The sequence below is a fragment of the Rhodococcus sp. 05-2255-3B1 genome (assembly GCF_002258545.1).
Taxonomy (GTDB): domain Bacteria; phylum Actinomycetota; class Actinomycetes; order Mycobacteriales; family Mycobacteriaceae; genus Rhodococcoides.
Map to the genome: position 1 here is coordinate 114,366 of NZ_NOZC01000021.1, position 89,818 is coordinate 204,183.

General features: G+C 66.1%; 82 protein-coding genes (1 of these 82 running past the window's edge). 56 read left to right on the top strand and 26 right to left on the bottom strand.

The window, feature by feature from the left end; all coding sequences use genetic code 11:
- On the bottom strand, positions 1 to 217 hold the beginning of the coding sequence (locus CH249_RS13085; protein ID WP_032394403.1) for a long-chain fatty acid--CoA ligase. 1,589 nt of this gene lie to the left of the window's left edge; 217 of the gene's 1,806 nt are visible here — the first part of the coding sequence; its start codon is at positions 215 to 217; the stop codon falls past the left edge of the window.
- Positions 218 to 521: 304 nt separating this feature from the next.
- On the opposite strand from CH249_RS13085, the gene CH249_RS13090 reads away from it, so the two are divergent.
- From CH249_RS13090 to CH249_RS13115, 6 genes are all read left to right on the top strand, one after another.
- Positions 522 to 914 (top strand): polyketide cyclase / dehydrase and lipid transport, encoded by a 393-nt coding sequence (locus CH249_RS13090; protein ID WP_094682323.1) that lies wholly within the window; start codon positions 522 to 524, stop codon positions 912 to 914.
- A 151-nt stretch (positions 915 to 1,065) separates the two neighbouring features.
- Positions 1,066 to 1,500: an SRPBCC family protein gene (locus CH249_RS13095; protein ID WP_032394401.1), complete on the top strand. Its 435-nt coding sequence runs from the start codon at positions 1,066 to 1,068 to the stop codon at positions 1,498 to 1,500.
- A gap of 29 nt (positions 1,501 to 1,529) precedes the next feature.
- Entirely contained in the window at positions 1,530 to 2,756 is a 1,227-nt protein-coding gene (locus CH249_RS13100; RefSeq protein ID WP_094698936.1) for an ArsA family ATPase, read from the top strand.
- A gap of 40 nt (positions 2,757 to 2,796) precedes the next feature.
- Positions 2,797 to 3,270 carry a hypothetical protein gene (locus CH249_RS13105; RefSeq protein WP_094631673.1) on the top strand — a complete coding sequence of 158 codons (474 nt, stop codon included), beginning with the start codon at positions 2,797 to 2,799 and terminating at the stop codon, positions 3,268 to 3,270.
- Between the two features lie 55 nt (positions 3,271 to 3,325).
- Positions 3,326 to 4,300 carry an ROK family protein gene (locus CH249_RS13110; protein WP_094682291.1) on the top strand — a complete coding sequence of 325 codons (975 nt, stop codon included), beginning with the start codon at positions 3,326 to 3,328 and terminating at the stop codon, positions 4,298 to 4,300.
- Positions 4,301 to 4,479: 179 nt separating this feature from the next.
- Positions 4,480 to 5,208 (top strand): 1-acyl-sn-glycerol-3-phosphate acyltransferase, encoded by a 729-nt coding sequence (locus CH249_RS13115; protein ID WP_032394397.1) that lies wholly within the window; start codon positions 4,480 to 4,482, stop codon positions 5,206 to 5,208.
- Between the two features lie 21 nt (positions 5,209 to 5,229).
- On the opposite strand, the gene CH249_RS13120 is transcribed toward CH249_RS13115, so the two are convergent.
- On the bottom strand, positions 5,230 to 6,522 hold the full coding sequence (locus CH249_RS13120; RefSeq protein WP_094682292.1) for a glycosyltransferase 87 family protein: 1,293 nt from the start codon (positions 6,520 to 6,522) through the stop codon (positions 5,230 to 5,232).
- Positions 6,523 to 6,601: 79 nt separating this feature from the next.
- Between CH249_RS13120 and CH249_RS13125 the strand changes: the two genes are divergently transcribed.
- Together CH249_RS13125 and CH249_RS13130 are read left to right on the top strand one after the other, a co-directional pair.
- Complete coding sequence (locus CH249_RS13125; protein ID WP_032394707.1) at positions 6,602 to 7,093, top strand: polyadenylate-specific 3'-exoribonuclease AS; 492 nt, start codon at positions 6,602 to 6,604, stop codon at positions 7,091 to 7,093.
- A 45-nt stretch (positions 7,094 to 7,138) separates the two neighbouring features.
- Complete coding sequence (locus CH249_RS13130) at positions 7,139 to 8,524, top strand: class II 3-deoxy-7-phosphoheptulonate synthase (protein WP_032394396.1); 1,386 nt, start codon at positions 7,139 to 7,141, stop codon at positions 8,522 to 8,524.
- Here the strand turns inward: CH249_RS13130 and pknB are convergent, their stop codons facing one another.
- Positions 8,525 to 10,507, bottom strand: a complete 1,983-nt coding sequence (pknB, locus tag CH249_RS13135; protein ID WP_094682293.1) for a Stk1 family PASTA domain-containing Ser/Thr kinase — start codon at positions 10,505 to 10,507, stop codon at positions 8,525 to 8,527.
- Between the two features lie 217 nt (positions 10,508 to 10,724).
- Here pknB and CH249_RS13140 point away from each other — a divergent pair, with 217 nt between their 5' ends.
- A complete protein-coding gene (locus CH249_RS13140) occupies positions 10,725 to 11,096 on the top strand; it encodes an Rv2175c family DNA-binding protein (RefSeq protein WP_094647690.1) in 372 nt (123 codons plus the stop codon).
- Here the strand turns inward: CH249_RS13140 and CH249_RS13145 are convergent.
- From CH249_RS13145 to CH249_RS13160, 4 genes are all read right to left on the bottom strand, one after another.
- The gene (locus CH249_RS13145; RefSeq protein WP_094647810.1) at positions 11,093 to 12,058 is read right to left on the bottom strand and encodes a phytoene/squalene synthase family protein; all 966 of its coding nucleotides are present in this window, start codon (positions 12,056 to 12,058) and stop codon (positions 11,093 to 11,095) included. The genes CH249_RS13140 and CH249_RS13145 overlap by 4 nt on opposite strands.
- 10 nt (positions 12,059 to 12,068) lie before the next feature.
- Entirely contained in the window at positions 12,069 to 13,709 is a 1,641-nt protein-coding gene (locus tag CH249_RS13150) for an alpha-(1->6)-mannopyranosyltransferase A (protein ID WP_094682294.1), read from the bottom strand.
- A gap of 157 nt (positions 13,710 to 13,866) precedes the next feature.
- Positions 13,867 to 15,450, bottom strand: a complete 1,584-nt coding sequence (gene crtI / locus CH249_RS13155) for a phytoene desaturase family protein (RefSeq protein WP_179273240.1) — start codon at positions 15,448 to 15,450, stop codon at positions 13,867 to 13,869.
- 11 nt (positions 15,451 to 15,461) lie between these two features.
- Complete coding sequence (locus CH249_RS13160; protein WP_094682295.1) at positions 15,462 to 16,520, bottom strand: polyprenyl synthetase family protein; 1,059 nt, start codon at positions 16,518 to 16,520, stop codon at positions 15,462 to 15,464.
- A 247-nt stretch (positions 16,521 to 16,767) separates the two neighbouring features.
- Here CH249_RS13160 and metF point away from each other — a divergent pair, with 247 nt between their 5' ends.
- Complete coding sequence (gene metF, locus CH249_RS13165) at positions 16,768 to 17,694, top strand: methylenetetrahydrofolate reductase [NAD(P)H] (protein ID WP_032394703.1); 927 nt, start codon at positions 16,768 to 16,770, stop codon at positions 17,692 to 17,694.
- A gap of 5 nt (positions 17,695 to 17,699) precedes the next feature.
- On the opposite strand, the gene CH249_RS13170 is transcribed toward metF, so the two are convergent.
- Genes CH249_RS13170 through CH249_RS13190 form a run of 5 tightly spaced genes read right to left on the bottom strand, consistent with a single transcriptional unit; the run spans position 17,700 to position 22,679 of the window.
- Entirely contained in the window at positions 17,700 to 18,869 is a 1,170-nt protein-coding gene (locus CH249_RS13170) for a glycosyltransferase family 2 protein (protein ID WP_254924368.1), read from the bottom strand.
- Entirely contained in the window at positions 18,866 to 19,621 is a 756-nt protein-coding gene (locus CH249_RS13175) for a DUF3153 domain-containing protein (protein WP_179272919.1), read from the bottom strand. The genes CH249_RS13170 and CH249_RS13175 overlap by 4 nt, the downstream gene beginning before the upstream one ends.
- 10 nt (positions 19,622 to 19,631) lie before the next feature.
- Positions 19,632 to 20,453: a carotenoid biosynthesis protein gene (locus CH249_RS13180; protein WP_032394392.1), complete on the bottom strand. Its 822-nt coding sequence runs from the start codon at positions 20,451 to 20,453 to the stop codon at positions 19,632 to 19,634.
- Positions 20,450 to 22,057, bottom strand: coding sequence for an NAD(P)/FAD-dependent oxidoreductase (locus tag CH249_RS13185; RefSeq protein WP_094682296.1), 1,608 nt, complete (start codon positions 22,055 to 22,057; stop codon positions 20,450 to 20,452). Before CH249_RS13185 ends, CH249_RS13180 begins: the two co-directional genes overlap by 4 nt.
- A 4-nt stretch (positions 22,058 to 22,061) precedes the next feature.
- On the bottom strand, positions 22,062 to 22,679 hold the full coding sequence (locus CH249_RS13190; protein ID WP_094682297.1) for an N-acetyltransferase: 618 nt from the start codon (positions 22,677 to 22,679) through the stop codon (positions 22,062 to 22,064).
- Between the two features lie 196 nt (positions 22,680 to 22,875).
- Between CH249_RS13190 and CH249_RS13195 the strand changes: the two genes are divergently transcribed.
- From CH249_RS13195 to CH249_RS13310, 25 genes are all read left to right on the top strand, one after another.
- On the top strand, positions 22,876 to 23,331 hold the full coding sequence (locus tag CH249_RS13195; RefSeq protein WP_045194895.1) for an SAV_6107 family HEPN domain-containing protein: 456 nt from the start codon (positions 22,876 to 22,878) through the stop codon (positions 23,329 to 23,331).
- 227 nt (positions 23,332 to 23,558) lie between these two features.
- Complete coding sequence (locus CH249_RS13200) at positions 23,559 to 23,996, top strand: DUF3040 domain-containing protein (protein ID WP_094647816.1); 438 nt, start codon at positions 23,559 to 23,561, stop codon at positions 23,994 to 23,996.
- A gap of 508 nt (positions 23,997 to 24,504) precedes the next feature.
- Positions 24,505 to 24,936 carry a division/cell wall cluster transcriptional repressor MraZ gene (gene mraZ / locus CH249_RS13205; protein WP_027497352.1) on the top strand — a complete coding sequence of 144 codons (432 nt, stop codon included), beginning with the start codon at positions 24,505 to 24,507 and terminating at the stop codon, positions 24,934 to 24,936.
- A 219-nt stretch (positions 24,937 to 25,155) separates the two neighbouring features.
- Positions 25,156 to 26,187, top strand: coding sequence for a 16S rRNA (cytosine(1402)-N(4))-methyltransferase RsmH (gene rsmH, locus CH249_RS13210; RefSeq protein ID WP_032394389.1), 1,032 nt, complete (start codon positions 25,156 to 25,158; stop codon positions 26,185 to 26,187).
- A complete protein-coding gene (locus tag CH249_RS13215) occupies positions 26,184 to 27,011 on the top strand; it encodes a hypothetical protein (RefSeq protein ID WP_256980525.1) in 828 nt (275 codons plus the stop codon). Before rsmH ends, CH249_RS13215 begins: the two co-directional genes overlap by 4 nt.
- Positions 27,008 to 28,864, top strand: coding sequence for a penicillin-binding protein 2 (locus CH249_RS13220; protein ID WP_045194901.1), 1,857 nt, complete (start codon positions 27,008 to 27,010; stop codon positions 28,862 to 28,864). Before CH249_RS13215 ends, CH249_RS13220 begins: the two co-directional genes overlap by 4 nt.
- Before the next feature lie 158 nt (positions 28,865 to 29,022).
- On the top strand, positions 29,023 to 30,624 hold the full coding sequence (locus CH249_RS13225; RefSeq protein WP_094647702.1) for a UDP-N-acetylmuramoyl-L-alanyl-D-glutamate--2,6-diaminopimelate ligase: 1,602 nt from the start codon (positions 29,023 to 29,025) through the stop codon (positions 30,622 to 30,624).
- Entirely contained in the window at positions 30,621 to 32,129 is a 1,509-nt protein-coding gene (gene murF / locus CH249_RS13230) for a UDP-N-acetylmuramoyl-tripeptide--D-alanyl-D-alanine ligase (protein ID WP_094682298.1), read from the top strand. Before CH249_RS13225 ends, murF begins: the two co-directional genes overlap by 4 nt.
- Positions 32,126 to 33,211 (top strand): phospho-N-acetylmuramoyl-pentapeptide-transferase, encoded by a 1,086-nt coding sequence (mraY, locus tag CH249_RS13235; protein WP_032394385.1) that lies wholly within the window; start codon positions 32,126 to 32,128, stop codon positions 33,209 to 33,211. Before murF ends, mraY begins: the two co-directional genes overlap by 4 nt.
- 3 nt (positions 33,212 to 33,214) lie before the next feature.
- Positions 33,215 to 34,687: a UDP-N-acetylmuramoyl-L-alanine--D-glutamate ligase gene (gene murD / locus CH249_RS13240; protein ID WP_094682299.1), complete on the top strand. Its 1,473-nt coding sequence runs from the start codon at positions 33,215 to 33,217 to the stop codon at positions 34,685 to 34,687.
- On the top strand, positions 34,684 to 36,270 hold the full coding sequence (ftsW, locus tag CH249_RS13245; RefSeq protein ID WP_094682300.1) for a putative lipid II flippase FtsW: 1,587 nt from the start codon (positions 34,684 to 34,686) through the stop codon (positions 36,268 to 36,270). Before murD ends, ftsW begins: the two co-directional genes overlap by 4 nt.
- Positions 36,267 to 37,409 carry an undecaprenyldiphospho-muramoylpentapeptide beta-N-acetylglucosaminyltransferase gene (gene murG, locus CH249_RS13250; protein ID WP_217901423.1) on the top strand — a complete coding sequence of 381 codons (1,143 nt, stop codon included), beginning with the start codon at positions 36,267 to 36,269 and terminating at the stop codon, positions 37,407 to 37,409. The genes ftsW and murG overlap by 4 nt, the downstream gene beginning before the upstream one ends.
- 63 nt (positions 37,410 to 37,472) lie before the next feature.
- Positions 37,473 to 38,978 carry a UDP-N-acetylmuramate--L-alanine ligase gene (gene murC / locus CH249_RS13255; protein WP_045194912.1) on the top strand — a complete coding sequence of 502 codons (1,506 nt, stop codon included), beginning with the start codon at positions 37,473 to 37,475 and terminating at the stop codon, positions 38,976 to 38,978.
- A complete protein-coding gene (locus CH249_RS13260) occupies positions 38,975 to 39,769 on the top strand; it encodes a cell division protein FtsQ/DivIB (RefSeq protein ID WP_094682301.1) in 795 nt (264 codons plus the stop codon). Before murC ends, CH249_RS13260 begins: the two co-directional genes overlap by 4 nt.
- Before the next feature lie 171 nt (positions 39,770 to 39,940).
- The gene (gene ftsZ, locus CH249_RS13265) at positions 39,941 to 41,215 is read left to right on the top strand and encodes a cell division protein FtsZ (protein ID WP_045194914.1); all 1,275 of its coding nucleotides are present in this window, start codon (positions 39,941 to 39,943) and stop codon (positions 41,213 to 41,215) included.
- Entirely contained in the window at positions 41,212 to 41,979 is a 768-nt protein-coding gene (pgeF, locus tag CH249_RS13270; protein ID WP_032394381.1) for a peptidoglycan editing factor PgeF, read from the top strand. Before ftsZ ends, pgeF begins: the two co-directional genes overlap by 4 nt.
- 19 nt (positions 41,980 to 41,998) lie before the next feature.
- Positions 41,999 to 42,754 (top strand): YggS family pyridoxal phosphate-dependent enzyme, encoded by a 756-nt coding sequence (locus CH249_RS13275; RefSeq protein ID WP_094647822.1) that lies wholly within the window; start codon positions 41,999 to 42,001, stop codon positions 42,752 to 42,754.
- A gap of 83 nt (positions 42,755 to 42,837) precedes the next feature.
- On the top strand, positions 42,838 to 43,485 hold the full coding sequence (locus tag CH249_RS13280) for a cell division protein SepF (protein WP_032394380.1): 648 nt from the start codon (positions 42,838 to 42,840) through the stop codon (positions 43,483 to 43,485).
- 82 nt (positions 43,486 to 43,567) lie between these two features.
- The gene (locus CH249_RS13285) at positions 43,568 to 43,855 is read left to right on the top strand and encodes a YggT family protein (protein WP_032394379.1); all 288 of its coding nucleotides are present in this window, start codon (positions 43,568 to 43,570) and stop codon (positions 43,853 to 43,855) included.
- 160 nt (positions 43,856 to 44,015) lie between these two features.
- Complete coding sequence (locus tag CH249_RS13290) at positions 44,016 to 44,867, top strand: DivIVA domain-containing protein (protein ID WP_032394378.1); 852 nt, start codon at positions 44,016 to 44,018, stop codon at positions 44,865 to 44,867.
- Positions 44,868 to 44,948: 81 nt separating this feature from the next.
- Positions 44,949 to 45,125: a hypothetical protein gene (locus tag CH249_RS27875; protein WP_045194919.1), complete on the top strand. Its 177-nt coding sequence runs from the start codon at positions 44,949 to 44,951 to the stop codon at positions 45,123 to 45,125.
- Positions 45,126 to 45,432: 307 nt separating this feature from the next.
- Positions 45,433 to 48,570 (top strand): isoleucine--tRNA ligase, encoded by a 3,138-nt coding sequence (gene ileS / locus CH249_RS13295; RefSeq protein WP_094682302.1) that lies wholly within the window; start codon positions 45,433 to 45,435, stop codon positions 48,568 to 48,570.
- Positions 48,567 to 49,217 (top strand): peptide deformylase, encoded by a 651-nt coding sequence (locus tag CH249_RS13300; protein ID WP_094631688.1) that lies wholly within the window; start codon positions 48,567 to 48,569, stop codon positions 49,215 to 49,217. The genes ileS and CH249_RS13300 overlap by 4 nt, the downstream gene beginning before the upstream one ends.
- Before the next feature lie 47 nt (positions 49,218 to 49,264).
- Entirely contained in the window at positions 49,265 to 50,581 is a 1,317-nt protein-coding gene (locus CH249_RS13305; RefSeq protein WP_094682325.1) for a DNA polymerase IV, read from the top strand.
- A gap of 197 nt (positions 50,582 to 50,778) precedes the next feature.
- On the top strand, positions 50,779 to 51,264 hold the full coding sequence (locus tag CH249_RS13310) for a hypothetical protein (RefSeq protein ID WP_176459229.1): 486 nt from the start codon (positions 50,779 to 50,781) through the stop codon (positions 51,262 to 51,264).
- Positions 51,265 to 51,360: 96 nt separating this feature from the next.
- On the opposite strand, the gene CH249_RS13315 is transcribed toward CH249_RS13310, so the two are convergent.
- Both CH249_RS13315 and CH249_RS13320 read right to left on the bottom strand, forming a co-directional pair.
- Positions 51,361 to 52,104 (bottom strand): hypothetical protein, encoded by a 744-nt coding sequence (locus CH249_RS13315; protein WP_094682303.1) that lies wholly within the window; start codon positions 52,102 to 52,104, stop codon positions 51,361 to 51,363.
- Positions 52,101 to 53,063: a hypothetical protein gene (locus CH249_RS13320; protein ID WP_230596641.1), complete on the bottom strand. Its 963-nt coding sequence runs from the start codon at positions 53,061 to 53,063 to the stop codon at positions 52,101 to 52,103. The genes CH249_RS13315 and CH249_RS13320 overlap by 4 nt, the downstream gene beginning before the upstream one ends.
- Before the next feature lie 89 nt (positions 53,064 to 53,152).
- Between CH249_RS13320 and lspA the strand changes: the two genes are divergently transcribed.
- From lspA to dnaE, 4 genes are all read left to right on the top strand, one after another.
- A complete protein-coding gene (lspA, locus tag CH249_RS13325; protein WP_094631690.1) occupies positions 53,153 to 53,785 on the top strand; it encodes a signal peptidase II in 633 nt (210 codons plus the stop codon).
- The gene (locus CH249_RS13330) at positions 53,782 to 54,708 is read left to right on the top strand and encodes an RluA family pseudouridine synthase (protein ID WP_032394372.1); all 927 of its coding nucleotides are present in this window, start codon (positions 53,782 to 53,784) and stop codon (positions 54,706 to 54,708) included. The genes lspA and CH249_RS13330 overlap by 4 nt, the downstream gene beginning before the upstream one ends.
- Positions 54,708 to 55,373, top strand: coding sequence for a hypothetical protein (locus CH249_RS13335; RefSeq protein ID WP_094647721.1), 666 nt, complete (start codon positions 54,708 to 54,710; stop codon positions 55,371 to 55,373). The genes CH249_RS13330 and CH249_RS13335 overlap by 1 nt, the downstream gene beginning before the upstream one ends.
- Before the next feature lie 146 nt (positions 55,374 to 55,519).
- Entirely contained in the window at positions 55,520 to 59,056 is a 3,537-nt protein-coding gene (gene dnaE, locus CH249_RS13340) for a DNA polymerase III subunit alpha (protein WP_032394370.1), read from the top strand.
- Here the strand turns inward: dnaE and CH249_RS13345 are convergent.
- On the bottom strand, positions 59,027 to 59,296 hold the full coding sequence (locus CH249_RS13345; protein WP_045194929.1) for a hypothetical protein: 270 nt from the start codon (positions 59,294 to 59,296) through the stop codon (positions 59,027 to 59,029). The two genes, dnaE and CH249_RS13345, sit on opposite strands and share 30 nt — an antisense overlap.
- A 157-nt stretch (positions 59,297 to 59,453) precedes the next feature.
- Here CH249_RS13345 and CH249_RS13350 point away from each other — a divergent pair, with 157 nt between their 5' ends.
- Positions 59,454 to 59,888 (top strand): nitroreductase family deazaflavin-dependent oxidoreductase, encoded by a 435-nt coding sequence (locus CH249_RS13350; RefSeq protein ID WP_094682304.1) that lies wholly within the window; start codon positions 59,454 to 59,456, stop codon positions 59,886 to 59,888.
- Between the two features lie 70 nt (positions 59,889 to 59,958).
- On the top strand, positions 59,959 to 61,314 hold the full coding sequence (gene ilvA / locus CH249_RS13355) for a threonine ammonia-lyase IlvA (RefSeq protein ID WP_032394689.1): 1,356 nt from the start codon (positions 59,959 to 59,961) through the stop codon (positions 61,312 to 61,314).
- Between the two features lie 29 nt (positions 61,315 to 61,343).
- On the opposite strand, the gene CH249_RS13360 is transcribed toward ilvA, so the two are convergent.
- A complete protein-coding gene (locus CH249_RS13360; protein ID WP_032394688.1) occupies positions 61,344 to 61,868 on the bottom strand; it encodes a TetR/AcrR family transcriptional regulator in 525 nt (174 codons plus the stop codon).
- 132 nt (positions 61,869 to 62,000) lie between these two features.
- On the opposite strand from CH249_RS13360, the gene CH249_RS13365 reads away from it, so the two are divergent.
- Entirely contained in the window at positions 62,001 to 63,548 is a 1,548-nt protein-coding gene (locus tag CH249_RS13365) for an MFS transporter (RefSeq protein ID WP_094682305.1), read from the top strand.
- Here CH249_RS13365 and treZ read toward each other — a convergent pair.
- The 4 genes from treZ to CH249_RS13385 are packed head-to-tail and all read right to left on the bottom strand — an operon-like array spanning position 63,521 to position 72,167.
- Positions 63,521 to 65,296 carry a malto-oligosyltrehalose trehalohydrolase gene (gene treZ, locus CH249_RS13370; RefSeq protein ID WP_094682306.1) on the bottom strand — a complete coding sequence of 592 codons (1,776 nt, stop codon included), beginning with the start codon at positions 65,294 to 65,296 and terminating at the stop codon, positions 63,521 to 63,523. The genes CH249_RS13365 and treZ overlap by 28 nt on opposite strands.
- On the bottom strand, positions 65,293 to 67,668 hold the full coding sequence (gene treY / locus CH249_RS13375; protein WP_094682307.1) for a malto-oligosyltrehalose synthase: 2,376 nt from the start codon (positions 67,666 to 67,668) through the stop codon (positions 65,293 to 65,295). Before treY ends, treZ begins: the two co-directional genes overlap by 4 nt.
- Before the next feature lie 3 nt (positions 67,669 to 67,671).
- Positions 67,672 to 69,975, bottom strand: coding sequence for a glycogen debranching protein GlgX (gene glgX / locus CH249_RS13380; protein ID WP_094682308.1), 2,304 nt, complete (start codon positions 69,973 to 69,975; stop codon positions 67,672 to 67,674).
- Positions 69,976 to 70,031: 56 nt separating this feature from the next.
- The gene (locus tag CH249_RS13385) at positions 70,032 to 72,167 is read right to left on the bottom strand and encodes an acyltransferase family protein (RefSeq protein WP_094682309.1); all 2,136 of its coding nucleotides are present in this window, start codon (positions 72,165 to 72,167) and stop codon (positions 70,032 to 70,034) included.
- Positions 72,168 to 72,460: 293 nt separating this feature from the next.
- Here CH249_RS13385 and CH249_RS13390 point away from each other — a divergent pair, with 293 nt between their 5' ends.
- Positions 72,461 to 73,675 (top strand): MFS transporter, encoded by a 1,215-nt coding sequence (locus CH249_RS13390; protein ID WP_094682310.1) that lies wholly within the window; start codon positions 72,461 to 72,463, stop codon positions 73,673 to 73,675.
- A gap of 529 nt (positions 73,676 to 74,204) precedes the next feature.
- Here the strand turns inward: CH249_RS13390 and CH249_RS13395 are convergent.
- Entirely contained in the window at positions 74,205 to 75,002 is a 798-nt protein-coding gene (locus tag CH249_RS13395) for a MerR family transcriptional regulator (RefSeq protein WP_094647735.1), read from the bottom strand.
- Positions 75,003 to 75,149: 147 nt separating this feature from the next.
- Here CH249_RS13395 and CH249_RS13400 point away from each other — a divergent pair, with 147 nt between their 5' ends.
- Positions 75,150 to 76,013, top strand: a complete 864-nt coding sequence (locus CH249_RS13400; protein ID WP_094631699.1) for a sensor domain-containing diguanylate cyclase — start codon at positions 75,150 to 75,152, stop codon at positions 76,011 to 76,013.
- Positions 76,014 to 76,022: 9 nt separating this feature from the next.
- Here the strand turns inward: CH249_RS13400 and CH249_RS13405 are convergent, their stop codons facing one another.
- Positions 76,023 to 76,619 carry a CHAP domain-containing protein gene (locus CH249_RS13405; RefSeq protein ID WP_094682311.1) on the bottom strand — a complete coding sequence of 199 codons (597 nt, stop codon included), beginning with the start codon at positions 76,617 to 76,619 and terminating at the stop codon, positions 76,023 to 76,025.
- Between the two features lie 47 nt (positions 76,620 to 76,666).
- On the opposite strand from CH249_RS13405, the gene CH249_RS13410 reads away from it, so the two are divergent.
- Positions 76,667 to 77,443, top strand: a complete 777-nt coding sequence (locus tag CH249_RS13410) for an NAD-dependent deacylase (RefSeq protein WP_082073681.1) — start codon at positions 76,667 to 76,669, stop codon at positions 77,441 to 77,443.
- A 157-nt stretch (positions 77,444 to 77,600) separates the two neighbouring features.
- Here the strand turns inward: CH249_RS13410 and CH249_RS13415 are convergent, their stop codons facing one another.
- Positions 77,601 to 77,981: a YafY family protein gene (locus CH249_RS13415; protein ID WP_235387093.1), complete on the bottom strand. Its 381-nt coding sequence runs from the start codon at positions 77,979 to 77,981 to the stop codon at positions 77,601 to 77,603.
- A 62-nt stretch (positions 77,982 to 78,043) separates the two neighbouring features.
- Between CH249_RS13415 and CH249_RS13420 the strand changes: the two genes are divergently transcribed.
- The 3 genes from CH249_RS13420 to CH249_RS13430 all read left to right on the top strand — a co-directional run bounded on the left by CH249_RS13420 (position 78,044) and on the right by CH249_RS13430 (position 81,204).
- The gene (locus CH249_RS13420) at positions 78,044 to 78,433 is read left to right on the top strand and encodes a hypothetical protein (RefSeq protein ID WP_032394357.1); all 390 of its coding nucleotides are present in this window, start codon (positions 78,044 to 78,046) and stop codon (positions 78,431 to 78,433) included.
- 67 nt (positions 78,434 to 78,500) lie between these two features.
- Positions 78,501 to 80,804, top strand: a complete 2,304-nt coding sequence (gene secA2, locus CH249_RS13425) for an accessory Sec system translocase SecA2 (RefSeq protein ID WP_094682312.1) — start codon at positions 78,501 to 78,503, stop codon at positions 80,802 to 80,804.
- Complete coding sequence (locus CH249_RS13430) at positions 80,797 to 81,204, top strand: META domain-containing protein (protein ID WP_052049321.1); 408 nt, start codon at positions 80,797 to 80,799, stop codon at positions 81,202 to 81,204. The genes secA2 and CH249_RS13430 overlap by 8 nt, the downstream gene beginning before the upstream one ends.
- A 4-nt stretch (positions 81,205 to 81,208) precedes the next feature.
- On the opposite strand, the gene CH249_RS13435 is transcribed toward CH249_RS13430, so the two are convergent.
- Positions 81,209 to 81,796 (bottom strand): TetR/AcrR family transcriptional regulator C-terminal domain-containing protein, encoded by a 588-nt coding sequence (locus CH249_RS13435; protein WP_032394355.1) that lies wholly within the window; start codon positions 81,794 to 81,796, stop codon positions 81,209 to 81,211.
- Between the two features lie 125 nt (positions 81,797 to 81,921).
- Here CH249_RS13435 and bioB point away from each other — a divergent pair, with 125 nt between their 5' ends.
- The 3 genes from bioB to CH249_RS13450 are packed head-to-tail and all read left to right on the top strand — an operon-like array spanning position 81,922 to position 83,758.
- Entirely contained in the window at positions 81,922 to 82,914 is a 993-nt protein-coding gene (gene bioB / locus CH249_RS13440; RefSeq protein WP_045194949.1) for a biotin synthase BioB, read from the top strand.
- A gap of 22 nt (positions 82,915 to 82,936) precedes the next feature.
- Entirely contained in the window at positions 82,937 to 83,161 is a 225-nt protein-coding gene (locus CH249_RS13445; protein WP_094682313.1) for a hypothetical protein, read from the top strand.
- Positions 83,162 to 83,167: 6 nt separating this feature from the next.
- On the top strand, positions 83,168 to 83,758 hold the full coding sequence (locus tag CH249_RS13450; protein WP_045199658.1) for a DUF2567 domain-containing protein: 591 nt from the start codon (positions 83,168 to 83,170) through the stop codon (positions 83,756 to 83,758).
- 10 nt (positions 83,759 to 83,768) lie between these two features.
- On the opposite strand, the gene CH249_RS13455 is transcribed toward CH249_RS13450, so the two are convergent.
- Positions 83,769 to 84,467 (bottom strand): NUDIX domain-containing protein, encoded by a 699-nt coding sequence (locus CH249_RS13455; RefSeq protein WP_032394685.1) that lies wholly within the window; start codon positions 84,465 to 84,467, stop codon positions 83,769 to 83,771.
- Positions 84,468 to 84,546: 79 nt separating this feature from the next.
- Here CH249_RS13455 and nadA point away from each other — a divergent pair, with 79 nt between their 5' ends.
- The 5 genes from nadA to CH249_RS27880 all read left to right on the top strand — a co-directional run bounded on the left by nadA (position 84,547) and on the right by CH249_RS27880 (position 88,701).
- Positions 84,547 to 85,605: a quinolinate synthase NadA gene (gene nadA / locus CH249_RS13460; protein ID WP_052049319.1), complete on the top strand. Its 1,059-nt coding sequence runs from the start codon at positions 84,547 to 84,549 to the stop codon at positions 85,603 to 85,605.
- Positions 85,602 to 87,170, top strand: coding sequence for an L-aspartate oxidase (locus tag CH249_RS13465; RefSeq protein WP_094682314.1), 1,569 nt, complete (start codon positions 85,602 to 85,604; stop codon positions 87,168 to 87,170). Before nadA ends, CH249_RS13465 begins: the two co-directional genes overlap by 4 nt.
- A gap of 1 nt (position 87,171) precedes the next feature.
- A complete protein-coding gene (gene nadC, locus CH249_RS13470; protein ID WP_094682315.1) occupies positions 87,172 to 88,047 on the top strand; it encodes a carboxylating nicotinate-nucleotide diphosphorylase in 876 nt (291 codons plus the stop codon).
- A gap of 33 nt (positions 88,048 to 88,080) precedes the next feature.
- Entirely contained in the window at positions 88,081 to 88,455 is a 375-nt protein-coding gene (locus tag CH249_RS13475; protein WP_032394350.1) for an RNA-binding S4 domain-containing protein, read from the top strand.
- 99 nt (positions 88,456 to 88,554) lie between these two features.
- On the top strand, positions 88,555 to 88,701 hold the full coding sequence (locus CH249_RS27880; RefSeq protein WP_179273242.1) for a hypothetical protein: 147 nt from the start codon (positions 88,555 to 88,557) through the stop codon (positions 88,699 to 88,701).
- Between the two features lie 49 nt (positions 88,702 to 88,750).
- On the opposite strand, the gene CH249_RS13480 is transcribed toward CH249_RS27880, so the two are convergent.
- A partial coding sequence (locus tag CH249_RS13480; protein WP_256988304.1) for an HNH endonuclease signature motif containing protein occupies positions 88,751 to 89,818 on the bottom strand: 1,068 nt, incomplete at its 5' end.

The following is an 89,818-nucleotide window of genomic DNA, read 5'->3' on the forward strand; positions in this document are numbered from 1 at the left end:
CGCGATCGCCCTGCTCGATGCCGGCGGCGATGAGGCCCTGTGCCACTCCGACCACCAGTTGTTCGAACTCGGCGGCGGTGACGTCGAGCCACTGCCCATCGACCTGGCGGCGGAAGACTGTCGCGTCCGGTGAGTTACGGGCGCGGACGAAGACGGTGTCGACAGCCGAGTCGGTGTCCGCGATGTCGTATTTTGCGGCGACGGTGAACTCGCGCACGGGATTACCTCCGGATAGAACGGGGAGAACGAAAGTCGATAGCTCGGCTTCACAGATACTCTAGACCCGGGCTCGCGGCATCGAAATGCGCCCGGAGTGGAGCCCGCAGGAACGACCCGGAAAGAGGCGAGTGGAGCCCGCAGGAACGACCCGGAAAGAGGCGAGTGGAGCCCGCAGGAACATCCCGAGAACAGGGGAGTGGAGCCCGCAGGAACGACCCGGAAAGAGGGGAGTGGAGCCTGCAGGAACGACCAGGGAAGAGGGGACGCGCACGGCCGGGGAACCGATGTGTGAAGCTCTGTCGATGAGCAGTATTCAAGTTGCGGATCAGACGTTCGTGGCCGCCTCGGGCGAGCGGGTTGCGCATGCGTTCGCGTCGCCCGCTCGGTGGCGTCGATGGTGGCCGGATCTGAACCTGACCGTCACCGAGGACCGGGGCGAGAAGGGGATCCGCTGGGCGGTGCACGGTGGTGTGGTCGGAACGATGGAACTGTGGCTCGAGCCTGCGCTCGACGGTGTGATCGTGCATTACTTCCTGCATGCCGAACCTGCCGCAGGCACCGACGTCGCGGCGCACCAGCATGCCCGTCGGGTGGCCGGTCGCGCGATGACGTTCGAGCTCAAACGAGAGCTCGAGGCCGGTCGGTCTGCAGGTGAGGCACCCCACCACGTAGCGTCGACTTCGGCTCGTGAATGAACCGCGCGGTACGGTCGGCCGGTTCGCGTTGTGCGGCGGCGGATCGATCGTGTGAGATAGGCCTGCGCGAGTTCGACGGCACCGAAGCGAACCGAGCTGATCGAAGTACCCGAGCTGATCGAAGTACCCGAGAGGAAGCGGACCAGTAGTCATGGCGGAGAAAACCCAGAGGTCGATCGTCGTCGAAGCCCCACCGAGTCGGGTCATGGACGTCATCGCCGATTTCGACGCGTACCCCACGTGGGTGTCGGCCGCGAAATCCGTCGAGGTCCTCGAGGTCGACGAGGACGGCCGTGGCAAGCGCGTCAAGTTCGTGCTCGATGCGGGAATGGTCAAGGACACCTACGAACTCGAGTACGACTGGGCGGCAGACGGCAGTTCGGTCTCGTGGAATCTCGTGTCCGGTGAGATGCAGAAGTCTCAGAACGGCTCGTACACGTTGAAGGAGACCGGCGGCGGCACCGACGTGACGTACGAGCTCACCGTCGATCTGAACATTCCGATGATCGGTCTGTTCAAGCGCAAAGCAGAAAAGGTCATCACCGACACCGCGCTCAAGGAATTGAAGAAGCGGGTCGAAGGCTGACCGACGCTCGCACCGAAGCCCGCACCACGGTGTTGCTGTTCCTCGGCAAAGGTGGCGCGGGTAAGACGACGTTGGCGGCTGCGTCGGGTCTGCGACTGGCTCAGGCCGGTGAACGGGTGCTGATCGCCTCCGTCGACCAGGCGCACTCGCTCGCCGACGCATTCGCGGGGGACGCAGAGGCCGAGGATTCGTCCGGTGTTCGTTCGATCGCTCCTGGTCTCGACATCGTCGAGATCGATACGTTGGCGTTGCTCGAAGCGCGGTACCGGGGGCTGGGCTCGCTGATGGCCGTGGCGTCCGCGGGACACGAGCACGGGGTGAGTTTCGGGGCGATCGAACCGGAGGAGCTACTCGGTCTTCCGGGAGTCGAAGAGCTGCTCGGCATGCACGAGATCGTCCGTCTCGCCGACGAGAATCGCTGGGACACAGTGATAGTCGATCTTCCCGCATCCGCGGATGCCCTGCGGACGCTGCAGCTGCCCGATACCGTCGCCGCGTACGTCGAGCGGACCTGGCCCCTGCATGCTCGGATGGTCTCGGGCACCGGCTCCGATGTACGTCTGACCCTCGTGGTGGCGATGATCGAGCGAATCCTCGCTCAGGTCGGCTCCGTCCGGTCCCTGATCACCGACTCCGCTCGTACCGGGGCGACCGTCGTCGTCACCGCCGAACAGCTGTCGGTCGTCGACGCGGAAAGAACACTGTCGGCGGCTGCTCTGCTCGGCATCAGAATCGATCGTGTTCTGGTCAACAGAATCCTGCCGAAGCTCACCGCGTCGTCGATCGGTCTCGTGGGCGCTCACCCGGCGGTGTTCTGGTTCGAGAGGTGGCGGGCGGCGCAGCTCGACGCGGTCGCCGAGCTGCGTCGACGCGTCGGTACGGTACCGATCGTGGAGGTGGAGCACGCTCCCGGTGAACCGGTAGGGTTGGGGCCCTTGCAAGATGTGGCCGATCGCCTCGAACCGGACTCCCTCGAACGGCGCGCGCCGGGCTGGGGTGAGCAGCCTTCGGTGGTGCTCGAGTCGGGTACCGGACTCGAATCCGTGTACGCGATGAGAATGCTGCTGCCGGTGGCGGATTCGACGACCTTGGGCTTGGGGCGAGTGGAGGACGACTTGATAGTCAGTGCCGACGGGAGGCGACGGCGCATCACATTGGCGTCGGTGCTGCGTCGGTGCATCGCCGACTCCGCCGAACTCGAAGGACCGTTCCTCGTTGTGCGTTTTCGCCCGAACCCCGACGTGTGGCCACTGTGACTTCGACGACCTCTACGACCCCGACGGCCGGGGTGATTCGATGACCTCGGACCATTCCGAGCTGGGGGCGGACCTGCTGGCCCTGGCGGACACCGTGCTGACGCGACTCGAGCCGATCCTGCGCCGGGTCGCCGAGACGCAGCAGGATCGTGACCAACAGGGATGCAGTTGGTGCCCGGTCTGCGCGCTCGCGGCCCTGGTGCGCGGTGAGCGCCACGATCTGGTCGAGCTCGTGGCCTCCGAGAGCGCCGTGGTGATCGCGCTGTTGCGTCGGTTGCTCGCAGATCACACGACCTCCGGGGCTCCACATTCTGCGACGCAGGCACCCACCGAGTCGCCGTCACCCGAGGCCGCGGCCGAATCCGGACCCGGCAGTGCCGGCATCCCCTCGGACCCGGCAGAGGTCGCGGACGTGTCGATCGACACGAAACTGCAGGATGCCCGCCCCGCGTCGTTCGTTCCGATTACCGTTCGAGTGAAGAATTCGCAGTCGGACGAGCGGGAGCGTCCGTGAGCGGAGCGACTCGGGTGCAGGCCGCGTGGGGGACGGCCGAGGAAGGCATGAACGAATGAAGCGGCACCACCAGCGATTGACGGTCGGCATCGACGTGGGCGGGACGAGCCTGCGCGCGTCCGTCGTCGACGAGGACGGTCAGGTACTCGACTCGACTGCCGCTCCTACCCCGCACACTGCTCGCGCCCTCGAACGCGGTCTCGACCGCGCCGTGCAGGAACTGGCCGGGCGACACGACATCGCGGCCGTAGGGCTCGCCGTCGCCGGGTTCATCGACTCCGATCGCACGACGGTTCTCTTCGCCCCGCATCTGCCGTGGGTGAACACCCCCGTGGCGACGGAGATGAGCATGCGCATCGATCTGCCGGTCCTGCTCGAGCACGACGCCAATTCTGCGGCTTGGGCCGAGTATCGCTTCGGTGCCGCGTCCGGTGGTCGCAACGTGGTGATGGTGGCCATCGGTACCGGCATCGGTGCTGCGCTGCTGATCGACGGCAGGATCTATCGGGGCAGCCACGGGGTGGCACCGGAACTCGGTCACATCCAGGTCGTGCCGGACGGCCGGGCATGCCCCTGCGGCAAGCGCGGCTGCTGGGAGCGGTACTGCAGCGGCACCGCTCTGGTGGACACGGCAGTCGAGTTACTGGCGGCGGACCCGGCGTCGTCGACAACCCTGGCACGCGAGGTGTTCCTCGACCCGGGGTCTCTGACCGGCCGCCGCATCGCCGGCGCTGCGCACGAGGGCGACTCCATCGCCCGCCGCACGATGGAAGACTTCGCGCAATGGCTCGGCGTCGGGCTCTCGATGGTCAGCGACGTGTACGACCCCGATCTGATCGTGTTGGCCGGTGGAGTGGCGACGTCGTCGAGTCAGTTCCTGGCCCGCGCGACCGACAAGTACGCCGAGCTGGTGACCGGTGCGGGGCATCGGCCTCTCGCGCGGATTCGCAGTACGCAACTCGGTGAGGCAGCGGGCATGATCGGGGCCGCGGAGTTGGCCCGTGCGCAGTTCGTCACCGGGGTTCGGTGACTGTTCTTCGCCCGCTTCCTGTGACCTCTGTCCCGGGTTCGGAGATGATGTGGCTGGTGTCATAAACCGTGGGTACAGTTCACTACGCGGCACGGTTCGAGGAGGCACGGCCGCAGTCGATTCGCTCCAGGGCGAGGCGGCACCAAACGATTTCCCGACCATCTTCAGGGAGCATGTCAATGTGGTACTGGCTGGTTAAGTACATTTTCGTCGGCCCCCTTCTCATCGCCCTGGGTCGGCCCACGATCGAGGGTGCGGAGAACATCCCGACGGAGGGTCCGGTCATTCTGGCCAGCAACCACAAGGCCGTTCTCGATTCCTTCTATCTCCCACTCAAGACGCCCAGGCGCATCACCTTCCTCGCCAAGAGCGAGTACTTCACCGGACCGGGTCTCAAGGGTGCGTTCCAGAAGTGGTTCTTCACCGCGGTCGGTCAGGTGCCGATCGATCGCACCGGAGCCGACGCGGCACAGGACGCTCTCAACGCAGGTGTGCGCGTGATCGAAGCAGGCAAGGTTCTGGGTATCTACCCCGAGGGCACGCGTTCGCCCGACGCGCGGCTGTACAAGGGCAAGACCGGGATGGCGCGTCTGGCACTGCAGACCGGGGTCCAGGTGATCCCGGTTGCGATGATCGGTACCGAGAAGATGAACCCGATCGGTTCGCGAGTGTGGCGTCCGGCGAAGGTCACCATCCGAATCGGAAAGCCCATCGACTTCTCTCGCTTCGAAGGCATGGCCGGCAACCGTTTCGTCGAGCGTGCCGTCACCGACGAGGTGATGTACGACCTGATGTTGCTCTCCGGTCAGGAGTACGTGGACGTGTACGCCGCGTCTCTGAAGAAGGCTGCACCCGCGGCGGAGTCGGCTCCGACCGCGCAGCGTATTCCGGATTCCAAGGCAAGCTGAAGCTGCCGGCTCGCTCCGCGATCAGGGTGCGGGACGGGTGTCGGCCTTCGTATCGGTTCGGTCGGTCCTTCCGATCGCAGCAAGCGCGACGATCGACGCGAGAGCCCACCACACGTAGCCCGAGGCCGCGAACTGATCCACGAGCGGCCAGCCGAGGCCGCTCCATCGGCCCTCGCCGAGCTTCCAGTGCGGCGGGTAGAGAATCAACGCCAGCCCGACGGCCACCAGGGTCGCCAGCAGCGCACTGCGGCGGCGATAACCGAGAACGGCGAGCACAACGGTGAACGGGATGGCCCACACCCAGTGGTGTGACCACGAGACCGGCGACACCAGCAGACCGAACATGGCGTTGATCGTCAGCGCCAGCGCAGTCTCGCCTGCGGCAAAAGCTTTCCGCATCGCCACCGCCGCGATGGCGAGCACCACCACCGACAACGCGAGCCAGAGGATCGATCGGGGCACTTCGTCCAACCCGAGCCGTGCGAGCACTCCTGTGATCGACTGGTTGGGTGGGTAGGCCGGGCCGCCGATTCGGTCGGAATCGACGATCGTCTCGGTCCAGTACCTCACCGAGTCGGACCACGTGAGCGCGAAACCGATCGCGGTGAAGACCGCAAAACTCAGCACCGACACCACCGCTGCTCGAAAGTCCTTGCGCAACAGGAAGAACAGTACGAACACCGCGGGCGTGAGTTTGACGGCGGCCACGAGACCGATCAGCACACCTCGGGGCCACGGCGTCTTCTTCGGTAGGCAGTCCAGTGCAACGAACGCCATCAGCACGATGTTGATCTGCCCGTAGTTCAGCGTCGAGGTGACCGGCTCCAGTACGAGCACGGCCACCGCGAACGCGGCACCGGCAGACCACCACATCAGTGCGCGAGGGCGTACCCCGAGCGAGGTGAGAGTGACCACGATCGTCACCAGTAGCAAGAGCATGGACAGCACGGTGACCGCGATCGAGGCGGCGTACAGCGACACCGACGACAGTAAGCTGAAGATCGCCGCGGCGATCGGGGGATAGGTGAACGGCAGCGTGGTACCGGTCGCGATCGGAGGCAGTTGACCGTAGAGATCCCCGCCCTCGGCGAACACCTGACCGCCGAGTCGATACACGTCCAGATCCAGTCGGTAGTGCTCACCGATCGGACGCAGACCCGGGAAGCCGTTGAGATGGAACAGCACGCCCACGACGGCACCGATCAGCACGAGGACCCTGCTCGACGCCACCGCCCAACTCGGCCACCGGCGTCGCGTCGGCGCGGCAGGCTCCGGTGCTTCGGCGACCGGACGGTTGGTGTCGGGCGAGGTCACAACGTTCCCTTTCAGGGCTGTTCGGATCGTGGCTACCGGTACGTGGGGGGCGTGTCCAGGACGCGCTAGGGTGAGCCGCGTGCGCTACTTCTACGACACAGAGTTCATCGAGGATGGTCGCACAATCGAGTTGGTCTCGATCGGTGTGGTGTCGGAGGACGGTCGCGAGTTCTATGCGGTGTCCTCCGAGTTCGACCCCGAGCGCGCCGGCCGCTGGGTTCGACGCAACGTGCTTCCCAAGTTGCCACCGTACTCGTCGCCGCTGTGGATGAGCCGGTCGCGAATCCGGGACGAACTGCTCGAATTTCTAGTTCCGCACTACGGTGCCGAGGTCGAACTGTGGGCGTGGGTTGCGGCGTACGACCATGTGGCGCTCTGCCAGCTGTGGGGCTCGATGACCGAGTTGCCGCGTTCGCTGCCGCGGTTCACTCGTGAGCTGCGCCAGCACTGGGAGGATCGCGGCAGTCCCGAGCTGCCGTCGGTGCCGGACGACGCTCATGACGCCCTCGCCGACGCGCGGCACAATCTGGCGAAGTTCCAGGCGATCGAGGAGCACTCCTACCGCGGGTGAACACCCGTTGTCCTGCGGCTTCGGCGGTGCGAATATCCTGTAGCGGTGAACTGGACTGTCGACGTACCCATCGATCGCTTGCCCGACCTGCCGCCGTTGTCGCCGACGCTGCGCTCTCGATTGGACGATGCGTTGGCCAAGCCGGCTGCGCAGCAGCCGCAGTGGGATCCCGAGCATGCTGCCGACATGCGCAAGGTGCTCGAGAGCGTTCCTCCGATCACCGTCGCCGGTGAGGTGGAGGCGTTGTCGGACAAGCTCGCTGCCGTCGCTCGCGGTGAGGCGTTCCTGCTCCAGGGAGGCGACTGCGCCGAGACGTTCGTCGACAACACCGAGCCGCACATCAAGGGCAACATCCGCACGCTGCTGCAGATGGCGGTGGTGCTCACCTACGGCGCGAGCATGCCGGTGGTCAAGGTCGCCCGTATCGCGGGGCAGTACGCCAAGCCGCGTTCGTCGAACATCGACGCTCTCGGTCTGCAGTCGTACCGCGGCGACATGATCAACTCGCTCGTCGCCGACGAGAGCGTCCGCGGCCACGATCCGTCGCGACTGGTGCGCGCGTACGCCAATGCGAGCGCGGCGATGAATCTGGTCCGCGCGCTCACCGGTGCTGGCATGGCCGACCTGCACAAGGTGCACGACTGGAACCGCGAGTTCGTCGCGCAGTCGCCCGCCGGTGCGCGCTACGAGGCGCTCGCGGGGGAGATCGACCGCGGACTGCGGTTCATGGATGCCTGCGGCGTCTCGGACCCCAATCTGCACACCGCGCAGATCTTCGCCAGCCACGAAGCGCTCGTTCTCGATTACGAGCGTGCGATGCTGCGCCTGGACAACACCGACGATCACCCCAAGCTGTACGACCTGTCCGCGCACTTCCTGTGGATCGGCGACCGCACCCGCCAGCTCGACGGGGCGCATATCGCGCTGGCCGAGCTGATCTCCAACCCGATCGGTCTCAAGATCGGGCCCACGACCACGCCCGAGATGGCCGTCGAGTACGTCGAGCGTCTCGACCCCACCAACAAGCCGGGCCGTCTGACGCTGATCTCACGCATGGGCAACGGCAAGGTGCGCGACATCCTGCCCGCGATCATCGAGAAGGTTCAGGCCACCGGCCACCAGGTCATCTGGCAGTGCGACCCGATGCACGGCAACACCCACGAGGCGTCGACCGGCTACAAGACGCGGCACTTCGACCGCATCGTCGACGAGGTGCAGGGGTTCTTCGAGGTCCACAACGGCCTCGGAACGCATCCGGGCGGAATTCACGTCGAACTGACCGGCGACAACGTCACCGAGTGCCTCGGCGGTGCCCAGGACATCTCGGATCTCGACCTCGCCGGTCGGTACGAGACGGCCTGCGACCCGCGGCTGAACACGCAGCAGAGCATCGAACTGGCATTCCTCGTCGCCGAGATGCTTCGCGACTGATCAGGGCAGCGAGACGACCTTGACCTCGGAGCCCGGTTCCACGCGAGAACCGGCTCCGGGGCTCTGGCTGATGACCAGAGATCCGTCGGTGTCCACCACCTGACGGACGTCGATGGGCAGGCCCAATGTTTCGAGGGTGGTCCGGGCCGAGCCCACCGACCGGCCGAGCAGCGACGGCACGGTGACGGCATTGGACACCTCGAGCACCGCGGTCGACCCGGATCTCACCGTCTCGCCGGCTTCCGGCGTCGTCCCGATCGCCTTTCCGCCGTCGGTGTCCTCGTCGAAGGTCTCTCGAACCTCGCCGACGGTGATGCCGACCGATTCCAGCGTCGTTAGGGCCTGGTCCACGCTCTGCCCACGTACGTCGGGTACCTCGACCGGCGGCGCGCCTTTGCTGCGTAGGACCGTGACCGAGCTGCCGGTGGTCAGGACCGTGCCCGGCGGTGGGTCCAGTGCCGCGACTCCGCCGATCGGTGCGGACGTACTGAAGGCCTCGCCGCCGTCGACGGGTGTGAAAGTCCGGTCTCGCAATTGCTGTTCCATGTCTTCGACGGATGCGTCCGCGTCGATGGATGGAACCGTGGGGCTACCCAAGGACACCAGGAGAAACACTGTGTCGCCCTTGGCAATTCGCGATCCGCCGGTGGGGTCGGTGCCGATGAGAAGATCGGTGTCCACCGAGTCGGAGTAGGTTCCGCGCACCGCGGCTTCGAGGCCGGCCGCCTCCACGGCGCTGGTGGCACCGGTGGTGTCGAGCCCGTCCACCATCGGGACAGCTGTGTATCGACCGGAGCCCATCCACCAACCGCCGAATCCGACCAAGACGGCGAGCAGGGCGACGACGAGGAGCCAGATGACGATCGCGCGGCGCGATCGTTGGCGATCGGCGTCGAAGTCGGGGAACTCGTAGTGCCGTCGGCCGGTCGGGGGTGGCCCTGGCGGCGGCCCGTCGAACGGTTCCTGGCTGTCATCGACGCCTCGGGACGTGGGCGAGGTGACCACCCGGGTGTGCTGCACCCCGTGTTGCTGGGGCGGGGGCGGAGAATTGTCCACGACCTGGGTGTGAGCGGACGGCGGACGGTTGCCTGCCACCGTCGTCGGTGCTCCGGCCGCGGCCGAGCTCAGGTGCTCGGCCGAGCGTTTGGGTGCGGGCACGCGATACTCGGGCAGTGCGAGCGCCGACGCGGCAGCGCGCAGGGCACGGGCCATGTCGTCGGCATTGCGGTACCGGTGCTCCGGGTCGCGGACGGTGGCCCGTTGGACCACCTCGTCGAACTGCGGGGGAACGCCGGCGATGAGGGTGGAGGGGCGCGGTACGTCGTTGTCGATGCGCTGGTAGGCGATGGACAGTGAGGTGTCGCCGGTGAACGGTGTGCGTCCGGTCAGAAGCTCGAACAACACGACACCGACGCCGTACACGTCGCTGCTCGCGGACGCGGAGCCGGTGGTGACCTGCTCGGGAGACAGGTACGCGGCGGTGCCCAGAATCACACTGCTCGACGTCACGGTGGAGGCAGCGATGGCCCGGACGAGACCGAAGTCGGCGATCTTCACGTCGCCGTCGTCGCTGATCAGGATGTTCTCGGGTTTGATGTCGCGGTGCACGAGGCCGGCTCGGTGGGCGACGGCGAGTGCGTCGAGGACCGGGCGAACGACGGCCGCTGCAGCGTGCGGGGGCATCGGACCGCGCTCGCGCAGCAGTTCACGCAGAGTTCCGCCCTCGACGAGTTCCATGACGAGGAAGGCGTGTTCGCCGTCGCGCCCATGGTCGTAGACGGCAACGAGGCCCGGGTGGCTGAGCCTGGCCACGGCCCGTGCCTCGAACTCGAAGCGCTGCACGAACTGGGGGTCCTCGGCGAACTTCGGGTCCATGATCTTCACCGCCACTGGGCGGTCGAGCCTGGTGTCGAGTCCGCGGTAGACCGTCGACATACCGCCGCGCGCGATCGGTGCGTCTATTCGGTATCGACGATCGAGCATCGAACCCGGTATCACCGAACCTCCCCTCGTCGTCCACTCGTCTTCCGGCTCGGTCGCCGGACACTGAAGACGATCGTATCGGTGCCGGGGATGCCGACCGACGATCGTGGTTTGTGTCTCGGACCGGCTGGGTCGGCTGCACAGGAGTGGAGCCTGCGGAACGACCCGGCTGTGACGCTTTTGAAGTCTCGATGCCGGACCCGTTAACGTTACCTGCGTGAGTGCCATTCCCTATGCCGACGACGTGCTCGATCCGTCGGAGTCCGTGCTGCAGTTCGCCGATGTCGCGAAGATCCTCGACGTCCCCAAGACCCGCGTCGAACAGCTCGTCCGAGATCGCCAGTTGCTCGCCCTGAAGCGTTCACGCGTGCCCGTCGTGCCGGAACAGTTCCTCGATTCGAGCAAGGGCACCATCGTCAAGGGGCTGCCCGGTCTCCTGGCCGTGCTGCACGACGGCGGCTACGAGGACGAGGAAATCCTGCGGTGGCTGTTCACCGAGGACGACAGCCTGCCGGGTGCACCCGTCGCTGCTCTGCACGGCGACCTGATGCGCGAAGTGATCAGGCGCGCACAGGCCATGGCCTTCTAGCGAACCGTCGCGCGCTTGAAGCCGGTGACGGCGAACTGCGGCAGCGCTATGCGCGCTCTGGTCCACTGCGGCACCGTCGCGCGTTGGGAGAGCACACGGTAGCCCTGTGACTCGACCTCGTCGAGTATGCGGCCGTACAGAATCGACGCCGTGCGCATCGACGGCCGCACTCGCGGATCCAGCATCTCGATGCCTGCATCGGACGTGCGGTAGATCGAGCGGGTGACGGCGATCAGGTGTGCGAGGGCGCGGGTGACCCTGGCGTCGACACTGCCCGTGGTGCGGCACCACCGGAGTAGTTTTTCGTCGACGCCGAACGCCGCGAGCTCGTCGGTGGGCAGGTAGATGCGGTCGCGATCGAGGTCCTCACCCATGTCGCGGATGAAGTTGGTCAGCTGGAACGCCTCGCCCAGGGCTGCGGCCGGGGGCTCGGCCACGGACCGCTCGACGACGGTTCCCAGGATCGGCAACATCTGCAGTCCGATCACGGCGGCGGAGCCGTACATGTACTCGCGCAACTGCTCCATCGTGCGGTAGCGCGAGACGAACATCGGACTCCCCGGAATGTCCATACGCATCGAGTGCATGAACGCGAAGAAGTAGTCGTGCGGAATGTCGTAGCGCGCCACGGTGTCGCACAACGCGCTCAACACCTGATCGGACACGCTGTCGGACAGGGGTTTTCCCGCCAATGCGTCGCGCACCCTGGATTCGATCACGTCGAGTTCGACGATGCGACGGGCGTTGAGCTCGTCCGATCCCACGGCGATGTCGGTGCCTTCGAGGTCGACGATGTCGTCGACCATCCGGGCGAACCCGTACAGCGCGTGTACGCCTGCGCGCTTGTCGGTGGGGAGCAGGCGAGTGGCGAGGAAATACGTCTTGCCGTGTTGGGCGTTGAGTTCGCGGCAGATGCGGTACGCCGCGTGCAGTTCAGGATCGATACCGTCGAGTTCTTTCATCATGCGGCCCTCATGACGTGGATTCGTCTCCGGTCGGTTCCGTTGCTGGGGTCTTGGGCGCGTTCGGCACGGCACGGTGTTCCCTGGATCGGTCCGATCGTAAACGCAGCGGATCGACGCGTGTCAGCGCCAGAGCTGCGACGACCGCGGCGAAGATCGCCAGTGCGACGTGTCCGAAGGTGTACAGGCCGATCGATCCGTCGGGTTGGAAGACGAGCATGAGCCACGTCGACAGACCCGTCAGGATCATCAGGGTCGTGCGCGAGAGGGCGAAGCCTGCGGCGATCGCCAGTGGCCACGAGTAGTACCAGGGCAGGGCTGCGGGGGAGAGCACGACGGTGGCGACCAGGGCGATCAGGATGCCCTTGACCGCATCGCGTTCGGATCTGCGGCCCAACCACCAGGCCACCGCCAGAACGACCACCAGCGCTATCGCGCACAGCAGACGAGTCACATCGAGAACGGGTCCGAGGCGGAGATCGAGGAACCACGACGTGCCGACGGTTACCAGGTGCGCCAGGATCGTGGGCAGCGAGAGCCAGTTGATGATCTTGGCCGATCCGGAAAGAGCGGTCAGCCAACCGATTCCGACTCCGGCGATCACCGACGCCACGGCGAACACGGCAATGAAGACGGAGGCTCCGATGCCGGCGGTCTTGACGAACGCCAGGACGGGCGACATCGGCTTTCGTCCCTCCGCCTGTGCCTTCTCCCGCAGATGGAGCATCCAGATCCACACCAGGAAAGGCAGCGCGAGGCCTGCTGTGGCCTTGATCGCCACCGCGATGGCGACCAGCGCGATGCCGCCCACGTGTCGATGCTCGAGCGTCAGCACGATTCCCGCGGTCATCAGGCCCACCATGAGCAACTCGTTGTGCACCCCGCCGATCAGGTGGATCAGGACCAGAGGGTTGAGGACGGCGAGCCACACCGCGGTGGTCGCTCGGCCGCCGAGGTGCTTCGCCAGCCGCGGAACCGCCCACATCATCAATGCCAGACCCGGCAACATCGTCAGGCGCAGCAACATGGTTCCAGCGATCACGTTGTCGCCGGTCAGGCTGGTGATTCCGCGGCCGAGCAGCAGGAACAACGGGCCGTACGGCGCAGTGGTGGTGGTCCAGACATTGCTGACGTTGTCGAGCAGAACTCCCGGATTGGCAACGGGGCCAACGGCATACGGATCGAATCCGTCGCGGAGCAGAGCGCCCTGCGCCAGGTACGAGTACGCGTCGCGGCTGAACATCGGCACCGACAGCAGTAGCGGTGCGGTCCATGCCGGGACGATCCAGCGCAGTTCACCCACCGTGGTGCGGCCGTGCAGAGTCGCACGCCCGAGCCGAACCCAGGCGGTGATCATCAGCAGTACGCCGACCCAGACGATGATGGTCGACAGGACGAATCCGTGGCCGAATCGCAGCCACGACAGGTGCATCTCCTCGAGCAACGGATCGCGCCTGCGCACACTGCCGGCCCCGAACCCGCCGAACACGATGCACACGGCGCCGACCACACCGAGTATCGCGGCCTTGCCCTCGGGACTGCGAAGGAAGTTGCCCGTTGCGGTCAGTCTGGACGGTCGTGGCGAATCCGAGGGCAGGGGGCCGCCCGACGATCGATCCTCGGAGGTGGAGTGCGACGAGATCGAAGACATTGCCGCCTGCTCCTCCTCTGCAACGAGTTGTGGGTCGAGATCCGTACGCCGGCCGATGGTTCACGCCGACCACCGAACGATCATGGTCGCAGCAATGAGCGCGACCGGCAAACGATCGCGCTCAGCTTAGTTGGTCGACGCAGTCAATCGAACGAACCTACCGTCCCGTGCGCCCCGTCACCCGCTCTGCGGCGAGCTTTCCCGACACCAGAACCGTGGGAACGCCCACTCCGGGCGTCGTGCCCGAGCCGGCGAGAACCACGTTGTCGAGCCCGGCGACCATGTTCTTGCGTCGGAACGGCCCGGTCTGCCGAAACACGTGCGCCGACGAGAACGGCGAACCGGAGATCATGCCTTTCTGCGCCCAGGTCTCGGGAGTGTCGATGTGGTCGAGTGTGAATCCGTCGAGTAGACCCTTGTACCCCCGACCTTCCATGGTCGTCAGGATCTCGCGAAGGTACGGCTGCGCCAATTCGTTCCAGGGAAGGGGCGCGCTGTCGAGATTGGGGCACGGTGCGAGGATCGACACCGGCTCGCATCGAACACCGTCACGCACCATCTCGAGTTGGGTATCGCTGACCGACGGTCGGGTGATCAGCAGCGACGGATCGGCCATCAAGGACCCCTTGCCCGCCTTTGCGGTGATCCGGCGGAAGGTCTCGGCCCACTCGTCACCGAAGTCGATGGTGTGATGTGCGCGGGCGGGCCACGTCGCCGTCACGTCGGCGGGAACGGTTCCGTGCGCGACGACCGCCGACGGCGAGACGACGCCGTATCCGTTCCGGCGGCCCTTCTTCGACACCGACGCCCGGTCGAGCAGTCGGTCGACGACGGGCAGGTCCGCGGTGAGAACGAGTGCGTCGCACGCGATTCGACCGCCGGCTGCGGTGATCACGGAGTCCGCACGACCTCGGTCGACGGTGATGTCGACGATCTCGGTGCCGAGTTCGAGCGTGCCACCCGCGGTGACGAACGCGTCGGCCATGGCCCGTGCGATGGCCGCCATGCCGCCTTCGGGGAAGAACACCCCGAGCGAGGTGTCCATGTGTGCGATGGCTCCGTAGACCGCGAGCGCCTTCTGAGGTGCCATGCCGGCGTAGAGCGCCTGGAACGTGAACACGCGGCGCAGGCGAGTGTCCTTCAGGAACTTGTCGACGCGTGGCCCGAGGCGGCCGAAGCCGCCCAGTCTGGTCAGCGTCGCGGTGTCGGAGATCGCAGCTTTCGATCCCACGAGATCGAGCGGTGAATCGAAGTTCGAGTCGATGAAGCGGTCGAACTCGGCGTCGAAGATGTCGGCGAGCCAGCGTCGCAGTTCTCGATATCCCTGCGCCTCGGCCGGGCCGCAGGTTCGCTCGACCTCGGCCGCCATGGCCTCGGGATCGGAGTAGACGTCGATGGACGTGCCGTCGGCGTAACGCGTGTGATAGGACGGCGACAGAGCGGTCAGCCGAATCGGCGGCGTGGTCGACTCGAAGTCGGCGCCCACGGCGGCGAGCGCCTCGAGCACGAGGTTCGGCATCGTGAGCACGCTCGCGCCGTTGTCGATGTCGTACAAGTGCGTTCCGTCGGCGTCCGATACCGGGTACACCCCGACGCGGCCGCCCACGGTCTCGTCGCGCTCGACGATGGTGACTTTCCTGCCTGCTCCCAGCAGATGCAGACCGGCGGCCAGGCCGGCCAAACCGGCTCCCACGACGACCACGGTGTCGGTGGTGCCGGAGACCGTGCGGATCGAAGTCATGACGCTCTCTTTCAGTACTGCCGTTGGATGGCGGCGGTTGCCATGGCGCGCAGGTGCGCGGCAGCGACCGGTTCGATCGAACTGTTGTCGAGGGCGGCAACGGCCCGGGTCCCGAGCTCGTCGATCTGTTTCTCGACCGCGTCCACTGCGCCGAGTTCGACGAGGATGGAACGGATGTCGGCCACTTCGTTCGCGTCGAGTTCGGTTCCGAGGCTGGCCCTGATCGTGGCTGCACGATCCGGCCGGGTCCGGTCGGCTTTCTGCAGCGCCAGCGCGATCAGCACGGTGCGTTTGCCCTCGGTGATGTCGTCGCCCGACGGTTTGCCGGTGACCTCGGGATCGCCGAACACCCCGAGGAGGTCGTCGCGCAGCTGGAACGCGATTCCGATGTCCGCACCGAAGTTGCGGTAGGCCGAGATCAGGTTCTCGTCGGCATCGGCGAGGACTGCGCCGAGATGCAGCGGCCGCTCGACGGTGTAGGCAGCGGTCTTGTATCGGTTGACTCGCATGGCAGCCGCGACACTCTCGTCGGTGCCTGCCTCGGCTTCGATGTCGAGCAACTGGCCGCCGAGAACCTCCGTGCGCATCGCCGACCACACCGGTTGGACCCGTCGTGCGGCATCGGCGTCGATGCCGGACTCGCGCAGGAGATCGTCTGCCCAACACAGGGCGAGATCGCCGACGAGGATCGCTGCCGATTCACCGAAATGGTCCGCGCCGCCGGACCACCCCGCGTCTCGGTGCCGTTGGGCGAACCCGACGTGCACGGTCGGGAAACCGCGTCGGGTACTGGAGGAATCGATGATGTCGTCGTGGATGAGGGCGCAGGCCTGGATCAGTTCGAGCGCCGAGCACGCCCGCAGCACTGCGTCCGCTCGGGCACCGGTGGATTCACCGCCTGCACCGAGCCATGCGGTCCAGGCGAACGCAGGGCGCATGCGCTTGCCACCGCGAAGTACGAAGGCCTCGAGGTCGGCCACCGCAGCGGGATAGCCGCCACCGACGGTGTCGACGACATCTCGGCGTGAGGTGAAGAACTCGGCGAGCGTCGCGTCGACGGCCGTGCGCATCGCCTTCGGGTCGTGCGCGGCGGCGGGAGTGTCGACTACGGGTGAAGAAAAGTCTCCGGACAGGACGATCCTCCAAGGTTGCTGTGGATTGCGTGAATTCTCATTCCACAGTAATGGCCGTGGAAACCCTGGACCGACCTGCAGCGAACATCTGTCGTCAGGGATGCCCGACGGGCTTCGGTGGGCCGCAACCTATGATCTTCGGGTGAGCGAAGATTCCGTCAGGGGGCGGTCGAGTCGAGGATTCGTGACGAGAACACCGTCCATCGTCGACCGACTACGGACAGAACCCGAGGCCAGGATCCCGTTCTCGGTGGAGTTCTCGCCTCCGCGAGACGCGGCCGCCGAGGCCAGGCTGTGGCGGGCGGTCCGTGAGTTCGAACAACTTCAGCCCGCATTCGTGTCGATGACCTACGGCGCGGGGGGCTCCACCCGTGATCGGACGGTGCGTGTCACCGGGCAGATCGCCGAGGAGACCACCCTTCTGCCTGTGGCGCATCTCACTGCTGTCTCGCACAGTGTGGACGAGCTGCGATCCATGGTGGGGTCGTACGCGGACCGCGGTATCACCAACATCCTCGTACTTCGCGGAGATCCCCCCGGAGATCCGCTCGGCGACTGGGAGAAGCATCCGGACGGTGTCGAGTACGCCGAGGAGCTCGTCCGGCTGGTTCGCGATCTCGGCGACTTCCACGTCGGCGTGGCGTCGTTCCCCGAAGGGCACCACCGCGCAGGCGATCTCGAACAGGACACCCGATGCCTGGTCGGGAAGTTGCGGGCGGGAGCGGAGTACTCGATCACTCAGATGTTCTTCGATGTGGACGACTACCTGCGTCTACGTGATCGTGTGTCGGCGTTCGACGCCGAGCAGGGTGCCAAGCCGATCATTCCCGAGATCATGCCCATCACCTCGCTTCGGTCGGTTCGCCGGATGCTCGAGCTCTCGGGCACGACGCTTCCGTCGCACCTGGACGAGAAGTTCACGCGCGCAGCGGGATCCGGCCCCGAGGAGGACCGCGCCGCGGTGCGAGAAGTGGGCATCGAACTCGCGACGAACATCGGTGAGCGCCTGATCTCCGAGGGCGCACCCGGACTGCACTTCATCACTCTCAACTTCGCGCGCGCGACGCGTGAGGTGCTCAGCAACCTGGGGCTTGCAGCCGCGAGAGTGTGAGACGGTCAGGTGTGCGGCGCAGGCATCGGGCGCGACTTCCACGACAGCGAGCCGCGACGCCTGCGCACGTGGGACTCTGCGACGAGTCCGACGAAGGCGAGAATCGAGACCGGGTGCAGCGCGGCGTCGACTACGTCGCCCACCCCGAACCGCGATCCCGTCTCGCGCCGCCGCACGGACATCCGTGACACCGTGCCTGCGAGATAGCCGGCGCAGCCGAGGCGACGCGCGACACCCGAGGAGGTGAGCGCAGTGATCGGGGGCAGCACGTACACGACGGTCAGTGCCAGGGCCGCCGCTACCGAACCGGCCGGTCCACCGAACTCGTTCCACAACCACCTGCTGTAGCCGGACCGCAACTCCGCTGCCGATCGGTACATCCGGCATCGAACGAACCCCGCACCCGACGCCACCGCGGTCGAGAACCCCCGCCGACGCAGAGCGCGTGCCAGATCCAGGTCCTCGGTTGCGCTCGCGGCGACGCAGCCGTGGCCCCCCACGGCCCGGTAGGCGGCGGCGTCGAAAGCCATGAACTGCCCGCAGGCGACCGTCATCGACGGTGCGAGCGTCGCGTTGCCGAGAGGGACGGGAAGCGTGGACATCCACGACCATGCGAGCAGGGGCTGGACCAGTCGCTCGACGGTGCTCTCGGCCAGTTGCTCCGGCCACGGGCACAGCAGGGAGGCACCGCTCCGTCGCAGCATGCGGGCCGCTGCCGCCACGGCCTCCGGTTCCAGGCGCACATCGGCATCGACGAACACGATCAACGACGTCGTCGGGTCGTCCTCGTCGGCCAGTCTCGCGAGCTCGGCGCACGCGGCGGCCTTACCGGTCCAGCCGGCCGGGGGAGCGACACCGGAGGTCACGACGCGAATCCTCGGATCACCGCCTGCAGCCGCGCGGGCAGCGGAGGCCGTTCCGTCGGTCGAGTCGTCGTCGAGGACGATCACTCGCAGATCCGTGCACGATCGTTGCTTCGCGAGATCGCCGATCAGCGCGGGAAGCGTCGCGGCCTCGTTGCGGGCGGGAACACAGACGACGACGCTTTCGGTGACGTCCTGCTCCGGGGAGTGCAGGCTCGGCATGAACCGAGAGTTGAACTCCGACACCGCGGCCGACGCAGCCGCGAGGACGGCAGCGGTCGCCGTCGTTCGCGCGAGCACGCGGTCTTTCACACAGATGTTCTCTCGGTCGAGCTTCCCGGCTCGGTACCGCGCGAGCCGCGGCCCCGCAGCGGTGGATTGCGCGACACCCAGGCCATGGCTCCGACGATGGCCGCGACACCGACCGTCACCCCGCCCACGATGCCGGCCCAGCCGGCGAAGCTTCTGGTGTTGGGATCGGGATAGTTGACCTCGGCGCGCACCGAGGTGACCTCGCCTGCCGGCAACTTCCAGGAGATCGAGTTGTCGCTCTCGCGGGTGCCGTTGGTGGTGCCGATGCGGGCCGGGAACGCGATGGTGAACTGTACGTCCGTGCCCTGAACCGGAACGGAGGACAGATCGGCGTTGCCGGCAAGAGTGACGGTGTCACCCGATCGCTGCAGTGTCAGCTGGAACGATCCGGCCGCGTTCTGGAAGATCGAGCCGAGGGTCTGCACGTCGCCGAACGAGAGATCGTCGAAGATGGCCTGCGATCCGACGTATCCGTCCTGGTCGTACGGCTCGACGCGAACCTTGTCCTCGATCGAGGAGGGAACCACCAGTTCCGGGCCGGTGTCGGAGTCCGATGTCGGCACGCTGGCCGCCACGATCTGACCTGCGACACGGTCGTTCGCCGACACGCCCATCGTGACCTGCACGCGCAGGCAACCGGCCAGCATCGGCGCGACCAGCAGGGCCAGTGCGACCACCGAGAGAACGCGGCGGCGGTGGGTTCGATGAGGTGTTCGCGATGTCGACTGCACAGCGACATCGTGCCAGGGCATCGAGGTGATGTCAGTCGGCAGGGGTTGTCAGCGAGGCGTGTCGGGTGTTCCTGGACAGACGGGCATTCCACAGCAGTGGTATGCCGACGACGCCCATGACGACGAATCCGTACACCGCCGAGAAGCGAAGCTCCGGACCGTCGAGGAACACCGCGTGCGCGAGCGCCGACCCGAGCCACGTCCACAGGAACAATCCGATGGGCACTGCGTCGTCGGACGACCGGGGGCGACCGACGGCGCGGTCGAGCGATTCCATCACCGCAGCCATCAGCGTCGCCACCACCAGCCAGCCGAGGTAGTTGGTCAGCGGAATCGACGGCACACCCGGCAGCCCGACCGAACCGGCGGTCCAGGTCCACTGTCCGTCGGTGACCATCTGTGGATCCAGATAGAGGTCCCAGCCGACCATCCCCACCGCCACGGCCACGATTCGCAGTGCGGTGGCGCGCGCCTGCGTCGTGTCGAGACGGCCGACGACGAAGGTCACTGCACACCAGATCGGGTAAAACCCGGCCGTCCACGCCAGAGGGACCACGACGGGTACCTCGAACAGGCTCGGGCCCAAGCGATTCTGCGCGTAGAAGTATTCGCCGAACGGGATCCCGGTGGCCGTGCCGACGAGTTCGGACGCGAACCCGGTTCCTGCGGTCACGACGACGAGAACGGTAGCCCACACGACACCGCGGTTCAGCGCCGCGTGCAGGATCGACGCGAGCGCGAGCAGGGCCACCACCGCCACCGTCACTGCGTCCCTGGTCGATCCCGACACCAGTGGGTAGAGGATCTGGCAGCCCACGGCAGCGGCCGCCACGACGATCGGAACGACCTTCATTCCCGTTTCCTTCCGAAGAACGTGCGACGGCGGGCTGCGCGGGCGTCGGCGATCGCGATTCGGGCCGCCGACCGACCACTGGCCGCGGTGACCCCTCCGCCGGGGTGGGTCGATGCGCCGGTGAGATAGAGCCCGTCGGCACCGGGGACCCGATGCCCGGCCAGTCGAGGATGCGGCCGCCACATCATCATCTGGTCCAACGACATGTCCAGGTGCATGATGTTGCCTCCGATCAGACCGAGCTCACGCTCGATGTCCGGCGGCGATTGAACGAACCGATCCAACACGGACTCGGCGAAACCGGGTGCGTACCGGTCCAGTTCGGCCACGATTCGATCTGCCTCGAACTCGGCCAACGAGCGCTCGCCCGGAACGTCCGATCGCCACTGCCTGCCGTCGGCGAGGGTATGGGGATGCCACTGCGACCACAGTGAGATCTGGTGCTGTCCCGGCGGTGCGATGGTGGGATCGAGTGCGCTGAAGGACATTCCCAGCACGGCCGGGGTGGGCGGCAGGTCGCCGGCCAGGGCGTGCCCGTGTGCCAACCGCAACTGGCTGCGGTCGCGTACCAGCAGCGCCAGACCGTGGGTGCCGTCCTCGATGCGGTCGGCACTCGGGTACGTCGGAAGAGCGTCGGTGGCCAGTCTGACCGCAGTACCGATCCCCGGTCCTACCCGAATCGTGCTGCGCCACGGGGCGATCTGCGCCGAGTCGTGTCCACCGGCTTCGAGAAGGTCGAGGGTGGTCAGGATGTGGCAGCCGGCCACGACGATGCGGCTGTCGATCTCCCGTCCCGACGCGGTCCTGGTGGTCCAGCCGTGCGGGCGGCGTACGAGCGAGGTGACCGCGTCGCCGAGTGTCAGTTCGGCACCGTCGCGTTGCAGCCGAGCGATCATCGCCTCGGTCAATGCTCCGCTGCCGCCGACGGCGCGGCCCGGCGGAAGGGTGTGCATGAGGGCAGCGAAGCCGACCATCGGTGCGGTACCGGGCTCGGACATCGGCGGACCCGACTGAGCGCCGAACCACGCGAGCGCAGCCTTGAGTCGTTCGCTCGAGAACATCTCGTCCAACAGGGAATCGCCGGTGGCGAGGAACTCACGCGAGAGCATGCTTCCGCCGTCGGGGGCACCGAGGCCCCAGAAGGATCGGAGCAGTTTCGGACCGGTGGGCGGCCCACCGAACGCACGCATGGTGCGTTCGCTGCGGGGACCCCAGACGGAGACGAACGTTCGGTAGGCGCGCGCGTCGGCTGCGCCGCAGGCGGCGGCGATGGACTCGCAAGTTCGTTCCAGGTTGCGGTGGAAGACGATTCCGCGTTCGTCGGTGCCGACGGCTCCCGGCGCGAACGCCCAGGGGTCGCAGTCGATGTAGCGCAGTCCGAACTCGGCGAGGCCGAGCTCCTCGATGATGCCTGTGTGCCGAATCATGATGTGTGCCGACGAACCACGGTCCACTCGGTGGCCGGGAAAGCGTTCCACCGTCGAGACCGCGCCGCCGGCGAGGGAGTCGCGCTCGAGAACCTCGACCGACATGCCGGCATCGGTCAGGTAACAGGCGGAGGTCAGGGCATTGTGGCCGGAGCCCACCACCACAGCATCGATCACACCCTCAGGCTACTGGCCCGTCGAGGGGCAACCGGCGGCCCAGGACCGCGAAGGGTCGTCGGTCGCCGCTGAAGGTGAAGTCGCGCAGTACGTCCGCGAAGCCGAGCCTGCGGTAGAGCCGCCAGGCTCGGTTGTCCTCCTCGGCTACTTCGGGTGTGGACAACATCACGTTGGCCGCCGAGACGCCGCGCAGCAGTCGGCTGCACAGTCGTCCACCGAGACCGTGCCCCTGGGCGCTCGGGAGAACGTGCAACTCGGTCAGCTCGAAGTAGTCCCCGAGCATGGCTTCGACGGTCTGCGGGGAATGCCCCGTGCGCCGTAATCCGTCGCGAACCTGTTGATGCCACCACTGGTGCGCGGCACCGTGGTAGCCGTACGCGACGGCCACCAGCGAATCGGGCTGTGTCGGATCGGCGTTCGGGAGCAGTGCGCCGACGGCTCGCCAGCCCGGGCGGTGCAGGTGTTCACTCCACATCGGGGCTCGGCTCTGTTCGGTTCCACGCGGATAGCCCATGGCCTCGACGTAGATGGACAGTGCCTCGAACAGCCGCTGGCGGAATTCCGGGGGCGTCAGATCGACCAGGTACGGCGTTGTCCGCGCATCGGTGACGACTGTTCTCAACCTTTCTTCGGCAACTTGTCGGTGGGCACGGCTATATTGAATGTGTCGAACGGGTGTTCGACAATCGGGGCCGAGTGCGCCGGTGGCTTCGGCTCGTATGTCGAGTCGGATTCTTCCGGAGTTCGACTGTAAGGCTTCGCCACGGTTCCGGCCGCGCCAGGTGCGCGCCGGAGATTCGAACTGGAGGTGTTCGAGTATGACGATCACGAAGGCATTCGATGCCGGAGTGCGGTCGCCGGTGTCGCGTCAGGCTCAGATTCTGCTGGGCCGGGCCGATGCTTTGCTGTCCGAGTCCATCGGGGAGAGCGATGCCGGAGATCGATTTCTCGGTAGCTACGCCGCTGCACTGAAAGGCGCGGCAGCTGTGCTGGCGTCGTTGCCGAATTCGATCGGCGCGCGTCCTCGTTCGCGCAGTGCGTGGGTGTTGATGGCAAAGGCGGCACCGGATCTCGCCGTCTGGGCCGACTATTTCGCGTCTTTCTCCGCCACCAGGGCGGCGGTCGAGGCCGGCGCGTCGAGCACGATCGCCGATCTCGATGCCGACGATTTCCATCGACACGTCGGTCGTTTTCTGAACTCGATCGAGGACCGACTCGGCGGGCAGGCTCGATTCGCGTCCGTCGACCCCATGACGGCGCCCCTGTCTGCGTAGCGCACCGAGCTGGACGTCAGGTGACAATCGCCACGTCATCGGGTGTTCGCCCAAGGTTTTCGGGACGTGCGTCTCGAAAACTTCGGTGTTTCTCAGGAACACATCGACCGAGTAGGTGGTAAGCGGCCGATTCAGCTCGTATCATCGACAGCAGGTAGCCGCCAAGGTCAGCTTCCCGTCGTTTCGGAACCGAAATGACCTTCAATATCTGTGCAGGGGGAGGTACCGTGCCACTCTCCGAGCACGAGCAGCGCATGCTCGACCAGATCGAGAGCGCTCTCTACGCCGAGGATCCCAAATTCGCGTCTCATGTGAGGGGCGGTCGCGTACGTGCGGCGTCGAGCAGGAGGCGCTTTCAGGCTGCCGCGCTGTTCGTAGTGGGACTCGTGTTGCTCGTCGCCGGTGTTGCATTGTCGACGAACAGCCTGGCTTTTCTCGTCGTCAGTCTCATCGGCTTTTTGTTCATGTTCGGTGCCGGGGCACTGTTCCTGTTCGGCGGTTCCAGCAAGGGAGCCGCAGCGTCGCAGGACGAGGGCAGCGCATCCAACGATGCTGCCGAGACGTCCGGGCGTGGTACCGGACAGAAATCGAAGGGTGGTCGCAAGGGCGGCAGCTTCACCTCTCGCATGGAAGATCGGTTCCGTAAGAGGTTCGAGCAGGACTGAGTCGACCGGGTTTCGCCGAACCGACCCTAATCGGCTCGTCTCCACAACTTCACGCGTCAACGTAGAACAGCATCTCACCCTCGGGTGAGGTGCTGTTGTCGTTTCTGCCCTCGAACGGACGCCGCCCGATCGACTGCAGCCCTCCGCTCCGCGTCGAGGGCCGGTTCGCGTGTTCGCGCGCGGGAGTTGTGGGACACGTCCCCCACTGTCACCCACGCTCCCCACTTTTCCCCACCGAGGCCCCACCGAGGGGCCGAGATCGACCGTCGTCCACCACCGTAGGTGCTGTGTGCCTGGTCAGGCTGCTTCGATGCTGGACTCGTGCGCCGTGGCGTCCGGTTCGAGCCCTCGGAATCGCCCGCGGTATCGCTGACGGCAGCGCCGATCTTCTACGTCTTGACCAGCGCAGACAGTGACTTCTCCAAAGTTTTCCGGCCATGAATGGTTCGAAGTGGGGGAGAGTGGGGTAAAGTGGTCCGCAGCGGAGAGTCGAGGCTGGAGGTGGCGAGTGTTTCTCGGTACCTACACGCCGAAGCTCGACGACAAGGGTCGACTCACGTTGCCGGCCAAGTTTCGGGACGCGCTTGCAGGAGGGGTCATGGTGAGCAAGGGGCAGGATTTCAGCCTCGCTGTCTACACCGCGGCCGACTTCGCGGAGCGCTCTCGGAAGTTGACGGCGGCTTCTCGTGCCAACCCCAAAGCTCGTGCCTACGTTCGCCAGTTCTTCTCGGGAACAGACGAACAGCGGCCGGACGGACAGGGACGCATCACCATCAGTCCCGAGCATCGCCGCTATGCGGGGCTCGAACGAAACTGCGTGGTGATCGGTTCGATGGACTTCATCGAGATCTGGAACGACGAAGCGTGGGCGCGCTACTCCGCTGAGAACGAGCAGGATTTCTCCGACGCTTTCGACGAGTCCCTCGGAGGGATCTTGTAGCCCGACCAGGTCGCCTGCGAGTGCAGCGAGGCCTCTGCCCGATCAGAACCCTGACGTTCTTCCCCAACGCCAGGTTTCGCAGATCAGGACCCTGACGTTCTTCCCCAACGCCAGGTTCCCTATCGGACAGGGACCTCGAAGCATTCGTATCGGCCTCGGTGGGCGACCTGCACGGCCCGGACCCGGGCGAGAAGTACGTACGCGCGACCGGGAGGAACCATGACGGAGGGCACCGGGCCGGACGAGAGCGACTCGTCCGCCGACCGAACCCATCGTCGATCCTCGGGCCCGGTCCACGTTCCGGTTCGTCTCGAGCGAGCCGACGAATTGCTCGGACCCGCGCTCGAATCCACCGGCGATACCCGAGTCATGATCGACGCGACTCTCGGACTCGGCGGTCACTCCGAGCACTTCTTGCGGACCTATCCGCACCTGCACCTGATCGGGCTCGACCGGGATCCCGATGCGCTCGAGTTGGCCGGAGCCCGGTTGGCTCCGTTCGCCGATCGAATCACGTTGGTGCACACGACCTACGACGGCATCGCCGAAGCGCTCGACGAGGCCGGCCTGCCTGCGGTCGGCTCCGTTCACGCCATCCTGTTCGATCTCGGTGTGTCGTCCATGCAGTTGGACGAATCCGATCGCGGATTCGCCTACTCGGTCGACGCCCCATTGGACATGCGAATGAATCCGACCGTGGGTATCACCGCCGCAGACGTCCTCAACACGTACTCGCACGGCGAGATCGCACGGGTCCTGAGCACCTACGGCGAGGAGCGGTTCGCCGGAAAGATCGCCTCCGCCGTTCTGCGTCACCGAGAGCACACGCCCTTCACCACGAGCGGGCCGTTGGTCGAATTGCTCTATGCCGCAATTCCGGCCGCAACGCGGCGCACCGGAGGGCACCCTGCCAAGCGCACCTTCCAGGCCCTGCGTATCGAGGTCAACGGTGAACTGGAGTCGTTGAAGGCGGCGGTACCTGCCGGGCTCGACGCGTTGGCTGTCGGAGGCCGGGTGGTCTTCATGTCGTATCAGTCGCTCGAAGACCGAGTTGTCAAGCAGGAGTTGGCACCTCGGATCAAGTCCCGCAGTCCGGAAGGGCTGCCGGTCGAGCTTCCCGGAATGGGTCCGGAGTTTCGGCTCCTGACCAGAGGTGCCGAGCGTGCATCGGATGCAGAAATCGAGACAAACCCACGTTCGGCTCCGGTGAGATTGCGCGCCGCCGAACGGATTGCAAGGAGAGCGGAATGACGGTTCCAGTCACAACCATTGGACCACAACGCAATCGGGTTCCGGCATCGCCCCGCAACGCCGTACGGCAGGCTCCACTCTCGCGGCCCGAACGTACGGGTAAGGGTGGTGGACGGTCCGGTGCTGCACTGCGGGCATACGAGCGCAGGCAGCAGCGGGCGTCGATCCACACCTCGGATTCTGCGCGTGGTTCCGTAGCCGGTGCCCGGGCTTCGCTGAACGGAAGCGCCATCGCGGCGCGAATTCCGTTCGTCGCCTTGATCATCGGCCTGCTCGCCATCGGTCTCGGTCTGACGTTGCTGCTGACCACTCGGTCTGCGGGAGACTCCTACGATCTCAGCGCCGCCAAGGCCGTCAACGCCGAACTGGCTCAGCAGCGGGCCTCGTTGCAGCGTGATGTGGAGTTGGCGGAGTCGGCTCCGGAGTTGGCGCGCAAGGCCGCCGAACTCGGAATGGTCCCGGTCAAGAACTCCGCCCATCTGATCGTCGCGCCGGACGGCGGCGTCCAGGTCGTCGGTACCCCGGCTCCGGCCGACGGTGCACCGGTGGCACCGCTCGATCCGGTGTCGCCCGCGTCCGCAGGCGAGGGAACCGTCACGAATCCGAGCACGCAGTCGCCGCAGCAGCAGACGCCGAGAAGCGCGTCGCAGCCGAATCGAACGTCGGGCACGATCGACACCCGCGCCGCCACGCCGAATGCGAGCAATGGAGCTGGAAACACCGCGCTTGCTGAACAATTGGTTCCCATGAGCATCCCCTCGCTCGAAACACCTGCGGTCGAAGCCCCCGAGCCCACCGGCGAAGCATCGGGTGACGGGCAGTGACCAGGCCCTCGCCTGCTCCACGCCGTCGACCACCGAGCCGAAAGCGTCTCGACTCGTCCACCTTTCGGTTTCGTCACGGCACCGGCCGCGTTCTGATGTATCTGGCGCTGGCCGTTGCGGCGGCACAGTTGCTGTGGATTCAGGGATTCGATGCGCCGAGGTTGTCGGCCGAGTCGGCGTCGCAACGCACCACCACTCTCGTCGATCCGGCGCTACGGGGATCCATCCTGGACCGCAACGGCAATCCGATCGCCTTCACGATGGAAGCCAAAGCGTTGACGTTCCAACCGGTTCGGGTTCGCAAGGAACTCGACGAGGCCCGGGCGAAGGACCCGACCGAGCCGGAGACCGAGCAGTACCTCGAGGACATAGCCGCCCGTATCCATGGCGACCTCGGTGATGTGATCAGCGAGAAGGATCTGCTCGCGAAGCTGAAGAGCAACGACGAATTCACCTACCTCGCACGCGGAGTGGACGCCACCGTGGCGTCGAAGATCAGCAAGGATTTCAAGCAGGTCGGACTAGAGCGTCAGGACATCCGTGAGTACCCGGGCGGATCGCTGGCCGGGAACATCGTCGGTGCCACCGGTTGGGACGGACACGGTCTGCTGGGTCTAGAGGATGCGCTCGACGCGACCCTGGCCGGGACCGACGGTTCGCAGACCTACGACCGCGGATCCGACGGTGCCGTCATCCCCGGAAGCTGGCGGGACAAGCAGCCTGCCGTCAACGGTTCGACCGTCGAACTGACCATCGACGCAGATCTGCAGTACTACGTGCAGCAGCAGGTGCAGTTGGCCAAGGACCTGTCGGGAGCGAAGAACGCCTCGGCGTACGTGCAGGATTCGCACACCGGCGAGGTGCTCGCCATGTCCAACGACAACACCTTCAATCCCGGCATCGGAGTCGGCAACAACGAGCGCACCAAGGAAATGGGCAACCTGCCCGTCACCACGCCGTTCGAGCCCGGTTCGGTGAACAAGATCATCACCGCGGCCGCGGCCATCGAGTACGGACTCACCACGCCCGACGAGGTGCTGCAGGTGCCGGGCAGCATTTTCATGTCCGGTGTGTCGGTCAAGGATGCGTGGGACCACGGTGTCGCGCCGTACACGACGACCGGCGTTTTCGGTAAGTCCTCCAACGTCGGCACGCTGATGCTTGCCCAACGCGTCGGCGAGGACCGCTACGCGGACATGTTGACCAGGTTCGGCCTGGGCCAGCGCAGCGACGTCGGGCTACCGGGCGAGAGCGCGGGCAACGTTCCGAGCCGTGACCAGTGGTCGGGCGGCACGTTCGCCAACCTCCCCATCGGCCAGGGACTGTCGATGACGCTGCTGCAGATGACGGGGATGTACCAGGCCATCGCCAACGACGGAGTACGCATCCCGCCGAGGATCGTCGAGGCGACGGTGGACGCGAACGGTCAGCGGACAGAGACCCAGCAGCCCGACGGTGTGTACGTGGTCAGCCCCGATACGGCGAAGACCGTCCGCAACATGTTCCGATCCGTCACCCAGGACGACACCGGAAACCAGCGCGGTACCGGAGTTGCCGCGGGCGTCGAGGGATACCAGATCAGTGGCAAGACGGGTACGGCTCAGCAGGTCGATCCCGAGTGCAAGTGCTACTCGAACTCGAACTACTGGATCACATTCGCCGGCATCGCGCCCGCGGACGATCCCCGCTACGTGATCGGAATCATGCTCGACGCCCCGACCCGCAGCGCCGACGGTTCCGGTGGCCAGTCGGCAGCACCGCTGTTCCACAACATCGCCAGCTGGATGCTGCAGCGGGACAGCGTGCCGATGTCCGCCGACCCCGGACCCAAGCTGGTTCTGCAGGCGGACTGAGATCCCAACCCGCCGGTCCGCGAGTCGGGGCGGCGACATCATGATCCCGGACGCCGGTAATCTGACACATCGGCTCGGGCGTGTTCGTTCGGCTGCCGCTGCGGCGTGATCGAGCCGTGGCAGGCGCGCGGCCGGCAGTAGAGAGGAAGGGAGCAGGAGTGACTGTGTCATCGGATTCACAACCGGCTCCGGGTTCACGTCCGGCGCATCCACCGCACACCGAAGTCCGGGAGGTGGCGTCTGCGGTCGGTGCAACGATCGACGAGGGCGACCCCGCCGGTGTGAGCGTGACCGGTATCGATCTGCGCGCACAGTCCGTTGTTCCCGGCGATCTCTTCGCGGCACTGCCCGGATCGTCGCGACACGGTGCCGAGTTCGTCGCAGACGCGGTCGAGCGTGGTGCGGTGGCGGTGTTCACCGACCCGGCCGGACTCGAGATCGTGCGGGGCGCTCTGGCAGGTACCGATCGACAGGTTCCGGTGCTCGTGCACGACCGTCCGCGCCAGGTGTTGGGGACGGTCTCCGCTCTGGTGTACGGCAACCCGTCGTCGAAGATGACCGTCATCGGTATCACCGGTACGTCGGGGAAGACGACGACGTCCTATCTGCTCGAAGCAGGCCTGACCGCAGCCGGTCGTCGGTGCGGTCTGATCGGCACCATCGAGACACGTGTGCTGGGCCGGCACGTGCCGAGCGCGCTCACCACGCCCGAGGCTCCGCAGCTGCATGCCCTGTTCGCGGTGATGGTCGAGGAGGGCGTCGACACGGTGGTGATGGAGGTGTCCTCGCACGCGTTGTCCCTGGGCCGGGTCGACGGCACTAGCTTCGCGATCGGTGCGTTCACCAATCTTTCGCAGGATCACCTCGATTTTCACGATTCTCTCGAGGACTACTTCGCGGCCAAGAGTCGCCTGTTCGCGGCCGACTCGGCGGTTCGTGCCGAGACCGCCGTCGTCTGTGTCGACGACGCGTGGGGCGTGCGGATGGCAGACATCGCTCGATCGGCCGGGTCGACCGTGGTGACCGCGTCGACAGGTGCCGATTCACAGTGGACGGTCTCGAACTGGGCCAAGCACGACGACGGAACGCAGTCGTTCACCGTCGCCGATCCGCAGGGTGCGTCGCTGCCGGTCTCGGTCCGGTTGCCGGGGCGCTACAACGTCGCGAACACCGTCCTGGCGTTGGCGACCTGCGCAGTGGCCGGGGCCGATGTGCGCAGCGCCGTGACCGGGGTCGCGACGGTCGACGTGCCGGGTCGCGTGCAGCGGATCGATCGCGGGCAGAACTTCCTGGCAGTGGTCGACTACGCACACAAACCTGCGGCCGTCGAGGCCGTGCTGGCAACGTTGCGCGAATCCTCGCGTGGACGGATCGCGGTTGTTCTCGGAGCAGGCGGCGACCGCGATACCGCGAAGCGTCCCCTGATGGGTGCCGCCGGAGCGCGCGGTGCAGAGCTGTTGGTGGTGACCGACGACAACCCGCGCAGCGAGGATCCGGCCTCCATCAGGGCGGCCGTCGAGGACGGCGCGCTGTCGGTGCCGGACGAGGCCCGCGGCGAAGTACGGAATGTGGCAGGCCGCGCAGCGGCGATCGAACAGGCCGTGGCGTGGGCACGCGAAGGGGATGTTGTGTTGATCGCAGGTAAAGGGCACGAAACCGGCCAAGAAGTAGCGGGCGTGAAGTATCCGTTCGACGACCGAGTCGTACTCGCCTCGGCCATCGATGCGCGCCGGGTCGGCACGAGCGCGGGCGTACGGTGATCCCGCTCTCGATCGACCGAATCGCCGAGATCGTCGGAGGCACGGTGCACGACGTGCCGGATCCGACGGTCGTGGTGTCGGGACCGGTGGAGTTCGACTCCCGCAAGGTCACTCCCGGCAGTATCTTCCTCGCCCTTCCCGGAGCGAAGGTGGACGGTCACGACCATGCCGCCGACGCGGTTGCCGCGGGTGCGGCACTGGTGCTGGCTGCGCGTCCGGTGGGCGTACCGGCCGTGGTCGTGCGTCCCGTTCCGCACGACAGTCGCGCGATGGCACTCGAGAACGACCCGGACGGCTCCGGTGCGGCAGTGTTGACCGCTCTCGGCGCTCTGGCCCGCGCATCGGTGCGCGAGTTGACGGCCGAGCACGGCCTGACCGTCGTCGGCGTGACGGGATCCTCGGGGAAGACCTCGACCAAGGATCTGATCTCTGCCGTACTCGAACCCCTCGGTTCGGTGGTGGCACCGCCCGGATCGTTCAACAACGAACTGGGACATCCCTGGACGGCGCTGCGAGCCGATGCCGAGACCGACTTTCTCTGTCTGGAGTTGTCCGCCCGAGGAATCGGCCACATCGCCGAACTGGCCACGCTCGCACCGCCCCGGATCGGGGTGGTCCTGAACGTCGGAACCGCGCACCTGGGCGAGTTCGGGTCGCGCGCGGCCATCGCACTGGCGAAGGGCGAACTGGTCGAGGCTCTGCCGAGTGCTGCCGACGGGGGAGTGGCGATCCTGAACATCGACGATCGGCTCGTCGCCGAAATGGCAACTCGCACAACGGCATCCGTCGTCACAGTGGGGCGCAACGCGGAGGCGGACATCAGAGCACTCGACGTGCAGGTCGATACCGACGCCAGAGCGTCGTTCACGCTCGACTGCGCAGCGGGTTCGGTACCGATCACCCTGGCGGTGCACGGCGAGCATCAGGTCGGCAACGCTCTCGCAGCCGCCGCTGTCGCACTCGAGTGCGGCGCGACGCTGACGCAGGTCGCCGAGGCGCTCGGGGCTGCCGCACCGACGTCGATCAGGCGAATGGACGTCCGCACCCGCGCCGACGGCGTCACCGTCGTCAACGATTCGTACAACGCCAACCCCGATTCGATGCGCGCGGCACTCAAAGCACTGGTGTCGATGTCGCGTCGCGACGACGGACCCAAACGCCGCAGCTGGGCGGTGCTGGGGGAGATGGGCGAACTGGGTTCGGACTCGGTGGTCGAGCACGACGCGATCGGCCGCCTCGCCGTCCGGCTCGACGTCGATCGCCTGATCATCGTCGATTCCGGCCGTCCTACTCGCGCATTGCACCAGGGTGCGGTCATGGAGGGTTCGTGGGGCGAGGAATCGATGTTGGTGCCCGACCGTGAAACGGCGATCGACGTGCTGCACGAGGAGGTGCGTCCCGGCGACATCGTGCTGGTGAAGGCCTCGCAGTCCGGGGCGATGTGGACAGTCGCGGACGCCCTGCTGGCCGACGCGCCGAGCACCACTGTGGAGGGTGAGCAGTGAGGCAGATCCTGTTCGCCGGAGGTATCGCACTCGCGGTCGCGATCCTGCTGACCCCGGTGCTGATCAAGACCTTCTCGAAACAGGGCTTCGGCCAGGAGATTCGAGTGGAGGGCCCGGCGAGTCACCAGTCCAAGCGGGGCACACCGACAATGGGCGGCGTCGCAATTCTGGTCGGCATCTGGGCCGGCTACTGGGGCTCGCACCTGATCGGCATCGGCTACGACGCGGACGGTCCGTCGGCGTCGGCCCTGCTCGTTCTCGGCCTGACCACAGTGCTCGGTCTGGTCGGCTTTCTCGACGACTTCATCAAGATCCGCAAACAGCGCAACCTGGGCCTGAACGCCACCGGCAAGTACGTCGGTCAGATAACGGCGGCCGTGCTGTTCGCGATTCTGGTGTTGCAGTTCCGGAGCGAGAGCGGGCTCACTCCCGGCAGCACTCAACTGTCGTACGTGCGCGACATCGCCACCTGGTCGATGTCCGCGGTGGTCTTCGTGTTCTTCGTCTGCCTGCTCGTGATCGCGTGGTCGAACTCGGTCAACCTCACCGACGGACTCGACGGCCTCGCCGCCGGATCGATGACGTTGGTACTCGGTGCCTACACCGTCATCACGTTCTGGCAGTACCGTCAGGCGTGCGCAGGACCCGCCGGGCCTGCCCCCGGCTGTTACGACGTTCGAGATCCCCTCGACCTGGCACTGGTCTGCGCCTCGGCCGCCGGTGCCTGCATCGGCTTCCTGTGGTGGAACGCCGCGCCGGCCAAGATCTTCATGGGCGACACCGGATCCCTTGCCCTCGGCGGTCTGATCGCAGGCCTGTCGGTGGTGACCAAGACGGAGCTGATCATGGTGGTCATCGGTGCACTGTTCGTCGCCGAGGCCGCATCGGTCGTCATCCAGGTCGCGGTGTTCCGATCCAGTCGCCGACGAGTGTTCCGCATGGCACCGTTCCACCATCACTTCGAGTTGGCCGGATGGGCCGAGACGACGGTGATCATCCGATTCTGGTTGTTGGCCGCCATCGCGTCGGCCGTCGGACTCGCTCTGTTCTACAGCGAGTATCTCGCTGCTGTCGGCGGATAGGGCATGGACGAATCTGTGCCCGACTCCCGGACCGATCTGACCTGGTTGCGCGGCAGTTCGGTGCTGGTGACCGGAGCCCGCATCTCGGGACTCGCCGTCGTGCGACCACTGCTCGATCTCGGTGCCGTCGTCACGGTCACCGACTCGAATCGCGCCGCGCTGGACGAGGCGTCGAACTCCGGTGCTGCGGTGGTGCTGCAGGACGACCTGCTCGCCGATCCCGCGGCGCTCGCGGCGTTCTCGCTCGTCGTCACCAGTCCGGGGTTTCGACCCGACTCTCCGGTGTTGGCAGCGGCCGCGAAGCTGGGCATTCCGGTATGGGGCGATGTCGAGCTGTCCTGGCACGTGGACCGGGCCGAGCTGTACGGACCCCGAACTCGGTGGCTGGTGGTGACCGGCACCAACGGAAAGACGACCACCACCTCGATGCTGGCCTCGATACTCGACGCCGCAGGCATCGAGTCGGTTGCCTGCGGCAACATCGGACTCCCCATCGCCGACGCGTTGCGCGGTTCCCCGCATCCGAGTGTGCTCGCGGTGGAGTTGTCGTCGTTCCAGCTGTTCTGGGCTCCCTCGGTGCGTCCGGCTGCGGGGGTGGTGCTCAACATCGCCGAGGATCATCTGGATTGGCACGGCGGTATGGACGGTTACGTTCAGGCCAAGGCTCGTGCGTTGAACGGCGACGTCGCGGTGGTCGGTCTGGACGACTCCCGGGCGGCGGGGCTGTCGGCCGGGTCTGCCGCGTCGACCGTCGTCGGTTTCCGGTTGGGTGAGCCGGCCTCGGGTGAGCTGGGTGTGCGTGACGGGGTGCTCGTCGACAACGCGTTCGGTGAGAACGTCGATCTTCTCGCTGCGGACGACGTGGAGCCGAGCGGTCCGTCGGGTGTCCTCGATGCGCTCGCGGCAGGCGCGCTCGCACGGTCGATCGGGGTTGAGGCAGGCGCTGTTCGGCTGGGGCTGCAGACCTATCGGGTGGGACCGCATCGTGCAGCGGTGGTGCGCGAGCTGGGTGGGGTGACGTTCATCGACGATTCGAAGGCGACGAACCCGCATGCCGCTCGCTCCTCCATCTCGGCGCACGATCGCGTCGTGTGGATCGCGGGTGGGCTGTTGAAGGGAGCGGTGATCGACGATCTGGTGATCGAGATCGCCGATCGGCTGGTGGCTGCGGTCGTTCTCGGACGCGATGGGATGCAGATCGCAGAGGCTTTGGCGCGACACGCGCCCGATGTTCCGGTCGTCAGGCTCCCTTCGGGAGACGATGCTGGTGTGACTCATGGTGCTGAAGATGCTGATGCGGTAATGCGGGCGGTCGTGGCCCACGCGGCCGAACTCGCTGCTCCGGGGGACACGGTCCTGCTGGCCCCGGCTGCCGCGTCACTGGACATGTTCGCCGACTACGGCCACCGCGGCCGTAGCTTCGCCGAGTCGGTCCAGCTCCTCGAAGCCACCGACATCGGATCGCCGCGATCGTGACCGCCGCAGGCCAACCGCCTCGTCCGGCTCGACGCGCCGCCGCTCCTCGTACCCGAATCGGCCTGTGGTTCGGCAGGCCGCTCGCGTCCTTCCACCTCATCGTCACGATCGCAGTGCTGCTCACGGTGCTGGGCCTGGTCATGGTCCTGTCGGCGTCGTCCGCCGAATCCTTCGCAGCAGACGAGTCCGGGTACGCCCTGTTCACCCAGCAGCTGATCGGTGTCGCGCTGGGAGTCGTCGCGTTCTACGTCGCTCTCCGGCTGCCGGTTCGGTACCTCAGAAAGCTGTCGTTTCCACTGTTCCTGGTCTCGATCACCATGCTGATGCTGGTGCTCATTCCCGGTATCGGTGCCGAACGCCAGGGTGCACGCCGTTGGTTCGACTTCGGCGTCGTGTCCTTCCAGCCGTCCGAGCTCGCCAAGGTGGCACTTGTTCTGTGGGGTGCCCACCTGTTGGCCTCGCGCCGCAGCGAACACGGCAACATCAAGTCACTGTTGGTGCCGTTGCTGCCCGCCGGACTGCTGATGTGTCTGCTCGTCGTGCTGCAGCCGAACCTCAGTACCGCCATCGCCCTCGGCATCATCCTGGTGGCTCTGCTGTGGTTCGCAGGCCTCAACGCTCGGCTGTTCGGTGCGGTGCTGATGACCGGTCTGGCGCTGGCAACCGTGCTCGCGTTCACCGCCGGTTACCGCTCCAATCGCGTCAAGGCATGGCTGAATCCGGGTGAGGACACCCAGGGCCTGTCGTATCAGTCCACCCAGGCGAAATACTCGCTGGCCGACGGCGGACTGTTCGGTCGCGGGCTCGGACAGAGCCGCGCGAAGTGGAGTTACCTCCCCAACGCGCACAACGACTTCATTTTCGCCATCATCGGCGAGGAACTCGGGATGATCGGCTGCCTGGCGGTCATCGGTTTGTTCGGCCTCTTCGTCTACACCGGCCTGCGCATCGCCATGCGTTCGGTGGATCCGTTCCTGCGTCTGCTGACCGCAGGTGCCACGTGCTGGGTGTTCGGTCAGGCCATGATCAACATCGGCTACGTCGTCGGGCTGCTTCCTGTGACCGGCCTGCAGCTGCCGCTGGTGTCCTACGGTGGTACCTCGACCGCGATCACGCTGCTGATGTTCGGCATCATCGCGAGCGCCGCCCGACACGAACCGGAGGCGATCGCAGCCCTGCACGCGGGGCAGGAGGGCCGTATCGCGCGAGCTCTGAAGCTGCCGCTGCCCGCCGTGTTCTCGCCCAAGCGAGCCGCGATGGCGCGGTCGAAGTCCACCCGCCCCACGCTGGCGGCGCAGGATCGCAAGCGCATCGAGGCCCGTAAGGGCCAGGGCAAGGACGGGCGTGCAGCGAGAGCAGCCGAGCCCGGACGTGCTCGCACGCGGGTCTCCAGTTCGCGGACCGACACGATGTCGCCCAGATCGACCGCATATCGGGGCGAGTCACCCCGCGGCAAACCCCGTCGGAGCGAGCCCGTCCGGCGAGAACCCGCCGCGGGATCGCGATCGGCATACCGTCCGCGGCCGGAACCACAACCCGGCCGCCCGCCTGTCCGCTCGGGTGAGCGAGGATATCGACGGTGAACCAGACATCTCGACCGATTTCCGTCGTGGTCGCCGGGGGCGGAACGGCCGGGCACATCGAGCCCGCGCTCGCTGTGGCCGACGCCTTGCGTGTCCTCGACCCCACCGTCACCGTCACCGCTCTCGGTAGCAGCCGTGGTCTGGAGACGACTCTCGTCCCGGCTCGCGGGTACGCACTCGAACTCATCCCGCCCGTTCCGCTGCCCCGCAAACCCACCGTCGACCTGCTCAAGTTGCCGCTTCGCGTCGTGCGATCGGTGCGACGCACCCGCGAGATCTTCGCGGCCGTCGAGGCGGACGTGCTCGTCGGATTCGGCGGCTACGTCGCGTTGCCGGCCTATCTCGCGGCCCGTGGTCGATTGTTCGGCCGTGGCGGCCGAATACCTGTGGTCATCCACGAGGCGAACGCGCGAGCGGGCATCGCCAACAAGGTCGGTGCCCGGTCGGCCGAGCGGGTGCTCGCCGCGGTCGCGGGTTCGGGGATCGCCGCGCGCGGTGCTGCCGACGCCGATGTGATCGGAATTCCCGTGCGTCCCACCATCACCGGCCTCGATCGGGCTGCCGTCCGCGCGGAGGCTCGCGCTCACTTCGGCCTGCCCGACAGCGGTCCGGTGCTGTTGGTGTTCGGCGGCTCGCAGGGGGCCCGATCGCTCAACGACGCGGTGTCCGGAGCCTCGGCGGCCCTCGCCGCAGCCGGCATTTCGGTTCTGCATGCTCACGGTCCGAAGAACTCGCTCGACGTCGAGCAACGTGATCCGGACGCGCCGTACGTCGCGGTGCCGTACATCGACCGGATGGATCTGGCGTATGCGGCTGCGGACCTGGCGATCTGCCGGTCCGGTGCCATGACGGTCGCCGAGGTGTCCGCGACCGGTCTGCCTGCCGTCTACGTACCCCTACCGCACGGCAACGGCGAGCAGGAACTCAACGCCCGTCCTGTGGTCGACGCCGGAGGTGGCATCCTGGTATCCGATGCGACACTGACCGAGCAGTACGTGAGCGAGACGGTGGTCTCGCTGCTGGCCGACACCGAACGAATTGCCACCATGTCACGTGCCGCCGCCGGTGCCGGGCACAAGGGCGCAGCGGCTGCCGTCGCGCAGATCGTGCTCGATACCGCGCACGCGGCGCGGCGCTGAGCCCGGCGGCGGCGAGCATGAGAAGAGAACGAGGGAGACGTCCGCGTGACAACTGAGGGTGCGATGTCGAATCTGCCGACAGAGCTCGAACGAGTACACATGGTGGGCATCGGTGGTGCCGGAATGTCCGGCATCGCGCGGATCCTGCTGGCGCGCGGGGGACAGGTGTCGGGTTCGGATGCCAAGGAATCGCGCGGCGTGCTCGCGCTGCGCGCACGCGGTGCCCAGGTCCGCATCGGTCACGACGCCGGTGCCCTGGACATGATCGAGGGCGGACCCACCGTGGTGGTGACGACCCACGCCGCGATTCCCAAGACCAATCCCGAACTCGTCGAAGCGCGTGAACGCGGAATCCCGGTGGTGTTGCGGCCGGCCGTGCTGTCCTCGCTCATGCAGGGATACCGCACGTTGTTGGTCTCGGGAACGCACGGAAAGACGTCGACGACCTCGATGCTGGTGGTCGCGCTCCAGCACTGCGGGTTCGATCCGTCGTTCGCCGTCGGGGGAGAGCTGAACGAGGCCGGCACCAACGCCCACCACGGCAGCGGCGACGTGTTCGTGGCCGAGGCGGACGAGAGCGACGGCTCGCTGCTGCAGTACAGCGCCGACGTCATCATCGTGACCAACATCGAGGCCGATCATCTGGACCACTTCGGCACCACCGAGGCCTACGTTCAGGTGTTCGACGACTTCGCTGCGCTCCTGGGTCCCGGCGGTGTACTCGTGGCGTGCATGGACGACCCGGGTTCGGCGGCGCTCGCTCGACGTGTGGTCGAGCGCGACCTTCCGGGCGTGAAGGTGTTGGGTTACGGGTCCTCGGATGTCGACGCCGGTCCCGTCGAGATGGCCGTTCGACTGCTGGCATGGGAGCCCGAGGACATCGGCGGCGTCGCGCAGTTGCAGATCGCAGGCGAGGACGCGGCCCGCACCGTACGGCTCGGCGTCCCCGGGCGGCACACCGCACTCAACGCGCTGGCGGCGTTCGTCGCGGCGCGTCAGGTCGGTGCCGGAGTCGAGGAACTGCTGGCCGGACTCACCGGTTTCGGCGGCGTGCATCGGCGCTTCCAGTTCACCGGACGTGAGCACGGCGTGCGCGTGTTCGACGATTACGCGCACCACCCCACCGAGGTGCGTGCGGTGTTGACGGCCGCGCAGGCTCTCGTTGCAGGCCAGGACCGTTCGGGTCACGAGCAGGGACGGGTGGTGGTGGTGTTCCAGCCGCATCTGTACTCGCGGACCGCGACGTTCGCCGAGGAATTCGGTGCCGCGCTGTCCCTGGCCGACGAGATCGTCGTGCTCGACGTCTACGGCGCACGTGAGGAACCGTTGCCGGGGGTGACGGGGGCACTGGTTGCCGCTTCGGTGACCAAGCCGGTGAACTATCAGCCGGATCTGTCGTTGGTGGCCAAGCAGGTCGCCCATCTGAGTCTGCCCGGCGATGTCGTCATCACGATGGGCGCGGGTGACGTGACCATGCTCGGCGGACCGATTCTCGATGCGCTTCGCTCGAAGACCGATTTCGGTGCTGCGACCGGCCGCGGGGTACCGAAGGATCGGCCGTCGACGTGAGTCGTCGCTCCGATCGAGTCCGTTCTTCGAGGTCGGGAACAGCTGCAGGAGAAGGTGATTCGTCGGCCGCGGTCACCGACAAGCAGGCACGAGCGCTGGCGCGCGAGCAGGAGCGCGAACGGGTGAAGCGGTCGCGGCGCAAGGCCTTGGCCATCGTCCTGGCACTGGTGGTCGTCGTGGTGGGATCGGCTGCGCTGGTGTACTTCACACCGCTGTTGTCCGTACGCACCATTGCGGTCGCGGGAGCATCGTCGGTGTCCGAGCAGGAGATCCTCGATCGGCTCGACGTACCCGTCGGCCTTCCGCTGGTTCGGGTGGACACGGCGGCTGCGGCGCAACGGGTGGCCACGATTCCGGCGCTGGCCACGGTCCGTGTGCAACGGAAGTATCCGTCCACTGTGCAGGTGACGGTGGAGGAGCGGGTTCCGGTGGCGTTCTTCGATTCTCCGGACGGCACCCATCTCCTCGATTCGACCGGGGTCGATTTCGCGATCGCGCCGCCACCGCCCGGGGTGGTGCGTCTGGTGACCGACAACCCGGTGTTCGGTGATCCGGTGACGAAAGATGCACTGGCTGTTCTCGATACGTTGCCACCGCTGCTGCGCGATCAGACAGGAGAGCTGCGGGCGAGCACGTTGTCCGACATCTCCATCCTGCTGCTCGACGGGCGCACCGTGGTGTGGGGCAGCAAGGACGACTCCGAACGCAAGGCCGCGGTGGCCATCGCCCTGCTGTCCCAGCCCGGCCAGATCTTCGACGTGTCGAGTCCGGATCTGCCCACCACCAAATAGTTTCGACGCGTCGACGGGATTTTCTCGCGCGGCGTCGGCGCGCCTAATGGCGATAGTCGTCGGCGATGAATAGCGTTTCGACCAGTTCAGTACTTGACATAACTCTAAGCCTGTGGTTTAGGTTGAGGGTTTTCCACATTTCACGCAACAATCCACGGAAGGCGAGAGCCCATGACGCCCCCGCACAACTACCTCGCCGTAATCAAGGTCGTCGGCATCGGCGGCGGCGGCGTGAACGCGGTCAACCGCATGATCGAACAGGGACTCAAGGGAGTCGAGTTCATCGCGGTCAACACCGACGCTCAGGCCTTGCTGATGAGTGACGCAGACGTCAAGCTCGACGTCGGTCGCGAACTGACCCGCGGACTCGGCGCTGGTGCCGATCCCGAGGTGGGCCGCCGCGCAGCGGACGACCACAAGGACGAGATCGAAGAGGTGCTCAAGGGTGCCGACATGGTGTTCGTCACCGCAGGCGAGGGCGGCGGAACCGGTACCGGTGGCGCTCCCGTCGTCGCCAACATCGCTCGTAAGCTCGGTGCGCTGACCGTCGGTGTCGTCACCCGGCCGTTCTCCTTCGAGGGCAAGCGGCGCGGTGGCCAGGCCGACACGGGCATCCAGCAGCTCCGTGAGTCCTGCGACACGCTCATCGTCATCCCCAACGATCGACTGCTCCAGCTCGGCGACGCCGCAGTCAGCCTCATGGACGCGTTCCGCAGCGCCGACGAGGTACTGCTCAACGGCGTCCAGGGCATCACCGACCTGATCACCACTCCCGGTCTGATCAACGTCGACTTCGCGGACGTCAAGGGCGTGATGTCCGGTGCAGGCAGTGCATTGATGGGCATCGGATCCTCACGCGGCGAGGGTCGAGCCATCAAGGCGGCCGAATCGGCGATCAACTCGCCGCTGCTCGAAGCCTCGATGGAAGGCGCTCGCGGAGTGCTGCTCTCGATCGCCGGTGGATCCGACCTGGGTCTGTTCGAGATCAACGAGGCTGCGTCGCTGGTGCAGGAAGCCGCGCACATCGACGCCAACATCATCTTCGGCACCGTGATCGACGACTCGCTCGGTGACGAGGTCCGCGTGACCGTCATCGCCGCAGGCTTCGACGGCGGAACCCCGACGCGGCGTCCGGTGGAAGCGGCCGCCTCCACACGCGGTCCGATCGGATCGGCTCGCTCGGGCGAGGTGTCGTCGCGGTCGAGCGACAGTTCGGACGGTGCGGTGTTCCGCGACCCGGTCGGCGCTCCGAGCGGTAGCAGTCTGCCGCCACTGAACTCGTCGAGTTCGTCCAATCGTGAATCGTCGAGCCGCGAATCCGCAGCCGGTTACGGCCGTGACTCGGCCGGCCAGGGCCGCGAGTCCGTCGGTTCCGGCCGTCGCGTGCCCATCGCCGAGGACGAGGGCGAAGACGACGTCGATGTGCCGTCCTTCATGCGGCGGTGAGTGACACCTCATCCCCAGGTCCGTTTCGGGTCCGACGCGTCTCGACGACGCGAGCGGGTGGCGTCTCGGCACCTCCGTTCGACACGTTCAACCTCGGTGACCACGTCGGTGACGACCCCGCTGCGGTGGAGGCCAACCGTCGACGCCTCGGCGATCGGCTGGGCATGGGACTCGAACGGCTCGTCTTCATGGAGCAGGTCCACGGACGCACCGTCACGGTGGTCGACGGTCCGGTGACCGAGCCGCTACCGATGACCGATGCGTTGGTGACGACGCACCGCGATCTCGGTTTGGTGGTGTTGACTGCCGACTGCGTGCCGGTGCTGCTCTCCGACGAGGAGGCCGGAGTGATCGCCGCCGTGCATGCCGGACGGGTCGGAGCCCGCATCGGCATCGTTCCGCGCGTGTTGGCCGCCATGGTCGAGCTCGGTGCGGTCCCGGCGCGGATCGGCGCGTTTCTGGGTCCGGCCGCGAGCGGTCGCCAGTACGAGGTGCCCGCGTCCATGCGAGCGGACGTCGACAAGCACCTGCCCGGCAGCGCGACGACAACCGTCCGCCACACGCCCGGGCTCGACATTCCCGCCGGTATCCGGGCTCAACTGCTCGCCGCGGGCGTGTCCGCGGTGGCCCAGGATCCGCGCTGCACCATCGAGGACCGGACGTTGTTCAGTCACCGGCGCGAAGGATCGACCGGCCGAATTGCCAGCGTCGTCTGGATGGACAGCACATCCCCAGGTGATCGGCCCGAATCGGCCGATCGGTGAACGGGCAGGGAAGGTTGTCATGAGCGAACTCAGCGGCACTGCGTCGGGTACTGGCAGGGCGCAGGAGATCGAGACGGCGTTGACGTCGGTACGCGAGCGGTTGCATCGCGCGTGTGTCGACGCGGGCCGGTCGCCTGCCGATGTGGCTCTGCTCCCGGTGACGAAGTTCTTCCCTGCGTCGGATGTGCGGATCCTGTACGACCTCGGATGCCGCGATTTCGGAGAGTCGCGGGAGCAGGACGCGTCTCCCAAGGTCGCCGAGACGGCCGACGACTTCAGTGGCGATCCACCGCGGTGGCACATGATCGGACACCTGCAGCGAAACAAGGCCAAGTCGGTCGCCGCGTGGGCGCACTCCATCCATTCCGTGGACAGTGCGCGGTTGGTGACTGCGCTGTCGAAGGCGACAACGGCGGCACTGGACGAGGGTGTGCGCCGGACCGAACTCGACGTGATCGTCCAGGTCAGTCTCGACGGGGACGTGCATCGCGGAGGCGTCGAACGCGACGAACTGCACGCGCTCGCCGACGCGGTGGCCGACGCGTCCGGGTTGCGGTTGGCGGGGTTGATGGCGGTGCCGCCGCTCGACGCCGATCCGGACGCCGCATTCGCCGACCTCGAGAGTCTGCATCGTCGACTGTCGGCCGATCATCCCGGAGCGCTCGAGCTGTCCGCGGGCATGACCGGAGACCTGGAAGCTGCTGTGCGCCACGGATCGACGTGCGTGCGTGTCGGTACCGCAATACTCGGCGCTCGGCCGATAGCCTCGCAATAACAGTCCATGGATCACATCAGTCACAACAGACACTTGCGAACCTGGAGATGGACAGTAGACACACCGCCACGGAAGGCAGAACGATGAGCACCCTGCACAAGTTCAAGGCGTACTTCGGCATGGTTCCGCTCGCCGACTACGAGGACGACTACCTCGACGATCCGGACACGCGACGCAGCTCCCGTGGTGGTCGCGACAGCTACGACGACATCGACGAGCGTGAGTTCGTGAAGCCGTCCTTCGGTGGATCGCGGCATGCGCAGGTCGAGGACGACTACGACGATTACGAGGCACCCCGTCCGGCGGCAACGCTGGCACCGATCGGTGGACGAGGCCGTGGCGCGGCACCGACCACGCGAGGTGCGGCAACCAGAGGAGCGCTCGCCATGGACACTCGGATGGATGTGCGGGCGGAGACCCGACGCAGCCCGATCGTCGACGACGGCGGCCCCCTCTCGAAGATCACCACGCTCCGACCGCGTGATTACAGCGAGGCTCGCACCATCGGTGAGCGCTTCCGCGACGGCACTCCGGTCATCATGGACCTGGTCGAGATGAGCAACGCGGACGCCAAGCGCCTGGTCGATTTCGCTGCCGGGCTCGCCTTCGCGCTGCGCGGTTCGTTCGACAAGGTAGCGACGAAGGTCTTCCTGCTCTCGCCGGCCGACGTCGACGTCTCACCGCAGGAGCGCAGGCGGATCGCCGAGACCGGTTTCTACAGCCAGCAGTGAGACATTTGCTGTTCGGAGCGGTAGTTCAGGGCTGTGACCAGCGCGCTTTGCTCAGCCCGGCGAAGTCAGGCAGAGTATAGCCGTGATCGTGTTCACGGTGATCAACATCGTATTGTTTCTTTTTTGGCTCCTTCTCATCGGTCGAATCATCGTCGAGTTCATCAGGACTTTCGCGAGAGATTGGCAACCGACCGGGTTGGTCGTCATCGTGCTCGAGGCGATCTTCACCGTCACCGACCCGCCGGTGAAGTTCCTCCGGAAGATAATTCCGCCGCTGAACCTCGGTGGAGTGCGACTGGACCTGTCCATCATGGTCCTGCTGTTCGTGGTCTTCATCGCGTGGAATGTGACCAGTGGTCTCGCGGCCTGAGGCCGCAGATGAAATGTTAGAACGCGGGACCCAGCGCATGCTGCGTGTCCTGTGTGACAGAATGGACGCCAGTTACAGTTTGATTGTTCTGCACTCGCGCGGAATGGCATATAACTGAATGCTTGCTCTACCGCCCCAAGACGCGTGAAGGGATCCTTCCATGCCGCTGACTCCAGCTGATGTGCACAATGTCGCGTTCAGCAAGCCGCCCATCGGTAAGCGCGGTTACAACGAAGACGAGGTCGACGCTTTTCTCGACCTCGTCGAGCAAGAGTTGTCGCGACTGATCGAAGAGAACGCCGACCTACGCCAGCGGGTCGGTGAGCTCGATCAGGAGCTTGCGGACGCCAAGAGCGCTGCGCGGCAGAGCCCGCAACCGGCTCAGGCCGCGGCACCGAAGGCCGAGCCGCAGCGCCCGGTGGATCCCCCCAAGCCACCGCCCGTGGTGCAGCAGCCCGCGCCGGTCGCGCCCGTTGCAGCAGCTCCGCAGCAGAGCGGCGACTCCAACATGCAGGCCGCCAAGATTCTCGGCCTCGCTCAGGAGATGGCCGATCGTCTCACCGGTGACGCCAAGTCGGAGTCCGAGCAGCTGCTCGGCAATGCGCGCACCAACGCCGAGCGTCTCGTGTCGGATGCACGGACCCGTTCCGAGTCGATGATGGCCGAGGCTCGCCAGAAGTCCGAGTCGCTGTTGTCCGACGCGCAGACCCGGTCCGAGACCCAGCTGCGTCAGGCCAAGGAGAAGGCCGACGCACTGCAGGCCGACGCCGAGCGCAAGCACACCGAGATCATGGCGACGATCAACCAGCAGCGTTCGGTGCTGGAAGGTCGAATCGAGCAGCTCAAGACGTTCGAGCGCGAGTACCGCGTGCGGCTCAAGTCCTACCTCGAATCGCAGCTCGAAGAACTCGAGAACCGTTCCTCGGCGCTGCCGGTGGACAACGGGCAGGACAATTTCAACCAGGACAATCAGTCCTCGGGGTACAGCCAGTCGTACGCCAAGGGCAACTGACGCACCACCGACCTCCGACGCTGTCGATCGTGGACAGCGTCGGATCAGGTTGTCGCGTCGAGTGGTGAGCGAGGAATCGGTGTGTTGGTCCTGACTCTCGGCGCGGCTGCGATCGGTTTCGGCTTTCTGGTTATCGCCCTGATGACGGGATCCGTCGTCTGGGCCTGGGCGTGCATCGCCGTCTGCATCGTGGGTGCTGTTCTACTTCTGGTCGGCGCGCTCACGGGCCGACGGCCACCGCCCGAGCTCGACAGGTAGCATCACGATTCGCAGGTGTCAGATTCACAGGTGTCAGATTCAACGGCGTCGATCCGGCCATCACCGGGGAGCTTTCGGAAGAACGACGTCGGTACGAAGCACCCAGGTGCTTGGGAACGGTGTTCAGTAGAACCGAACGGGTGAGCCCGTCACAGCTCGTCTGGAGTGGCGCACTCCGACGATACGGTCGTCGAGAGCGTGCAAGCGGGGTGGTACCGCGGTATCGGGCGTACGAATCGCCCGGATGTCGTCCCCGTGCCAACTTTGCGTCGCGTCTGAGACGTGGCCGGCACGGAGGAGACTTGACATGACAGATGCAACCGAACGTCCGAACTCGGGGTCCTACCCATTGGTGGACCTCGCCGAGGGCCGCTCGGGCAGCGTCCCGTTCCCGGATCTCGAGCGCATCGTTCTGCACGAGTGGGCCGAGGACGGCACCTTTCGTGCCAGCATCGACAATCGAGCAGGTGCGGACGAGTTCGTCTTCTACGACGGCCCTCCCTTCGCGAACGGCCTGCCGCACTACGGTCACCTGCTCACCGGCTACGTCAAGGACCTCGTCCCGCGATTCCAGACGATGCGGGGCAAGAAGGTCGAGCGTCGCTTCGGGTGGGATTGCCACGGTCTGCCCGCAGAGCTCGAAGCGGAGAAGCAGCTCGGCATCAAGGACAAGTCCGAGATCGACGAGATGGGCCTGGCGAAGTTCAACGCCTACTGCAAGCAGTCGGTACTCCAGTACACCGACGAGTGGCGGGACTACGTCACCCGGCAGGCGCGATGGGTCGACTTCGACAACGACTACAAGACCCTCGACGTCGACTTCATGGAGTCGGTCATGTGGGCGTTCAAGACGCTGCACGACAAGGGCCTGATCTACCAGGGATACCGGGTGCTGCCGTACAGCTGGTACGAGCAGACACCGCTGTCCAATCAGGAGACCCGCCTGGACGACGCCTACAAGATGCGTCAGGATCCCGCGGTCACCGTCACGATGCCGTTGACGGCTCCCGGCTCGCCCCTGGACGGTGCGAACGCGCTGATCTGGACCACCACGCCCTGGACCCTTCCGTCGAATCTGGCGATCGCGGTGCACCCGGAGGTGCAGTACCTGCAGGTGCGAGGCGCGGACGGTGAGCGTTACGTGCTTGCCGCTGCACGTCTTTCGCACTACGCGAAGGAACTGGGGGAGGAGCCGGAGGTGCTCTCCGAGCACACCGGTGCCGAAATGGTCGGGCTGTCCTACACACCTCCCTACGATTTCTTTCTCGGCCACGAGAACTCGCACCGTGTGCTCGAGGCCGACTACGTCACCACCGATTCGGGCACCGGAATCGTCCACCTCGCACCGGCTTTCGGTGAGGAGGACATGGACGTCGCCACCGCGAACGGAATCGAGGTGGTGCAACCGCTCGACGCGGGCGGAAAGTTCACCTCGCTGGTGCCGCCGTACGAGGGTCTGATGGTGTTCGACGCCAACCCGGTGATCATCAAGGATCTCAAGGCCTCGGGTCGGTTGCTGCGGCACGAGACCATCGAGCACTCGTACCCGCACAGCTGGCGCAGTGGTCAGCCCCTGATCTACATGGCGGTGCCGTCGTGGTTCGTCGCGGTCACCAAGTTCCGTGATCGGATGGTCGAGCTGAACCAGGAGATCACCTGGGTTCCCGAGCACATCAAGGACGGCCAGTTCGGCAAGTGGCTCGAAGGTGCACGCGACTGGAACATCAGCCGAAACCGCTACTGGGGCAGCCCGATCCCGGCGTGGACCTCCGACGACCCGGCTTACCCGCGTCTGGACGTGTACGGCAGCCTGGACGAGCTCGAGCGTGATTTCGGCGTGCGACCGACCGATCTGCACCGCCCGTACATCGACGAGTTGACCCGGCCCAACCCGGACGATCCGACCGGCAAGTCGACGATGCGTCGCGTCCCCGAGGTGTTGGACTGCTGGTTCGAGTCGGGCTCGATGCCGTACGCGCAGGTCCATTTCCCGTTCGAGAACGAGGAGTGGTTCTCCACACACAACCCGGGCGATTTCATCGTCGAGTACAACGGCCAGACGCGAGGCTGGTTCTACACCCTGCACGTGCTGGCGACCGCGCTGTTCGATCGCCCGGCGTTCAAGACCGTTGCCGCACACGGCATCGTGCTCGGTGACGACGGACTGAAGATGAGCAAGTCCAAGGGTAACTACCCCGACGTCAAGGAGGTCTTCGACCGCGACGGCTCCGACGCCATGCGGTGGTTCCTGATGTCCTCACCGATCCTGCGTGGCGGCAACCTCATCGTCACCGAGCAGGGTATCCGCGAAGGCGTTCGCCAGGCATTGCTGCCGATCTGGAATGCGTGGAGCTTCTTGCAGCTGTACGCGTCGAAGCCCGGGCAGTGGCGAACCGATTCGCCGAACGTGCTCGATCGCTACGTGTTGGCCAAGCTGTCGGCCACCCGCGACGCGATCACCGATGCGCTCGAGGGCAACGACATCGCCGGTGCCTGCGACGAGCTGCGCACGTTCTGCGATGCACTGACCAATTGGTATGTGCGCCGGTCGCGTTCGCGATTCTGGAGCGAGGACGCCGACGCCATCGACACCCTGCACACCGTGCTCGAGGTGCTCACTCGCATCGCCGCCCCGCTCTTGCCGCTGATCAGCGAGGTGGTGTGGCGTGGACTGACCGGTGGCCGCTCGGTGCACCTGACCGACTGGCCCGAGGCAGGCGAACTGCCGTCGGATCCCGAACTCGTCGAGAGCATGGACGAGGTCCGCACCGTGTGCTCCACGGTGCTGGGTCTGCGCAAGGCCCAGAATCTGCGCGTGCGGTTGCCGCTGCCCGAGGTGACGGTCGCAGCCGCCGATGCGGAGCGGCTGCGTCCGTTCGTCGACATCATCTCCGACGAGGTCAACGTCAAGAAAGTCGATCTCACCGAGGACGTTGCCGTACACGGAAAGTTCGAGCTCGTCGTCAATGCCCGTGCCGCGGGCCCGCGTATCGGCAAGGACGTCCAGACGGTCATCAAGGCCGTCAAGGCAGGTGATTGGTCGGAGGACGCCGACGGAGTCGTCAGTGCGGCAGGCATCGCGTTGCTAGCGGAGGAGTACACGCGCAAACTCGTTGCCGCCGAACCCGAATCGACGGCACCGTTGCCAGGAAACGCCGGACTGGTCGTGCTCGATTCCGCCGTCACCGAGGAGCTCGAGGCGGAGGGCTGGGCCAAGGACCGCATCCGTGAACTCCAGGACGCCCGTCGCAATCACGGATTCGACGTCTCGGATCGAATCGACATCGTCATCGACGTCCCCGAACATCGGCAGGCGTGGCTCGACACTCATCGTGATCTGATCGCAGGCGAGGTGCTCGCGCTCTCGCTGGTCGACGGACACGTGGGGGACGACGGCAGCGATCTCGGCGAGGGAGTGCGAGCAGCGATCACCAAGTCGTCATGATCGACGGCGACGTCTCGGTCGACGCCGTTCGTGAGCTTCTCGCCGAAGCTCGCGGCGGCGTCGTGCCCATCGTCGCCGCGGGCCACCCGGTTCTGCGGTCGAGGGCCGTGCCGTACGCCGGGCAGCTCGACTCCGAGACTTTCGGGGAGTTGATCGAGGTGATGCGCGCAACCATGCACGACGCGCCCGGTGTCGGTCTGGCTGCCCCGCAGATCGGTATTCCGTTGCAGATCGCGGTGATCGAGGACCTGTACGAGGTGGGAGCGGACGTCGCCCGCGTCCGAGAGCGCACGCCGCTTCCGTTCCGGGTACTGATCAATCCGCGGTACACCCCGGTCGGGCCGCGGACGGCGGACTTCTACGAGGGATGTCTCAGTGTTCCCGGCTACCAGGCGGTCGTCACCCGAGCGGCCGAAGTCCGGCTCGAATGCACCGACGAGACCGGGCGCGCGATCGACGAGGTGGTCAGCGGCTGGCCGGCGAGGATCGTGGCCCACGAGACCGATCACCTCCACGGCACCCTGTACATCGATACCGCCCACACTCGATCGCTGACCACCAACGAGACGTACGGCGAACTGTGGTCGGATCCCACACCCGAACGCGCCGCGCACGCTCTCGGATTCGCCACCGACGACCGTCGTTGACGACCGTGCCCGATACCGCCGACCACACCCTGCGGAGTCGTCGATGGGTGCTGCACCTGGACATGGACGCGTTCTTCGCCTCCGCCGAACAGTTGACGCGACCCACGTTGCGGGGCCGCCCGGTTCTCGTCGGTGGCGCGGGCGGGCGGGGAGTGGTGGCCGGTTGCAGCTACCAGGCCCGCGCGTTCGGAGCGCGCTCGGCCATGCCGATGCATCAGGCTCGCCGACTGGTGGGGGCCGGGGCCGTGGTGTTGCCGCCGCGGTTCGTTCTCTACTCGGAGCTGAGCCGACGCGCCTTCGAGGCGCTGCGGGGACCCATGCCCGTCCTCGAGCAACTCTCGATCGACGAGGCGTTCGGTGAGCCGCTCGAACTGGCCGGGGCGACGGTTCGCGAGGTGGAGCAGTTCTGCGCCGGCCTGCGCGCACTGATTCTCGCCGAGACCGGGCTGGTCGCCTCGATCGGTGCCGGATCCGGAAAACAGATCGCCAAGATCGCGTCGGGACTGGCCAAGCCCGACGGCATGACCGTCGTCGCTCCGGGAATTCAGGCCGAGCTGATGGCGGCTCTTCCGGTGCGGAAGCTGTGGGGGATCGGACCGGTGGCGGGAGAGCGTTTGCGGCGGTTGGGCATCGACACCATCGGCAAGTTCGTGGCCACGCCCGAGTCCGAGGTGGCGTCGATCCTCGGGGCCACGATGGGACCGAGCCTGCATCAGCTGGCGCGCGGAATCGACAACCGAGTCGTGGCCGAGCGAGCCGAGGCCAAACAGGTCAGCGCCGAGACGACGTTCGCCCAGGACCTGATCTCTCTCGCGCAGCTTCGCCCGGCCATCGAGTCCATCGTCGACTCGACGCATCGCCGATTGCTGAAGGACGGTCGGGGTGCCAGGACGGTGGTACTCAAACTACGCAAGTCCGACATGAGCATCATCACTCGATCGGCCACGTTGCCGTACGCCACGGTGGACAAGCAGACCATCGTGGCAACGGCGCAGCGGCTTGCCGTCGATCCGGTCGATGTCGGTCCGATCAGGCTGGTCGGGGTCGGATTGGCCGGGCTGTCGGCCGTTCGGCAGGGATCGCTGTTTCCCGAACTGGAGTACGAGCCGGTCGCCGATGCGACCGAGGAGTCGCCCGCCCCGATCGAGGCCGCCGCCGATGTCGTCGTCTCGGGAGGCCCTCGGTGGCAGCCGGGTATGGATGTGCGGCATCCCGACTTCGGCCACGGCTGGGTGCAGGGGGCCGGTCACTCGGTGGTGACCGTCAGATTCGAGACCCGCACCACCGGGCCGGGAATCGCGCGTACCTTCGCGGAATCGGACGAGAACCTGGTCGTCGCCGACGTTCTCGACAGCCTGAAGTGAGTTGTGGCCTGGCTGAGGAAACTCTGTGAGGTTTCACAGGTATGCCGATCGCGTTGTGACTCGGGCGTGTCGAGCTGACATAGTGGACCAGGTCCGAGACGACCCCATTCCAGACGACCGACGAGTCACAGAACGATCGAGATGTGACTCAGAGTGAAAAGGACAAGCACTTGAAGCTTCGCAACACCCGACGGGCAATGGTTGCCGGCATCGCCATCGCCGCAGCGCTCACCATGACCGCCTGCAGCTCGGAAGGCGGTGACGAGCCGACCGCGACCACGACGGCTGTCACCACCTCTGCGGTTGCCGCTCCCGACGCCGGTGCGTACCCCCCGGTTCCGACCGTCGAAGAGCTGAACGCCGAGCTCGCCCGCGGGCTCGATCCCAACGTTCCGGTCGAGGAGAAGGCCGCCCTGATCCAGGGTGCATCCGCCGATCCGGATCTGATCAACCAGGTCGCCGCTGCTGCAGTGGCCAACAACGCCCAGATCGAGATCACCAGCATCGACGATCTCGGCACCGGCGTTCTCAATGCCGGCATCACGATCACGCTCAACGGCCAGGCCAACCCCGGCACCTTCCAGTTCGTCCCCGAGGACGGCGTGTGGAAGCTCTCCAAGGAGAACGCCTGCGGCATCGTCTCGCTCGCTCAGCTGACCAGCCCGGCGTGCCCCGCACCCTGAGTCCTGCCGATCGTCTCTGACCGACAGTAGAACTGCCGGTGACATGTCCCCTCGGGGATGTGTCACCGGCAGTTTTTCGTGGGGCGACCGCCCGGTTCACATGCTCGGTGTGACCGATCGGATGCGCTCGACGGCCGCCTCGGCGACAGCGGTGACCGTATCGGGTTCCAGGCCACTCCGGTCGGAGACGACGATCTGGACGACCGTCGAATCGACCACGGCCACCACCACGTCGGAGATCAAGGTGAACCCTTCACTGCTGGTGGTCAGGCGTACCGAGGCCGATGCGTCACCGACCGACGACTGCTCCCGGCCTGCCAGCGCATAGTCGACGCTCACCCCGTCCGCATCCGTGCCACTGAACGTCGTGCACCCTGCCCACGCCTGCTGAATCGCCGTGAACGCCTCGGCCGTGCCCGTATCGGAGTAGCTCGCCGCATCCTCGTCGATCGACGAGAAGTTCGGTCCCGAGAAGCGGGCGACTGCGGTAGACGTCGCCCCGCCCCGCTGCTCCGAGATCGGAGCCAGGACGGCGGCGCATTCGGCCGGGTCTGTACCGGACCTGTCGGGGGAGTCGTACTCGGGAGCCGGGTCGAGCCCCAGATCCTGGACCGGGTCGGGGATCGAGGAGAACCCGTCCGGGAGGTCACCGAGACCCAACATCGCCGCGGCCAGGACGCCGGAGTCGGTGATGGGTGCGCCGAGCAGAGGATCGGGCGCGGGGACGGCGCTGGGTGCGGCTGCAGGGCTCGGGGCAGGCTCGTCTGCACCGCACCCGGCCGCGGCGACGCCGACCAGCGCCAGCGCCGCCAGCAGCTGCGTCGTGGTCCGCGCCGTCATCGGGCAGCCCAGCCGATGGAGTCTCCGACGGTCTGGCGTAGCACCGTCGTGCTGTCGGGATCGGTGTACATCTGCTCACCACCTGCGGTGATCGACCCGCCGACGGGGAGTGGACGGGTCAGATCGATCTCCAGCGTTCCCGAGCCGGTGAAGGTGTACGTCGCGATGTTCAGTGTGCCGGCGTTGTCCGGCAGGTTCCATGTCGACGATTCGGGCGTCTGGGTGATCGCGACGTCCAGGGTCGCTCGGTCACCGTCGAGCGCTCGCAGCGTGACAGTGCTGCGCTGGTTCAACGTGATGCCGCTCAGTACCTGCTGATCGACCGTCCATACTGCGCCCACTCCCACCTCTGCGTCGGGGAAGTCGACGGAGCGGTACACCGCGGCGTTCAACGACCGTTCGATCGCCGCGCGGGCGGTATCGAGCGCGGCGTCGGCGGGGGTGATGTGCAGTGCGGTGATCGCTCCGGAGTCGGTGCTCGCCAGCCGCGCCGTCGAGCCCTCGGAGGCGGCGAGTGCGTCGGTCAGTCCCTCGTCGGGTGACGTCGCAGCTCCGATGGTGAGCTCGACGGATCGGGTCGCGCCGGTAGCAGCGTCGTCGTCCGGCACGGTCTCGGACGTCGACGCGGACAGTGGCACGGTCAGATCGGGACTCGAGAAGTCCTGCGGAGCACCGTTGTCGATCTGCTGCGACACGGTGGATGTGGTGGTCAGGTCCACGGTCTGCTCGTCGGAGTCGGAGGTGTCGAAAGCCAGCACGCGCCGTGGCTCGGCACCGGGGTCGACGACCGTCGTGGTCGTCGGTGTCACGGCGATCGTCACCTCGTTCGAGGACGCGGCCTGATCGGGAGCTGGATCGGAGTCGGCGTCGGTGCTCGAACATCCGGCGACGAGTGCCACTGCACAGCAGGCAGCGAGAAAACCGGAGCGGACGGTGCGGTTTCGATCGGTCGTCTTCACGCGCACCAGGCTACTGACACCGCCCGCGGTGACCGGTGGTGCGCGGCACGGATGAGGACCCACCGCCGTCCATACGCCATGATGGACAGGTGAGTGAAGACCGCGCCGACGATCCGCCAGCCGAGACGAGTAGTGTTCCGGCACCGAACGAGACCGCGGACTCGCAGGTGACCGAAGCCGACAGCGCCGAGATCGGACTTTCGAAGCCGCTCAAGACGCGGTTGCTGATCGTGATCGCGGCCGTGATTCTTCTCTTCGATCTCGTGACCAAGATTCTGGTCGTGCACTACGTCGAGCCCGGCAACCCGATCGAGATCGTCGGAGACGTCGTGACGCTGCGGCTGGTACGCAATCCCGGTGCGGCGTTCTCGATGGCCACCGGAATGACCTGGTTGCTCACGGTCGTGGCCGTCGCGGTCGTCATCGGGGTGATCAAGATCGGTCGGACGCTGCGATCGCCGTGGTGGGCACTGGGATTGGGTCTCGTTCTCGGCGGCGCACTCGGCAACCTGATCGACCGCTTCTTCCGTGCACCCGGCCCGTTCCAGGGACACGTCGTCGACTTCGTGTCGGTGGGCTGGTGGCCGGTGTTCAACGTGGCCGACTCGTCCATCGTCTGTGGTGCCATCCTGCTCGTCGTCCTGAGCCTGTTCGGGTTCGAGCCGAACGGTGAACGAGCCGGCAAGTCGAGTTCCGACGCCGCAGGCGAGGCCGACAAGTGAGGGAATCGCGCTCGATGCCCGTCCCCGACGGCCTGGACGGAATGCGGGTGGACGCCGGTCTGGCTCGGCTGCTCGGGCTCTCGCGTACCGTCGCCGCGACCCTCGCCGAGGAGGGCTCGGTTCTGGTCGATCACGGTGCCGTCGGCAAGTCCGACCGGCTGGCCGCCGGTTCGTGGCTCGAGGTGACGCTGCCCGAGCCCGCCCGTGAGCTGACGATCGAGGCGGAGCCGGTCGAGGGGATGGAAATCCTCTACGCCGACGACGACATCGTGGCCGTGGACAAGCCGGTCGGGGTCGCTGCGCACGCCAGTGTCGGCTGGACCGGCCCCACCGTCATCGGTGGTCTCGCGGCCGCCGGATTCCGTATCTCGACCTCCGGTGCGCACGAGCGGCAGGGCATCGTCCATCGCCTCGACGTCGGCACGTCCGGGGTCATGGTGGTCGCCACGTCCGAGCGGGCGTACACCGTGCTCAAGCGGGCGTTCAAGGCGCGGACCATCGACAAGCGCTACCACGCACTGGTGCAGGGCCACCCGGATCCGAGCAGTGGAACGATCGATGCCCCGATCGGTCGACACGGCAGCAACGACTGGAAGTTCGCCGTCCGAGCCGACGGCAAGCCCAGCGTCACCCACTACGACACGGTCGAGGCGTTCCAGGCCGCGAGCTTGCTGGACGTGCACCTGGAAACCGGTCGTACGCACCAGATCAGGGTGCACTTCTCGGCGCTGCGGCATCCGTGCTGCGGCGATCTGACCTACGGAGCCGATCCACGGCTGGCCGAACGGTTGGGCCTGGAACGGCAGTGGCTGCACGCTCGCTCGCTCGGCTTCGCGCATCCGTCCGACGGCCGCTGGGTCGAGATCGAGAGCAAGTATCCGGCCGACCTCGAGCACGCACTCGAGGTGCTTCGGAAGGCGTGATGCGCAGCAGGGGAGTCTCCGGAGTGCTCGGCGGCGTCGTTGTCGCGGCACTCGTGATCGGGGCGCTCGCCGTGATCGGGCACCTGAATCCGGTACGACAGTCGATCGTGAGTACCGACCGCCTCGGCCCGGACAGTGGCGAGCAGGTGGCCGAGTACCTGGCCCGCGCCGAGGAGAGTCTGCGCAGCGACACCACCGAACCTCGATGGGGCTCGGTGTCGTTCGATCGCGAACTCACCGCCGAACAGGTTCGTACCGTCGCCGACGGCGTCCGTATCTCGCAGGTGTTGGTGCGTGTTCCGCTCGACCGCGTGCAGACTCCGATACTCACCGTGGGTGTACCCGGCAGTGAGCGCTCGGTACTGAATTCGACCGCGCGTGCAGCGAGCCTGGCGGCGGCGTCGTTCGGTGTGGGGGACCGGCAGGCGCAGATCGCCGCAGTGTCGCAGCGACGTCTGCTCGACGGGTGCGCCTGTGTGGTGACAGTGGTGGTGCGCGGGACCCCTGCCGAGCTCACCGAGCTGGCCGGCCGGCCCGATGTGCGAGCGGTGCAAGCTCTTCCGCCGGATGCGGTGTCCGGCAAGTTCGCGGTCGAGCCGCTTCTGCCGGAGTACGTCGACGTCGTCGGGCCGCTTCCCGACGACGGTCTCGTGCCGACCGAATGAGGCGATTTCTCGTCGCATCCGTCACACCCGTCACGTCCTCCCAGGACACACCGGCAGCGTGGAAAATCTGTCGGTTCGACCGCTTACAGTGAGTACGTTCGCGGCTCGTACTGTCGACAACGCACGACCTTCAGGAGAGAACCTTCGTGGCCGATTCGTTCGTTCATCTGCACAACCACACCGAATATTCGATGCTCGACGGTGCCGCCAAGATCGGGGCGATGTTCGCCGAGGCGGCGCGGTTGGAGATGACGGCAGTCGGCATGACCGACCACGGCAACATGTACGGGGCCAGCGAGTTCTACAACGAGGCCAAGAAGGCCGGAATCAAGCCGATCATCGGCATCGAGGCCTACATCGCCCCGGAGTCTCGCTTCAACAAGAAGCGCGTGCTGTGGGGCGACCGCAGCCAGAAGTCCGACGACGTCTCCGGTAGCGGTGCGTACACGCACATGACGATGGTCGCCGAGAACGCCACCGGAGTTCGCAACCTGTTCAAGCTGTCCTCCCTCGCCTCCATCGAAGGGCAGCTGGGCAAGTGGGCCCGGATGGACGAGGAGATCATCGCCTCGCACGCCGAGGGCATCATCGCCACCACCGGCTGCCCGTCGGGGGAGGTGCAGACTCGCCTGCGACTGGGCCAGGATCGTGAGGCGCTGGAGGCTGCCGCGAAGTGGCGCGAGATCTGGGGGCCGGACAACTTCTTCCTGGAGCTGATGGATCACGGTCTGTCCATCGAGCGACGCGTCCGCGAAGGTCTGCTCGACATCGGCAAGAAGCTCTCGATCCCGCCGCTGGCGACCAACGACTGCCACTACGTCACCAAGGACGCCGCCGAGAACCACGAGGCGCTGCTGTGCATCCAGACAGGTAAGACGCTCAGCGACCCCACTCGCTTCAAGTTCGACGGTGACGGCTACTACCTCAAGTCCGCCGCCGAGATGCGCGAGCTCTGGGACGATCAGGTGCCCGGTGCATGCGACAGCACCCTGCTCATCGCCGAGCGGGTGCAGCCCTACGACGAGGTGTGGGCGCACCGCGACCGGATGCCGATCTTCCCCGTGCCCGAGGGACACACGCAGGGAACGTGGTTGCGCCACGAGGTCATGACCGGGCTCGAGCGGCGGTTCCCCGACGGCCCGGGCGAGGACTACCTCGCGCGCGCGGAGTACGAGATCAAGGTCATTCTCGAGATGGGCTTCCCGGCGTACTTCCTCGTCGTCGGCGACCTGATCAACCACGCCAAGGCCGTCGGCATCCGCGTCGGGCCCGGTCGAGGCTCGGCCGCGGGCTCTCTCGTCGCGTACGCGATGGGTATCACCAACATCGATCCATTGCCGCACGGTCTGCTGTTCGAGCGATTCCTCAACCCCGAGCGCGTGTCGATGCCCGATATCGATATCGACTTCGACGATCGTCGCCGCGGTGAGATGGTCCGCTACGCCACCGAGAAGTGGGGCAGCGATCGAGTGGCCCAGGTGATCACGTTCGGCACCATCAAGACCAAGGCCGCCATCAAGGACTCCGCGCGCGTGCAGTTCGGCCAGCCCGGCTTCGGAATCGCCGATCAGATCACCAAGGCACTTCCGCCGCCCATCATGGCCAAGGACATCTCCGTGGCCGGCATCACCGACCCGGCGCACGAGCGCTACAAGGAAGCCGTCGAGGTCAGGGCCCTGATCGACTCCAACCCCGACGTCGCGACCATCTACAAGACGGCCAAGGGGCTCGAGGGCCTGATCCGCAACGCGGGCGTGCACGCCTGCGCGGTCATCATGTCGTCCGAGCCGCTCACCGATGCCATTCCGGTGTGGAAGCGCGCGCAGGACGGCGCGATCATCACCGGCTGGGACTACCCGTCGTGCGAGGCCATCGGTCTGCTCAAGATGGACTTCCTCGGTCTGCGCAACCTCACCGTCATCGGTGACGCCATCGACAACATCAAGGCCAACCGCGGCATCGACATCGACCTCGACGCGCTCCCGCTCGACGATCCGGCGACCTTCGACTTGCTCTCTCGCGGAGACACTCTCGGCGTCTTCCAGCTCGACGGCAGCGCCATGCGCGATCTGCTCCGCCGGATGCAGCCCACCGGCTTCGAGGACATCGTCGCCGTCCTTGCCCTGTATCGGCCGGGTCCGATGGGCATGAACTCGCACAACGATTACGCCGACCGCAAGAACGGTAGGCAAGAGGTCAAGCCGATTCACCCGGAGCTCGAAGAGCCGCTCAAGGTGATTCTCGGCGAGACGTACGGCCTGGTGGTCTACCAGGAGCAGATCATGCAGCTGGCGCAGAAGGTGGCCGGCTACACCCTCGGCCAGGCCGACCTGCTGCGTCGCGCCATGGGCAAGAAGAAGCTCTCCGAGCTGGAGAAGGCCTACGCCGGGTTCCGGCAGGGCATGTTGGACAACGACTTCTCCGAGGCGGCCATCAAGGCGCTGTGGGACACCGTGCTGCCCTTCGCGGGCTACGCGTTCAACAAGTCTCACTCCGCGGGCTACGGCCTGGTGTCGTACTGGACGGCATATCTCAAGGCCAACTACCCGGCCGAGTACATGGCCGGACTGCTCACCAGCGTCGGCGACGACAAGGACAAGGCCGCGATCTACCTCGCCGATTGCCGCAAGCTGGGCATCACGGTGCTGCCACCGGACGTCAACGAATCCGAACTCAACTTCGCGTCGGTGGGCAAGGACATCCGGTTCGGGCTCGGTGCCGTCCGCAACGTCGGTACCAACGTTGTCGCCTCGATCATCAGGGCGCGATCGGAGAAGTCCAAGTACACCGACTTCTCCGACTACCTCGGCAAGATCGATGCGATCGCGTGCAGCAAGAAGGTCACCGAATCCCTCATCAAGGCAGGTGCCTTCGACTCACTCGATCATCCCCGCAAGGGCCTGATGCTCATCCACGCCGACGCCATCGACGCGGTGATGGGCACCAAGAAGGCCGAGGCGATCGGTCAGTTCGACCTGTTCGGCGGCGAGGACGCCGACGAGTCCATCTCCGCCGTGTTCAACGTTCGGGTGCCGGACGAGGAGTGGGAATCCAAGCATCGGCTCGCCCTCGAACGCGAGATGCTCGGCCTGTACGTCTCGGGACACCCGCTGCTGGGCGTCGAGCACATGCTCGCCGCGAAGTCCGACTGCAACATCCCCACCATTCTCGAGGGTGACATCAAGGACGGCACACAGGTCACCGTCGGCGGCATTCTGGCTTCGGTGAATCGTCGGATCAACAAGAACGGCCTGACGTGGGCGTCGGCTCAGCTCGAGGACCTCGCCGGCGGTATCGAGGTGCTGTTCTTCCCGCAGGCGTACTCGGTGTTCGGTGCCGATGTCACCGAGGACTCGGTGGTACTCGTCAAGGGCCGCGTGTCGGTGCGCGACGATCGAATCTCGTTGATCGCCAACGATCTTGCGGTACCCGATCTGTCCGCGATCGGCATCGACAAGCCCCTCGCGGTGAGTCTGCCGACTCGGTTGTGCACGGCGGACAAGGTCGGTGCCCTCAAGCGGGTGCTGTCGAGCCACCCGGGAACCTCGGATGTGCACCTGCGGTTGGTCAGTGGCGACAAGATCACCACGATGAAGCTGGACGACAGTCTGCGCGTCACGCCGACATCGGCGTTGATGGGCGACCTGAAAGCGCTACTCGGCCCGGGCTGCCTGACGGGCTGACGCCGGTCCGGTCGAACCCAGTTCGGTCAGGCGCAGCGTCCACCAGGTGAGTACGGCGACTGCTGCGCCGGCCAGCACTGCTGCGTGCAGGGAGCCGGCAACGACGAGCGTCGCAGTGAACACGATGAACCCGAGTGCGAGGGCCTCGAGCTTGTAGACGGGCCACGCGATGCCCGCCACGTCCGCGGTACGTAGGGCCGGAGCGGGTCGACGGCTCACCTGGGTGCTCGTGTAGGTCATCGCGTTCTCCTCTGGTGCCACCGGCAGGTTCGGGTCTCCGCTGCAGGAAGTTCAGACTATACCCACAAAAGATTCGGTGGGCCGAACTTGGGGTCCGGACCTGGCAATGTCGACGATCTCGTGGCGTGCCGACGCCTCGAGGTGTTGACTGAAAGCCATGCCATTGACAGGAGAATACGAACCGAGTTCATCCGACTGGGCCCGCAAGCAGGCCGAGCTGTACGAGAACTCCGGCGGAACCGAAGGCACGACGATGAACGGGATGCCGGTGGTGCTGCTGACCACGAAGGGCAACAAGAGCGGAAAGCTGCGCAAGTCACCGCTGATGAAAGTCGAACACGATGGTGAGTACGCCATCGTTGCCTCCCTCGGCGGTGCCCCGAAGCACCCGGTCTGGTATCACAACGTCAAGGCCGAGCCGCTCGTCGAGCTGCAGGACGGTCGGGACAAGCACGACTACATCGCCCGCGAGGTGACCGGCGACGAGAAGGCAGTGTGGTGGGAACGCTCGGTTGCCGCGTACCCCGACTACGCGGAGTACCAGAAGAAGACCGACCGCGAGATACCTGTGCTCGTACTCTCCCGCGTCTGAAACGCCGTCGGTCCGGTCGTGGAGCGGTCCCGGATGGGCAACCGTTCCACGCTGGTGGCAGCATGTGCTGGTGTCTTCATCCCCTGAACTCGCCTCCCAGCATTCACCCTCGGTAGCCGTCACCGCTGCCGACATCGATGCCGCTGCGGTGCGTATTTCTTCGGTGGTTGCTGCGACACCCCTGCAGCTGTGCGAACGGCTGTCCGCGGAGACGGGCGCGAAGGTCTACCTCAAGCGCGAGGACCTGCAGATCGTGCGGTCGTACAAGATTCGCGGCGCGTACAACCTGATGGACCAGCTGACCGAGGCCGAGCGTGCGGTGGGCGTGGTGACGGCGAGCGCGGGCAACCACGCGCAGGGCGTCGCATTCGCGTGCCGCACGATGCAGGTCCGCGGTCGCATCTACGTTCCGGCCAACACTCCCAAGCAGAAGCGTGACCGCATCCGCGTGCACGGCGGCGAGTTCGTCGACCTCATCGTCATCGGCGACACGTTCGATGCCGCGGCAGCAGCTGCTGCCGAGGATGTCGCTCGTACCGGTGCCACCATGGTGCCTCCGTTCGACGACCCCCGTACCGTCGCCGGCCAGGGCACCATCGCTGCCGAAATAGTCGACCAGCTCGGTGGCGCGCCGGACGTCGTCGTCATGCCCGTCGGCGGCGGCGGATGCATCGCGGGCATCTCGAGCTACCTGCGCGAGCGCGCACCGCAGACCTCGCTGGTGGGCGTCGAGCCGTCCGGTGCCGCATCGATGACCGCCGCACTGATCGCCGGTGGTCCGGTCACGCTCGCCGACATCGATCCGTTCGTCGACGGTGCCGCCGTCCGCCGCATCGGGGACGTGCCGTATGCGGCGCTCCGGTCGTTGGGTGCCACCGTCGTCTCGCACGCGTCGTTGCCATTGCTCACTGCGCCGGTGTTCGACAGTGCGGGTCCCGGTGCGTTCTTGGTCACGCAGATCGACGAGGGCGCGATCTGCACCGCGATGCTGGCTCTGTACCAGAACGAGGGTGTCATCGCCGAGCCCGCGGGCGCACTCGCGGTTGCTGCGCTCGAGCACCTCGACATCGCCCCCGGAAGTACCGTCGTCTGCCTGGTGTCCGGTGGCAACAACGACGTCTCCCGTTACGGCGAGATCCTCGAGCGTTCTCTGGTTCACCTGGGGCTCAAGCACTACTTCCTGGTGGACTTCCCCCAGGAACCCGGTGCGCTTCGCCGATTCCTCGACGAGGTGCTCGGCCCCGAGGACGACATCACGCTGTTCGAGTACGTCAAGCGCAACAACCGCGAGACCGGTGCTGCTCTGGTCGGCATCGAACTCGGGTTCGCGAGCGGATTGAGCCCGCTGCTCGAACGTATGCGGGATTCTCACCTGCACGTCGAGCAGTTGGAGCCGGGTTCACCGGTCTACCGCTACCTGACCTGATCCGGCGCGCCGGGCCTGTCGGCGCGCAGTCACCGGCCGAGAAGGCGATCGACCACCTGTCGGTGCAGGTCGGGGTCGACGCCCGGGAGATCGAGAAGGGCTCCGAGGTAGATGCCGTCACCGACGAGTCGGATGATCTCGGCCTGAACCGGATCGTCGATTTCGGTGCGAAGACCCTCGTCCCACAACCGCATCATCTCGGTGACGGCATCTTGCACCTCGCCGGAATTGCCGTCGACGCTGCGCAACGCGGCCAGGGTCGATCGATACAGGGCGATCTCCTTCTCGGAGATGGAGTCGGGTGGTTGCAGATACCACTCGGCCACCGAGGTGCCGCCTGCTGCGGCGTCGGCGCGCTGCTGATCGGCCTGGGCACCGAGTCGTCGCACCATAGCGGCGATCAGCGCGTCCTTGGTCTTGAAGTGATAGAGCAGCCCGCCCTTGGAGACGCCTGCGGCGGCGGCGACGCTGTCGAGGGTCACTTTGGTCAAGCCGTGTTCGATCAGCATCGCTTCGAGTGCGTCGAGTATCCGGTCGCGAGTGTCCGATGACATGAATGTCACTTTACCGGCTGGACGGTTGGAGGTACGCTCGATCACTGTACCGGCTGGACGGTCGGTACTCGTCGTCGCTTCGGGACCAGTTCCGGTCACCGAGCGCAGAACGTAGGAGCAGCAGTGAGTGACATGCGCACCGGTTCGGTGCACGAGGCGACCGGAGCATCCGAGCACCGAGCCACCCCGAAGGACTGGCTGGGTCTGGTGGTGCTGGCATTCGCCGTGTTGCTCATCGCCGTCGACGGCACGGTCCTCGATCTGGCCCTGCCCTTCATCAGCTCCGACCTGGCACCGACCAGCAACCAGCTGCTGTGGATCATCGACGTCTACTCGTTCGTCCTGGCCGGCCTGCTCATCACCATGGGCACGCTCGGCGATCGCATCGGCCGTCGTCGACTGCTGCTGATCGGTGCCGCGGGCTTCGGCATCGCCTCGCTCGTAGCGGCCGTGTCGACCAGCGCCGAGATGCTCATCGCGGCCCGGGTGCTTCAGGGCATCTCCGGCGCAACTCTGATGCCTGCGACCCTCGGCTTGATCAGGACCATCTTCCTCAACCCGCGTCAGCGTGTCGCCGCCATCGGAGTGTGGGGCGCGATGGCCGGTGGCGGTGCCGCCGCGGGACCGCTCGTCGGAGGCTGGCTGCTCGAACACTACTGGTGGGGATCGGTGTTCCTCATCAACATCCCCGTGATGATCGTGCTGATCGCTCTCGGGCCGCTGGTCATCCCCGAGTCCAAGGATCCGAACCCGGGGCGCTTCGACCTGACGAGCTCGGCACTGTCGATGCTCGCCATCGTGCCCGTGGTGTTCGCGGTGAAAGAGACCGCGGCACACGGATTCGACGTGGTCTACCTGCTCTCCGCAATGATCGGCATCATCGCCGGGTTCGTGTTCGTGCGGCGGCAGCGAACTCTCGCGGCCCCGATGATCGACCTACGGCTGTTCGCCAACCGAGCGTTCTCGACGGGTGTGGCCACGAATTTCCTGTCGGTCTTCGCCCTCGCCGGGGTGCTGTTCTTCGGTTCGCAGTACCTGCAGCTCGTCCTCGGCAACAGTCCGCTCGAGGCGGGACTGTTGCTGCTGCCCGGCACCGCCGCCAGTATCGTTACGTCGTTGCTGGTCGCGGTCCTGGTTCGGTACTTCAGCGCGGGAACGGTTCTCGGTGTCGCGATGTTCGTCGCGGCTGCGGGCGCAGGCATCCTGGTCGGCTTGGCCACGGACAGTGGTCCGACACTCTTCATCGCCGGATTCGTGCTCGTGGGCGCAGGCGTCGGTGTTGCGCTCACACTGACCTCCGAATTGGTCGTCAGCTCAGTCGAACCCGAACGAGCGGGAGCTGCCTCGGCAGTGTCGGAGACCGCATACGAGCTGGGCATCGCGTTGGGTGTCGCCGTACTCGGCACGGTGGTCATGGCCATCTTCCGTCGTGGAATCGACGTCACCCAGCTGACCCCCGAGCTCGGAGCCGAGGCAGGCGAAACACTCGGCGGCGCGGATGCCGTGGCTCGTGAATTGCCGGACTCGGTGGGGACGGTTCTGCTCGATTCCGCACATGCTGCCTTCGTAGCGGGCATGCATGTCGCGGCCGTCGCCACCGCGGTTGTTCTCGCCGTCACCGCCGTGTTCGTCCTGGTCAACCTACGCAGGCGTCAGGACTCCAGTACGACGACGGAGTGACCGGGAACCGTGGTGGCAGAGCCGGTCTCGTTCGAGGTCGTCGGCTCCCACTCGAGTAGTGCGGAGCCGCCGACCGGCACCGTCACAGCGGATTCGGACAGGTTGCACACCACGCTGATGCGGCCGCGACGAACGACGATCCACTGCGCATCCTCGTCGTAGTCCACCTTCACGTGGTCGAGCCACGGGTCGGTCAGTTCTGTCCGGTCGCGCCGCAGCCGCAACAAGTCGCGATAGACGCCCAACAGTCGCGCATGATCGCCGTCGCCCAGCTCCGACCAGTTCAGCTTCGACCGCGTGAACGTCTCGGGATCCTGCGGATCCGGGATATCGCTCTTGTCCCACCCGTGCTCGGCGAACTCCGCCTTGCGTCCCTCTGCCGTGGCCTTGCCCAGCTCGGGCTCGGGGTGCGAGGTGAAGAACTGGAACGGTGTGGACGCTCCCCATTCCTCGCCCATGAACAGCATCGGGGTGTAGGGCGAGGTCAGCACGAGCGCGGCCTTGATCGCAAGCTGACCGGGGGAGAGGTAGAAGCCCGGACGGTCGCCGATCGCGCGGTTGCCCACCTGGTCGTGTGTGGTCGTGTAGGTCACCAGGGAGCTGGCCGGGATGCGCCGGGTGTCCAGTGGTCGACCGTGGATGCGACCACGGAAACTCGAGTACGTTCCGGCGTGGAAGAACCCCTGCCGCAACGTGTTCGCCAGCCCCTGCAGCGAACCGAAATCGCCGTAGTAGCCCTGCCGCTCACCGGAGACCGCGGCGTGGATGGCATGGTGGATGTCGTCGTCCCACTGGGCGTCGAGTCCGTACCCGCCGCCCGACCGAGCAGTGATCAGCATCGGATCGTTGAGGTCGCTCTCGGCGATCAGGGTCAGTGGCCGACCCAGATGTGCCGAGAGACTTCGGGTTTCGATCGACAGCTGCTCGAGCAGGTGCACCGCAGTGTGGTCGACGATCGCGTGCACCGCGTCGAGTCGCAGTGCGTCGATGTGAAACTCGGAGAACCAACGCAGTGCGTTGTCGAGGGCATAGCGCCGCACCTCGCCCGAATCGGCCTCGGCGTAATTGATCGCCTGGCCCCAGCTGTTGGCCCCCTCGGTCATGTACGGGCCGAAGCGGTCCAGGTAGTTTCCGGACGGGCCGAGGTGGTTGTAGACCACGTCCAGAACGACACCGATACCGCGACCATGGCAGGCATCGACCAACCGCTGTAAGCCTTCCGGGCCGCCGTACTCTTCGTGCACGGTGTACCAGAGAACGCCGTCGTAACCCCAGTTGTGCACGCCGTTGAACCCGTTGACCGGCATGATCTCGATGAACGTCACGCCCAGATCGACGAGATGATCGAGCTTGCCGACGGCCGCGTCGAACGTGCCCTCATCGGTGAACGTGCCGATGTGCAGCTCGTAGATCGACGAGCCGGGCAGTTGCCGTCCGGTCCAGGCCGCGTCGGTCCACAGCGTCGGATCGACTTCGAAGACCTGCGACAGCTCGTGTACGCCGTCGGGCTGCCGGGGCGAACGCGGATCTGGCAGCGCCTTGTCTGCGTCGTCGAGCAGGAAGCCGTATCGAGAGTTCGGTGCGGCGTCGACGTCGGCGTGCCACCATCCGTTCGAGGACCGCTGCATCGGATGCACCGTGTCGTCGAGCTGGAGGCGGACCGTCTCGGGGGTCGGTGCCCAGACCTGGAATCGTCGTGTCGTCGCCGAAGAGGTCGCTGCTGTCGATGTCGCTGCTGTCGATGTCACTGTGTCACCGCTTCTTCGTTGTCGCGCACCAGAAGTGCGACCGGGAGTGAGGCGAACACCTCGGCCACCGACACCGTGCCGGTGTGTTCGACGTCGGTGATGCGGTCGCGCCAACGGCCGTCGGGCAGGGCGACGGATGTCTCACCCCAACCCTGCTCGGACAGGCCGAGCGAGAGTCTCGTGGCGAGTGCGATCACGTCGGCGTTTCCGGGAACCGGTCCACGCGAGAACCCGACGAGGTGCTCGGCTGCGGATCCGTCCGCGACGATGGGCGTGTAGGTCCCGCCGACGAAACTCTTCGGCCGCTCGCGTCGCACGTGCAGTGCGGCGCGAACGACGGCGAGCTTGGCCGCACCCGTGTCGATCGAGAGCGCAGCGGTGTTCGACGCGGCGAGCATCGACCGACGCACCGAGTAGTCGACGGGCCTTCGGTTGTCGGGGTCGACGAGCGAGTCCTCCCACAACTCGGTGCCCTGGTACACATCGGGGATGCCTGGCCCGGCCAGGTTGAGCAGTTTCTGACCCAGTGCGTCGGAATGGCCGTGCGGAGCGAGCTTCTCGACGAGCATCGACATCGAACGCGCGACGGCACCGTCGAAGATCGCGTCGAGCCAGCTGTGTACCGCGGACTCGAATTCCTCGTCCGGGTCGGTCCACGTCGTGCGAAGGGCTGCCTCGCGGATCGCCTTCTCCGCGTATGCGTGGACGCGTTCACGCAACGAGGAGGTGACCACGCCGTCCGTCGGCCAGACTCCGAACAGGTTCTGCCACAGGAACATTCCAGTGGTGCCGTCTGGACTCGGGGCCAGTTCTTCCCAGTCGGTGATGCATCGGGCCCACAGTTCGGGAGTCTGCGACAGCACGCCGATGCGTGCCCGCACATCCTCGCCTCGCTTGGTGTCGTGAGTCGACAGCGTGGTCATCGCAGCAGGCCAACGCTTCGCGCGGTCCGCATTGGTGAGATGGAAGAACTCTGTGCTGCAACCGAATCGGCTGGGATCGCCGCCGACCTCCTGCAGCGAGATGAGCCGGTTGGCGCGATAGAACAAGCAGTCCTCGACGCCCTTGGCGGTGACGGCACCGCACACCTGATCGAATCGCACCGGCGATTCGGCACCGCCGATGAGAGCTGTCGTCAACGCACCGAGGCCGGCTGCCAGTTCGGGCTGCTCCTCGCCGATCTCCGCGATCACGCCGGGCAGGACGCGGGCGAGCGGCGCGTAGTCGGTCCGGTAGACGGGGACGGCCGCGACGACGGCGACGATCGCGTCGATGACGGACTCGAGATCGACGGTGGTGCCGGATTCGCGCACGACGGCCCGCGCGAGGCGTCGCACCTCCGGGGACAGATCGCCGCGGGCGACCCCGGTCTTGAGGTCCAGTTCGGTCTCGTGCAGCGTCTCGCTGTCGTAGGCGATGCCCGAACGCACCTGGGACAACGCGGTGAGTGCATGCACGCCCTCGGGGTCGACGAACACTCCGCCGACCGCGGACAAGGCGTCGTATCCGGTCGTCCCGTCGACGGGGAGCGATTCGTCCAACGGTTCGCCGTCGGCCAGGATCTTCTCGATGACCAACCACCGGTCGGGGCCGAGAAGTCCGCGGAGCTCGGTGAGGTAGCCGGCGGGGTCGGCCAGGCCGTCGGGATGGTCGACGCGAAGTCCGTCGATCAGACCGTCCTCGATCCAACTTGCCACCTGTCGATGGGAGTCGGTGAAGACGTCGAGGTCTTCCTGCCGGATTCCCGCCAGACCGTTCACCGAGAAGAAACGTCGGTACCCGATCAGCCCGTCGGACCAGCTCACCAGTCGGTACGACTGGCGATCGTGTACGGCCTGCGCATCGCCGCTGTCGGTGCCGTCGGCGATGGGGAAGCGGTGCTCGTAGAACGCGAGCAGAGGCTGGTCCTCGGAGCGGTCGACGGTCAACTCGCCGACGTCGCTCGCGCTCCCGAGAACGGGGATGGCGATCTTGCCGTCGACGCCGTTGTCGGCTCCGAAGTCGATGTCGAAGTACGTCGCGTACTCGGAGTCACGACCGCGACGAAGTACGTCCCACCACCATGCGTTCTGCCGCGGGTCCTCCACTCCTACGTGGTTGGGCACGATGTCGACGATGATCCCCATGCCCACTTCGGCGGCACGAGAATGCAACTGCGTCAATGCTTCTCGGCCTCCCAGTGCGGCCGAGACCGTCGAGGTGTCGGTGACGTCGTAACCGTGTGTCGACCCGTCCGTCGCCGTCAGGATCGGCGAGAGGTAGAGGTGGGTGACCCCGAGGTCGTGCAGGTAATCGACCACGTCCGAGGCGTCGGCAAGGGTGAAGGCATCGCCCCGCAGTTGTAACCGGTATGTACTGGTGGGCAGCGGCATGTGTCAGGCAGTCTTTCGTAGAACGAGCAAGGAACGAGCGGTGACTTCCACCGGTGTACCCGCTTCGATCGATTTCTCACTTGTCCCGGTTCGCGACGCGGTGTTCAGCGCCACCGTCCACTCCTTGGCGTAGTTTCCGTCGGGGGTCACGAACTCGATGGTCTCGTGATGTGCGTTGAAGCACAACAGGAACGAGTCGTCCACCACGCGCTCACCGCGTTGGTTCGGCTCCGGGATTCCCTCGCCGTTGAGGAACACCGTGAGCGACTTGCCGAATCCGCTGTCCCAGTCCTCCGGGGTCATCTCCTCGCCCGCGGGGGTGAGCCAGGCGATGTCTCGAGCCTGCTCGCCGGTTCGAATGGGGCGGCCCTCGAAGAACCGTCGGCGTCGGAACACCGGATGCTCGGCGCGCAGCGCGATCGCGTTGCGGGTGAACTCGATCAGTTCGGCGTTCTTCTCGGCCAACGACCAGTCCATCCAGGCCAGTTCGGAGTCCTGGCAGTAGACGTTGTTGTTGCCCTGCTGGGTGCGCGCCATCTCGTCGCCGTGCGCGATCATCGGCGTGCCCTGGCTCAGTAGCAACGTCGCCATGATGTTGCGGATCTGGCGGGCACGCAGGTCCAGGATCTCCGGATCGTCCGTCGGGCCCTCCACGCCGCAGTTCCACGAGCGGTTGTGACTCTCGCCGTCGTTGTTGTCCTCGCCGTTGGCGTCGTTGTGCTTGTCGTTGTACGACACCAGATCGTTGAGCGTGAACCCGTCGTGCGCGATGACGAAGTTGATGCTGGCACCGGGGCGACGGCCGGTGGCTTCGTACAGATCCGAGGATCCGGTCAGTCTCGATGCGAACTCACCCAGTGTGGCCGGCTCGCCCCGCCAGTAGTCGCGCACGGTGTCGCGGTACTTGCCGTTCCACTCCGTCCACAGGCCGGGGAAGTTGCCGACCTGGTAGCCGCCCTCGCCCACGTCCCAGGGCTCGGCGATCAGCTTCACCTGGCTGACGACCGGATCCTGTTGCACCAGATCGAAGAATGCGCTCAGACGATCGACGTCGTGCAGTTCGCGCGCCAGCGTCGACGCGAGGTCGAATCGGAATCCGTCCACATGCATCTCGGTGACCCAGTAGCGCAGCGAGTCCATGATGAGCTGCAGCGTGTGCGGGTGTCGCGCGTTGAGGCTGTTGCCGGTACCGGTGTAGTCCATGTAATGCTCGAGGTCGCCGTCGACGAGCCGGTAGTACGCGGCATTGTCGATGCCGCGGAAGCTGATGGTCGGGCCCATGTGGTTGCCCTCGGCGGTGTGGTTGTAGACCACGTCGAGGATCACCTCGATGCCGGCGGCGTGGAACGAACGGACCATGGCCTTGAACTCGGTGACCGCGGCACCGGGGGACTGCAGCGAGGAGTACTCCGCGTGCGGGGCGAGGAAACCGAATGTGTTGTAGCCCCAGTAGTTTCGCAATCCCTTGTCCAGCAGAACCTGATCCTGCATGAACTGGTGCACCGGCATCAGCTCGATGGCCGTGACACCGAGGTGGTTGAGGTGGTCGATGATCACCGGGTGCGCCAGGCCCGCGTAGGTGCCGCGCTCGGCTTCGGGGATGTCGGGATGGTTGATCGTCATGCCCTTGACGTGGGCCTCGTAGATCACCGTCTCGTGATACGGGCGTTTGGGAGCGCGATCGGCCTGCCAGTCGAAGAAGGGGTTGATCACGACGGTGGTCATCGTGTGTCCGAGCGAATCATGCTGAGGGAAGTCGTTGTTCGGCACCTCGTCGTGCGCGACGGGGGCTTCCTCGATGATCTCGTCGTCGGGATCGGCGAGATCGGCGGCGTCCTCGAACGGGACCTCGACGTCGAGCGAATCCGCGGCTTCCTCGACGATCCGTACCTCGGACTCGGACTCGGGCTCGGGTTCGGGAGCAGCTGCGTCCATGTTGTACGAGAACAGCGATCGGTCACCGTCGAACGTTCCCTCGAACGCCTTGCCGTACGGATCCACGAGCAGTTTGCTCGGATCACAGCGATGCCCGGCGGCCGGATCCCACGGGCCGTGAACGCGATAGCCGTAGCGCTGACCCGGTACCACCGTGGGCAGGTACGCGTGCCAGACGTAGCCGTCGGACTCCTCGAAACGGATACGGGTCTCGGTGCCGTCCTCGGCGATCAGGCACAGATCCACCGCCTCCGCGACCTCGGAAAACAAGGCGAAGTTGGTTCCTGCTCCGTCGTAGGTTGCGCCCAGTGGATAAGCGGATCCCGGCCATACTGCGATGGCAGGCGTGTCGTCGGAGGCTTCGTGCAGCATGGATCAACCCTACTGTGGCGGGTGGGCCCGGGCTTACCGAGCGCGAGCCGCCCCGCTCACGGTCCGGCCCACCACCCGGTGGCCGATCCGATCTGTCGGCCCAGCTCGGTGGTGAGGGTGCGCACGTAGGTCGCGGTGAGATGGTGTTCGTCACGGTAGATCAGAACGTTTCCCTGCTCGGCGCGGCACACGAAGTCGTCGCACACGGCATCGGACAGGTCGAGCGCAGAGAATCCGCCCAGCTGAAACGACGAGGCCAGGGCCGGATTGACGGGGTCCAACGCGTCGTCCCTCGGAATACCGCACGAGACGGCCGTGCCGCCGTCGGCGAGGCAGTCGATGGCCCGGTAGGCGAGCCACGGGGTGTCTCGGATACCGAGAATCCCGACGCCGTCCGCGGTCAGTTGCTGCCACACCGAGGCGTACCAGGGGGGAGTGAAGTCGCCGGGGGCGTCCTCTCGAGGCCGGGTGGCGGTGGTGAACACGTAGTCCGGCTGCATGTCGGCTATGTCGGAGAGCACGGTCCGAGTCCAGTCCAGGCAATCCGGGTACTCGTTCGGGCCGAGCATCGGCATCGTGTTCACGCTCAGCGGGCATCCCATCTTGAGGAAAGTGACCACCGCAAAGCCGTGTTCACGTCCCAGGGCGTCGAGGGCCGTGACCCAGTGTTCGGCATGCGAGCTGCCCGCCAGCACGATGGTTCGGGTCGCGTCGACGTCGCCGTAGGAGCACGAGATCGCTTCCCGGGTCTCGAAATCCGCGATGCAGCCCTCGATGGTGGTGGCCGGCAGGTCCTCCGGGGCCGAATACAGGGGCGGGATCACGTCGGCGGGGTCCGCACGAATCCCGTCGGTCAACTCGAGCGCGCCCGGGTGGGTCAGCTCGTCGATGGATCCGTTGGCTTGCACGGCGTCGATCGAGCGGCTGATGTAGGCGTTCCACCCGATCGAACTCGCGGTGACCGCGATCGCGGCCACCACCGCACACGCGGTCACCGCGATGCGTGCCGGGGTGAACGTGGTCGACTGCGTGGGCCGCTCGACCAGACGAACGGTGAGGAATGCGAGTGCGACCGAGGCAGCGACGATGCCGAGGCCGCCGAGCATGTCGACGTGGGACCGATCGGTGGCCGAGAGGTAGAAGATCAGCAGCGGCCAGTGCCACAGGTAGAGCGGAAACGCGATGGATCCGAGCCAGGCGAAGAAGCGGTTGGAGAGCGTGGCCGCGACGGCCGTCTCGGAACCGGCGACGATCAGCGCGATGGTGGCCAGCACCGGGATCAGGGCCAGAGGCCCCGGAAAAGCAGCAACACCGTCGACGAGAAAGCCGCACGCGACGATGACACCGATGCCGACAACGGCAAGGGCCCCGCGTGCGGTCGACCACGTTCGGGTGTCGCGGGCAGACGGCCCGGCCGCCGGTTTGCCGCTGCGTGCGGCGAACACGGCTGCGACTGCGGCCCCGAGCATGATCTCCCACAGCCGCGCCCCGGTGTCGTAGTAGTTCCACGCCTGGTGGCGTCGAACACCGTCTGCTGCGTACACGAAAGACACCACCGCGATCACGGCGAAAATCACCGCGAACGTCACAGGTCGAAGACTTCGTGGTCCCTCGGGTCGCGCGACACGCCGGACCCATGCCAGACCGAACACGACGGCAATGGCCAGTAGGTAGAACTGGAACTGCACGGCCACCGACCACAGGTGCTGAACGGGACTCACCGAGGGGTCGGCCGCAAGGTAGTCGTTCGCCGTCGTCGCCAGCTGCCAGTTCACGAAGTAGAAGACACCGGCCACCAGCTGATCGCCCAGGTCGGCCCATCGGGTCCGGGGAAGCAGGAACACCGATGCGACGGCCACCGTGAACAAGGTGATCAGCAGTGGCGGCCCGAGTCTGCGCAGTACTCGCGAGATACGCGTGATCGGGTTCAGGCTCGCGCCGGACTCGGCCGATCTCAGCAGAGATGCAGTGAAGAAGAAGCCGGACAGGGTGAGGAACACATCGACGCCGCCCGACACTCGACCCATCCAGATGTGGAAGACGACGACGAGGGCGATGGCGACACCGCGCAGGCCGTTGAGGTCGTGTCGCTGTGGTGGCCGACGCGGTTCGCTCGACGGCGGAGCTGCGTCCCCCTGAGCCGGAACGGCAACTGCGGCCGAGGTATCGGCGCTGCTCTGGGGTACGTGCATGGAGGAGAAGTGACTTCCCGGCTGTGTATCGACCACTCGGTCGGGGGTCGCGGACGGTTGGTACCCGACTCCGGTGAAATCGGGATTCAGGGGGAAACAATACGTGTACGTGAGGTGAAGTACCCCTCGGAGTCTGCCTTGCGGCAATAGTCCCAGTTCGCGGACGGTTTCGGTCCAGCCACGCATGACCGGCTTGCGCATGCATGAGGCGTATGCAAGCATTTATCAAGCGCGTGCAACTAAACGCGATAGCTCGATAAATGCGTACGCATCTTCCATTCAGGAGTTCAGACATGCCACTCGGCTTGCTCGCCCTCGCCATCGGGGGATTCGGAATCGGTCTGACCGAATTCGTCATCATGGGCCTACTGCCCGAAGTCGCGGCCGATTTCGCGGTCACCGAGGCCACCGCCGGCTGGCTCATCACCGGCTACGCGCTCTCCGTCGTCGTCGGGGCCCTGATCGTCACCGCCGCCGTGACACGGTTTCCTCGCAAGAACGTCCTGCTCGCACTGATGTGCCTGTTCATCGTCGGCAATCTCGTCTCCGCACTGTCGAGCAGCTACGAGATGATGCTGTTCGGCCGCGTCGTCGCAGCGCTGTGTCACGGAGCGTTCTTCGGCATCGGTGCCGTCGTCGCGGCGAGCCTGGTCGAACCGGAGAAGAAGGCAGGAGCCATCTCCATGATGTTCGCCGGTCTGACCGCCGCCAACGTCCTCGGAGTTCCGTTCGGGACGTTCCTGGGTCAGAACCACGGTTGGCGCTCGACGTTCTGGGCGATCACGGTGATCGGCATCGTCGCGTTGATCGGAATCGCCACCCTCGTTCCTCGCGATACCGGGGGTGACGAGGTGAGCAATCTGCGTCGCGAGTTGCGCGCGTTCCGGTCGGTGCAGGTATGGCTGTCCATCGCCGTCACAGTGCTCGGGTACGGCGGCATGTTCGGTGCGTTCACGTACATCGCGTTCACGCTCACCGACGTCAGTGGCTTCGCGTCGAGTTCGGTGCCGTGGCTTCTTGTGCTGTTCGGCGGTGGATTGTTCGTCGGCAACTACCTCGGCGGCAAGGCGGCAGACCGCAACCTCACCGGCACGCTGACGATTCTGCTCGGTGCGCTGACCGTCGTACTCGTCTTCTTCGCGCTCACCGCGGAGAGTCGTCCCGCGACGATCGCATCTCTCGTGCTCATGGGTGCGTTCGGTTTCGCGACGGTCCCTGGACTGCAGATGCGGGTGATGTCGTTCGCATCCGACGCTCCGACGATGGCATCCGGCGCGAACATCGCCGCATTCAATCTCGGAAACGCGTTGGGCGCGTGGATCGGCGGTGTGACGATCTCGGCCGGTCTCGGTTACACCTCGCCGATCTGGGCCGGTTCCGTCATCACCGCGCTGGCCTTGACGGTTCTGTTGTTCGCGACCGGTCTGCTCCGACGCGCCGACGCGGATCCGGTCGCGGGAGCGAGCCGACCGAGCGCTGCGACCAGTGCTGCGGGATCGTCCACCTGAAGGCCGAAGGAGTCGGCAGTACCGTCGACCCTCCATCGCTTCAGAGGCGCGGGCACGGTAACCGTTGTAACACAGGACAGGTCGATGTCGACCGAGGTGCCGTCCTGATTCGGTAGTACGAGTCGGCCGCCGTCGAGAGCCGGCGACGCGACTCCGTAACGGCGGTGGATTCGGGCGGAGACGATGGTCGCTCGGTTCACCGTCGCGACGACCTTCCCGGAGGATCGCAGAGTGAGTGTCGTCGGCGAGAGAACATGAGGATGGACGCGGGCCAGCGCGACCGACGAGGTGAGTACCAGCAGTGACGCCGCCGACAGGGCGGCAACCACTGCACTGATCCACAGCACCGGAATCAGCAGATGCAGAACGGCCATCTCGATGACGGTGACGATGCCGAACATCGCAGGCATGGCAAGGGTTCCACGCACTGCCGTGAACGTTGCGGAGTCCGAGTCGACCGGGGCATGCCGTCCCCGCGCCCACAGCAGCAATGCGTGCCATCGGCCGACCTGGACGGGAGTGTGGACCGTCATCGAGCACCACCGGGGCGGATGGGTTCGCCGGTCTCCAGACGCGCGATGGCCTCGATGATCACTGCGCGCTGAGCGGGATCGGGCACGATGTCGTCGATGCTCAGCGGGCCGCTCTCGTGGGCAGGGACGTCGGGCTCCGTCGAGACGAGAGCGTGGATATCGAGCACCGACGCCAATTCTGCTGCGAGAGAATCGATGTCACCTGCGGCATCGTCGACGCCTCGGCCTTCGAGCGCGCTGAATCTGCGCAGGAGCGCCAGGTACTTCAGCCGGGTTCCGGGATCGTCGAGCGTCGCGGTCATCGTCTCGAAGAACGACGTGGGGACGGTGCCCGAGATCGCCATCACCTCGAGCAGGTCACGCTCGCGGAGCAACGCGTCTCGGTCGGTCTCGGCGGCAGTATCGATCAACGCGGCCAGTGTGTCGGCCGCATCTCGCGGCAGGGCCGTCAGTGGACGCTGCTCGACGGCGTCGTCGAGCAGGGCCGACAAACGAGCGTGCCTGTGCGCCAGAGCTTTTTGTTCCGTTTCGATAGCCGCGAGCAGAGCGCGCAGATCGGCGACCACATCGCTCTCGTCCGTAGCGGACCGGTCGAGGGCGGCTGCGATCGCACCGAGGGGCATTCCGGCATCGGCGAGCCAGCGAATTCTCATCAGTCGAACCACGTCGTCGATCGTGTACTCGCGATAGCCGTTCGACAGTCGGCGCGGCTCACCGAGCAGGCCGAGACGGTGGTAGTGACGCACGGTTCGAGGTGTCGTTCCGGCGGCCTCGGCCAGGGATCCGATTCTCATGTGTTCAGTGTGAACCGTGACGCTACGTCAAGGTCAAGATCGGCCGCGCCCTGCTCGTGAGCAGTCCGATACGACCCACCGAGTAGTCTCGGTGGTCCGTGCGATTCGACGTGGCTCGCACAGTTCGAGGAAGAGACCCGGCTGAAGATGGTCGACACCGATCGTTGGTATCGGGAGATGTTCGAGGCCAGCACAGTCGGATTGGCCCTGGCCGACGAGAACGGATTGTTGGTTCTCGCGAACGAGGCGTATGCGGCCATCGTCGGTTGTCCGCGCCATCTGTTGTCCGGCCGGTCCTCGCGTGAGTTCACCCATCCCGACGATCTGGCTCAGCACGCCGCGATGGAACAGATCATGGACGACGCCAAGGCGCGCGGGGAATCGGTTCATGTCGAGAAGCGCTACCTGCATTCCGACGGCACGGTTCGGTGGGGGTGGATCTCGGCCAGTGAGGTTCCCGGCCCCGGGGGCATTCGGTGGACGATGGCAGTCGTACACGACACCACCGACCGGCGGCGCGTCGAGGACGACCTCCGTCAAGCCGCGCAGACCGATGCCCTCACCGGCTTGCTCAACCGACGTGGATGGCGAGATCGGTTGCATCAGTTGACGACACCCCGTGGTGCCGACCTCGCATTGGCTCTGGCGATGATCGACTTCGATCGGTTCAAGTCGTACAACGACAGGTATGGGCACGGACGCGGGGATCGGTTGTTGGTTCGGTTCTCCGCTGCTGCGCAGGACCTTCTCGGTGGCCGGGTCTCCATCGCCAGGTGGGGCGGCGAGGAGTTCGCACTCGCGATGCCCGGGGTGGATTCGACGACCATGTCGGCCGTGCTGGCCGAGCTGTCGGCGGTCGTGCCCGACGGACAGAGCTTCTCGGCCGGTTACACGACCCTGCGCGCGGGGGAGTCCGTCGACGACTGTTTCGACCGCGCGGACATGCTGCTCTATCGGGCCAAACGAGACGGTGGTGCACGCTCGTACGGCGAGGCGTACGAAGCGCCCTGATGACGACCGTCAGCTCTGCAGCCGGCCGAATCCGACGACCCCGGAATCGGATGCGTAGTTCAGTGTGTGCACCCTGATCTTGCCGGCTTCGTTGCCTCCGACGGTGATGGCCTCGCCGCCCTCGACCGCAACGATCACGTTGGTGTGCTGGCCGGCCCAGCTGGCGTTGTCGTAGAGCACCACATCGCCCACCGATGGCGTGTAGTCGCCCACGGCCTCGAATCGGCCCTGCTCCTGGTAAAACTCCTGCAGGGTGTAGACGCCGGGTATGCGCCACGAACCCGAATGAGGATTCGACAGCGGCAGTCCCGCCTCCTTCATGATCCAGCTGACGAAATCGGCGCACCACGCTTCGTCGATGCCTTCGGCGTAGAACGTTCCCGGCCGCTGCAGCTCGTGCTCGGTGTGCAGGAGTTCGACCACCCGGGCCTGATCGGTGGTCAACTCGCCGGCATTCACCTCAGGGAATGCTTCGGTGTCCCATGGGAGGTACCGGCTCGGTGCCAGCCACAGAACACCGACCACCGCGACCACGACGACAGCCGTGCAGGCTGCCACCCACAGCGGCCACCGTCGTCGGGTCCGCGCGGTGGCGTCGATGCTCATGCGACCACGGTAGCGCGAGGTGGCACACCGCTCGGCACAATGACTGTGTGACCACTTCCGAGAATTCGTCGCCCGTTTCCGTTCCTGAGCCCGTCGTGGACGCCGCGAGAGGCGCATCGCGGATCACCGTGCTCACCGGTGCAGGCATGTCGGCCGAATCGGGGATCGCAACATTTCGGGACGCCCAGAGCGGGTTGTGGAAGGACTTCGATCCCAAGGACCTCGCCAGCCCCGAGGGGTGGTCGGCCGACAGTGATCTGGTGTGGGGCTGGTATCGGTGGCGGGCCGAATTGGTCCGACGCTCCGAGCCCAACGCCGGACACGTGGCACTCGCGCAATGGCAGCAGCGGGCGCACGTCGACATCGCCACTCAGAATGTCGACGACCTGCACGAGAGGGCGGGGGCCACGGTTCTCTCGCACGTGCACGGGTCACTGTTCGAGCCGTACTGCAGCGATTGTGGAACGCGGGCGCAGTTCGACGATGCCGCGGACGCACCTGCCGAGGCGGACCAGCGGGTTCCGCCGCCGGAGTGCCCGCTGTGCGGTGGGCTGATCAGGCCGGGTGCGGTGTGGTTCGGCGAATCGCTTCCCGAGGCCGCGTGGGAGGCGGCCGAGGAGGCCGTCCGACATGCCGACCTGGTTCTCGTGGTCGGCACGTCCGGAGTTGTGTACCCGTTCGCCGGGCTGCCTGCGATCGCCCGCAGCGCCGGAGCGACGGTGGTGGAGATCAACCCGGTCGAGACCGAGGTCTCGGACATGGCCGATCACCGGTGGCGCACCACGGCTGCGACGGGGCTGCCTGCGTTGGTCGAGCAGTTGTGAAACGGGGGCCTCGCGCCTCCAAGAGCCAGGAACAGTGACAGCTCACCGAACTGCGCAGCGAATCGCCTGTGTCGGGCCGTCTCGATCGTCGGAAATCGCCACAACTGCCGATTGCAACATCCAACGATTGCAGCTCGACGACTACGGCAACCCCGGGTCAGTCGGTGGTCAATGCCTCGACCAGAGCGCTCATTGCCGATGCGGCACTGTCGGTTTCGCTGGGTCCCAGGGCGGCGAGGCTGGCGATGAGTGCTGCTATCTCGGGGGCGGTCAACCGCACCGGCCGGGGCGCGGCGACGCTTGCCAGTCGAGATCCGCCGTGCACACCCGGTACCGCATCGATGGGAACCCCGGACTCACGCAACCGGGCAAGGTCGCGTTCGACGGTGCGCACGGAAACCCCGAGCCGTTGCGCGAGTTCGGGTGAGGTCAACGGCGCAGCCGCCGACCCCAGCCATTCCACGATCCGCTGCTGACGCGCGACGCGGCGCAAGGTGAGTGCGCTGTCGAGCGATCGGGGCGCGTTGTCCTTCGGCACCGTCCGAATTCTTCCCGATTCCCGACACCGCCCTGACGGGATTGGGTCCTACCGTTGTCGATATGACACCTGACACCGAATCGATCGACAGCTTCTTCGCCCGCTACACGGGGTACTTGACCTCGGGCGATCTCGACGGTCTGGCGAATATCTACAACTATCCGGCTCTGGCCGTCACGGCGCGGGGTTGTGCGGCGATCGCCGAGCCGCAGCAGACCCGAGAGTTCTTTCGGCAGGGGCAGACCTACTATCGGTCGCGCGGAATACAGGGGGTGCGGGCGCGCGACATCGTCACCGAGGCGCAGGTGCCGGGTATCTGGGTCGGGCATCTTCTGCTGGAGAACCTCGACTCCGACGGTTCGCCGGTGGGAACCGAGCGCAACGCCTATCAGGTGGTGACGCTGGACGACGGCACGCGTCGGATTGCGGTGACGACCCCGCTCGATGCCTAGAGCTGGGCGGAGCCGCACTCGGTACTGTGGGTGGAAACGGTTCTTCTTTCTCAGGTAGGGATAACAGATGGCTTTGGGCTCCGACCGATTCTGGCGCGTACTCGGCCGCTCGGCGCAGAAGGCGCAGAGCACCTCGCGTCGACGCGTCGACCGGGCTCAGGAGCATGCGGAATGGGCTGCTGCCCTGAGCGCGAGCGAGTTGGCGACCGAGGCGACCGCGCTGCGGGTCGACAATGCCGACCGTCTCGATGTCCCTCGGTACCTGGCGTTGACGCGCGAGGCGAGCGAGCGTGCCCTGAAGCTCCGGCCCTTCGACGTTCAGTTGCACGGTGCCGTGCGATTGCTCGCCGGTGACGTGGTGGAGATGGCAACCGGCGAGGGCAAGACGTTGGCCGGTGCCATCGCTGCCGTCGGATACGTGCTGTCCGGGCGTTCGGTGCACGTGATCTCGGTCAACGACTTTCTCGCGCAACGTGATGCGCAATGGATGCAGCCACTGTTCGAGTCCCTCGGTATCACCGTCGGTTCCATCGGCGAGTCGTCGACCGCATCCGAGCGGCGCGCCGCCTATGCCTGCGACATCACCTATGCCTCGGTCAACGAGATCGGGTTCGACGTTCTGCGTGATCATCTGGTGAACGACCGAAACGATCTGGTGGCACCCGTGCCGGACGTCGCCCTGATCGACGAGGCCGATTCCGTACTGGTCGACGAGGCGCTCGTTCCACTGGTGTTGGCCGGTTCGGTCTCCGGCGACGTCTCGACCTCGACGGTCATGGATGCAGTCCGATTGCTGGACAAGGGAGTTCATTTCGACACCGATGCCGAAGGACGCAACGTGTTCCTCACCGACGAGGGCGCACTGCGGATGGAGAAGGAGCTGGGCGGTATCGACCTGTACTCCGAACATCACGTCGGGACGACATTGGTGGCGGTCAACGTGGCACTGCACGCCCAGGTGCTGGTCCAGCGCGACGTCGACTACATCGTCCGTGACGGACGGGTGCAGTTGATCAACGCCTCGCGTGGCCGGGTGGCCGAACTGCAGCGATGGCCGGATGGATTGCAGGCTGCGGTCGAGATCAAGGAGGGGCTCGCTCCCACCGAGACCGGTGAAATTCTCGACACGATCACCGTGCAGGCGTTGATCAATCGATACGCGACGGTGTGCGGTATGACCGGTACCGCCATGGCGGCGGGGGAGCAGCTTCGCACGTTCTACGGCCTCGGAGTCTCGATCATCGAGCCCAACGTTCCCACGGTGCGCGTCGACGAAGTCGACCGCGTGTACGACACGATCGAGCACAAGAACGCTGCAATTGCGCTGCAGGTGAAGCAGATCCACGAGACCGGTCAGCCGATCCTCATCGGCACCCACGACGTCGCAGAGTCCGAGGCGCTGGCCTCGACGCTCACCGCGTCGGGCGTGGAGGTGGTGGTGCTCAATGCCAAGAACGACGCCGAGGAGGCGGCGGTCATCGCTGCGGCGGGCGTACACGGCGCGGTGACGGTCTCGACGCAGATCGCCGGACGTGGAACCGACATCAAGCTCGGTGGTCCCGACGGCACCGACCGCGAACGGATTGCCGAGCTCGGCGGACTGTTCGTTCTCGGCACCGGTCGCCACACCACCGAGCGACTCGACAATCAGCTCCGAGGACGTGCAGGTAGGCAGGGAGACCCCGGCCGGTCGCTGTTCTTCGGCAGTTGGGAGGACGACGTCGTCAAGAACAACATCGGCGACAAGGATGCCCCGAAAGGCATCGACGAGAGCGGCCTCTTCACCTCGGCTGCTGCGGCCGACCGTGTCGATCATGCGCAACGCATCGCCGAGGGCCAGATGCTCGAAATACATTCGCGCACGTGGCGTTACAACCAGCTGACGGCTCAGCACCGTGAGATCCTCGATCGCCGCCGGGCCACGTTGCTCGACTCCGACGAGGCACTGACGCTGCTCGAGCAGCACGCACCGGCGCGCTCGAAGGAGTTGCGCGAGACCGTGTCCGAGGAAACTCTGATCGAGGTCGCCCGCCAGATCGTCCTGTACCACCTCGATCGGTCGTGGTCGGACTACCTCGCGCACCTCGCCGACGTACGGGAGAGCATTCACCTGCGCGCACTGGGGCGGGAGAACCCGCTGGACGAGTATCACCGGATCGCTGTCGAGGCGTTCAAGACGGTGTCCTCCAAGGCGATGGATCTCTCGCACGCGACGTTCGAGTCGGCCGAGATCACCTCGGAGGGAATCGATCTGGACGAAGCCGGCTTGCGTCGACCGACGTCGACCTGGACGTACATGGTGCACGACAACCCGTTCGCGTCCCGCGGAAATGCCGGTGCGGCCGGTCTGGGGCCGATTTTCGGTGGCTGACGCGCGGCGCGCGTTGCTCGCTCTCGCGTTCGGCGCGAGCGTGGTGGCTTCCGGGTGTGCCGACTCGTACGGCGAATTCCCGGCGGGCAAGACGTACTCGTCCGTCGATGCACCCGACTCCTACACGCCGGTCGCCGGAACGACGGTCAGGCTCGAATTCGTCGACGACCGGATCTCGGCCGAGGCGGGGTGCAACAGGTTGTTCGGCACCGTGGACACCTCGCAGGGCAGGATCACCATCGACTCTCTCGGGTCGACACGCGTGGCCTGCCCGGAGGCGATCATGGAGCAGGACCGGTGGCTGTCGGCATTCCTGACCTCCTCGCCACGGTGGTCGCGGGACGGTGGAACCATGACCCTGGACAACGGGAACGAGCGGATCGTCTTCGCCGAATTCTGATCGATCAGCGGCGGATGCGGTTCACCGCGGTGTGGCGTACCCCGTCGAGAAAGAGTTTCAGTCCGAAATCGAATCTGCTCGTCGGATCTGGACTCTCGAAAAGCGGCGACGCGTCGGGCGTGAGGGCTCCGGCGGAATCCATCTGAAGCCGCGCTTGCTCGTCCACGGTCTGACCGAGGATGTAGTACAGCAATGTGTCGGCGGTGAGTTCCGCGTCGCGTCGCGGCAGTCCTGCTCGAATGCACACGGCGGCAATGCGTTCGCGAATGTGGTTGGTGGTCAGCCTCGAGGCGTAGGTCGCGGCCACCAATTCGGCACCGTCGCGTCGGGAGAGAAGGGCGTCGCGCAGTCGGTGTGCGATCTGAGCGATCTGTGCGTCCCACGAATCCTCGGTGGACGGTGCATCGGCACCCGAGAGTATGTGGTCGGCGATGGCACCGAGCAGCGTCTGTTTGTTGGGGAAGTGCCAGTACAGCGCGCCCGGCTGGACGTGCAGTGACGTCGCCAGACGGCGCATCGTCAGGTCTGCCAGGCCGTACTCGTCGAGAATGGCGATCGCGCCGTCCAGGACGTCCTGCCTGTTCAGTTGCACGTACTTCCCCCTGTCGTTCGACGCCGCGTCGCTTTGACAGTAGCCGAGCGCGGTGCCTAACGTGAACGCCGTTCAACTTGAACGGTGTTCAATTTCGATGCCGTTCGACGACGAGGGGACCCGGAATGGACATTTTGCGCACGGCGCGTACACAGGTGCTCGGCGACGGCATCGCGCTCGATCGATCTCAGGTTCTCGAGGTTCTCGAGCTCGGTGACGACCGTCTCGAGGAGACGATGCTGTTGGCCCACGAGGTGCGGATGAAGTGGTGCGGGCCCGAGGTCGAGGTGGAGGGAATCGTCAGCCTCAAGACCGGCGGGTGCCCCGAGGACTGCCACTTCTGTTCGCAGTCCGGGCTTTTCGCCTCCCCGGTCCGAGCTGCGTGGCTCGATATCCCCTCGCTGGTGGAAGCTGCGAAGCAGACCGCGAAGACCGGAGCGACGGAATTCTGCATCGTCGCCGCGGTACGCGGACCGGACGATCGGTTGCTCGCGCAGGTCGCCGCGGGTATCGAGGCCATTCGGAACGAGGTCGAGATCGATATCGCCTGCTCGTTGGGCATGCTCGATCAGGATCAGGTCGATCGGCTCGCGGCAATGGGTGTGCATCGCTACAACCACAATCTCGAGACCTCTCGCTCGTACTTTCCGAACGTGGTGACCACCCATACCTGGGAGGAGCGGTGGAACACCCTGAAGATGGTGCGCGAGGCAGGCATGGAGGTGTGCTGCGGCGGAATTCTCGGCATGGGGGAGACGCTCGGGCAGCGGGCCGAGTTCGCAGCCGATCTCACCGCACTCGAACCCGACGAGGTGCCCCTGAACTTCCTCAACCCCCGGCCGGGAACCCCGTTCGGAGACCTCGACGTGCTGCCGGCATCGGATGCTCTGCGCGCTGTCGCTGCGTTTCGTCTCGCCCTGCCGCGCACGATTCTCAGGTTCGCCGGCGGCCGCGAGATCACTCTCGGTGATCTGGGTGCGAAGCAGGGAATTCTCGGCGGCATCAATGCGGTCATCGTCGGCAACTACCTGACGACGCTCGGTCGTCCGGCAGAGCAGGACCTCGACCTTCTCGGCGAGCTGCAGATGCCGATCAAAGCGCTCAACTCGACTATCTGATGGGCGTATTAGGGTGGGTCGAATGACGAGCGAGACCCACTACGACCCGTACACCGGCCGGCCTGTCGAATCCCGAGCCGAGATAGGCGCGGATTCGTTGTCGGTCGCCGTCCGGCTCGGGCTGGAGCCGCCGCGGTTCTGCGCGGAATGCGGACGCCGCATGGTGGTCCAGATCGTCCCCGACGGGTGGACATCGCTGTGCTCGCGTCACGGTCTCGTCGACTCGGCCGCGACGGGTAGGCGCTAGGTGGTCATGTCGGACGTTCTCGAAGTCGCACCGCGGACCAGTACCGTTCGTGTGCTGTCGGTGGTTGTCGGAGTCTCGGTGGCAGTGTCGGCTCTGGGCGGGATGTTGTGGGGATTCCTGGCACCGGCGCAGCAGCTGCTCGTGGTGGCGCAGGACCGTGGGGCCGCACTGACCGGTGAGAGTCTGCACCGCTTCGACGGCCTCGCGCTCTTCTCCTTCGTGTCCTTGGCCCTGGGTCTCGTCATCCCGATCGGGTGGTGGCTGTGGAAGTCGGAGCGAGGTCCGCGGCTGTTCGGTGCGATCTTCGTCGGCGCTCTCGCAGGTTCGGTCGCTGCTCTCCTGGTGGGCAACGGGATTGCTGCTCTTCGGTTTCCGAAGGCCGCCGACCCTGCAGTCGGGTCGATCGTCACTGTTGCGCCGAGCATCGACACCCCGCTGGTGCTGATCGTTCAGGCGCTGATGGCATCGCTGGTGATCCTGCTGCTGGCGGCGATGAATCCCAACGACAATCTGCACTACACCGATCCCGAACCGGACGACCTCGATGTCGAGTTCTCCCCGCCGCCGCCGTCGTTCGACTCGAATCGGGTCGACTGACCGCAGCGGTTCACGTCTGCGGTGGGCGCAATGCGGCGAACTCGTCGGTGACTCGAATGCTGTTGTCGGCAAAGCGGAACAGTGCAGGCGGTCGTCCACCTGCCTTGCCCGACGGCGCGCGTCGTCCGGTGGGTTCGATGACACCACGCCTGCTCAGTACGCGCTGCAGATTGGTGGCGTCGACCTGATATCCGAGTGCGGCACCGTAGATCTCGCGCAGCGAGGAGATCGCGAAATCGACCGGCGCGAGTGCGAATCCTATGTTGGTGTACGAGAGTTTCGCGACCAGTCGATGTCTCGCGTGCGCAACAACGGTTCCGTGATCGAACGACATGTGGGGCAGTGCGGAAACCGGGTGCCATGCCGTGTCGGAGGGGAGTGTCGGCTCGGCCGAGATCGGCACCAGGCCCAGGAAGGTCGACGCAATCCGCCGATCTCCCGGCACACGTTCGGGTTCGCTGAAGACGGACAGTTGCTCGAGGTGTGCCACCGAGCGCACGTCGACCTTTTCCGCGAGCTGACGCCGAGCGGAGGTGGCGAGGTTCTCGTCGTCGCGCAGGGTGCCTCCGGGCAGCGACCAGGTCCCGGCCTCTGGATCGAGCGCGCGCTGCCACAGCAGCACCGCCAATTCCGGGGCATCGGGGTCGGAAAAGGTTCGAACTTGGAACACCGCAATGAGGACTTCGTGGACGGTGCTACGATGAATCATGTTTTCGATCATAGGTCGAAAACTCCCTCGGAGGAAATTCGGTCACCGACGACCGGATGATCGGTGAAGGAGAACCGTCATGACCAGCAGCGCTACCCGGGTGAACACCCTGGACTCGGCATTCGCCGGAGTTCGCGACATCGTCGACGGAGCCGGTGGCTACGGGGGAGTCGAGGCGACGCCGGAATGGGCCGCCGAGGTCCGAAGGCTCGCCGATCTGCGTGGTGCGACGCTGCTCGCACACAACTACCAACTGCCTGCGATCCAGGATGTCGCCGATCATGTCGGTGACTCGCTCGCACTCTCGCGCATCGCCGCCGAGGTGTCCGAGGACACGATCGTGTTCTGCGGCGTCCACTTCATGGCCGAGACCGCGAAGATCCTGAGCCCGCAGAAGACGGTCCTCATCCCCGACCAGCGCGCCGGTTGCTCCCTCGCGGATTCCATCACCGCAGAGCAACTCCGCGAATGGAAGGCGGATTTCCCGGAGGCCGTCGTCGTCTCGTACGTCAACACCACCGCCGAGATCAAAGCGCTGACCGACATCTGCTGCACCTCGTCGAACGCCGTCGAGGTGGTCGAGTCGATCGATCCGGGCCGCGACATCCTGTTCCTGCCCGATCAGTTCCTCGGCGCGCACGTCAAGCGCGTCACCGGACGCGAGAACCTGCACATCTGGGCCGGAGAATGCCACGTGCACGCCGGTATCAACGGCGACGAGTTGGCCGAGAAGTCTCGTACCCACCCGGACGCAGAACTGTACGTCCACCCCGAATGCGGCTGCGCCACTTCGGCTCTGTACCTCGCAGGCGAGGGATTCGTACCGGCGGACAAGGTGAAGATTCTCTCCACCGGCGGCATGCTCGACGCTGCGCGCACCACGGCGTCCAAGCAGGTTCTCGTCGCCACCGAGATCGGCATGTTGCATCAGCTGCGGATGGCTGCACCCGAGGTCGACTTCCTCGCCGTGAACGACCGCGCATCGTGCGGCTACATGAAGATGATCACCCCTGCGGCTCTGCTGCGCTGCCTGGTCGAAGGACGCGACGAGGTGCACGTCGACCTCGAGACCGCGCACATCGCGAGCAAGTCGGTGCAGCGGATGATCGAGATCGGCACCCCGGGCGGCGGCGAGTGAATCCATCGGTCGCGTGGGAAACCGCGGCCGATCTGGTCGTCGTCGGCGGTGGAATTGCCGGACTCACCGCGGCGCGCACCGCGACGGCCCGCGGCCTGCGGGTGGTGACCGTCAGCAAGGGGCAGTCCACCGACACCGCAACGCAGTACGCCCAGGGTGGAATTGCGGTCGTCGGTCCCGAGCTCGAGGACTCGATCGAATCGCATGTGGCCGACACCTGTGTTGCCGGTGCCGGTTTGTGCGACGAGGACGCGGTGCGCTCCATCGTGTCCGGCGGACGCGCGGCGATCACCTCGCTCGAGGCTGCGGGCGCGCAGTTCGACCTGGCAGCTGACGGCGAGGTGGCACGGACACGCGAGGGTGGCCACAGCGTTCGTCGCATCGTTCACGCCGGGGGAGATGCGACCGGGGCCGAGGTGCAGCGCACGCTGGACGCGTCGGTGCCCACGGTGCAGTTCGACACGACCGCGGTGCGGGTGCTGACCACCGACGGAGAGGTTGTCGGGCTTCTCGTGCGTGGACCTCGCGGCGTCGGCGTCGTTCATTGCCCGACGGTGCTGCTCGCCACCGGCGGACTGGGGCAGCTCTTCTCGTGCAGCACCAACCCGCCCGGCGCGACGGCCGACGGCATTGCACTCGCACTCGACGCCGGTGCGCGGATCGCGGATCTGGAGTTCGTGCAGTTCCATCCGACGGTTCTGTTCGCCGCCGGGTCGACGGGCCGCCGCCCGTTGATCAGCGAGGCAGTGCGAGGAGAGGGAGCCCGCTTGGTCGACGTCACCGGTCGTGCGTTCATGGCGGAGGTGCACCCGCTCGGTGACCTCGCCCCACGCGACGTGGTGTCCCGCGCCATCGCCGAATTGCTGCACGGCAGCGGTGACGACCACGTACTGCTGGACGCCCGCACGGTCGAACGCGTCCACGAACGGTTCCCGACCGTGACCGCCTCGTGCCTGGAGGCCGGCTTCGATCCGGCGACGGACCTGATTCCGGTGGCACCGGCAGCGCACTATTCGTGCGGGGGCGTGGCGACGGATACGGCCGGACGTACCTCGGTTCCCGGCTTGCTGGCCGCGGGCGAAGTGGCGCGCACCGGCTTGCACGGTGCCAACAGGTTGGCGTCGAACAGTCTGCTCGAGGGTCTCGTCGTCGGTGAGCGTGCGGCCTACGTGGCTGCCGAACGGGTCGGCCGCACCGGCAGCATCTCGGATGTCGCACTGCCCACCTACCGCCGTATCGACCGCGCGGTGCTGCAGCGCACCATGACCGCCGAGGTCGGCGTCGTACGGGATGCAACGGGTCTTGCTGCAGCGCAACGTGTTCTGGAGCACGGCGTGGTATCGGAACCGCCCGTGGATGCGCGCGCGGTCGAGGACGCAGCGTTGACCGCTGCGGCGGAGGTGATCGTGCTGACCGCGTCCGAGCGGCGCGAGAGCAGAGGGTGTCATACCCGACGCGATGCGCCGGAGAGCGATCCGGCGCAGCGCCGCAGTCTGTTCGTCGAACGAGATCTCGATGGACGGTTGACGATAGTGAACGACGATGTGATGACGGGAGCACATTGACATGACCGATTCCCCGAACGAGGTGAACCCGGGCGTCGACCGAGACGAAGTTCTCGCACTGATCAGGACCGCCCTCGACGAGGACCTGCGGTACGGACCCGACATCACCACGCTGGCAACGGTTCCCGAGAACGCCGTCGCCACCGCGTCGGTGGTCTCGCGCCAATTCGGCACGGTGGCCGGAATCGATGTCGGCCTCCTGGTTCTCGACGAGGTGATCGGAAGCGGCGGATACTCCGTCGTGCATCGCATCGAGGACGGATCCGAGGTCGAACAGGGACAGGCCGTTCTGACGGTCGAAGCCCCGACTCGAGGTCTGCTCACTGCCGAACGCACGATGCTCAACATCGTCTGTCATCTTTCGGGAATCGCCACCGCGACGGCCGGCTGGGTCGCCGAGGTCGCCGACACCGAATGCAAGATCCGGGACAGCCGAAAGACGTTGCCGGGACTGCGTTCACTGCAGAAGTACGCCGTTCGCGCCGGCGGGGGCGTCAACCACCGGATGGGTCTGGGAGATGCCGCGCTCATCAAGGACAATCACGTGGCGGCAGCCGGTTCGGTCGTCGCTGCGTTGAACGCAGTGCGGGCCGCGGCTCCCGACATCGCATGCGAGGTCGAGGTAGACAGCCTCGAGCAACTCGACCAGGTACTGGCGGAGAACGTCGAACTGGTTCTGCTGGACAACTTTCCGCTCTGGCAGACACAGATGGCGGTGCAGCGCCGAGACACGTTCGCGCCGCAGACGAAGCTGGAATCCTCGGGTGGCCTGACCGTCGACGTGGCACGGGACTACGCGCGTACGGGGGTCGACTTCCTTGCGGTTGGCGGTCTGACACACTCGGTGACAGTGCTCGACCTCGGCCTGGACATGTAGTCGAGCCTCGCAATGTGAGGAATTCTTTCGAAGATGGAAGTTCAGAGCGTCCGCCTCGACAGTTGGATCTGGGCGGTTCGGTTGTTCAAGACGCGGTCTGCCGCGGCTGCTGCCTGCCGCGGCGGGCACGTCCGCGTCAACGGAACTCCCGCCAAACCCGGGCATCGCATCGGCCCGGACGACGAGATCAGACTGCGGGCCGACGGAGTCGAGAAGATCGTCGTCGTGGTGCGGGCCATCACCAAACGAGTAGGCGCAGCGGTCGTTCCCGAGTGCTTGATCGATCGCAGTCCGCCGCCGCCACCGAAAGAAGTTCTGGCTTCCGTACCGAGGCGTGATCGAGGGGCAGGCAGGCCCACCAAGCGCGATCGTCGTGAAATCGACAGACTGCGAGGTTTGGGCCTCTAGTGTGCTGAGCTCACATCCGTTACCTTGGGTAAGGAGAAGAAGTTCGTACGTGACAAGGTGTGGCATGAACTCCGTCCTGTGGACTCCACGTTCGCAGCAGTGTATTTCCTGACAGCAGCGCTGCTGCACGTTCTGTTTCCGGCCATCGAAGCTTCCCTCACCATCGCAGCTTCACTGCTGGTGATACTGGTGGGGCTCGGAATCGCGGTTCTGATTCGCCATCGACAGCGTCATCCGGCCCGCTGATTCGGGCCGGTTCGACGGCAGGGCTGTGCCCTGACGGTGATATGGGTCGTCAGGCGGGTTGTCGTGGTTCCTCGTAACCGGTTTCGTCGTGATTGTCGGGTGGGTAGAGGACTTCTTCTGGGTGGTGGGCGTGGTTGATGAGTCCGCGCCGCTTGGGGTCCATCCCCGCCGGTGGGTGCCACAGGGTGCGGCCCGGGTACCGGTGTCCTGCTCCGGTTTTGGTGGTGGCCCATTTGCCGGGGCCGGTGCCGACGAGTGCGTGGTGCATGTCGCAGCCGAAGGTGAGGGAGTCGATGTCGGTGTAGCCGCCGGTGTTCCAGTCGGTGACGTGGTGGGCTTGGCACCAGGTCGCCGGGCGGGTGCAGGAGGGGAAGCTGCAGCCGCGGTCGCGGGCGATGAGCACGATGCGTTGGTCGGCGGAGGCGATGCGTTTGGAGCGGCCGAGGTAGAGGGCTCGGCCGTGGTCGTCGAAGATCGTCAGGTAGTGGTGGGCGTGGGAGGCCATGCGGATCGCGTCGCGGATCGACACCCGTGATCCGGTGGCGGTCATGGCGTAGCCGCAGCCGGCTTCGAGGTCTTTGAGGGTCATGGTGACGATGGCGGTGACGGGTAGGCCTCGGTGGGTGCCGAGGGTGCCGGAGGCGAGGGTGTGTCGGAGCGCGAGTTTGAGGGCGTCGTGTTGGCGTTCGCGTTGGGTGCGGGTATCCCGCGCGGCGGCAGCGTCGCGTGCTGCAGCCTTACCCAGCGCTTCGTCGCCGTCGGTATCGGCATCGACTGTGTCGTCGGGCTCAGCTGTGCCCTCTGGTTCGATGGTGCCGTCGGGCCCTGTGCCGCAACCACAGTCGAGGCCGTCACCGCACCGGCCGTCACCGTCGCAGGGATCGTCGCCGTCGAATGAACCGTCGTTCCACAGTCCCGCATCGCTCCACAGTCCCTGATCGCTCGTCGAACGGTCGTCCGGCTCCGGTGGCGGTGGGGTGTCGGTATCGCAGACGCCACCCGGTGTGGGCGAATCCGGTTCGGCTGCTGCAGGATCGGGACGCGCACCGTCGCTCGCAGCGGCAGGGCTCGTGCTGTCCTTGCCGCCGGTCTCGTCGTGGATGATCGATGTCGGGGG

What these genes read in the sequence shown, in the direction of transcription:
- CH249_RS13280 (WP_032394380.1), top strand. Translation starts at nt 42,838, where the DNA reads ATGAGCACCCTGCACAAGTTCAAGGCGTACTTCGGCATGGTTCCGCTC.
- CH249_RS13445 (WP_094682313.1), top strand. Translation starts at nt 82,937, where the DNA reads ATGACGAGCGAGACCCACTACGACCCGTACACCGGCCGGCCTGTCGAA.
- CH249_RS13335 (WP_094647721.1), top strand. Translation starts at nt 54,708, where the DNA reads ATGCGCAGCAGGGGAGTCTCCGGAGTGCTCGGCGGCGTCGTTGTCGCG.
- CH249_RS13290 (WP_032394378.1), top strand. Translation starts at nt 44,016, where the DNA reads ATGCCGCTGACTCCAGCTGATGTGCACAATGTCGCGTTCAGCAAGCCG.
- CH249_RS13105 (WP_094631673.1), top strand. Translation starts at nt 2,797, where the DNA reads ATGACCTCGGACCATTCCGAGCTGGGGGCGGACCTGCTGGCCCTGGCG.
- CH249_RS13360 (WP_032394688.1), bottom strand. Translation starts at nt 61,868, where the DNA reads ATGTCATCGGACACTCGCGACCGGATACTCGACGCACTCGAAGCGATG.
- CH249_RS13455 (WP_032394685.1), bottom strand. Translation starts at nt 84,467, where the DNA reads ATGATTCATCGTAGCACCGTCCACGAAGTCCTCATTGCGGTGTTCCAA.
- CH249_RS13345 (WP_045194929.1), bottom strand. Translation starts at nt 59,296, where the DNA reads ATGACCTACACGAGCACCCAGGTGAGCCGTCGACCCGCTCCGGCCCTA.
- CH249_RS13365 (WP_094682305.1), top strand. Translation starts at nt 62,001, where the DNA reads ATGCGCACCGGTTCGGTGCACGAGGCGACCGGAGCATCCGAGCACCGA.
- CH249_RS13150 (WP_094682294.1), bottom strand. Translation starts at nt 13,709, where the DNA reads ATGTCTTCGATCTCGTCGCACTCCACCTCCGAGGATCGATCGTCGGGC.
- bioB (WP_045194949.1), top strand. Translation starts at nt 81,922, where the DNA reads ATGGACATTTTGCGCACGGCGCGTACACAGGTGCTCGGCGACGGCATC.
- CH249_RS13475 (WP_032394350.1), top strand. Translation starts at nt 88,081, where the DNA reads ATGGAAGTTCAGAGCGTCCGCCTCGACAGTTGGATCTGGGCGGTTCGG.
- CH249_RS13145 (WP_094647810.1), bottom strand. Translation starts at nt 12,058, where the DNA reads ATGAAAGAACTCGACGGTATCGATCCTGAACTGCACGCGGCGTACCGC.
- secA2 (WP_094682312.1), top strand. Translation starts at nt 78,501, where the DNA reads ATGGCTTTGGGCTCCGACCGATTCTGGCGCGTACTCGGCCGCTCGGCG.
- CH249_RS13115 (WP_032394397.1), top strand. Translation starts at nt 4,480, where the DNA reads ATGTGGTACTGGCTGGTTAAGTACATTTTCGTCGGCCCCCTTCTCATC.
- rsmH (WP_032394389.1), top strand. Translation starts at nt 25,156, where the DNA reads ATGACGGAGGGCACCGGGCCGGACGAGAGCGACTCGTCCGCCGACCGA.
- CH249_RS13310 (WP_176459229.1), top strand. Translation starts at nt 50,779, where the DNA reads ATGGTTGCCGGCATCGCCATCGCCGCAGCGCTCACCATGACCGCCTGC.
- CH249_RS13350 (WP_094682304.1), top strand. Translation starts at nt 59,454, where the DNA reads ATGCCATTGACAGGAGAATACGAACCGAGTTCATCCGACTGGGCCCGC.
- CH249_RS13385 (WP_094682309.1), bottom strand. Translation starts at nt 72,167, where the DNA reads ATGCACGTACCCCAGAGCAGCGCCGATACCTCGGCCGCAGTTGCCGTT.
- ftsZ (WP_045194914.1), top strand. Translation starts at nt 39,941, where the DNA reads ATGACGCCCCCGCACAACTACCTCGCCGTAATCAAGGTCGTCGGCATC.
- ileS (WP_094682302.1), top strand. Translation starts at nt 45,433, where the DNA reads ATGACAGATGCAACCGAACGTCCGAACTCGGGGTCCTACCCATTGGTG.
- CH249_RS13390 (WP_094682310.1), top strand. Translation starts at nt 72,461, where the DNA reads ATGCCACTCGGCTTGCTCGCCCTCGCCATCGGGGGATTCGGAATCGGT.
- CH249_RS13215 (WP_256980525.1), top strand. Translation starts at nt 26,184, where the DNA reads ATGACGGTTCCAGTCACAACCATTGGACCACAACGCAATCGGGTTCCG.
- pknB (WP_094682293.1), bottom strand. Translation starts at nt 10,507, where the DNA reads ATGCTCGATCGTCGATACCGAATAGACGCACCGATCGCGCGCGGCGGT.
- CH249_RS13090 (WP_094682323.1), top strand. Translation starts at nt 522, where the DNA reads ATGAGCAGTATTCAAGTTGCGGATCAGACGTTCGTGGCCGCCTCGGGC.
- CH249_RS13400 (WP_094631699.1), top strand. Translation starts at nt 75,150, where the DNA reads ATGGTCGACACCGATCGTTGGTATCGGGAGATGTTCGAGGCCAGCACA.
- treY (WP_094682307.1), bottom strand. Translation starts at nt 67,668, where the DNA reads ATGCCGCTGCCCACCAGTACATACCGGTTACAACTGCGGGGCGATGCC.
- CH249_RS13395 (WP_094647735.1), bottom strand. Translation starts at nt 75,002, where the DNA reads ATGAGAATCGGATCCCTGGCCGAGGCCGCCGGAACGACACCTCGAACC.
- CH249_RS13405 (WP_094682311.1), bottom strand. Translation starts at nt 76,619, where the DNA reads ATGAGCATCGACGCCACCGCGCGGACCCGACGACGGTGGCCGCTGTGG.
- crtI (WP_179273240.1), bottom strand. Translation starts at nt 15,450, where the DNA reads ATGACTTCGATCCGCACGGTCTCCGGCACCACCGACACCGTGGTCGTC.
- CH249_RS13110 (WP_094682291.1), top strand. Translation starts at nt 3,326, where the DNA reads ATGAAGCGGCACCACCAGCGATTGACGGTCGGCATCGACGTGGGCGGG.
- CH249_RS13315 (WP_094682303.1), bottom strand. Translation starts at nt 52,104, where the DNA reads ATGACGGCGCGGACCACGACGCAGCTGCTGGCGGCGCTGGCGCTGGTC.
- glgX (WP_094682308.1), bottom strand. Translation starts at nt 69,975, where the DNA reads ATGCTGCACGAAGCCTCCGACGACACGCCTGCCATCGCAGTATGGCCG.
- CH249_RS13275 (WP_094647822.1), top strand. Translation starts at nt 41,999, where the DNA reads ATGAGCGAACTCAGCGGCACTGCGTCGGGTACTGGCAGGGCGCAGGAG.
- nadC (WP_094682315.1), top strand. Translation starts at nt 87,172, where the DNA reads ATGACCGATTCCCCGAACGAGGTGAACCCGGGCGTCGACCGAGACGAA.
- CH249_RS13450 (WP_045199658.1), top strand. Translation starts at nt 83,168, where the DNA reads ATGTCGGACGTTCTCGAAGTCGCACCGCGGACCAGTACCGTTCGTGTG.
- CH249_RS13180 (WP_032394392.1), bottom strand. Translation starts at nt 20,453, where the DNA reads ATGAAGGTCGTTCCGATCGTCGTGGCGGCCGCTGCCGTGGGCTGCCAG.
- CH249_RS13095 (WP_032394401.1), top strand. Translation starts at nt 1,066, where the DNA reads ATGGCGGAGAAAACCCAGAGGTCGATCGTCGTCGAAGCCCCACCGAGT.
- murD (WP_094682299.1), top strand. Translation starts at nt 33,215, where the DNA reads ATGGACGAATCTGTGCCCGACTCCCGGACCGATCTGACCTGGTTGCGC.
- murC (WP_045194912.1), top strand. Translation starts at nt 37,473, where the DNA reads ATGTCGAATCTGCCGACAGAGCTCGAACGAGTACACATGGTGGGCATC.
- CH249_RS13195 (WP_045194895.1), top strand. Translation starts at nt 22,876, where the DNA reads ATGACGATCACGAAGGCATTCGATGCCGGAGTGCGGTCGCCGGTGTCG.
- CH249_RS13175 (WP_179272919.1), bottom strand. Translation starts at nt 19,621, where the DNA reads ATGCCCTGGCACGATGTCGCTGTGCAGTCGACATCGCGAACACCTCAT.
- nadA (WP_052049319.1), top strand. Translation starts at nt 84,547, where the DNA reads ATGACCAGCAGCGCTACCCGGGTGAACACCCTGGACTCGGCATTCGCC.
- CH249_RS13300 (WP_094631688.1), top strand. Translation starts at nt 48,567, where the DNA reads ATGATCGACGGCGACGTCTCGGTCGACGCCGTTCGTGAGCTTCTCGCC.
- CH249_RS13420 (WP_032394357.1), top strand. Translation starts at nt 78,044, where the DNA reads ATGACACCTGACACCGAATCGATCGACAGCTTCTTCGCCCGCTACACG.
- CH249_RS13160 (WP_094682295.1), bottom strand. Translation starts at nt 16,520, where the DNA reads ATGCGCACGGCCGTCGACGCGACGCTCGCCGAGTTCTTCACCTCACGC.